91 protein-coding genes and 1 pseudogene are annotated in these 115,343 nt (G+C 31.8%); 53 read left to right on the top strand and 39 right to left on the bottom strand.

The genetic code is table 11. The features are described from left to right. Positions 1-84: 84 nt before the first annotated feature. From Q4Q40_RS14440 to Q4Q40_RS14385, 12 genes are all read right to left on the bottom strand, one after another. Positions 85-780 (bottom strand): LysE family translocator, encoded by a 696-nt coding sequence (locus Q4Q40_RS14440; protein ID WP_303302592.1) that lies wholly within the window; start codon positions 778-780, stop codon positions 85-87. Positions 781-911: 131 nt separating this feature from the next. After that, on the bottom strand, positions 912-2,366 hold the full coding sequence (locus Q4Q40_RS14435; RefSeq protein WP_303302591.1) for a T9SS type A sorting domain-containing protein: 1,455 nt from the start codon (positions 2,364-2,366) through the stop codon (positions 912-914). 695 nt (positions 2,367-3,061) lie between these two features. Continuing rightward, positions 3,062-6,355 (bottom strand): VCBS repeat-containing protein, encoded by a 3,294-nt coding sequence (locus Q4Q40_RS14430; RefSeq protein ID WP_303302590.1) that lies wholly within the window; start codon positions 6,353-6,355, stop codon positions 3,062-3,064. Positions 6,356-6,588: 233 nt separating this feature from the next. Next, entirely contained in the window at positions 6,589-7,473 is an 885-nt protein-coding gene (locus Q4Q40_RS14425) for a glycoside hydrolase family 17 protein (RefSeq protein ID WP_303302589.1), read from the bottom strand. Between the two features lie 19 nt (positions 7,474-7,492). Then, the gene (locus tag Q4Q40_RS14420) at positions 7,493-9,133 is read right to left on the bottom strand and encodes an MFS transporter (protein WP_303302588.1); all 1,641 of its coding nucleotides are present in this window, start codon (positions 9,131-9,133) and stop codon (positions 7,493-7,495) included. 29 nt (positions 9,134-9,162) lie between these two features. Beyond that, on the bottom strand, positions 9,163-10,653 hold the full coding sequence (locus Q4Q40_RS14415; protein WP_303302587.1) for a glycoside hydrolase family 30 protein: 1,491 nt from the start codon (positions 10,651-10,653) through the stop codon (positions 9,163-9,165). Between the two features lie 18 nt (positions 10,654-10,671). Further along, positions 10,672-11,961 carry a glycoside hydrolase family 17 protein gene (locus Q4Q40_RS14410; RefSeq protein ID WP_303302586.1) on the bottom strand — a complete coding sequence of 430 codons (1,290 nt, stop codon included), beginning with the start codon at positions 11,959-11,961 and terminating at the stop codon, positions 10,672-10,674. Positions 11,962-11,971: 10 nt separating this feature from the next. Continuing rightward, the gene (locus tag Q4Q40_RS14405) at positions 11,972-15,430 is read right to left on the bottom strand and encodes a 1,3-beta-D-glucan phosphorylase, GH149 family (RefSeq protein ID WP_303302585.1); all 3,459 of its coding nucleotides are present in this window, start codon (positions 15,428-15,430) and stop codon (positions 11,972-11,974) included. Positions 15,431-15,515: 85 nt separating this feature from the next. Then, positions 15,516-17,831 (bottom strand): PKD domain-containing protein, encoded by a 2,316-nt coding sequence (locus Q4Q40_RS14400; RefSeq protein WP_303302583.1) that lies wholly within the window; start codon positions 17,829-17,831, stop codon positions 15,516-15,518. Positions 17,832-17,842: 11 nt separating this feature from the next. Further along, positions 17,843-18,664: a glycoside hydrolase family 16 protein gene (locus Q4Q40_RS14395; protein ID WP_303302582.1), complete on the bottom strand. Its 822-nt coding sequence runs from the start codon at positions 18,662-18,664 to the stop codon at positions 17,843-17,845. 66 nt (positions 18,665-18,730) lie between these two features. After that, complete coding sequence (locus tag Q4Q40_RS14390) at positions 18,731-20,140, bottom strand: glycosyl hydrolase family 16 (protein WP_303302581.1); 1,410 nt, start codon at positions 20,138-20,140, stop codon at positions 18,731-18,733. Between the two features lie 7 nt (positions 20,141-20,147). After that, complete coding sequence (locus tag Q4Q40_RS14385) at positions 20,148-23,294, bottom strand: glycoside hydrolase family 2 TIM barrel-domain containing protein (RefSeq protein WP_303302580.1); 3,147 nt, start codon at positions 23,292-23,294, stop codon at positions 20,148-20,150. A gap of 1,039 nt (positions 23,295-24,333) precedes the next feature. Here Q4Q40_RS14385 and Q4Q40_RS14380 point away from each other — a divergent pair. Next, positions 24,334-24,624, top strand: coding sequence for a hypothetical protein (locus Q4Q40_RS14380; protein WP_303302579.1), 291 nt, complete (start codon positions 24,334-24,336; stop codon positions 24,622-24,624). Between the two features lie 161 nt (positions 24,625-24,785). After that, positions 24,786-25,004: a hypothetical protein gene (locus Q4Q40_RS14375; RefSeq protein WP_303302578.1), complete on the top strand. Its 219-nt coding sequence runs from the start codon at positions 24,786-24,788 to the stop codon at positions 25,002-25,004. A gap of 226 nt (positions 25,005-25,230) precedes the next feature. Here the strand turns inward: Q4Q40_RS14375 and Q4Q40_RS14370 are convergent, their stop codons facing one another. The 19 genes from Q4Q40_RS14370 to Q4Q40_RS14280 form a co-directional block, all read right to left on the bottom strand. Further along, positions 25,231-25,722 (bottom strand): hypothetical protein, encoded by a 492-nt coding sequence (locus tag Q4Q40_RS14370; protein ID WP_303302577.1) that lies wholly within the window; start codon positions 25,720-25,722, stop codon positions 25,231-25,233. 143 nt (positions 25,723-25,865) lie between these two features. Continuing rightward, the gene (locus Q4Q40_RS14365) at positions 25,866-26,375 is read right to left on the bottom strand and encodes a DUF4411 family protein (protein WP_303302576.1); all 510 of its coding nucleotides are present in this window, start codon (positions 26,373-26,375) and stop codon (positions 25,866-25,868) included. Next, entirely contained in the window at positions 26,375-27,547 is a 1,173-nt protein-coding gene (locus Q4Q40_RS14360) for an XRE family transcriptional regulator (protein WP_303302575.1), read from the bottom strand. The genes Q4Q40_RS14365 and Q4Q40_RS14360 overlap by 1 nt, the downstream gene beginning before the upstream one ends. A gap of 626 nt (positions 27,548-28,173) precedes the next feature. Further along, positions 28,174-29,682, bottom strand: coding sequence for a serine hydrolase (locus tag Q4Q40_RS14355; protein ID WP_303302574.1), 1,509 nt, complete (start codon positions 29,680-29,682; stop codon positions 28,174-28,176). 324 nt (positions 29,683-30,006) lie between these two features. After that, the gene (locus Q4Q40_RS14350) at positions 30,007-30,264 is read right to left on the bottom strand and encodes a helix-turn-helix domain-containing protein (protein WP_303302573.1); all 258 of its coding nucleotides are present in this window, start codon (positions 30,262-30,264) and stop codon (positions 30,007-30,009) included. A gap of 423 nt (positions 30,265-30,687) precedes the next feature. After that, complete coding sequence (locus Q4Q40_RS14345) at positions 30,688-31,626, bottom strand: hypothetical protein (RefSeq protein ID WP_303302572.1); 939 nt, start codon at positions 31,624-31,626, stop codon at positions 30,688-30,690. Between the two features lie 27 nt (positions 31,627-31,653). Beyond that, positions 31,654-33,672, bottom strand: coding sequence for a hypothetical protein (locus Q4Q40_RS14340; RefSeq protein WP_303302571.1), 2,019 nt, complete (start codon positions 33,670-33,672; stop codon positions 31,654-31,656). Positions 33,673-33,686: 14 nt separating this feature from the next. Beyond that, positions 33,687-35,156, bottom strand: coding sequence for a RagB/SusD family nutrient uptake outer membrane protein (locus Q4Q40_RS14335; protein ID WP_303302570.1), 1,470 nt, complete (start codon positions 35,154-35,156; stop codon positions 33,687-33,689). Between the two features lie 9 nt (positions 35,157-35,165). After that, positions 35,166-38,210 (bottom strand): SusC/RagA family TonB-linked outer membrane protein, encoded by a 3,045-nt coding sequence (locus Q4Q40_RS14330; protein ID WP_303302568.1) that lies wholly within the window; start codon positions 38,208-38,210, stop codon positions 35,166-35,168. A gap of 229 nt (positions 38,211-38,439) precedes the next feature. Beyond that, positions 38,440-41,205: a triple tyrosine motif-containing protein gene (locus Q4Q40_RS14325; protein ID WP_303302567.1), complete on the bottom strand. Its 2,766-nt coding sequence runs from the start codon at positions 41,203-41,205 to the stop codon at positions 38,440-38,442. A 192-nt stretch (positions 41,206-41,397) separates the two neighbouring features. After that, positions 41,398-42,075 carry a head GIN domain-containing protein gene (locus tag Q4Q40_RS14320; RefSeq protein ID WP_303302566.1) on the bottom strand — a complete coding sequence of 226 codons (678 nt, stop codon included), beginning with the start codon at positions 42,073-42,075 and terminating at the stop codon, positions 41,398-41,400. 65 nt (positions 42,076-42,140) lie between these two features. Beyond that, a complete protein-coding gene (locus tag Q4Q40_RS14315) occupies positions 42,141-42,365 on the bottom strand; it encodes a heavy metal-binding domain-containing protein (protein ID WP_303302565.1) in 225 nt (74 codons plus the stop codon). A gap of 120 nt (positions 42,366-42,485) precedes the next feature. Beyond that, on the bottom strand, positions 42,486-44,729 hold the full coding sequence (locus Q4Q40_RS14310; RefSeq protein WP_303302564.1) for a ribonuclease R family protein: 2,244 nt from the start codon (positions 44,727-44,729) through the stop codon (positions 42,486-42,488). Between the two features lie 222 nt (positions 44,730-44,951). Further along, complete coding sequence (locus Q4Q40_RS14305) at positions 44,952-45,977, bottom strand: T9SS type A sorting domain-containing protein (RefSeq protein WP_303302562.1); 1,026 nt, start codon at positions 45,975-45,977, stop codon at positions 44,952-44,954. 207 nt (positions 45,978-46,184) lie between these two features. Continuing rightward, the gene (locus Q4Q40_RS14300; protein WP_303302561.1) at positions 46,185-47,243 is read right to left on the bottom strand and encodes a T9SS type A sorting domain-containing protein; all 1,059 of its coding nucleotides are present in this window, start codon (positions 47,241-47,243) and stop codon (positions 46,185-46,187) included. Positions 47,244-47,396: 153 nt separating this feature from the next. Next, positions 47,397-47,963: a Crp/Fnr family transcriptional regulator gene (locus Q4Q40_RS14295; protein ID WP_303302560.1), complete on the bottom strand. Its 567-nt coding sequence runs from the start codon at positions 47,961-47,963 to the stop codon at positions 47,397-47,399. A gap of 267 nt (positions 47,964-48,230) precedes the next feature. Then, positions 48,231-49,676, bottom strand: coding sequence for a T9SS type A sorting domain-containing protein (locus tag Q4Q40_RS14290; protein ID WP_303302559.1), 1,446 nt, complete (start codon positions 49,674-49,676; stop codon positions 48,231-48,233). A 213-nt stretch (positions 49,677-49,889) separates the two neighbouring features. Then, positions 49,890-50,066, bottom strand: coding sequence for a hypothetical protein (locus Q4Q40_RS14285; protein ID WP_303302558.1), 177 nt, complete (start codon positions 50,064-50,066; stop codon positions 49,890-49,892). 253 nt (positions 50,067-50,319) lie between these two features. Further along, positions 50,320-51,474: a DNA polymerase III subunit gene (locus Q4Q40_RS14280; RefSeq protein ID WP_303302557.1), complete on the bottom strand. Its 1,155-nt coding sequence runs from the start codon at positions 51,472-51,474 to the stop codon at positions 50,320-50,322. Between the two features lie 191 nt (positions 51,475-51,665). Between Q4Q40_RS14280 and Q4Q40_RS14275 the strand changes: the two genes are divergently transcribed. From Q4Q40_RS14275 to Q4Q40_RS14260, 4 genes are all read left to right on the top strand, one after another. Then, positions 51,666-52,721 carry a DUF2652 domain-containing protein gene (locus Q4Q40_RS14275; RefSeq protein WP_303302556.1) on the top strand — a complete coding sequence of 352 codons (1,056 nt, stop codon included), beginning with the start codon at positions 51,666-51,668 and terminating at the stop codon, positions 52,719-52,721. Positions 52,722-52,941: 220 nt separating this feature from the next. After that, on the top strand, positions 52,942-54,129 hold the full coding sequence (locus Q4Q40_RS14270) for a phosphoglycerate kinase (protein WP_303302555.1): 1,188 nt from the start codon (positions 52,942-52,944) through the stop codon (positions 54,127-54,129). A 93-nt stretch (positions 54,130-54,222) separates the two neighbouring features. Next, complete coding sequence (locus tag Q4Q40_RS14265) at positions 54,223-55,770, top strand: LysM peptidoglycan-binding domain-containing protein (RefSeq protein WP_303302554.1); 1,548 nt, start codon at positions 54,223-54,225, stop codon at positions 55,768-55,770. A 22-nt stretch (positions 55,771-55,792) separates the two neighbouring features. Next, a complete protein-coding gene (locus tag Q4Q40_RS14260; RefSeq protein WP_303302553.1) occupies positions 55,793-56,770 on the top strand; it encodes a DUF4837 family protein in 978 nt (325 codons plus the stop codon). Positions 56,771-56,860: 90 nt separating this feature from the next. On the opposite strand, the gene tatA is transcribed toward Q4Q40_RS14260, so the two are convergent. Continuing rightward, positions 56,861-57,046, bottom strand: coding sequence for a twin-arginine translocase TatA/TatE family subunit (gene tatA / locus Q4Q40_RS14255; RefSeq protein ID WP_303302552.1), 186 nt, complete (start codon positions 57,044-57,046; stop codon positions 56,861-56,863). Between the two features lie 116 nt (positions 57,047-57,162). Between tatA and Q4Q40_RS14250 the strand changes: the two genes are divergently transcribed. The 28 genes and pseudogenes from Q4Q40_RS14250 to Q4Q40_RS14115 all read left to right on the top strand — a co-directional run bounded on the left by Q4Q40_RS14250 (position 57,163) and on the right by Q4Q40_RS14115 (position 88,706). Then, complete coding sequence (locus tag Q4Q40_RS14250) at positions 57,163-58,029, top strand: M23 family metallopeptidase (RefSeq protein WP_303302551.1); 867 nt, start codon at positions 57,163-57,165, stop codon at positions 58,027-58,029. Next, positions 58,030-59,523: a GH3 auxin-responsive promoter family protein gene (locus Q4Q40_RS14245; protein ID WP_303302550.1), complete on the top strand. Its 1,494-nt coding sequence runs from the start codon at positions 58,030-58,032 to the stop codon at positions 59,521-59,523. It begins immediately after the preceding gene. A gap of 38 nt (positions 59,524-59,561) precedes the next feature. Beyond that, a complete protein-coding gene (locus Q4Q40_RS14240; RefSeq protein WP_303302549.1) occupies positions 59,562-61,250 on the top strand; it encodes a DUF6909 family protein in 1,689 nt (562 codons plus the stop codon). Positions 61,251-61,261: 11 nt separating this feature from the next. After that, positions 61,262-62,338 (top strand): hypothetical protein, encoded by a 1,077-nt coding sequence (locus tag Q4Q40_RS14235; protein WP_303302548.1) that lies wholly within the window; start codon positions 61,262-61,264, stop codon positions 62,336-62,338. A 3-nt stretch (positions 62,339-62,341) separates the two neighbouring features. Beyond that, entirely contained in the window at positions 62,342-63,382 is a 1,041-nt protein-coding gene (gene rfbB / locus Q4Q40_RS14230; protein ID WP_303302547.1) for a dTDP-glucose 4,6-dehydratase, read from the top strand. A 1-nt stretch (position 63,383) separates the two neighbouring features. Then, positions 63,384-64,241, top strand: coding sequence for a glucose-1-phosphate thymidylyltransferase RfbA (rfbA, locus tag Q4Q40_RS14225; RefSeq protein WP_303302546.1), 858 nt, complete (start codon positions 63,384-63,386; stop codon positions 64,239-64,241). Positions 64,242-64,243: 2 nt separating this feature from the next. Then, a complete protein-coding gene (gene rfbC / locus Q4Q40_RS14220) occupies positions 64,244-64,789 on the top strand; it encodes a dTDP-4-dehydrorhamnose 3,5-epimerase (RefSeq protein ID WP_303302545.1) in 546 nt (181 codons plus the stop codon). Beyond that, positions 64,786-65,583 (top strand): dTDP-4-dehydrorhamnose reductase, encoded by a 798-nt coding sequence (gene rfbD, locus Q4Q40_RS14215; protein ID WP_303302544.1) that lies wholly within the window; start codon positions 64,786-64,788, stop codon positions 65,581-65,583. The genes rfbC and rfbD overlap by 4 nt, the downstream gene beginning before the upstream one ends. Positions 65,584-65,585: 2 nt before the next feature. Next, entirely contained in the window at positions 65,586-66,704 is a 1,119-nt protein-coding gene (gene gmd / locus Q4Q40_RS14210) for a GDP-mannose 4,6-dehydratase (RefSeq protein WP_303302543.1), read from the top strand. A gap of 9 nt (positions 66,705-66,713) precedes the next feature. Continuing rightward, on the top strand, positions 66,714-67,769 hold the full coding sequence (locus Q4Q40_RS14205; protein ID WP_303302542.1) for a GDP-L-fucose synthase family protein: 1,056 nt from the start codon (positions 66,714-66,716) through the stop codon (positions 67,767-67,769). Between the two features lie 19 nt (positions 67,770-67,788). After that, positions 67,789-68,415, top strand: a complete 627-nt coding sequence (locus Q4Q40_RS14200; RefSeq protein WP_303302541.1) for a phage head spike fiber domain-containing protein — start codon at positions 67,789-67,791, stop codon at positions 68,413-68,415. A 28-nt stretch (positions 68,416-68,443) separates the two neighbouring features. Beyond that, complete coding sequence (locus tag Q4Q40_RS14195) at positions 68,444-69,820, top strand: SGNH/GDSL hydrolase family protein (protein ID WP_303302540.1); 1,377 nt, start codon at positions 68,444-68,446, stop codon at positions 69,818-69,820. Between the two features lie 99 nt (positions 69,821-69,919). Beyond that, positions 69,920-71,299: an MBOAT family O-acyltransferase gene (locus Q4Q40_RS14190; protein WP_303302539.1), complete on the top strand. Its 1,380-nt coding sequence runs from the start codon at positions 69,920-69,922 to the stop codon at positions 71,297-71,299. Positions 71,300-71,313: 14 nt separating this feature from the next. Further along, the gene (locus Q4Q40_RS14185; protein WP_303302538.1) at positions 71,314-72,891 is read left to right on the top strand and encodes a phage head spike fiber domain-containing protein; all 1,578 of its coding nucleotides are present in this window, start codon (positions 71,314-71,316) and stop codon (positions 72,889-72,891) included. 355 nt (positions 72,892-73,246) lie between these two features. Continuing rightward, positions 73,247-73,465, top strand: a complete 219-nt coding sequence (locus Q4Q40_RS14180) for a hypothetical protein (protein WP_303302537.1) — start codon at positions 73,247-73,249, stop codon at positions 73,463-73,465. 687 nt (positions 73,466-74,152) lie between these two features. After that, positions 74,153-75,601: a lipopolysaccharide biosynthesis protein gene (locus Q4Q40_RS14175; protein WP_303302536.1), complete on the top strand. Its 1,449-nt coding sequence runs from the start codon at positions 74,153-74,155 to the stop codon at positions 75,599-75,601. A 161-nt stretch (positions 75,602-75,762) separates the two neighbouring features. Next, on the top strand, positions 75,763-76,845 hold the full coding sequence (locus Q4Q40_RS14170; protein WP_303302535.1) for a polysaccharide pyruvyl transferase family protein: 1,083 nt from the start codon (positions 75,763-75,765) through the stop codon (positions 76,843-76,845). Position 76,846: 1 nt separating this feature from the next. Beyond that, entirely contained in the window at positions 76,847-77,836 is a 990-nt protein-coding gene (locus Q4Q40_RS14165) for a glycosyltransferase family 2 protein (RefSeq protein ID WP_303302534.1), read from the top strand. Between the two features lie 165 nt (positions 77,837-78,001). Beyond that, complete coding sequence (locus Q4Q40_RS14160; protein WP_303302532.1) at positions 78,002-78,940, top strand: SGNH/GDSL hydrolase family protein; 939 nt, start codon at positions 78,002-78,004, stop codon at positions 78,938-78,940. Positions 78,941-79,069: 129 nt separating this feature from the next. Further along, positions 79,070-79,263, top strand: a pseudogene (locus tag Q4Q40_RS14155) (IS256 family transposase); the annotation flags it as partial. 918 nt (positions 79,264-80,181) lie between these two features. Beyond that, entirely contained in the window at positions 80,182-80,808 is a 627-nt protein-coding gene (gene wzy / locus Q4Q40_RS14150) for an O-antigen polysaccharide polymerase Wzy (RefSeq protein ID WP_303302531.1), read from the top strand. Between the two features lie 143 nt (positions 80,809-80,951). Next, a complete protein-coding gene (locus Q4Q40_RS14145; RefSeq protein ID WP_303302530.1) occupies positions 80,952-81,995 on the top strand; it encodes an O-antigen ligase family protein in 1,044 nt (347 codons plus the stop codon). Beyond that, positions 81,982-83,064, top strand: a complete 1,083-nt coding sequence (locus tag Q4Q40_RS14140; RefSeq protein ID WP_303302529.1) for a glycosyltransferase family 4 protein — start codon at positions 81,982-81,984, stop codon at positions 83,062-83,064. The genes Q4Q40_RS14145 and Q4Q40_RS14140 overlap by 14 nt, the downstream gene beginning before the upstream one ends. 141 nt (positions 83,065-83,205) lie before the next feature. After that, positions 83,206-83,751 carry a putative colanic acid biosynthesis acetyltransferase gene (locus tag Q4Q40_RS14135; protein ID WP_303302528.1) on the top strand — a complete coding sequence of 182 codons (546 nt, stop codon included), beginning with the start codon at positions 83,206-83,208 and terminating at the stop codon, positions 83,749-83,751. Next, positions 83,744-84,952, top strand: coding sequence for a WcaI family glycosyltransferase (locus Q4Q40_RS14130; protein WP_303302527.1), 1,209 nt, complete (start codon positions 83,744-83,746; stop codon positions 84,950-84,952). The genes Q4Q40_RS14135 and Q4Q40_RS14130 overlap by 8 nt, the downstream gene beginning before the upstream one ends. Positions 84,953-84,961: 9 nt before the next feature. Beyond that, the gene (locus Q4Q40_RS14125; protein WP_303302526.1) at positions 84,962-86,359 is read left to right on the top strand and encodes a UDP-glucose 6-dehydrogenase; all 1,398 of its coding nucleotides are present in this window, start codon (positions 84,962-84,964) and stop codon (positions 86,357-86,359) included. 6 nt (positions 86,360-86,365) lie between these two features. After that, positions 86,366-87,352, top strand: a complete 987-nt coding sequence (locus tag Q4Q40_RS14120) for a UDP-glucuronic acid decarboxylase family protein (RefSeq protein ID WP_303302525.1) — start codon at positions 86,366-86,368, stop codon at positions 87,350-87,352. Position 87,353: 1 nt separating this feature from the next. Further along, positions 87,354-88,706, top strand: coding sequence for an undecaprenyl-phosphate glucose phosphotransferase (locus tag Q4Q40_RS14115; RefSeq protein WP_303302524.1), 1,353 nt, complete (start codon positions 87,354-87,356; stop codon positions 88,704-88,706). Here Q4Q40_RS14115 and Q4Q40_RS14110 read toward each other — a convergent pair. The 3 genes from Q4Q40_RS14110 to Q4Q40_RS14100 are packed head-to-tail and all read right to left on the bottom strand — an operon-like array spanning position 88,703 to position 92,276. Next, the gene (locus Q4Q40_RS14110) at positions 88,703-89,866 is read right to left on the bottom strand and encodes a glycosyltransferase family 4 protein (RefSeq protein ID WP_303302523.1); all 1,164 of its coding nucleotides are present in this window, start codon (positions 89,864-89,866) and stop codon (positions 88,703-88,705) included. The two genes, Q4Q40_RS14115 and Q4Q40_RS14110, sit on opposite strands and share 4 nt — an antisense overlap. Further along, complete coding sequence (wecB, locus tag Q4Q40_RS14105) at positions 89,866-90,960, bottom strand: non-hydrolyzing UDP-N-acetylglucosamine 2-epimerase (RefSeq protein ID WP_303302521.1); 1,095 nt, start codon at positions 90,958-90,960, stop codon at positions 89,866-89,868. The genes Q4Q40_RS14110 and wecB overlap by 1 nt, the downstream gene beginning before the upstream one ends. Beyond that, positions 90,957-92,276: a phenylacetate--CoA ligase family protein gene (locus Q4Q40_RS14100; RefSeq protein WP_303302520.1), complete on the bottom strand. Its 1,320-nt coding sequence runs from the start codon at positions 92,274-92,276 to the stop codon at positions 90,957-90,959. Before Q4Q40_RS14100 ends, wecB begins: the two co-directional genes overlap by 4 nt. Positions 92,277-92,438: 162 nt before the next feature. On the opposite strand from Q4Q40_RS14100, the gene purD reads away from it, so the two are divergent. Further along, positions 92,439-93,713 (top strand): phosphoribosylamine--glycine ligase, encoded by a 1,275-nt coding sequence (gene purD, locus Q4Q40_RS14095; protein ID WP_303302953.1) that lies wholly within the window; start codon positions 92,439-92,441, stop codon positions 93,711-93,713. A gap of 19 nt (positions 93,714-93,732) precedes the next feature. Here the strand turns inward: purD and Q4Q40_RS14090 are convergent, their stop codons facing one another. Then, positions 93,733-93,960 (bottom strand): DUF6341 family protein, encoded by a 228-nt coding sequence (locus Q4Q40_RS14090; protein ID WP_303302519.1) that lies wholly within the window; start codon positions 93,958-93,960, stop codon positions 93,733-93,735. 69 nt (positions 93,961-94,029) lie between these two features. Here Q4Q40_RS14090 and Q4Q40_RS14085 point away from each other — a divergent pair, with 69 nt between their 5' ends. Next, positions 94,030-94,956, top strand: a complete 927-nt coding sequence (locus tag Q4Q40_RS14085; RefSeq protein ID WP_303302517.1) for a DUF6427 family protein — start codon at positions 94,030-94,032, stop codon at positions 94,954-94,956. On the opposite strand, the gene upp is transcribed toward Q4Q40_RS14085, so the two are convergent. Then, on the bottom strand, positions 94,945-95,604 hold the full coding sequence (upp, locus tag Q4Q40_RS14080; protein WP_303302516.1) for a uracil phosphoribosyltransferase: 660 nt from the start codon (positions 95,602-95,604) through the stop codon (positions 94,945-94,947). The genes Q4Q40_RS14085 and upp overlap by 12 nt on opposite strands. Positions 95,605-95,679: 75 nt before the next feature. Here upp and Q4Q40_RS14075 point away from each other — a divergent pair, with 75 nt between their 5' ends. Together Q4Q40_RS14075 and Q4Q40_RS14070 are read left to right on the top strand one after the other, a co-directional pair. Further along, positions 95,680-96,285, top strand: a complete 606-nt coding sequence (locus Q4Q40_RS14075; protein ID WP_303302515.1) for a DUF4254 domain-containing protein — start codon at positions 95,680-95,682, stop codon at positions 96,283-96,285. Positions 96,286-96,370: 85 nt separating this feature from the next. After that, a complete protein-coding gene (locus Q4Q40_RS14070) occupies positions 96,371-97,387 on the top strand; it encodes a glycosyltransferase family 9 protein (RefSeq protein ID WP_303302514.1) in 1,017 nt (338 codons plus the stop codon). A gap of 128 nt (positions 97,388-97,515) precedes the next feature. Here the strand turns inward: Q4Q40_RS14070 and Q4Q40_RS14065 are convergent, their stop codons facing one another. Continuing rightward, the gene (locus tag Q4Q40_RS14065; protein WP_303302513.1) at positions 97,516-98,574 is read right to left on the bottom strand and encodes a ferredoxin--NADP reductase; all 1,059 of its coding nucleotides are present in this window, start codon (positions 98,572-98,574) and stop codon (positions 97,516-97,518) included. A gap of 113 nt (positions 98,575-98,687) precedes the next feature. On the opposite strand from Q4Q40_RS14065, the gene Q4Q40_RS14060 reads away from it, so the two are divergent. The 14 genes from Q4Q40_RS14060 (at position 98,688) to atpG (ending at position 112,079) form a co-directional block, all read left to right on the top strand. Next, positions 98,688-99,026: a PadR family transcriptional regulator gene (locus Q4Q40_RS14060; RefSeq protein ID WP_303302512.1), complete on the top strand. Its 339-nt coding sequence runs from the start codon at positions 98,688-98,690 to the stop codon at positions 99,024-99,026. Between the two features lie 461 nt (positions 99,027-99,487). Then, entirely contained in the window at positions 99,488-99,895 is a 408-nt protein-coding gene (locus Q4Q40_RS14055) for a DUF2059 domain-containing protein (protein ID WP_303302511.1), read from the top strand. A gap of 6 nt (positions 99,896-99,901) precedes the next feature. Then, on the top strand, positions 99,902-101,380 hold the full coding sequence (locus Q4Q40_RS14050) for a DUF5687 family protein (RefSeq protein WP_303302510.1): 1,479 nt from the start codon (positions 99,902-99,904) through the stop codon (positions 101,378-101,380). An 11-nt stretch (positions 101,381-101,391) separates the two neighbouring features. After that, positions 101,392-102,099: an ABC transporter ATP-binding protein gene (locus Q4Q40_RS14045; protein WP_303302509.1), complete on the top strand. Its 708-nt coding sequence runs from the start codon at positions 101,392-101,394 to the stop codon at positions 102,097-102,099. Positions 102,100-103,319: 1,220 nt separating this feature from the next. Further along, the gene (gene porW, locus Q4Q40_RS14040) at positions 103,320-105,884 is read left to right on the top strand and encodes a type IX secretion system periplasmic lipoprotein PorW/SprE (protein ID WP_303302508.1); all 2,565 of its coding nucleotides are present in this window, start codon (positions 103,320-103,322) and stop codon (positions 105,882-105,884) included. A 14-nt stretch (positions 105,885-105,898) separates the two neighbouring features. Then, complete coding sequence (locus Q4Q40_RS14035; protein ID WP_303302507.1) at positions 105,899-106,327, top strand: bactofilin family protein; 429 nt, start codon at positions 105,899-105,901, stop codon at positions 106,325-106,327. Positions 106,328-106,343: 16 nt separating this feature from the next. Next, positions 106,344-106,517 (top strand): AtpZ/AtpI family protein, encoded by a 174-nt coding sequence (locus Q4Q40_RS14030; protein ID WP_303302506.1) that lies wholly within the window; start codon positions 106,344-106,346, stop codon positions 106,515-106,517. Beyond that, entirely contained in the window at positions 106,517-106,903 is a 387-nt protein-coding gene (locus tag Q4Q40_RS14025; RefSeq protein ID WP_303302505.1) for a hypothetical protein, read from the top strand. The genes Q4Q40_RS14030 and Q4Q40_RS14025 overlap by 1 nt, the downstream gene beginning before the upstream one ends. A 116-nt stretch (positions 106,904-107,019) precedes the next feature. After that, the gene (gene atpB, locus Q4Q40_RS14020; protein ID WP_303302504.1) at positions 107,020-108,111 is read left to right on the top strand and encodes a F0F1 ATP synthase subunit A; all 1,092 of its coding nucleotides are present in this window, start codon (positions 107,020-107,022) and stop codon (positions 108,109-108,111) included. Between the two features lie 35 nt (positions 108,112-108,146). Next, positions 108,147-108,338, top strand: coding sequence for an ATP synthase F0 subunit C (gene atpE / locus Q4Q40_RS14015; protein WP_303302503.1), 192 nt, complete (start codon positions 108,147-108,149; stop codon positions 108,336-108,338). 87 nt (positions 108,339-108,425) lie between these two features. Further along, positions 108,426-108,932, top strand: coding sequence for a F0F1 ATP synthase subunit B (locus Q4Q40_RS14010; RefSeq protein ID WP_303302502.1), 507 nt, complete (start codon positions 108,426-108,428; stop codon positions 108,930-108,932). Beyond that, positions 108,932-109,468 (top strand): ATP synthase F1 subunit delta, encoded by a 537-nt coding sequence (atpH, locus tag Q4Q40_RS14005; RefSeq protein WP_303302501.1) that lies wholly within the window; start codon positions 108,932-108,934, stop codon positions 109,466-109,468. The genes Q4Q40_RS14010 and atpH overlap by 1 nt, the downstream gene beginning before the upstream one ends. A gap of 64 nt (positions 109,469-109,532) precedes the next feature. Beyond that, the gene (gene atpA, locus Q4Q40_RS14000) at positions 109,533-111,113 is read left to right on the top strand and encodes a F0F1 ATP synthase subunit alpha (protein WP_303302500.1); all 1,581 of its coding nucleotides are present in this window, start codon (positions 109,533-109,535) and stop codon (positions 111,111-111,113) included. Between the two features lie 105 nt (positions 111,114-111,218). Continuing rightward, entirely contained in the window at positions 111,219-112,079 is an 861-nt protein-coding gene (atpG, locus tag Q4Q40_RS13995) for an ATP synthase F1 subunit gamma (RefSeq protein WP_303302499.1), read from the top strand. 438 nt (positions 112,080-112,517) lie between these two features. Here the strand turns inward: atpG and Q4Q40_RS13990 are convergent, their stop codons facing one another. Next, positions 112,518-114,113, bottom strand: a complete 1,596-nt coding sequence (locus Q4Q40_RS13990; protein WP_303302498.1) for a response regulator — start codon at positions 114,111-114,113, stop codon at positions 112,518-112,520. 693 nt (positions 114,114-114,806) lie between these two features. Between Q4Q40_RS13990 and Q4Q40_RS24090 the strand changes: the two genes are divergently transcribed. Further along, positions 114,807-115,007, top strand: coding sequence for a BspA family leucine-rich repeat surface protein (locus Q4Q40_RS24090; RefSeq protein WP_367892786.1), 201 nt, complete (start codon positions 114,807-114,809; stop codon positions 115,005-115,007). Positions 115,008-115,343: the final 336 nt, after the last annotated feature.

Here is a 115,343-nt window from a genome sequence, read left to right as displayed (position 1 = left end):
TTTCCAAGATTAGATTTACACTTGATTCGTGTTATATCCAAGTTTGCTTTTCGAATCTATTCGACGCTTCAAAAAACTTCCAGATTATTCCGAAAGCTTGTCTTTTATAGGTCTTATTTTTTCTAATTTTTCTTTGTTCTTTTTGTAGGCCTCTGGGGATACCCCTTGAAGAAATAATAAGATTCCAAAACCTAAAATAACAATGGCAATCACTTTTTTAGTTTTAAAAATAAGGCGAGGTGTTAATTTCGCTTTTAATCTTTTAGCGATCAAAATTTTAATGAGATCTGTAATAAAATAAGAAGCTACCATGGTAGCTATAAAAACAATTTCACCATTTTCTGATGTCGTTAACGAATCTCCTAACACCATAAAACCTAACCAACCAATTAGAACACCAATATTTATAAAATTAAGTAAAAAGCCTTTTATAAAAAGTTTCCCGTAATCTTTTTGAATTTCAACTTTGTGATATTCTTTAACAATAGCTCTAAAAGACTTTGACGTTTTTATAAAAGAGATAATACCATAAACAAATAACAATACCCCACCAAATATAAAAAAACTAGGGTCGTTACTAATTTTCCCTCTTAGGTTATTGGTACTATAAAAGGCTACCACGATAAAAATAATATCTGCAAATACAACCCCTAGATCGAATATTAAAGCACTCCTAAAACCTTTTGTGGCACTTGTTTCTAAAAGCACAAAAAATACTGGACCAATTGTGAAGGCTAGTATTATTCCGAATGGAATGGCGGTTAAGATATCATCAAACATAACTAAGTGAAGGTTTTCACAAAGTAAAGAAATATTTTAAAACAAATATAAGCTTGGTAGCTACAAATGTAAAAAGCGTGTGATAATAAAATCACACGCTTTAAAACAAACTAAGTTAATAAACACTCTAACTATTTCTTAACTAGTTTTAAACTGCTAATCCCATTTGCAGTTTTTATTTGAGCAAAATATAGTCCAGATTTTAAACTAGATCCATCTACGGTTGCTTTGCTTTTATTAGGAGTTACTGATAACACATTTTTTCCTAAAATATCGAATACTCTAATTGATGAGATGCTTTCATTTTTAGTTTCAACCGTCCAACTATCTTGTGTTGGGTTGGGGTATGTTTTAAAACGAGCTATGTCATTTTCTTCTGCACTTAAAGAGGTGTTTTTATGGAGATAGATATTATCTAAATAACCAACATCTAATGTTCCCGAAACCGTTAATAAAAATTCTAATAACTCGGCTCTGGCTGTTACACCAGAACCTTTCACATTGGCAAAATTTGTTAATGGAACATCTATTGAAACCCATGTTTGTACATCAGTCGGTCCGATTGCTACTGTTAATTCAAAAGCATCCGTTTCAACACCGCCACCTGCATGATTTGACCACTTAGGGTTAAATACTTGTCCTGCTACAAAAGCATCGGAGATCCAAAAATCCATATGGAAATGTGTCATTGCAGAAGCGTCAACAGAAGCACCTAAAGACATCCCTAAAAAATTACCAAAGTCTATTTTTAGAACGTCATTTGAAGCAATATTTTCTACAGTAAAATCCGAATCATCCCATGGCACATTAGCGACACCTATAGGAGTACCATAAGCATCTCCATAGATAGAAATAACATCTGCTGCTAATCTTGCTGGGGGTGCATTTGGTGCGGTTGTTGGTGGTACTGCTGGTTCTGTACATGCAGAACAGACTCCGCCACAATCTATATCATCTTCATCCTGATTCTTAATCCCATCATCACAAGATTCAATAGGTAATGAAGTACCTTCAACAAAAGTTACATTATCGATAAAGGTTGTTGTAACGGGAGAATTATTTTCCATACCAATAAAACCTCCAGGTAAACCTCCAGAAATATCATAAAGCGGGAAAAATGCAAATGTTTTATATTCTCCATTAGGAACACCTCCAACAGTGGCATTATTAAAATTAAATTCTAATGTTTCCCAACCAGTTCCATTATGAGCGGCTGGAACTTCTGAAGCGCCAGCGCCACTTATTCCGTCTATTACTTTAAGCAAAAAATCATTACCCGTAGTAGAATAAACATCAACAGAAACAGTTTTAGCACCACCTGTAGCAGTTGTTAAATCAATAGCAGATGTCGTCATCGTAAGATGGGCTTCCTGCCAAGGTTGGCCACCTGCTTTAGTAAGTAGTCTTCCAACTTTTCCATTAGCTGGTGCTGTTGGGGTTGCATCATCTTCTATGGCGACATCGACACCAGCATCTATCCAGTTAACACCAGTAGTAACATCGCTCTCAAAATTTATTGGAGACGACTGTGCGTATCCTAGAGATGCTGTTAATAAGATTAGTAATAATGTAATTTTTTTCATCATAATTTGTTTTTAGAATGAGTTAGTATTAATTGTTTTTTTAAACTAAAATTCACGCCTTGCAAACTATAATGCACAATCTAACAAAGGTGGTTTTAGATATTATTAAATGTACGTGCTGTTTTTTAATAAATTGGTAAAGTATACCGCTACAAAAAGCATACAAATCAATAAAAATGACATATTTTTAAATTATTCGTAATACAGATGGTGAGCTAAGTCTCTGTTAATGCGGTAAATGGCGTGTTTTTAGCTACTTCTCTTTAGAATCTATTTATAATTAATTACTTGTATATAAAGTAATTAGCAGCCTGTGTTGTGGTCATGTTGTGGTCATTTTATTAACTGCTGCCTTAATTTTTACCCTTGTATGCATTTATTGTTACTAAAAGCATCAAGGTTATAGAAATACTGATGAATGTTGGACCATATTATCAGTGCTTTATAGCATAATTTTGGACATTGGTCTGAAACTTTTTATCACTAGATTTTTCTTGATCGAAAAGAATTTCCCCAGGCTTTACCTCGGGTTTCCGTTGAAATTGTTATTCGTGAAAACAGAAATCTAAATACAGAATTTTGGTTTTTTGACCTTTTCAAGTCAAAATAAAGTCAGGGTAATATCTCTATGGCTAGGGCTCGAGGATAGTTGGATTTAAGAAATTCTTTATTACCGTATGTTTTTTTAAAACAGCACTTTACTTTTTATAACTAAAAAAGGATGGGAAAGAATTATTATTTGTAATGACTATGGTGTTTTGGTTATTCTCCTGTTTCAGGTGTTTTATAGACCTACTATCATGGGGTGCATAGAGCCCACTTTGAGAAGGCGGCATAAATTGAAAATTGTTATTACCGTCTCCTAAAAGCACCGCGCCAATACCCGCATCATAACGTGTAGTTTCAACTTCTACACCGTAATGATTACCAACTGTAATAATATCTTGATGTCCATCTTTATTTATATCGAGTACTATAGAAGATTTAATAGGGGAAACTTGTGTTTCGTACGGCATCGGTTTTCTTATAAGCTTACCACCTTCATTTATTAAAATAATGCTTTCAAAATTATGGATTTCATATATAACGGCACCGTCTACTTTATCTTCTGGTAGAATGTCTAATAATTTGGAAGATGCGAAACTATTAAAATCTTTGAATTTATCTGCGACATAAGGCATTTGTTGGCTTGTACATTCTCTCCCTCTTACAGGTACATAATCGTTTTTGTAAAATTTTGCTAACACAATGTCGTTTGTTCCATTGTTATCAAAATCGTTGGCGTATACCTTAAAAGGGTGTTCTTTGGTTGCTTTAAATTTATTATTCTTTCCAAGGTTTCCTATAATATAATCGTCATCACCATCATTATCCAGATCACTAGCCGTTATAGACCACCATAGACCTCTGGCGTTTTTAAGTCCATATTTTTCCGAGCTATTTATAAATGTGCCTTCTTTATTTTCTAAAACTATAATCTCCATCCATTCTCCAACTAACATCAAATCGGCGTCATTATCGTTATCAATATCTGTAAAAACAGCATCGGTAACTAATCCAATATTTTCAAGGTCTGGAGCGGTTTTATGCGGTGCTTTTTTAAAGACACCATTATCGTTAATAAGCAAATAGCTGCTTGCTGGAAAAGGGTATTGTCTGGCAATAAGTCGGGTGCCAATAAATAGATCTAAATCGCCATCTGCATCAATATCAGATGCTTTCACGCATTGAGAACTTTCAAAAATAGAAGGCAACCCATGATTGCTTTTTACAAATGTTCCTTGCCCATTATTTATATATAATCTATCTTTTAATAAGGCATCTCCCTGCTTAAATTCATTACCGCCACTAGCAACAAATAAATCTTGATCATTATCCCCGTCCACATCTAAAAATAGTGCTCCTAAATCTTCTGAACCTTTATCATTTTCCCAAGGTTGCGAGGTGCTTTTATTGAATTTTCCATTGGTATTTTGAAGATAGAGTATGCCGCCTTGTCCTGCTGCTCCACCAATAAATAAATCTTCTAATCCATCGCCGTTAACATCTCCAATAGCAGAGAAGGGACCGTTTTGAGATAGTTTATGGGGTAGTAAAATCTCAACTTCAAAATCATCAAATTCATTTTCTTTATGACTGTAAGAAATGCCAATATCGGCAGGTTCTATTTGAGCTAATAATGGTTGTTTTTCTTCAACTTGTTTTGTCGCGATTTTTGCTTTTGAATATTTAACAGTAAGTGTTGTATTTGCCTTTATATTTTCAAATACATTTATTTTCCCATCTGGCCAGAGCACTTCTACTTTATCAACTTCAACATCTTTACCCAATCCAAAAAATAAACCTGGTTCTACTGAAGATAAATAACCTCGCGTTACTGAATTTTCTAAAACCTGCATGTTACCGTTATGATGAATAGTTGCCTTAACCCCATAACCAAATGTGTTTTTATCAGAACCTTTTAGATCAATTTTTAAGAAATTGCCAGTTGCTTTGTTTTCATAAACGAATGCTAAAGCGTCCATATTATTTGTAACAACGTCTAAATCGCCATCATTATCCAAATCGCCATAAGCGATTCCACTTGAAAAACTTGGTGTTTCAAAACCCCAATTTTTTGTGACCTTCTCAAACTGAAGATTACCCTTATTATTATAAGCATAATTAGAAAGCGGTTGGGAAGGTGTGTTTTTACTTATATTGAAAAATTCTTGTGTCGATATATCTGGATCAAGATTGTTTACAATAGTTAAATAATCATTATTTCTAACATCTTTTTTAACGCCATTAGATATTATAATATCTTTTAAACCATCATTATCTAAATCTACAAACAACCCGCCCCAGCTCCAATCGGTTTTAGCAATCCCAGCCATATTGGCAACATCAGAAAAACTGCCGACACCTGTATTGACTTGTAGTGTGTTTGACATGTATTGATGATGCTTTCCTAAGTGAACTAGTTGATTGAAATTTTCGGTCGACATGGAACCCATGTTGGTTTTTGATCGAAAATGATCCTCGGCAGCCATTTCTAGTGTGATAATATCTATCAAGCCATCATTATTTATATCGCCAGCGTCGGAACCCATACTGAATCTGGAAATATGTTTTAAATTATCGTTAATCACATTTCGAAACGTGCCGTCTCCATTATTGTAATACATAAAGTCTGGTTCATCATAATCATTAGCAACATATAAATCGATCCATCCATCATTGTTAAAATCGGCAGCATTTACACTTAATCCATATGCTAAAACACCTGAAATACCTGCTTGTTGAGAGATGTTATGATATCTTCCGTTATCATTTCTATATAATTTATGTGTAAAGAATTTATAACTGTCTTTAGTAATTGTATAACGTATAAACAACTTTTGGTCTGCTGGTTGGTTGACTTGATACATATCCAAATCACCATCATTATCCATATCAAAAAAAACAGCTTGGGTAGAATATCCAGCATCTGCAAGCCCATAAGCCATAGCCGATTCTGTAAACGTAAGGTCTTGATTATTTATGTAAAGTAGGTTTTTACGCTGCTCAGGATTCATAAATTCTCCATTTCTACTAACATAAATATCAAGATAGCCATCTGAATTTACATCTGCCATGGTGACGCCCCATGACCATCCTGAAACTTTGGCGGCTCTTGATTTCTTAGTAATATTTTCAAATTGAAAATGGCCTTTGTTTAGATAAAGTCTATCGCTCACTTGGTTGCCACAAAAGAATATATCTGATAAACCATCATTATTTATATCGCCTATAGCGACTCCCGCACCATTATATATTTGAGCATAATAGAAGTGATTAAAACTTTCGGTTTCTTTAATGGCATTATTAAAATCAATGCCTGTTTTATCTGAAGAAAGTAATTCAAATCCTCCAACTAATGTTTCTGTACATAGCGGACGTTTTGATTTTTGGCAAGACATGATTACAATTAATATCAATATTGCAGCATAGTTGGGTTTAATTTTGTTCATGACCTTTCTTAATTAGAAGTTTAGTTTAATGTAAGAAAATTATGATTATAAAAAAGACTTTTACTTAGAAACTGTTTAAATTTTATCCTATAGTTTATTGTCTTAAGTCCTCATTCTGTAGCAAAATTTCTTTAAGTAGCGATGCTATTCGCATTTATTTTACCTTGATTGAGAACCTAATCTTCCCAAACTAATTCCAAAAACTAAACTTAAACAGTTTCTCAATGATTTGCTTAAAACTTCAATTTTTCGTTGTTATCCCACAATCCCCAATAGGCTCCTACATCTCCTTCGTCTCCTACTTTCCATGATTCATCAAAAGATGAAAAATAAAACATTTCAATAGCATCATCATTAGACCATATTTGTGAGTTTATAAAATATTTTACGGCATTTTCTTCTGATGGAATCGCACCTTGCAGTCCTTCTCCAAAAGAAGGCCATCCTGTTTCGGTTATAATCACTTTTTTTCCGTTTCCGGCACTTTTAGCCTGGTTATACATATCTCTCATATAAACCAGAGCATATTCTTGACTACAGCCCTCCCAATATGGATAGCAATTAGCCAAAATAACATCACAAGCTTCTGTAATTCTTGGTCTGTGTCTAAACTCATAATAAGCGTCTACATATCCCATTGGCACATTTGGAATCGCAGCTTTAACTTCATGCATAAAAACTAAAAGCTCATCTTCGGTTAAATCACCTCTATACATCACTTCGTTACCAACTGCAGCAATATCTACATAGCCTTCTTTTGCCAGTTCTATAAGCCCAGCGATCTCTTTTTTATTGATTTCAGCATCATCGCCCAACCAAGCGCCAACAAGTGTTTTAATCCCGTATTCTTTTGCAATACGCGATATCGCCTCATTGCCATCTGTACAAGAAAAAGAACGAATCCATTTTGTATACGGTTTTATGATTTTCATACGACGTCTAATTTGCTTTTCAGTCATTTGATCACCTGGCTTTTGACCTTCTTCATAAGGACTAAAACAAAGCCCATGCATCCCATTTTTTAATACTCTTTTAAATAGATTATGTAACCCTTTCTGAGTTTTGTCATCAAGATTTAACCCTGCTAACGACCTTATTTTATCTGCTCTGTACGACATATTATATTCTATTAATTTTCTAAAGTTCTCCTCTACGTTTTACTAATTCTACTTTTATCTCTCTTGCTCTTGTTTCATTCAAATTATATTTATACATAATCCCAATGGCTATTCCAGCAGTAACAGCTGGTATAACAATATCTGCTATTCGTAATTTTGTCATTGTTTCAGTTGTTTGCGCCACAGCACCTTCATCGAAACCAACTAAGGTTAAAATGGCTCCACCTAGTACTAAAGCAATTGCCTGTCCCAGTTTTACCATCCACCAGTAAATCGCTCCAAAAGTTCCTTCTTTTCTTGGCATGCCATTTTCTAGTTCATCTAGATCACAAACATCTGCAGTCATACTCATCATTAAAGTAAATAAACCTCCTAAACCAAAAGCCATAAATGGAATAGGTAAGAACATTAGCCAAGGCCCACCCAGGCTTGTGTCCATACTAAACCAGGACATGCCAATGCTGTCCAGAAAAGGATTGATTGCATCAAATATAGAACCCACAAAACTGTTTAATCCTTCACCAAAATTCGTTTTATTGAATTTATCGTTTAATGAATTATCAAAGCCCCACCACTTAAGTATGTAACCAATAATAGAAATGACCGTAGAAATAATAAAAGCCTTCCGCTTTCCCCATTTGTTAGCTATTTTTGAAATGATAGGAATAACCATAAAAGCGGTTATTACTGCTGTAAGCGAAGCAAACCAAGCTGGCCAGGTACCAGCATCACCATAGTTGCCATTATAAATATAAAAGACAATTATAAAAAAACTGAATGAAGCCACCATTTGGAATCCATTAAATACAAGGAATGTAGCTCCGCATAACTTCATGAAGGGTTTGTTCTTGGATACTTCCTTAATCCCTTGAAATAATTCTTTAAAACTAGATGATAGAGTATTAAGGCTTATTTTTTTTCTGTTTTCCATTTTTACAGAATCAATCCCTTTACAGAATAAAGCTGGTAAAACTCCGAGTACAGCACATACTAAACCAACCATTAATGATAATTTACGAACTCCTGTTGCTTGTAGTTTTTCGTCTGTTATTTTTTGTAATTCATCTCCTGTAAGCCCCATTTCTCCAATAATTCTTATGGTTTCTTCACTTAAAGGAAAGACGGTAGGATCGGCAATAATTACCCAAAACCAAGGCACTAGCATCCAAGCAATTTGACCAATAATATTAGCAAATGCCATTAAGCGTGTTCGCTCATTATAATCAGAAGTCATTTCGTATCCTAAACCTACCAATGGTGTAGCATACATGGTGTTTCCAATGAGAAACAATAAAGACATAAGAAGAAAATACCAAAAGTTGAACATAACCGAATTATCTTCGCTCATTTGGAATAAAAGCGCAAACAGGATCCCACTTAAAATAGCTCCAATAAAAATATAAGGTCTTCTACGTCCCCATTTTGACTTGGTATTATCAGAAATAAAACCCATTATGGGATCTGTGATAGCGTCAAATATTCTAGGTAAACCACCTAATAAACCTGCTAACCATGGATCCATTCCAAAAGCAGTTACCAAAAAGAACATAAAAACGGCTAAAGCTCCTGGTAATAAATTAAGTACCAAATGCCCTGAACCGAAAGCTGATTTTTGTAAAAAGGGAACTTTGTCTTTTGCTGCTGTTTTTATATTAGACATATATTATTGGTTTAATAGTTAGACTTATTTTATATTTTAGGAATCATAATAGTTTGAATAGCCTTTACATCTATTGAAAATTCTACAGTTTTTTCATGCATTGAGAGGTTAACACTTTTTGGGTGTTCTGTTTCATTAAAAATGACAACTGCAATACTTCCATCGGGGTTTGTAGCGGCAGTTACCATGAGTTTTTCATTAGAGTTATCTACTCCAATTATTTTTGCATCTGGTCTTATGTATTTACTGAAGTGTGCCATGACATAATAAATGGGAGTGAAATAAACTTCATCAGCATCAGGATCAACAATTACAGGCGCTACACACCAATTCTCAAACCAATTGGGACCGCCTTGTCTATCTAAAACCATATTCCAGTCTACCCAACCATCAACCCAGTTGTTTAAACAACCAATAATATCTCTGGCATATCGGTTTACTGGTGCATATTTTGGATGTAAATATTTTTCTTCTTCAGATGCCCAATCCCAACCCCAATCGGTGGCTTCTTTGCTCCAGTACCAAGTATCATCTTGCCATTTTGGTACTTCAGAATCTACACAACCTTCGGTTTCTATTAGATATTTATCAGGTGCTTTATTGTGTGCATATTGCAAGGCTTCAGGGAAATAATCATAGGTGCTTTCATACCAATGTATCGCCGTACCATGAAAATATTTTGAAGAAGCTTCGTCTTTGTACATGGCATTTACCCACTCTTTTAAGCCTGCTCTATTTTGGTCGTATCCTAAAATTATTTTATCACCTTTTCCATCAGCTTCTAATTTCGGACCTAAATGATGTTGTACGAAATTGGTCATTTCTTGCGGTGTAAAATGCATGCTTTCCCAGTTGTTGCCATTTCCATGAGGTTCGTTCTCCACGGTAAAACCCCAAATATCTATACCTTCTGCTTTGTAGGCATCTAAGTATTTAGAGAAGAACAATGCCCAGGTATCGTAATATTCTGGAAGTAGTTTGCCTCCAACCCATTTGTTATTATCTTTCATCCACGGGGCTGCTGTCCAGGGTGATGCAAATATTTTAAACCCATCTTCAGAGATCGCTAAGGCCTCTTTTATCATGGGAATGAGGTCATCCATATCTTCTTCAATAGTAAAATGTTCTAAATTTTTATCGCCTTCTACGGGGGAATATGAATAGTTGGTTAGTGAGAAGTCACATGAATTCATGTGTGTTCTGGTTAAAGAATATCTAGCGCCGTCTTTGGCGAAGTATGCACGTAAGATGGTATCTCTGTTTTTCTTACTTAGTTTGTTTAGTAAGTAAGCTGAAGACTCTGTAAAAGCACCTCCAAAACCAGAAATGGTTTGAAAGGTTTGTTCTGGAATTAACTTTATAGTCACCTTTGTGTCTGTAGCAGGAAACTCTGTGATTTTGGTCAGTTGATTTCCTTTTGCTGAGGTTTCAAAAATTTGGACTTGTAATTTGTTATCTGTTTTTTCGCAACTCATCATTGTAAATACTAGACAGTAGAAATAATATTTTAAAAGTTTCATAGTCATTTATTATAAATTTTAATGGGATACATTAAATTCCACAGGATTTGGAGGCACTAAAACGTCTTGCATTAAAGCTGCTTTGTCTCCATTATATGTTTTCTTTATTGGGTTTCCATCTCTTGTTAATCCGTCGAATACACCCTGATCTACCAAATCCCAAAGTGCGTATTTTGCTTGCCCTTTTAAGGTGATTAAACCAAAGTGGTTTTCCGACCCTAATTTGTTAGCTGCATCTTTCCATTGCTCGTCAAAAGCTTCAAAATAAAAGCAAGAAATATTCGCTTTATTAGTCCAGTCTCTCATCAATTCATGGTAACGACCAGATTTATATTCGTCTGTCGCTCTCGATCCTTTTATACCATAATGACCATTAGACACTGTTGACCAACCTGTTTCGCCTATGTGTATGGGTTTCTTGATACCTAAACTCTTTATATAGTTTGACACACTATCGTATTGTGTTTTTGAAAAGTTTAAGGCACGTTGCATCGCTGATTCAATCTTTTCTTGTTCAGTCAGGTTGTTTTCATTTTCTGGAACAAACCAAAAGGCAGGATTATAGTGAGAGTTATGCATAGGATAGGTGTGCATAGAAACATAATCTACAGCATGGATTAGTTTTTCTAAATCTTCTGTATGGTAACTAGGGTCTCCGCCGCCCCAAGAAGAAAAATCATCTGAACTGGTTATCCATAATGTTTTTGGAAGTTCGCCAGATGTTTTTAATTCCTGCAAGTGAGTCACCCATTTTAATATCACATTCGGACGCACAAAATAACTTGTTGCCCAATTTACCATGGCTTCATTGCCAACCGCTATAATTTTAACGATGTCTGGGTATGCTTTTGCTAAAGCGACGGCTCTATCAATTTCGGCTGCATTGGCCTCACTTTCTATGTCATGATTTGGTGCTTTATCTGTCCAAGCATTTTGGCAATCTATCCAAGCGCCTAACATTATATACATCTCAAAAGTGGGATCTTCGCTTTTTAATGCTCTTATAGCTTTTAATATATTGGGAGCTTGTTGCAGTTGTACATTATAGGTTCGTAATATTTTAATGCCCATTGCTGCTAAAATTTTCATGTCTTCTTTTAGCTCTATAATGGTTGGCTGTATCTCTCTGGACACTTGCCTATAACCTCCATAGGAAATAGCTAAGTATTTGGGATTACCTAAGATTTCTGCCGCAGTTATATGTTTTTCTTTAATCACTTTTTCTGTTACTTTTTTAGACTTATTTGCACATCCTATTGTTGCAATTAAAATGGTTAGTAATAGGGTTATTTTAAAGTTAGTTTTCATCTGTTTGCTTTTACTTTTTTAGCAATACATTTATTTGAATGACTTCGCCTTTTCTTTGAAAAATTGATTTTGATATTTCTGAGATAAGACTTAAATCATCAAAGTTCAATCGTCTATTATTACTATAAATGACTTGTAAGCTATTTTTATCTGAAAGCTGATATATAATTGGCACTTGACAGTACGTAAAGCAAAGAGAGTCTACTTCTAATAGCATCTCCCATTCCATGTTTTTAACATCTATATAGGTGAAAATTTCTCGATTTTTTAGAAATTCTTCCTTACGTAATAAACGGGGATTAAATGTGATACGGCCATTGTTTACAAAAACACCTAGTTCTCCAAACCTGCTTAAAACATCTTCTTTAACCTGACCCGTCATGCCTGGTTGCTGAGCGCCTTTGGTAGCTGGTGTATGTGAATAAGGGTCTGTTGGAAAAGCACCGTATAGTTCGGGCGATTTATGGGTACCGATACCTGCATTTATTTCGTAATAATGGTCTAATAGATTTCCTATAAGTTTTTGGCTTTGATTGGTGTTTATAGCTAGCAAACAATTTTCTTGAACGGCTAGTAATAATTTGGAAACCATATGCCAATAAATAGACCCCAGGCCTTCGTAACCAAAAAATGTTCCTGAACGCCCTGTAAAAGATTTATGATCGAAGATATCTTCAAAAATATCTAGTAATAATTCGGTGTCTTTTTTTATTAAAAACTGGTAAGTGTCTTTAGGTAAGGCTGCCAGAGCATCTTTTAAACTTTTTGAATTGTTGAAATTACTGTTAAAATGATAGCCTCCTAAAACATCTTTTTCTATAATAGAGGTGTTTCCATTTTTTACTAATTGCTTTAGTAAATTGGACTGTTCCACTTTTTCAGCCGCAATATTGTTTTTCTTATCAAATCGAGGTAATTCTTTATCTGGATATAAAATATAGCTGTACTGATCGCTTCTAAAGAGTGTGCTCTTTTTTAAACCATCTAATAATGTTAAAGCTTCTTTTGGTGATAGATATCCTGAGCTTAAAGCGGCTACTTGTCCTTCCAGCATTTCTGGTAAATAGGATATGGATACTTCCTTCTCATTTTTAACAGTCATCAAATTATATGCGTGGAACATATGGTCCGAACGCTTATTAGCATCAATGGTATGTTGTAGATAGGCTTTTGTTGTTTTTATAAAATCTAGAAGTTCTGTTTTTGTTATAGCAGACTTGTTACCTGTAAAGCCATTATTATAAACGGTTGCTCTATACTTGCTTCCTGCTAATCCCAGACCGTCTAAAACTGTTTTTCTGTTTTTATCAGATACTTTTCCAGAAAGGATGTATTTATTTTTTTCAAGTGTTGAAACAACTTCGTTAAAGCATGCTTTTAGTTCTTTTGAGATATTAACTTGACTTGTTTTTGATTTGTCAACAATCTTTTCGAAGAAATTTAAAAAACGGTTTAAATAGTATAGTGTTACCATAGATACACCATTACCAACTAGGGCATTGTTGGCATCATTCCATTCTGGTCTTTGCGTGTTTAACCAAATACCACCTTCTGGAATAAAGTTTGATACTTTGGCTAATACGGTTGCGATTAATTTTTCAATTAAATTGACTTTATAAATAGCATCGTTTTTATCTCTTAATAAAGCGCCATCTGCTCCTATTTTTTGTTTTGTTTCATTAATTTTCGCATCTAGTTTATGGTCAAAATCAATAGTGTCCTTAGGGTTAATAAGTGTTTCTTGATAGCTTTTTATTTTATAAGGAACATTGGCATAAACAAAAATGTTTTGATCAAAACGTTCTTCAAGTTTGTTTGGGTAGTAATCTTCTATAAATTCCAGAAATTTTAATAGGTAAATAATCTGATGATCTCCCCAATATCCAATATAGGACCACGGGTCGTTTTCTTCAATAATTTCCCAATCGAAACCGTCTTTTGTAACACGATATGGATTGTAGCCTTCAAATGTTGTAGCATTTAAAAACTTATGAATCATATTCTCTATAAATTCTGGATATGAGTGCGCTAAGGCTTCCCAATTTTGAAAAATATCTCGCCAATTTCCTTCATAATCTAAGATTTTAGAGCCATCAATTTCACTATGGGTATTTATTGAAAACTTATTCCAAGGTCGACTGGGATCTCCGTGTCTTCTACTAAATTTTAAGGGTAAGTATTCAAAACTAAGTCGTTTAAAAGTGTTATCGACATCTTGTTCTGCTAGGTTTTTTAAATAGTTAAGTGTAAATAATTCAGGCAAATTATTTAACTGTTTTTCTTTTTTATTGAAAAATGGTTTATTCGCATTTGCCAGATATTTTACAAAATCTGCCTTTTCAATATTGTAATTATCATCAAAAATACCACCACGCATAATATTGAATAGCGTGTTTGAAAAATGCCTTGTGTTTATTAAAGGATCTGCTGTTAACTGCAAGCCATCTGCCGCTGCTGTTAATTGAATTAAATTTTCGGTTCCAGCATCAATATCTTTTTGAATAAGACCAGAGATATCTTTTTCATTTTTAATGATTTCTGAAATTTGATTAACATCTGAAATAGATTGGTTTACGTTAGTAACAAATAGCCAATTTTTCTCCGATTTTGATGCTAAGTCTATATTGGAAGAAATAAAATAAGCGCCTTTTTCTGCTTTTACATCAACTTCTTGTATTAAAGCGTTCTTTTTTCTAAAGCTATTAAGTTGCAATGACGACATTAAATGAATGGGGTTTTCAAAACCAACAGACCAAACGGTATTAGATTTTAATGCTTCACTAGGTTCTGCTTTGTCAACTATTACAGCACTCAATGTAAAAACACCTATACCAACATCGGGTAATAATTCATTTTTTTTGTAAGCGTCAACTAAATTACTTCTACTGTTTTGTAGATCGGAAGTAACACCTGCGGGCAAGATATTTTGTAATCCGTCTAATAAAGTAATGTGAGTTTTAGAATCGGAATTGTTTATCAATGTTGACTTTTTTACAAAACCAAATTGATTACTAGAGTTCCATTGGTATCTGAAAGTTAATCCCAAATCAAGGTTTATTTCTTCAAAAATTATTTTATTTCCAAAACTGTTTTTATATAAATTTCTTGATGTTTCATAAACGCCCATTTGACGGATTGAAAATGGTTCCCATATATGAGTTTCTCCACCCATATGAATCTGAAATATGGTTTTACTTCCTGTAATATCTGCCGATTCTGTTATTTTATCGTCTGTATAATATGGAAATAATGAAGATTCAGAATTTTTTCTTCCAGCAGAAATACCACCATTACTTGATATAAACATCCAGTGATTGGAATCACTAACAATGCTCATAAAAAATGGGCGCATTTTGTCACTGTTGGAAATCTTGTAGTAAGCTTCATTATTAAAAGTGATTAATTCTCCTTTTATTTTATTCATCGTATTTGAAACTTTAGGCTCGTCTATAAAAACTGTACTATTCATTTAGCTTTTTAAGAGTTTAATTGCATTTATATTTAATAAAAAAGGCTAGCTAGTAGATCAAATTTGAGCTAGCCTTTTTTTAATTTTATTCTAGTCTTATATCATCAAAATAATAGATCCCTTCAGAACTTGTTGTCTCACCGTCTGTCCCATCTGGGTTATCTGGCTTAATAACTATCTGATTAACTCCTGTATTACTTGGAGGAATTCCTGTGAATATAATTTCAACTTCTGTCCAAGTATTGGCATTTGTAATTGTCGCAAACTGAGGACCAGGATTCCCTGAACCAGAATCTTGAGGGTCGCTATTTATTTCAAACCTCATAACCACATTTGCCTTAGTAGAGTAAATTTTAACCTTAAGTGTTTTTGTCGCATCAAAATTATTTGGGAATGGGTTTTGAAAACCTGCCCATCTATTTGTTCCTGATGCTTTAACTACTTTTAATACAAAATCTGAAGTATTTATTCCTGTTTTTGCAGGGTTGTCTGTTAACTCTGTTTTAATGCTACCAGAATCTGTAAATGTGCCTAAGAAAGATTCGCAACTTTCAAAATCCACAGGAAATGCTGTTGCTGCTATAGCTGTAGCGCTACAGCCACCACCAGTACCTCCGCCACCGCCACCAGAGCCAGCGTAAAGTCTAAAATCATCAATATAAAACACACCAGTAGTGAATGTGCTTAAATTCATAAATAATACAATCTTATTATATTTATCACTTTCGCCAGCTGCAAAATCAAAAGTCAATTCTTCCCACTCACCAGCAGTGGTTGTAGGAACCGTCGATTCTACAGGTCCCACACCCGCTCCTTCAAGTTTTACTGTAACATTAGTACCAGCATCTGGAGACCATACTTTTATTTTGAACCCAGCATTAGCATTAAAATCGAAGTTTGAAGCAAATGAAAATTGATTGTTTGCAAATTCAAGACTTGCATTTCTAGTAATTTGCCCTACTTGACATGAGGTGTTTACAGGGTTGTCAAAATCGGGGTTTAGTACTCTTACCATAGTGGCGCCATCATCTACAATGGTAGACGTGGTATCATCTGCTTGAAAAGTTATGTTAAAATCTGCTACGTCAAGAGATTGAGCGGTTTCTGGAACACAGTCTCCACCGCCACCAGAGCCAGTACCATAAAGCATAAAATCATCAACATAAAACACACCTGTAGTAAATGTGCCTAAATTCATGAATAGTACGATCTTATTATATTTATCACTTTCGCCGGATGCAAAATCAAAAGTTAATTCTTCCCATGCACCAGCAGTAGTTGTAGGAACCGTTGATTCTACAGGTCCCACACCCGCTCCTTCAAGTTTTATTGTAACATTAGTACCAGCATCTGGAGACCACACTTTTATTTTGAATCCAGCATTAGCATTAAAATCGAAGTTTGAAGCAAATGAAAATTGATTGTTTGCAAATTCAAGATTTGCATCTCTAGTAATTTGCCCTACTTGACATGATGTGTTTATTGCATTATCGGTATCAGGGTTTAGTACTCTTACCATAGTGGCACCATCATCTACAATACTTGAGGTGGTGTCTTCTGCTTGAAAAGTTACATTAAAGTCTGCTACATCAAGAGATTGCTCTGTTTCTGGTGTACATGGTGGTGCTGGCGTTTCAATTTGCATAACATCATCCATATAAAAAGTACCTGTAGTTGTTCCTGGTCCATCAACAAAGAGCACTAATTTTGAGTATTTAGCTGTAGCACTAAAATTAAATGAAAGTGCTTCCCATCCACTACCGCCATGGCTAACAATAATATCTGGTGTAGATGAAGAACCTTCTTCAAGTTTCAATAAAACATCTACTGCCTCATCTGCCCAGAAATTCATTTTAATAGTTTTATCTGTAGCTAAATCTATAGCAGTTCCTAATTCAAAAAAGATACCTTCAAATGACGCTCCACTATTTGTTATGGCGCCTACTTTAGATGCGACATTATTTGTTCCTCCAGGAGCAGGATTATCAACTACTTCAAAAGAGGCACCGCCAAAAGCTGTAGGCTCATACTTCGTGTTTTCGCCATCAAACGTAATGGGTAATGTGGCTATTTCAGGAATTAAAATGGTGATCTCATCCTCAAACACATCGGAAGCTCCTGCAACGTTTGATGCTGTTAAAACGATGGTGTACGTTCCGTTTACATACGTCTTAACAGGGTCAATAAGAGTCGCGCTAGTTTCGTCTCCAAAATCCCAGCTATAATCGGTTGCTTGTGTTGAAATATTAATAAAAGTTACTGTGCCTGTATCTGCATTAATAGTATACGTAAATCCTGCAACAACTTTTGGTAAAACCGTGTCATCATCTTCGCAACCTATAAAGGTTATCGCCAAGATTAAAATCGAGATCTGTTTAAATGTTCTGATTAATTTTTTCATTGTCTTTTTTGTTAGTTGTTACTGTTTTTATAAACTCTTACATAATCTACCAGCAAGGTTTGAGGAAATACGGTCTCTTCATTTGGAGAACCTGGTAATGCACCACCAACTGCTAGATTTAATATGATATAGAAAGGCCCACGATTAAACACCCATTCTCCTGGAACATCATCTGGTGTTATTTGATTATATAATACATCGTCAACGTAGTAATTGATGTAATTTGGACCCCATTCGACACCAAAAACGTGAAATCCAGTATCAAACCTATCGTTCTCTAATTGATAAGGCTTACCAATAGATTCACCACCTGAATACCCAGGACCATGAACGGTACCAAACATTATAGTTGGTTCATCTCCAACATATTCCATGATGTCAATTTCTCCAATTTGTGGCCAAACTTCTGTACCATTAGAATCATCACCTAACAGCCAAAATGCTGGCCAAAGCCCTTTTCCATAAGGCAGCCTCATACGGGCTTCAAAGCGACCATAGGTTTGTTCAAACTTTCCTTTAGTTAATAATCTTGCTGAGGTATACGAAGCCCCATTAAATGCTTCTTCTTTTGCTGTTATTATCAATACCCCATTTTGTACAGTTACATTTTCTGAACGGTCTGTGTAATATTGCAATTCATTATTACCCCAACCATTATCACCTGTACCTATATCGTAACCCCAAATGGCTGAATTAGGAGCGCCTTCTGTGTCAAACTCGTCTGCCATTACTAATTCTGTGAACCTAGCAACGATTTGTGTATCGTCTGTAGCACAGCTAGAAAGGAAACCAAATAGTATGATTACAATGCCTTTTAGAATGATTGATTTCATTGTTTTAGTATATATGTGTTTTATGTCCATAATTTTATTATTTGATATTTAGGATATGAGACTATTTTACGGTGTGTAGAAATATATATTATCCAATATAAAGTTAGGACCGCCCGTTATTATAAGAGCTCCTAAATTATTTTTTTGACTAGCGATATCGCCTGCTAGAGGAATTTCAAATGAGGTCCATTGACCAGCAGTTAAATCTGTTAAATCAAATCTAAAATCTTTATCATCTGCTATTGGAAATCCTGTATTTGTATCTGTTTCTATTACTTGGTTGGCACCAATATCTCTAATCTGAAGTCCTACATTTATGCCAGCTTCTTGTACATATACATCAACATGTAAGAATGTTAATCCAGAGGCATCTATAGTATTCTCAAAAAGAATTCCAGTAAAATTGTTATTAGTATAAGATAAGAATGAATCACCGTTAGATGTAGGCGTTGATGTTTCTGTTGTAGACCCGCCAAAACCTGGTGTGAAGTTGCTTTCTGTATCATTTACATAAGCATCGCTAAATATAGATTTTACATTAGCTTGCGAAAAAGTTGGAGTTGGAGCAGATTCCAAACCGCCACTGGATGTTATTGACAAAGATCCTTCTGCTAATACGCCACCTAAGGTTGCTGTTATTTCTGCAGTACCGTCTCCTATAATAGAAATTTCGCCGCGTTCGCTTACTCTAGCAACCTCAATATCTGAAGATGAAAAATCGAAATAAGATGGTGCTATAGCTACCGTTTGGTTGTCACCTGAACCTAAATTAAAAGTTTGTGTTAGCCCCGTTATTGTAATACTTGAACCTGTAAAACTTTGTTCCGAAAGACTTTCTCCATTAAAAATCTTTGGTCTTGGTTGTGATACCGTACCTAGTTTTTCAAATTTAATTTCGTCAAACCATAATACATACCCACCTTCGTCTTCTGCAAAAGACGCGCCTTCAGCTAACCAAAATAAGCCAGTTTCATTAAATAATTTGGATGCATCAGGGATGGGTATTGTATATTTGTCCCAGTTGGTGTCTATTTCTAAGCCATTAAGTTCAACAATGTATTTATTTTCTGTATCACCAGAAATACCAAAGCCTATTGAGTTTATACTTGCCGATTGGGATGCTTTTGCATAAAAGGTAAGTGCATCAAAACCCGAAAGGTCTCTATTAGATGTTGTATTAAATGTAGCTCCTACAAAACCATTACCAAATGAAGGCACATCGAATCGCATGGCTCCAGATCCTGAAAATACATCATCTGATACAACAGTAAAGGCAAAGGGATCGGCGCCCGCATCTACAAAAGGAAAGTAATTTAATCCAGAAGAAAAGGCATCAAGAAAAACACTTCCATCTGCAGGGAATGTCGCAAACTCAGCTTCGTTTGATAAATCTCTTTCACAACTTATAGTGGTAATAATTATAGCTAATGTGAAAATAGTTGTAAGCTTTGAATATATAAATGTTCTATTTTTCATAATATCTTTATTTTCCAATATTAATGTGTACGTATGTTCTAATTTCCCACTCATTTCCGTTACCGAAACCAACAGGACTTATTGTAGGTGCTGTTGCAAATTCGGATGTTGTTTGATTTGGTAAGTAGCGTGGAGAAAACTCATTGAGTGAACGCCATGTACCACGAATTCCAATTTTAGTATTGGGTAAAACAAACCAATCTGGCTTCCCTATAGATGTTGATACATCTAACATGAGCTGTACGGGATAGGTTAAGTTAAAATCACGATGATAATCGAAAGGCCCCCAGTCATTAATTTTAAAGGAGTGTATTAGTTTAAGTTTATTGTATATTAATCTAATATCACCACCAACACGTTTAATCAGTCTTTCGTCACTACCATTGGATTGTGCGTTTCCAGCATAAAAATTTGCGATAAGTCCTAAATCTGGACTTACTTTAGATACCATACGTGTATGTGCTTCCCATAAATCTTGTGCGGGAGCGGCATTAGGAAAGGCAAAAGAGGTACGGTCTGCTAAAAACCCGATGGCAGCATCTTGAGCTGTTGGATGATGACGAAAAACAAAACCGAAATTAAAAGCAAATTTTGCGTCTTCAGCTCTATCGTTATCCCATTCGTACATCCAAGTTCCTGGAGTTGGATCGTAGGTAAATAAAATCTCTCCAGCTGTTGTTTCTCTATTTGCTCTTACAGCAAAGGGATCGTCTTGAATGTTTCTAAGTCTTCCTGGTGCTCCAACATCATTTGGCATGGCATCAACAATTGGTTTTTGCCATAAGAAGTTTGGTGCAATTTGAAAGTTTCCTATGGTATATGTAAACCCTGTAAGAACGTTATTTTGATTTCCGCTTCCTGTGTCTTTAAGTTTCCAGCCTGTAAATGTTTGTGTTTGATCGGCTCCTCCGTTAGCAACTAACCCCATGGTAGCTCCTTGAGCATACCAATTAAATAGTCCTTTTTGAAAGGTTATTTTAGCTTTTGCGCCCCAATTATCTTTTTCATTGATTTCATCATTATAAATAATATAATTTCCTGGTTCGCCTTCGGAAACTTGAAACTTTCGTCCATTTAAAGGGTGTCCACCCCAAATACCACCAGCTTCTATCTCAAATGCTCCAAATTTTTTTTTGGCATGAAGGGTTACTCTACGTGTTTTTGGAAGCGGCACTGCAATTGAAGTTACGGCTTCGCCAACATCGTCTATATCTTCATGATATACACCTGTAACATCAAAATGAGCTAGTTTTGTACTGTATTTTAATAATATTGCAGGGTTAGCGCCCCACCAAAGTTGAGGTCCAAAAGCGGCTTTTAAACCTTTTAAGCCTTTTTTACCATCAACTTCAAAACCAAGAATCTCTCCATTATAAATATCTAGATTTGGACCATAATTAGCTTGCGGGTATAGACCGAAGAAATCACCTTCGTAAGCCCAATGGTAATGTCCTGTTCTATAAAAACCTCTTAAATCAAACTCTTTAGCTTTCCATTCAAATTCGGCGTTGTAAACTTTTACGCGATTAGGGTCTGTAATATCTACATTACCTTCATCTGTATTTACTGAAAGTGGACGCCCTGTGTTTTCATAAAAAATTTCATCAATAGGATTTTCGGCGACATTGCCAAGAATATTGAAATTTACGTTGGCACGCATATTAGAGGTTGGATTTCCTTCAACTCCAATAAAATAGGATTGCATGTGGTCGAAACCTAATTCATTTGGATATACTGTTTCATTTGGATTGGCTTCACTTGGAGTTGTAATTAAATTACCACCTGTATTGTATGTTGTAAATTCTGCTCTTAAATTGCTTAGTCTAATTTTATCTGAACTACTTCCTTTTAAAGCCGCTTTGTCTCCTCTGGCTTTTAAAACAGCATCCATTAATTGAATATTATTAAAATGGTCTTTTACAAATTTTGCTGTGACACCTTCTTGGTATGGATTCAGTTGGTGTGCTTCTTTTAGGGCGTAATAGGCAGCCCGTGGGTATAAATCGTACAATCCTCTTGCGCTGGTTGGTCCTTTGGCACAGATACCAAACCATTCTTCGTTCATATTATTTTCACCAGGCGCTAAATCTCTAGCATATCCGCCGTTAGCCCATGAGGCATTATTATCATGTACATCTGCATTTTCTCTTTTGTCGAAACCGAATTTCCACCAACCATCACTAAATTGAAATGTAAACCCTCCTATAGAGTTATCTTCTTTTTCTAAACCAGCGGCATTTTCATAAATCTCTTTCCAGTTTTCAACCATATAATAGGCTTGAGATTTCTGATCTTCTTTATTTTCAATGGCATTGAATGCATCTGCGCCAAACTCGGTAAACATAATAGGTTTATTCAGTTTTTCTTTAACCACCTTAAACATGTCGGTAAAAGAAGGGCCTCGATATGAGTTGACTCCGTATATGTCAATGTCTTTACATTCTTCTGCAATAATATCGATGAACAATACATCGCCATTGCATATAGCTACTGGGTGGGATGCATCCATAGCCTTCATTTTTTTAGCAACATCGTTCATGAGTTTATACATGGGTCTGCCACGTTTTTCACCTACTTCTCTTTTTTTCTCTTCTTCATCAGGAAAATCTTCTGTTTCTGCGCCTGCCCAAAATAAACCGTAGTTATTTTCATTACCAAGTAAGTATAGTAATAGGCCTGGCGTGTCTTTATAGTCTTTTACTAATTGCTCCATTTCGGCTATTAAAAACGCTTGAGTCCGAGGTTCAGAATAGATAGTTACGGGTGTCCACACACCATCAAGCGTTAAACCGTAACGCCCGAAAGAATGATTAAGCATGGTGTAAATACCATAGTTCTCATATATATATTGAATCCATTTTGCTGGAACGCCTGTATATTGGCGTATAACATTAACATTCATGTTCTTTAAAAGTGACATTTCTGTGTCAAGTCCTGCTTTGATGATATCATCGGACTTTTTCCAGAAATTAGCATTCACAGTATTGGTGCCAATAGGAATGTAATCCCAGTTCATACCATTAATCATGAAGTCTTCTCCATTGACAACTAATTTCATGCCCTCTTCATTACTTACAACGGATACTTTATTGGCTTGAGACCATATCGTTATTGTAAATAAAAAAAGTGCTAATCTTAGAAAAGTGTTTTTCATAGTATTATTCGTTTTTACGTTAGTTTTCTATAAAAAAGGTTAAGGATTAAAGCTTCGGGATTATTTTAACCAAGACATTTTAGAGAATTATAAATTTAGTCTGTTTGGTTGTTGAATTGGTAAAAAACACCGCTACAAAAATCATACATCCTTAAAATTCATAGCATTCTATTGCGAGAACGACAATATTTATAGGGTTTGTTTGGTAAATTGACAGCGGTATTGGGAGCTTTAAAATTTCGTTTTTAAACGTAATGTTGTGGTATTGTATAGGTTAAAAAAGGAGATGTTGTAGATTTAATTTTTGCGTATAGAAGTATAAAGCGCCATAAACATTGAAAAGTCTTGATTTTTAGTAACCTTTAATGTTAGATCTACTTCATTTGTTGAGGGTAGTTAGTAGTGGTTTTATTGGTTTTAAATAGGGTTGAAAATTTTGACATGAACTAACCTGACGGTTGATAGGTTTCACGAATTCACACTAATTAGGTTTGCTCTGTTTACTATTTTAAATGGTACATTTGTAATGCAAACACATTTTAAATTCAGAGGTCTAATCTACAAATTAGTCTTAAACAGAAAATATTGGAAAGGCATACGGGTGCAAGTCCCGAGACCAGTCTGGGCATCGCTTGGAATGTGTTTGCGGTGACCTTTCCTCTTTTTATTAATCTTATTTAGCTCTAAAGTAACTATCGTTATTAGTCACAGACGAGCAATCCATGTGACAAAATGGAATAAATCTCTTTGACTTAATAACATTGAGCTGAAGGTATAGACGATTAAAGCCTTTTGATTTATGCAGAAAAAAAGAAGGTCTAAAAAGTGATGAATTATACATTTTGTTGAGTGTTGTTTCTTTTCTTACATTTGTAGTGCTAAACTTATCAAATTGTCATGATGCAATTACTATTTCATCGATTTAAAATTAAAATTTTGGACAGGCATACGGGTGTAAGTCTCGGGATCTTTCGAAGCATCGCTTTGATGAGTTTAGCAGTGACCTGTCCTCTTTTTATTAATCATTTAATCCATTATTATGCTAAACTCAAATGGTCAAAATGTATGTTCGAAATGTAAGTCGGTCAATACATCGGATGATGCACGAAACGTATCGAAAAAAGTCAAAAAGCTTTTATATACCGCTCAGGTAGAACTGTTGGAGTTTATTAGTTTTTACGACACTTTAGAACTCATCAAGTCTTTAGAATGGGTTCATAACACAGCACTTTACCATTCTCATTTGTTTATTGAGGATGAAGAAAAATCCATTTTATTTAATGTCAAACTACTAATGGATAAGTTGGGTGATATTGTCCGACAAGATTAGTTTTTGAAAAAAAGATTGTCAATTAATCTTTTTGGCAATCTTTTTTGAGTTTCTTACGGGCACGGAAAACATTTCCGCGCTAGCGGGGTTAGGTTGGAATCCTAAAGACAATAATTAAATGATAAAACTTTAAATTATTATATTTATAAAAAATTTACTTCATGCAAAGCAATATATCATCAATAATTTCAGCTTTAAAAATCATTAAAAAAGAAAACCCTGATAGCGGAGCTATTGAGTTGTTAGAGGACGCTCTTAAAAAATCTATGAAATACCATGTATTAGATATGGCTTCTATGGGATCTGTAATTGATATAAAGGAAGTAGAAGAAGAGCTAAGAAATGGATTAAGCCTTTTAGGAATTGTAAATTCTAAATAATTATATACCCATTTTTAGATGTTTAGTTAGGATTAAGCCAATACAGTAAATATTAACGAGGTGTATATTAGTTCTTTCTAATAGAAGATTTATTTTGTTGGATGACCAACCATAAGAGCGTATATTGTTAAGAGATATGAAATAAATACTTCATTGGAAAATACCCTAATTTTTTTTTTTGGGTTTTCTGTCTTTCTCTTTTTGGTGTAAACTTGTATGGAGTTCTCTATTTTTCATTGTTTTCAGATAACCATTCAAATCGTTTTAGCATATAATCATAACCTCTAATTTCAGATTCATTTTCAGAATTTGCCATTTTAGATTTTATATGACTTAATATTTCAGAAACCCTTTCATTACTCAAGTCTAAACGTCCACTTGAAAGTCCAGTATCCATACTTTTTGAAGCTCCTTCAATATATTCATCAAAGTATTTAATTCCAGTTCTTTCTAATAATTCATTGGCGAATAAATGAAAGCTGTTATATACTCCGAATGTTTCTTTTGCACATTTTGATAATTCGAGATACAAGTCAAGTATTAACTTTTCGGAAGAGTAAGAGAAGTCATTTTTTATCGTTTCACAAAGTTTCATTCGGAAATCATAATTTTTATCTTCAAAGTCGCCTTCGTGTTTTCCATTCCAGTCAAATTTTATTCTGTCAAAATCTTTGTCAGAATAGTTTTTTGCAAATGTCTGGATTTGGTTTTTCGTCATTTTCTGAAATTGTTGCCAATGTGTTTATAATTGGTTACGTGGTTAAACTACTAGTTTAGCAAATAAAACCAAATAAAATCCGCGAGGATTTTCATAAGTAGGCTAGAACTGCAATAAATTATATACGTTTTAGCTTACTGGCTTTATTCCGATTTACAAGTGAATTTTATATTCAAATTCCTTATAAATTCGAAATCGTCAATCCAACTAACATTCATATTATCACAAACGTGAGGGATTTTAATTTTGGTTTGTTTTTTGAAATAGTCTTTTGTTTCCTTTGTTACCACAATTGCATTTTCTTTCATTGCGTGTGCAATTACCCAAGGATCAGCTTTTGAGTGAATTCCGTTGCTTGAAACTAAATATTTATGGTTTGGATTTGATGTATATATTTCTTTAAGACAGTTTGCTACTTCACCATCAATTTTTTTAATCGGAATATCGCTGTTTTTCAGCCATTCAAATAGGTTGTCTTCTCCTTTCTCAATTTCTTCATAAACCAATTCGGGAATAAAAATTACGCCTCTTTTCCCTAAATTATTTAAAACGTCCCAATATGATGGACAAATTTCTGGTGAGTAATATTTTTGCCAAGCTTGAATAAGAATGTTAGCATCAATACAATAAATTACTTTTTCATCTTCGAACATTAGGCAAGCAGTTTTTCAAATTTTTGGAATTTATTTATCTGCGTGTTAAGAAGGTTACTTGCAATTGATGGTGAAAGTGAACCATTATTAAAAGAATCCATTACAATTCTTGTAAATAGCTTACTGTTTTTATTTAATCGAAGAAGGTAAGCGTCTGGACCACCTTTTCTTTCTTTTTGTTTTTCCTTTTTAATCTTTTCTCTTTCCAAAAATTTCTCAAATTCATCTTGAGATTCTTGTTTAAGTGCCTTGTATTTAGGTTGATTAATTAAATTTAAGTTTAAAGCTCTTACTAATAAGGCAAAAGAACTTACTCCAAGTTCATTTGCTTGTTTGATAATCAAATTGTTTGAGTCAAATGTATCTGTTCCAAATTGAGTAATTATTTCCGTTGGCATTAATGCATTAGCTGCAACTTGGTTACAGAATAATTCTACTGGATGAAATTTTGATTTAGGCTTGTCGCTAAAGTCAATATCTATTTCATTTGATATTCCTGATTTAGCTATCCAAATATGTGCTAATTCGTGAACTAGTGTAAAAAGTTGTGGTGCATTCCAATTTTTTGAATTCACAAAAACAAAAGGAGCAAACTTGTCGGCAATGGCAAATCCTTGTATTAAATCTCTATCTAAAACTAATCTTGAATGTAAGTAGCTTGTTCTAGATATAAATATTCCTGCTGTTTCGGATTTGTCAATCCATTCGTTAATAGGTGTTTTTTGATAACTACTTGGATTAATCTTTAAAGTGGTTAATATATCTTTTGCAACAACTTCTGGATTATCATTTATAGAATATTTACCAACAAAGGGAAGTTTGTCCTCTCCAATTTCTTCGAATAATTCACTTATCCAATTCTGTTTTTCTTGAACATCTCGAATAATAAATAATGAAGCTGTATCTAATTTTTGTGAATCACTTCTTCTATAATCCTGAAGTGGTTGAAAGTCTTTTGGAATTTCTGGTAAAAAGAAAAGTGAAAATGGTCTTCTAAAACTTTTTGCCAACATTTGTGCTTGTCGAATGGTCGGGAAATCATTTCCATCCTCCCAAATCAAATACCTTTCAGGCGATACCGAAACTTTTTTGGCAGCATCTTCCACAGAGATTCTAGCAGACTCTCTAGCCCACTTTAAAATCTCGGATGTTATAAATGCTTTATCAACCATTACTTTTTTCTAATTTTTATACAAAGGTAAAATTTTAATTCATTACGTGATTTTTTTCAACTTATGACAACTATATAGTATTAGTCTAAACGCAATTGTGTTTATATCTCTTTCAAATATAATAGTTTTAATGCGAATTTTCTGTATAAATTTTCAAACTTAATGATCGTGTTTTATACCTCATGCAGAATGAAACTAGAGATCTTTCAATTGTAATATTTAGCTCTAAAGTAACTACCGTTATTCGTCATAGACGAGCAATTCATGTGAAAAAATAGACAGAAAATCGGAATTATTCCGATTTTCTGTTCAAATTATTACAATAATTTTCTAGGTGTTTATCTACAAATCTAGTAGGTTTTTAATTAACTTAAAATGATTTAAAGCAATTTTGGTGTATATTTCTGTAGTCTTTTTGATTACAAAATCATATGTTAACTCCAATGCAATGCACAAACAAAAAGTACTCAAAAGAAAACAATACAATGAAAAAAGCTCAACAAGGATATTCCTTGTTAAGCTTTAATTAAAACATTTCCGCACTAACGGACAGTAAATGTAAAAAGTGTTTTTAATGATTTTTCACATAGTGTTGTGTGTTCGTTTTTGTAAACCTTGATCTAAATTTATTTGTTCTTCAATTTCTTTAACATCTCTATTCCGTTCACATTATCAGAGTCTAATTCAATAGATTTTTCGTAATTTTTAATTGCCAATTCGGAATTTCCATCTACCATATATGCTTCTCCCAAGCTGTCATAAACATTTCCAGATTCTGGGTATTCTTCAACATTTAACTTAAATATTTCAATTGCTTCCTTTACTTTATCCGATCGAAGTAATTCATAGCCAAATCTATTAAGTGAACCTTCAAAGAAAAGATAGTCATTAGTTTCAGTTGTTTTCACCTTTTTATATTTGGCAATTGTAGAAGCAATTCCCTCATTAATGAGAGTCCTGATTAATAGTGGGGTAATAATCTTTTTACATCTATCTCCTAGTGATACATCCAATTTCCAGTTAATCCAATCGCAATATGCTTGGCGATATACATTATGTCCCGAACCTCCGTTGGTAATCATGGCAAACCCGTCGCCTGTTTTTTGATTTACCTGTAGAAAGGCATGCCAACCAGTATTGGCTCCTCCATGTCCTACTAATACTGCGGAAGTATTGGGAATAGAATCAACATGATATCCTAAACCATATTTACCATCAGATGCTGGTACAGGGGATGTCATTAGTTCAATCGTACTTTGCTTGAGAATTGATTGCTGAGTTCCTGAGGTATTAGAAACATTAAGGCTTGCTTGAGCAAAAATCGCAAAATCTTCAATTGTCGTATGTAGACCAGCAGCGGCCTTTGCCGTGAATAATTCAAAAGGAATTACTGCTCCATAGTTATTATGTTCTAATGATGATTTATCTAATATCTTTTCATTGATTATGTAGCTACTATTTACCATACCTAGTGGATTTAGAATCTCAGCCTGCATGAAATCAGCAAATTTTAATCCAGTTACTTCTTCAATAACTAATTGCAGAATAGTAAATCCACCACCTGAATATTTCCACTTTGTTCCAGGTTCCATAATTAACCTGACATCACCTGGGCCATTATTTTTTCCTGATAAGGATTCTTCAATTGTTGGCAAAGTGTCGCTGGGAGACCAACCAGGATACCCAGGCAGTGATAGTCCAGATGTATGACTAAGTAGTCTTCTGATTGTTACTTTATTGATGCTATATTCCGATTTCGGAAAATGCCATCTAGTTAGATATTTTTCTACGGGGCTATCCAATTCAACTTTGCCTTCTTCAACTAATTTCATAATGCCCCATGCAGCTACAGTCTTTGAGATGGAGCCAATATTGAAACCTGTTTGATCATTAACTTTAATATTGTTTTTTACATCAGCATATCCATAACCCTTTTGAAGGATTACCTCGCCATTATCAATTATCGCAATTGCAGCTCCAGGAACGACGAACTCATCTAACCATGCAGGAATCTTGTTATTCAAGTTATTTAAATATTCATCTTTAGTAATAGATTTCGATTGAGCATAAACGGCATGATTTAAAATCATAATCACCCAAATCAAAAAATATAGTTTACTTACATAATTTCTCATATTATTTTCATTTTAATTTATTTACTAAAACTGCTCTAACGAGCAAAGTGCCTGTAATTAGCCTTGTTACCTATCTCTTTATTAAGAATTTCACAATGACCAGAATACGTTTCTCCTTCTTTATAAATTAGTAAGTTCTTGTATTGACTTTTGAATTAAATAATTTGAATCTTTTAACCTCTTTTCTTTTACTGATTTTTCACAACTAAAAAAAGAATGAAAGGGGTAAGAATAAAAACATATTTTTTCATTGATTTTGATTAATGATTTGTGTCAAAAATAAAATAATGATTAGTATAAAAATAGAATGAAATTAGCCTGTTTTTATAATTTCCTAAAATGCTTTGGTAGAAATCCAGTCATTTCATTGAAGATTCTGGTAAAATGGCTTTGATCTGTAAACCCGCAATAATGTGGAATTTCAGTAAGCGACATTTTTGAGTTTTTTATTAATTCGAGACTATAATCAATCTTTAGTTTACGTTGATATTCTCCTAATGTACAAGAAAAGTATTTTCTGAAAAACTTTGAAATTGTAACAGTATGCAGACCTACTACTTTAGATCTTTTATTTAAAGACATTGATTTATACCAAGTATCAATTAAGTGGTTCTTTTAAAATTAGTATCGAGTTTGGGGTGTCTTTAATATATGATTGGTTTAGATTTTAGGAGGTTTGGTAGTTTGTGTATGAGACGATTAAAGCCTTTTAAAATGTCTTTTAATTTATACACAAAAAAAGAAGGTCTAAAAAGTGATGAACTTTGTTATCAGAGTAAAGCGAAGAACCTCAGCTCACTTGTAATGGCTAAAAATCAACGATTTAAAAAGATCCTATACTTATAGAACTACTAATAAGACGAAAAACATTTTGTTAAAATGTTGATGTCATTCTGAATGCAGCGAAGAATCTTATTCATCTAAAAATTAAAACTTTTAGAGACTCTTCATTGCATTCAGAATGACATTTTTAATACCTTCTTAATTATGCATACTACAAACCTTCTACTGTACGGGTTTTTCCGTTTGATATTTACAATACCATGCATTCCCTGGATTAGCGCTATCTGTCATTCTAACAAATAATGTAGAGGCTGTTACTTTTATAATTTCAAGTTTGCTAACACCCACATACCAACTCATAAAACCATTGTTAGAAATACTTATGGTAGTACCTCTATAATCTCCAGCAACTGTTGCCGTAGAAGAAGCTGGTATCATCGTTACGTTTTTAACACCAAATAAAGATGGTGCTACATCTTCGCCGTGGCAAGAATCTCCAGCCACTCCAATTGAGGCAGCAAAATCTCCTGGTGTATAGGCAGATCCTACGGTTTGCTCATATAACAAATTTCCTTCTGTAGGTTGTGTAAATACAAATTCAGCATCATACATACATAATTTGTCTGCATGCCATGCTGTAGATGTAAACCATTGCGAATAGGTGTGTTCGCCACCTGGCTGAGTTTCATTTGGCCCTAAACCAATATTACCAATCTTATCGGCTGCCCAATACCATGTTTTGCTTAATCCTACGCCTCCACTTAATAGGTCTTTTGCTTCTTGGTCTTCAAAGTTACTTACTACGTCTATGTTAATGGACTTGGTTGAGGAAACACCACCAATACCAAAGGCTATTGCTGTTACTGTATAGGTATTAACCCCGAGCTCTGCAAAGACAAAGCTTTGTTTGCCTTCGGGAGCAGCAATTCTTTCTCCATTAATAAGATATTGGTATGAAATGGCGTTATCTGCGGTGGTTATGAATTCTACCATGCCACTTCCATCACCGTTAGGATTGCTTGCATCGGCTCCTACAATCACAGATGTGATTTCAATATTAGTAGGTGCTATGATGTCTCCCACTTCATAATCGTCTTCTTGACATCCAAAAAGAACTCCAACTAAACTGAAAATTGTTATTAATAATTTTATATTTTTCATAATTCTAGTTTTAAAATTTAGGTGACTTTAATTTATGTCAATATCGTCTACGTAAATCGTATAATTATCCGATCCATCTCCTTCTGTTCCATTATCCATAATTAGGACAATATTTGTGAACTCAATATTTAGGTCAATTCCAGAAAAATCAAAAGTCAGTTCTTCCCATTGATTTGCAATGCTACTAGTTGCTGTTATTTCAGCTGAAGGTGTTGCGTTATCGTCTTCAAATTTTAACAATAAATTTAATCCAACTCTGGGTGACCATACTTTTGTTGTTACTGTAGTTGAATTTACGAATGACAATGGTTGGGTTGGCGTAATTACAGAACCGCCCCAAGTTTGTCCTGCATCTTTTACTAATTTTGCTACCATACTTGAGGTATTGCCATTATTAGGATCTTGATCGGGATTCGTTATTATGGAAATATCGCCACCATCAAAACTTCTTAAAGCTTGTTGGGGCTCAAAATTTAAAAAGGACCTCGATGAAATATCATCAACATAAATTGTGAAATTATCAGAACCATCTCCCTCCGTTCCGTTGTCCATGATTAGTACAATATTTGTAAAATCTAGGTTGGTATCAATACCTGGAAAGTCAAAAGTTAATTCTTCCCATTGATTTGCAACGGTACTAGTTGCTGTTATTTCAGCTGAAGGTGTTGCGTTATCGTCTTCAAATTTCATCAATAAATTTAGCCCTACTCTAGGTGACCATACTTTAGCCGTTACGGTAGTTGAGTTTACAAAAGAGAATGGTTGTTCAACAGAAATTACAGAACCGCCCCAAGTTTGTCCAGCGTCTTTCACTAATTTAGCCGCCGTACTAGAGATATTGCCGTTATTAGGATCTTGGTCGGGATTGGTGATTATAGAAATATCACCCCCATCAAATGATCTTAATGTATAAGGCGTTTCAAAAGTAATAGGTGTGGCACTTTCTCCTGTAACGGGAGCTGCTTGTTTGATATTATCGATATAGAATGTCCAATCTGAACCTCCTGCGCCTTCTGTTCCGAGGTCAAAGATTAAAACGATATTTTGATACGCTTCTGCGGTGTCAATAGCACTTAAATCGAAAGTCACTTTTTCCCAATCACTATTTCCAACCAATGTCACTTCAGTCTCGAAGAAGATATTTTGAGGATCTACAGGATCTTCAACTTTAAACAATAGTTTTCCGCCAGATCTAGGTGACCAAACATCCATAGTGACTAGTTTTTTTGCAGTAAAATCGATAGGTGCGGACATTTTAATTTGATTTCCGCCCCAAACTTGTCCAGCATTTTTTACAATTTTAGCAACTGTAGCAGAATTGTTATTTTCATCTATTTGAGGGTTCTCTTCAACTGTTATCACGCCACCATCGAAACCTAATAAAGCGCCTGTATCTATAAATTCAAAATCGATAGGAAAGTCTGTAGGTGAGGACACTGTTATAACCTGATTGATTTCAGCAGTTTCTGCCCCGCCACTTAAAGCTACAACTCTAATGGTATAATCTCCAACGGCTGGATACTCAAAACTTACCGTTCCGTCTAACATTAAAGGTGTTGGTTCTTCGTCTATTATAGATGTATCAAAAAAGACATTAAATGCTGCTGCAAAATCTGCAGTTGCAGAAACATTTAATTTAAAAGGATTAGAAGCGTCTATTTCTGCGGTAACAACCAAGTTTTCTGGAGCTCTAAATGAGACTATCAATTGTTGTGTTGTTTCTGTTTTTAAACCTGTAAGACCAATAGCTTCAACGGTAATGGTATATGTGCCTTCTGCATATATATGTTCTGCACTTTCTCCTTGATCTACTTCGGCTAATTCTTCTGTTCCATCTCCGTAATTAACATGATAGGATGACGCATTTGTTGCGTTTGGTGTAATGGTTACCAAACCTGAATTATCTTGTGATAAATTCAATGTTACTGTAACATCTGCCGGGGCTGTGATTTCGTTTAAATAATCTAAACTACGGTCATCATCGGTACAACCAGCAAAGACCAGTAAAAGTAAACCGAGACTAAATATATATTTTAATGTTTTCATAATTTATGATTTTTTTAGTAGTTGGAGTTTTGTTCCCATCTGTTACCTGCTAATTGAATTTCAATTGAGGGGATTGGAAAGACTTCATGTTTTCCTGTAACAAACCCATCTATTTCGGTTGCTGCTCTACCTGTTCTTACTAAATCGAAAAAACGGTGACCTTCACCAACTAACTCTACCCGACGTTCGTTATATATATCGTTTGTTAGGTTTGTACCAGATGTGGTAACATCTGCTAACATAGCTCTTGTTCTTACTCTGTTTAGATAAATTTTTGCTCGATCGTCACTTATGTCGCCCCTGTTTAAGGCTTCTGCAGCCAATAATAGTACATCAGCAAAACGAATGGCTCTATAATTATTTGGGTTAGTTAAATTGGCATCTCCCGTATTTAAATCTCCTTGACGTGCTATATATTTTCTGTTATAATATCCTGTATGTTCAAAGCCTTCTTTAAAAGTAGCTCCTGTTTCTGTAGCCCAGGCATTAATGTCTAATATGGAGTATTCTAAACGAATATCACCATCTTCAAAAGCATCTACTGCTTCTTGCGTTGGTACATTGAAACTAAATCCAGATTCAAATAAGGTACCATCATAGTTTCTTATGCCATTAAAACCGACAGCCACATTACCTCCACTGCATTGTAAACAGTCAAAACTTGCTCCTTCTTCATCGGTATATTGTATTTCGAAAACGGACTCTATGTTATTTTCATTATCGTTTTCAAACATGGTATTAGCTGTTTCTGTAGGAAGTAAATCTAAAGGGATAGATGGTGCACTATTAATAAGGTTTTCTAAAACAGTAGCCGAATCTGAAAATTTATCTTGATACAAATAAACCTTACCTAATAAAGCTTGTGCTGCAGCTTTAGTTGCTCTGCCTTTTTGTGCTTGAGTATTGGGTAAATTTGATACTGCAAATGTTAAATCGTCTTCTATTAAAGCATAAACATCAGCTTTGGGTGATTTGTCAATTTCTAATTCTTCACCAAATTGAACTCTTTTATCTATAATTAATGGGATGTCACCAAACCACTTTACTAGTTCAAAATAATAATAAGCTCTTAAAAACTTTGTTTGAGCTAGTACGTTATTTTTATTAGGAAAATCTGTTTTATCTTGAAATTCCAGAATGTAGTTAGCTCTGCTAACGCCTCCATACATCCAGGTCCAAATGTCTCTTAATTGAGCATTTACAGGTGTATGTATCATATCATCTATTTCCTGAATTCCAGGAACGTCTGTTGCGCTTTCTCCTCCTGCCAGCGTATTATCTGATGCTATTTCACCAAGCATGACATTTAAATAGGTTGATTGCAATAGATCGTAAGCTCCAATTAATGCGTCTTGGTAATCTTGTTCTGAGTTAAAGAATTCATCAGATATTTCGTCTGGAGATGGCACATCTACAAAATCGTCGCTACATGACGTTGCCAAAACGAGAACGATTAAGATATTTTTTATTATAAATTTTTTCATAATACCAGTTTAAAATTTTAAATTAAGTCCTAATAAGAATGTGCTTGCGCTAGGATAAAAACCCTGATCTATACCGCCACCAATTGGATCTCCTGAAGACGCTGCTGGATCGTAACCTCTATATTCGGTTAGAGTCACCAAATTACTTGCGGAGATATATAGTCGTAACTTACTTATTTTAGAATCCTCAAGAGCTTTGTTTGAGAAGCTATAACCGAGTTGTACATTCTGTAATCGAACAAAAGACCCGTCTTCTACAAAATAATCTGAAAATAAGGTGTTTGATGTAGCAGCCGTAGTTACTCTAGGTGTTGTGTTTGTTGTGCCTTCACCATTCCAACGATCTAAGAAATATGTTGGTTTGTTAACTAAATTTTGATTTCTTTCATAATTACGAACAATGTCGTTGCCAATAGAGGCAAACGCATAAGTTGCAAAATCGAAGTTTTTATAATCTAAAGAGATGTTTATACCCATGGTGGCGTCTGGTATGGGATCTCCGAGGTTTATTCTATCATCGCTATCTATTATATTATCTCCATTTTGATCAACAAATCGTAAGTCACCTATTTGTGGTGGATTTGTTGCGGTTGGTGTGGCATTATTAAATTCGTCTTGATTTTGGATGATGCCATCTGTTTGTAAACCGTAGAAAAAACCTATTGGGAATCCTGCTTCCATTCTTGATGGCGGAAATTCTTGTCCAACACCAAAATCACCCCCTTCAACAAAGCCACCATCGTTACTTACTGAAATAACCTCGTTATCTAAAGTAGTAACGTTATACCTGATACTAAATTTAAAATTATCATTAAAATTATCTGAATAACCAATGGCAAACTCCAGTCCTGTGTTCTCAACAATTCCTGCGTTAACAAATGGTGATGCCGATCCTGGTGCGGATGCTCCTAATATACCTGATACTTGAGGTTGTACTAATAAGTCTTCTGTTCTTTTATTAAAATAATCTACTGTAATATCTACCTTGTTATTTAAAATCCGAGCATCTAATCCAATATCCAGAGTTTTTTGCTTTTCCCATTTAATTTCTGGATTAGCAAGACCACCTATAGATAAACCAATGGCCTCCGAATCATTATTATTAAATGTATAGGCGGCCTGACCATCGTTTAGTGAAATATATTTGTAATCTGGAATTCTATCGTTCCCTAAAACCCCATAAGAGGCTCTAAACTTAAGCAAATCGAAAACGTTACTGTCTGATAAAAAATCTTCATCTGAAGCTACCCAACCAATAGATCCAGAAGGGAAAAAGCCAAATCTATTTTTTGGTGCAAATTTGGTTGAACCATCACGTCTAACGACTGCTGATACTAAATATTTTCCTTTATAGTCGTATTGAACTCTAGCGAAGTAGGACAATAGTCTAGAATCGAACGTGTCATTTCTTCCCATATTCCCTGCATTAATGTTTCTAACATCAGATGCTTGTTCAATGGATGCGTTTATAATATTATTATCTGTAATGTCAAACCCATCAAATCCAGTATATTCTCCTGTAGTTTTAAATACGGATGTTCCTAATAAAACATTGACATTATGAATGTCGTTAAACTTATTTTCATACTTAATAAAAGCATCAAAGGTGTAATCTCTAAAATAATCTAATCTTTCAGAAATTTCGCTTCTATCTTTATTAAATACTTTTCCGCTTCCATAATTAACCGTAGGTCTAAATATTTTTGATGTAACTTCTGAATAATTAAATTGAATATTAGATTGTACCGTAAAGTGTTCTAAGAAGTTATAAGATAATCCCGCATTACCACTTAGCTTCATAACTTTACCTCTATCATAGGTATTTGCCATTTGTGCTATGGGGTTTATGACTTCATTACCTAAGCCTTCTGCAATTGTAAAGGCGCCCGTTTCATCTCGAACTCTTTTGGTAGGATCCATATTTAAGGCATTAAATAAAACAGACCCTAAGTCATTTTCAAGAAGGTTTCTTTTATTCGTTCTCATTAAAGTTAAACCCGAAGTGAGTTTAAAGTTCTCAAGAAAATCTAAATTATAAGTAGCAGCGTTTGTAAAACGTGTAAAGTTTGATTTATTACCACCAACAATTCCATCTTGTGTTAAGAATGAACCGCTATAAGAATAGGATGATTTTTCACCTCCGCCTTTTAGCAAAATACTATGGTTTTGTATGGCTGCGTTTTCAAAAACCTCATCTTGCCAATCTGTTCCTTGCCCTAAAATGGCTAAGTCTCCAAAAGGAGGTTGACCACCACCAGATGCAAATGCTTCATTTATTACTACAGCGTATTCTGTAGCATTAAGTACTGGTATTTTACGTGTTGTTTGTTGAAAACCTCCATAGGCGTTATATTCTACTGTTAAAGGCATATTTTGGCGTCCTTTTTTGGTGGTTATTAGAATAACCCCATTGGCTGCTCTTACACCATAAATACCTGCGGTTGCATCCTTAAGGATGTTCATGCTTTCAATATCACTGGGGTTTATAACACTTAAGTCTTCAATAACATTGCCATCAACTAAAATTAATGGTCTGCTATCGCCATTTGTAGAAACGCCCCTAATACTAATGGTTGCACCACCACCAGGCGAACCAGACTGGGAGGTTATATTAACCCCAGCCACTTGCCCTTGTAGTGCTTGTTCAATTCGTGTTGGTTTAAGCGCTTCAATGGTTTCTGCACCTAAAACAGAAACGGCGCCTGTAATTTCTTTTTTGGTTTGTGTACCATAACCAATTACGACGACTTCGTCTAGTTGGGCAAGGTCTTCTTCCAATTGGATCGTTAATTTAGAATTATCGGTAATAACAAATTCTTTTGTTATATAACCGATGTAACTAAATGATAGCGTAGTACCTATTTCGATATTGGTAATTGTAAAATTACCATCAAAATCTGTTACTGCGCCTTTTGCTGTGTTTTTAACAAGTACATTAACTCCTGGTATAGGGAATCCAGTATTGTCTTGAACATTTCCACTTATGTCTATATTTTGCGCACCAGAGTACGTAAAAAAGAATAAGGTTAAAATTTTGAAGAGAGTTCGTCTCATTTTTAGTTTAGTTTTTTGAGTTTTAGTAAAGCTAGTTATAGTATTTATTGTATTCTTATTTTATACCTCAACAAAAAACATACATGATAAAAAAAATGACACTTTATTGATAAACTCTTAATTGACGTGGGTTTTTATTCGTGAATTCTTTGTTTTGTGATATTTTAAAAGTACGAAAAAACATCAATGTTGTGGTAATGTATGGGTAATAAAAGCAAGTGTTTTGATACTATATTTCCAAAATATAGTCTGTTAGGCTGGATTCATGAGGCAAATCCATTTTTTTGCGAAGTCTATAACGTTTAACCTCCACACTTCTGGAAGATATGTTAAGTAGTGGTGCAATTTCTTTTGATGATAGATTGAGCCTTAGATAAGCACATAATCTCAAATCATTTGAAGTAAGAGCTGGGTGTTCTATTTTTATTTTTTTAAGAAAATCTTTATCAGCATTATTAAAAGCTTCCTCAAAAACATGCCAATCATCTGTATTATTTAGATTCCTATCAACTATCTTAATAACATGTTTTATATTATTAATGTCATCAATATTTTGTAATTCTTTTTTTATGCTATTCAAAAATTCGTTCTTTTTAATTAAACTCATTGTTGAAATACCTAGTTCGCGGTTTTTGTTATCAATATCTTGTCTTAATTTTTCGTTATTAAAACGCATTAACTGTTGTTTGTTCTCTAATTCTTTTAATTCTAGTTCTCGCGTCGTTTTTTGTAATAGTGCTTCTCTTTGTTTTCTGTAATAACGTTTATAGATATTATGCATGATTAATGAAAACAATAAAACTAAAAACACATAAGCAAATAGCATTGTTTTAGAAAGATACCAAGGGCTTTCAATATTAAAGCTATAGGACGCCACATTTTTAGTGATGGTGTTGCCTACTCTAGCTCTAACATTAAAGACATAATCGCCATAAGGCAAATTTTCGAATAGTGTTTTAGATCTGGCAGACCAATTACTCCAATTTGGATATATGCCTTCCAGTTGATATTGATATTCTGTATCGAGATATTTTTCAAATTCTGAAACACTGTATGTAAATTCTATATTGTTATCTTTATTTTTAAAGCCTCCATTAGTATTTTTGTTTACAATTTCTGGACTTGAAATGATACTCTGTTTTGTTATCAAATTAATTGAAATATCATAAGCTCTATTAGATCCTTTATCTAGATCTATAACCACAAAACCTGTTGAGGTTCCTATTAAATACTTTTTATTATTGAGATACGATATGTTTTCGTAACCTGTTAAGCCTCTTGGTAATGACTTGGAATAAGGTATTTTACTAACTTTTGGAATATTACTTAATTTTCCAGGAGAGATGTAATTTAAATCTTTTAAAGAAAAACACCACAGGGTATTGGTCTCTTTATTAAACTCAAGTCTCCCCGAGGTATAATCTTCTTCTGTGAATAAGGTGCTTAAAACAGTGTCTTTTAAAAACTTATTCACTTTTGTATTATATTTTAAGACGCCTTTTTTATGAATGTATAATAGATCATTATTATATTTAATAATACTGGAGTTTAATTCTTTACCAAGATCTGGATCCTTTTTAATTTCTAAAACTTTTGTAAAATCATTATCCACATCAATTTTAAAAACACCTTTGTACTCATGACTAACAAAAATTTGACCATCATAGATCTCAAAAAATTTACTTGAGAGGTTAAACCCTTTTATTTTATTTCTAAATACCCATGTATTATTAATTTTCTGAATAATGTATAAGCCATCGTAATTACCTTGTAATAATAGGTCTGTTTTATCTATGGGTTTTATATTCCAGGTACCTTGTTGTGTGCCTTTGATTTTTTCTGCTGTATGATTATTTATAATAGATGTTCCTGTATCATGACCACAAAATAATGTATTATCTATTATAGTTAAACACCAAACAGCTTCTTGTATACCTTCTACAAGTTTAAATTTTTCTTTTTTACCCTGAGGCTTATAAAACAAACCTTGATTTGTACCTATATACAAATTATCATTAAAAACGGAAGAGGTGTATATGGTTCCTATTTTACCTTCTTCATCTGTATAAATACTAAAAGAAGATTTCATATTCACGCAATTAATGCCGTTTTCTAAAGCCAACCAGATATTATTTTCAGCATCTTCAAAAACACCATGCACCGTATTATTACTTAATCCATGCACGGAGTCTATGTTATAATTTATGGTGCCATCTGCGGTTAAGTGCAAAATCCCATTAGACCTCGTACCTAAAATAAAACTATGGTCTTTTAACCGAATGCTACGAAATACACTTACTTCTGATAATTTTTTGTTTGCGGGGATATCCCATTTAGAAAGGATTCCATTGTCTAAAACATAAAACCCGTTATTTTCGGTTTCTATTAAAAGATGACTGTTTATGCTAAAAATATTAACCAGTCTATTTTCTTTAAGAATTACATTATTGGAAACTAGTTTTGATGCCCCATTCTCGATTTTGTATATACCGTCTTTGGTTTTCTGATAATAAATAGTTTCATCAACTTTGAATATTTTATAGATAATAGTATCAGAATCGATGATGCTGTAGGAAGCATCTGTTTTATTGTAAATATAAATTCTCTTTAAGGATTGAAATAAAATATAATCATCTATACTTATAATGTTCCAGAATTCTTCATCTTCTAAAAAATCGACCTTTAGTTTTTTAGATAGTGATGTATAATGCAGTTGCCCCAATTTATTTCTTTGCCAATACCCGAACTCTCTGTTACTACCAGTATATATTAAATTATCTATAACATTAACCGACCTTATAATGGTTTCGTTAGGCGACATATATAATTGCCAATTTGCACCATTAAACTCAAGTAACCCTTTATTATTAGCTACATAAATATAATTTTCTTTGGATTGAGAAATGGACCAGTTTTGAGTTTCGGCTCCATAATCTTTTGGTGAAAAAATTTCAATAGGAGGACGTTCTTGAGCATGTATAAAACTACATGCCAAAACACAGATATTAAAGAGTAAAAAATAAAACTGTTTCAAAAATCATTAGTTGTTGTAGCACTAAGATACTAAAAATAAGATATGTAAGAGATGTTGTATGGTTTTTGTATGGGTAAAACACGAGTTGTTAATTAACAAAAAACCCACTACAAGAGCGGGTTTAGTTTTAAAAAATAAATAAATCTAGTCTGTTTATTTGTCCATCTGTTTTATTCTACCCCCTAATACTTTACTCTCATCGACACGTTCGGGTTTGCCGTAAATAAAGATATCTCCTCCAGCTCTTATTTTAGCATTAACAAGAGTTTTAGCGTGAACATGTGCTTCTCCAGCGATTCGTATTGAAACATCTGTAATATCTGTTTTAAGTGCTTTTCCTTCGTAAAGGCCTCCTGTATAAATTGATATATCCTGATGTTTGGCTGTTCCCGAGGTTGTAATATTAGAACCTGTTACCGATCTAATATTTGCATATTTTACATCTAGTTTTAAGTCTATTTTTCCACCTTCTTGGGCATTTAAATCTATTTCAAATTGTTTGATAATATCTTTTGAATGTACTTTTGCACCTTCGTTAACATCAATAACATCTATAGACTCATAGTATAGTTGTGCTTTTGTTTTATTGCCATCGAAAGCTTTTTCAAGTTTCAGTTTAATTTTTAGTGTTCCGTTTTTATTGTTTATAAGAACATCTTTGTTATTTTTTCCTGAAATAATAATTTTATTTTCATCAGATTTAATAAGTTCAACTTCTATTAAATCATACACTTTTAAGTGTGTAAATTCTCCAATTGATTTTTCAATTGGTTTTTGTGCTACAGCTATTGTGGAAACTAGGATTGCTAATACTACTATTAAACGTTTCATGGCTAAATTTTTTATGTTTTTTGATTTAAACGTAAAGTTATCAATAATTATTCCTTTTTTTAAAATTAAAGAATTTTTACTGCTGTTCCTGTAATAGATACTATAATTAAAACTGAAGTTGGATTTGTTTCTACATCAATACAAATCCCAACGACAGCGTTGACTTTTAAATTAATAGCATTTTCTTTAAGTTTTTGAAAGGCTTCTTCTTTAAATAGTCTTGTATTGTGTGACCTTCTACCGAACTCGTTGTTGTTAAAACCATAATTTATTTTATTAGTGAAACTCAATTTTGAGAAGTCTGCAAAGCGTATTCAAAATTGTAAGTTGAACTAATCCCAATTTTTAGCGGGATCTAGGTTTAATACCTTTTATTGGTTTTAGCAATTGTTACAAAAAAATTAATGTTACTATTCAATTTCTTTTTTGCCTACTAAATTAAAATCAAGATGTTTTTTAACTAAATCTGTATTTTTAACTTTTACAACAACTTCGTCACCAAGTTGATACATTGTTTTTGTGTTTCTGCCTACCATGGCGTATTGGTCTTGGTCGAATGCGTAATGATCGTCTTTCATATCGCGAACACTTACCATTCCTTCACATTTATTAGAAATGATTTCAACATAAATTCCCCAATCGGTTACACCAGAAATAACCCCTACAAACTCATCATCTTTATGGTCTTGCATAAATTTAATCTGCATGTATTTTATAGAATCTCGTTCTGCTTTTGTGGCGAGGTTTTCCATAGCACTAGAATGATTGCATTTATCTTCATAAGCCTCTTCACTTGCAGATTTACCTCCATCTAAATACTGCTGTAATAAACGGTGTGCCATCACATCTGGATATCGACGAATAGGTGATGTAAAATGGCTATAATAATCGAATGCTAAGCCGTAATGGCCAATATTATGTGTGGTATATTCGGCTTTACTCATACTTCTAATGGCTAAGGTATCAACAAGGTTTTGCTCCTTTTTACCATTAACTTCTTTGAGTAAATTATTAAGTGATGCCGATGTGGCTTTTCTATCTTTAAAATTAAGTTTGTAGCCAAATTTAGATACAACACCTTGTAGGTTCGCTAATTTGCTATCATCTGGCTCGTCGTGTACCCGATAGACAAAGGTTTTTTTAGGATCTTTTTTACCAATAAATTCGGATACTTTACGGTTTGCTAAAAGCATAAATTCTTCAATAAGTTTATTAGCATCTTTACTGGTTTTAAAAAATACGCCTACTGGATTGCTTTCTTCATCTAAATTGAATTTTACTTCTACTTTATCAAAAGAAATGGCACCAGAACTCATACGTTTTCTGCGCATAATTTTAGCTAACTCATTCATTTTTAGAATGGCATAAGCTATTTCTTTTGGTGTTTGATATTCTTTTTCTGTGAGTGATACTTCTTTTGGTATGGTATTATTAATTTCACTAATGTTGTGGATTTCTGCTTTTGCAGGAATGGCAAGACCCATGTTATTTTCGATAATAGCCTGGGCTTCTTCATAAGCATATCGGGCATCACTATAGGTCACTGTACGACCAAACCATTCGTTTTTAATTTCGCATTTATCATTCATTTGAAAGACAGCAGAAAAGGTATATTTTTCTTCATGCGGACGTAACGAACAGGCTTTATTTGATAATACTTCAGGAAGCATGGGCACTACTCTGTCTACTAGATAAACAGATGTGGCACGTTCGTAAGCTTCATCATCTAAAACGGTACCTTCTTGTAAATAATGGGATACATCTGCAATATGGATGCCTATTTCGCATAAGCCATTATTTAGGACTTTAAAAGACAAGGCGTCATCAAAATCTTTAGCATCTTTAGGATCAATTGTAAAGGTTAAGTCTTTACGCATGTCTCTACGTTTAGCGATTTCATCGGCTGTAATAGAGGTATCTAATTTATTTGCAAAATCTTCTACTTCGTGTGGAAATTCATGAGGCAAACCATACTCGGCTAAAATAGAATGGATCTCTGTATTATGGTCTCCTGGTTTACCAAGTACTTGGATTACTTTGCCATAAGGTGAATCGGCTTTTTCTGGCCAATCTTCAAGTTTTACTAATACTTTATCGCCGTCTTCTGCTTTAAAGGTCTTGTTAATGGGAATAAAAATATCTTTATGCATTTTTGGACTATCTGCAATTACAAAAGCATAATTACTGTGTAATTGTATAACACCAACATATTCGCTTTTATCGCGTTTTATAATATTGGTTATTTCTCCTTCTAATTTTCCTCGTTTTCTACGTTTATATACATAGAATTCGACTTCATCACCATTTAATGCTTTATTAATGTTATTAGATGCTATAAAAACATCATCGTCGAATGCATCACAAATAATATAACCAGACCCTTTGGCAGATAAATCTAAAATACCTGTATGATATTCTGTATTAATAACGGCTTTAAATTTTCCGCGTTCTACTTGTATAATCTCTTGTTGAGCAGCAAGTTTTGCTAAGGTTTTTATAATTTTATTTCTGCTACTGGCATCATTAACACCTAGTTTAGCAGCAATTTGTTTATAGTTGAATGATTGGTTTCTATCTTTTTTTAAAATACTTAGAATGGTATTTGTTAAGTTGGAAATTCCTTTTTTTGATTTCCCTTTTTTCTTTCTTGTCATTTATAATTTAATTCATAGTCGTTTCCTAAAGATATATAGGAATTAATTATTTTAAACTTAATAAGAGGCGAAGTTATTTGTATTAAGTTTTGTGCAAAGTTACATTTAAAATATTTAATCGTATTTTTTTAATGTTATGCTATAAAAAAGAAAAGGTTTCTATCTACATAGAAACCTTTTCTTAATGTTATTTTTATTACTTGTTAGTAAGCGCTATACCCCTTATTTTTTAATAAACTTAAAGGTGTTTCCGTTTTCAAATTTTAGAAAATACAATCCATTGAGTGATTTTTTAATATCAATTTTTTCATTATTAGAGATAATTCCACTACTTATTTTAGTTCCTAAAATATTATAAATTGTATAATTTTCTGTTCTGGGTAATCCGGAAATTTGAATAAAATCTGGGGAAGGGTTTGGATATAGTCTAATATTAGAGGATATTATATTCTCTCCTGTTGAAAGCGTGCCTAAAGTGAATTTAGAAATTTTAGATTCACCATTTTCAGCGATATACAAATCGTTTCCATTAATTGCCATTCCAATGGGGTTATCTAATCCAGTAACCACATCTGTAGTTGTTGGCATAGCTGTGGTGATGTCTATTTTAGAAATTTTGGTGCCTTCGGCAATATATAAATCATTTCCATTAAGTAAAATTCCATAAGGCCTATCCAATCCCGTTATCACATCTGTAGTTGTTGGTGTTGTTTCGGTAATGTCTATTTTAAAAATTTTGTTTTCACCGTATTCAGCGATATACAAATCGTTTCCATTAATTGCCATTCCAGTAGGGCGATCTAATCCCGTAACTACATCTGTAGTTGTTGGTATAGCTGTAGTGATATCTGTTTTAGAAATCTTATCACTTTCACAAAAATACAGATCATTTCCATTAAGTAAAATTCCATTAGGCCTATCCAATCCAGTTATTACATCTGTAATTGTAGGATTCGTTTCGGTTACGTCTATTTTAGAAATCCTGCCTCTTTCTAATGAAAAATACAAGTCATTTCCCCTTAATGCCATTTCAAAAATACCTGTCAATCCTACAATTATATCTGTAATTGTTGGCGAAGTTTCTAAAATGTCTATTTTAGACATTGTCTGAAATTCAGCAATATATAATTGGTTTCCATCAAGTAGGATTCCGGCAGGACCATTTAATCCAGTTACTACATCGGTTTGTGCAGTAAGTTTGATACAGCTTAAAAATAGAATTGTTAGAGTAAAATAAATTCGTTTCATAATTATTTAGATATTAAAGGGGTTATTTTGTTTTATATTAGTCTTCGAAATTTACAGCCTTGGTTGTAAATTTCGAAGCGTTTAGTTTTTTAATTGATAGGAATTATATTTGGTTGAAATGTTCGTTATCATCATTTAGTTTGGTAGTAAAATAAGCCTGATTTTAGATTCATTTTTACTTAAAACTATAGATTGAAAATTTATAGTTTATTTTTTAATAAACTTAAAGGTGTTTCCGTTTTCAAATTTTAGAAAATACAATCCATTGGGTGATTTTTTAATATCAATTTTTTCATTATTAGAGATAATTCCACTACTTATTTTAGTTCCTAAAATATTATAAATTGTATAATTTTCTGTTCTGGGTAATCCAGAAATTTGAATAAAATCTAGGGAAGGGTTTGGATATAACTTTATATTGGATACTTCTATATTTTCATTTATTGAAAGTGTACTTAAATTGAGCTTAGAAATTCTGTTGCCAGAAATTTCAGAAATATACAAGTCATCTCCATTTAATACCATTCCAACTGGACCATCTAATCCTGTTACTACATCTTCTACTGTTGGTATAGCTACATTAATGTCTATTTTAGAGATTTTGTTACCATCTAATTCAGCAATATATAAATCATCTCCATTAAGTACCATTCCAACAGGCTCGTTGAATCCGCCAGCTGCAAGGACTGGTGTTATTGGAATTGCTGCAGTAATATCTATTTTTGAAATACTATTGCCATAATATTCACTAATATACAAATCATGTCCATAGAGTACTATGTCGAAAGGCCTATTCAATTCATCTGATGCTACTACCTCTTTTGTTGTTGGTATAGTTGCGTTAATGTCTATTTTAGAAATTTTGTGTCCAGTATTTTCAGCAACATATAAATCGTCTCCATTAAGTACCATTCCAGCTGGAGCATCCAATCCTGTTACTACGTCTTCTGCAATTGGCGTAGTTGCATTAATGTCTATTTTAGAAATTTTATTTCCAGTAATTTCAGAAATATACAGGTCGGTTCCATTAAGTACCATGTCAAAAGGGCGACTTAATCCAATTATTACATCTGTTGGTGTTGGCGTGGTTGCATTAATGTCTATTTTAGAAATTTTACCTTCATCAATATCAGCAATGTACAAGTCATTTCCATAAAGTATCATTCCAGTTGGGCTATTAAATGCTACTACTACTTCTGTAGTTTGTGCGATAAGTTTAAAACAGCTTAGAAATATAACTATGGTAAAAAAATAAATTTGTTTCATAATGTTTAAGGGGTTAAAATGGATAATTAAACTAATTTTTTGACTAAAATTTTAATGGTCTTAGGGCTAAACAGAATTCTTTTTTAAAAGATTAAATCATTTTATTTTTCATACAAAACTCCGATATTTAAATTTGTTTTTCGTTGATATAAATCAAGAACGTTTAGTAAGTTTTTTTCTAATTCTACTTACAGTTTCTGGGCTAATACTTAAACATGAAGCAATGTCATATTGAGGAATTTTATATAAAAGCCTTCTATTTGAGTTAAATAATTTTAAATACCTTTCTTTAGCATTTAAAAGTCTCAAGTCATCAAATTTTTTCTCTGCTAAGACATATAGATGTTCAGTGACTTTTTTCTCTATTTTACTAATGAATAAGTATTTATTAGATAGTTCTTCAAGTTTTTCACGATGGATTGTATGGATTGTACAATTCTCAATACAAATGATGTCTTTAGTGGATTTCTTTTTTGTTAAATAACTGCGGTAGTCTGCTACAAACTGATTTTCAAATATAAAATCATCAATGAGTTCTTTTTCTTTACCAATTGTGATACTTTTTAGGAGTCCTTTTTTTACAAACCCAATGGTATTACAAATGTCTCCATGTTTTAAAAAAATATCGCCTTTTGAGTATTCTTCTATATAAAATGAAGATGAAAGAATTTGAGCTTCGTTTGTTGTAATTTTAAAAGTGTCTATAAAAAAATTATTCATTTACCTATAATCATTTAATGAAGTATTATGTTTATCTCTAATAGATAGATACTATGTGCTATCTGAAAAGAGTGAAACACGATTACTCTAACTTGTTACCGCTAGTTTTATTAATTCTTTTATGACTATGGGAGATTTGACTTATAAAACAGATAAGCAAAAATTAAAAGAAGGTTTTGTTTTATGTTATTATTTTATGAGGTTTAACAAATATAAAAACGATTGTAAATCGTAAAACCCTCTTTATTTTTCTACTTTTTTTATAATTTATTCAATTATTAATTTTTTAGTGGCTTTCCCTTTATTAGTTATAACTTCTACATAATAAAGGCCTGTGGATAAGTTTGATGTATTAATGGTTTCTTTTTTAGTGGATTTTATAAACTTACCTAAATTATTGTAGATAGAGATTTTCTCTAAGGCTAGCCCCTTGTTTAATTTAATGGTTGTTTCATTTTTAGCTGGATTTGGAGCCATGTTAAATTGAGATAGGACGAAAGAATCTGAGGCTAGTAAAGTGCTTAAATTGTAAACGCGTACATGGCCAGAAAGATTTTCATTGTCACTATTATACGGTGCTCCAATAGCAAGGATAGAACCATCTGAAGAAAGAGATATGCTATATCCTGATTGATCTTCTGGGGCTTTTCCATCAATATCACTACCTATCTTTTTCCAAGACCCCGAGTTGTTCTTATAAATACGTACATGACCTGAATCGCTACCATTACCATCATTTTTTATTGCCCCAATAGCAACTATAGATCCGTCAGAAGAAAGTGATACACTATAGCCTGATTCATCATCATCAGCTTCTTCATTAATATCATCACCTATTTTTTCCCAATCGCCTGTGGTACTATTATACTCATAAATCTTTACGAGTCCTCCAGTAGCTCCAATGGCTAAAATATTACCATCAAAGGAAAGTGAGACACTCCAACCTAATCTTTCAGCCAGATCTTCACCTGTAAAGTCACTGCCTAACTTTGTCCAAATACCCGATTTGTTTCTATAAACACTCACTTGACCAAAAAGCAAGGTAGTAGCAAAATTTTTAGCTCCAATAGCAACGGTAGTACCATTGGCAGAAAGAGACACGCTATGACCAAATCGATCGTTAGTTGCTTCCCCATCAATATCATCTCCTATCTTTTGCCAATCGCCCAACTTATATTCATAAACCTTAACATGCCCTGAAAAAGAACCATTCTCTCCATTATGATGGGCTCCAATAGCGACAACAGAGCCATCTTGAGAGAGTGATACGCTATTACCGGATTGATCAGGGCTTGCTTCCCCATCAATATCATTACCTATCTTTTCCCAAGAGCCTGAATTATTTCTATAAACCCTTACATGCCCAGAAAAAATACCATTTTCTTTATTAGCAATAGCTCCAATAGCAACGGTAGAACCATCTTTTGAAAGAGATATGCTGTAACCTGATTGATCACCTTCTGCTTCTCCATCAATATCACCTATTATTTTCCAATCACCAGATTCATATTTATAAATTCGCACGTGACCTGAATTATTACCATTGCTATCGTTAAAAGGAGCTCCAATAGCGAGTATAGAACCATCTTCAGAAAGCGATACACTATGACCTGAAAAATCATCAGCGACTTCACCATTGATGTCAGAGCCTATTTGTGTCTGACCTAAACTAAAAAAAGGAATAAGTAAAATTAAGAATAGGTTTTTTTTCATAATATTTAAGGGGGTAAAAAGAATTATTTAAATTGTTTTTATTTCTTTTAAATTAGCTTGAAACAAAATTAAGTAGGGTGAATGACAGCCCTATGTCAACTAGATTAAATTAATTTTATAAAATATCTTGAAAGATTATAAACATATTTTATAATCAGAATTTATGAAGTGTTCTTGCTTTTTATGTGTTTTGACCATGATAACTTATCGACATTAATTAAGATTTCCTGTATTATTTAAGGTTATTTCTTTGCCAGTCAGTCGCAAATGTACCTTGTGGCTAAAGAGTTTTGGTTTTAAAGTGCAATCTGAAAATTGCTTATTCAATTCTTCATTAGAAAGTTGATAGTATTTTTCCATTTTATTTTTAGTTATATGAATTGTTTTCATCTATTGATATTTTAATTTCAATAGTATGACAAAACAAGTATATAAAACGTGACAGGTTTAAAGAAAAAGTGATGTTAACGTATTCTAAGATAACCCCAAATATTTAAGCCGCTCATAGCGTTAATTGAACGGACAAAGATCGATGATAAAAATTATCCCAAATGGATTAAAACTTGTCTGTAAAGGATATATTGAAAAGTAATTGGCAGTAAATACTTTAACAAGCTTATTTCAAAATCTGTTTAGTTTATTATCATGAAGGTTTCTTATGGAGTAACCGAGTAAGCTTAATAGATAAATCGGTTAAAATAATTTTAGAATTACCATTACGTTCAATATGATAAATAGCGTCTTGAAGTTCGTCGCTAATTTCTAAAATATTGTTGCCATGTATAAAAGGCGCAAAATTTTCTAGTTTAAATTTTGGTGCTTTAGGTTCTAAATAAACTAAATCTGTAGCATTATAATTTAGTAGTAATGCCTGTCTAAAAAAATCTAAGCAAAAATGTAAGAATTGTTTTTGTGTTTCTCGTCCTGTTTTGGCTATGTCTTCGCTCCAGGAAATAAGATCGTGTATGGCTGCTTTATTTCCTTTTGCTTTAAAAGCGCTTCGAATCCAGAAAATAAACCATTCTTCAAATTGTAAATCTTCAGAATCTTGATATACCAAATCGCAGGCTTTATTATAATTTCCATTAGATTGATGCGCAATTTTGGTAGCAACAGGTAGATCTAAGCTATAATTTTTAACTAAAGCTTCTTTTATAACATCTTCTGCTAAAGGCGGAAAATGTAATATTTGGCAACGTGACCGTATCGTATTAATTATTTGTTCTTCATCTTCGGCAATAAGAATAAAAATGGTTTTATTCGGCGGTTCTTCAATAAGCTTTAAAAGTTTATTAGCACAAGCAATATTCATCTTTTCTGCCATCCATATAAGCATGACTTTATAGCCGCCTTCGTAAGATTTTAAGGTTAAAGATTTTACAATATCGTGCGCTTCATCTACGCCAATTTGTCCTTGCTTATTATCAACACCAAGTAATTTATACCAATCAAAAAGGTTTCCATAAGGTTGTTCTTTTATCAACTGGCGCCATTCTTCAAGATAATTACTAGAAACAGGGTGGCTTTTTGCTTTATCGCTTGTTGTTACTGGAAACGCAAAATGCAGATCGGGGTGCGATACATTTTTAAACTTTAAGTTGCAAGCGTCATTTCCTGTTGTGTTTTTTCCACCAGTATTCGAGCATAAAATGTATTGAGCATATGCTAATGCCATTGGTAAAGAGCCACAACCCTCATTTCCAACAAATAATTGTGCATGTGGAATCCTACCATTATCAACACTCTGTGTTAAATGATTTTTAATGTGATCCTGACCTAAAACATCTTCAAAAAGCATGAAACAAACCTACACATTTTTTATTAGATGTTAAAGCGTAAAAACGATAAGTAAAGCGGATAATCTTGTTATTTCTAAAAATGATTTCTTATTCTTGTCAAGATGCTTTTCGGTTTTTAACATTAAGTTGTAATAAACACAAAATAAATCGACTTATTTTTATATATTAAAACAAACGCAGATCAATTAAAATGACTCAAAATGCTATTCTTTTTATTCCTGATATTTCGGGGTTTACAGAATTTGTACATCATACAGATATTAGTCACAGTAGACATATCGTTTCGGAACTATTAGAATTATTGATTGATGCTAATACCATGGATTTAGAGTTAGCTGAAGTTGAAGGTGATGCGTTGTTTATGTATAAGATTGAGGATCAGGTTGATGTTTTAGCTATCGAGAAGCAAATTGAAGCTATGTATATAGCGTTTCATGCACATATTAAACGCTATGAATATCAGCGTATTTGTCATTGCGGTGCCTGTTCTTCTGCGTATAATTTAAAAATCAAATTTGTTGTGCATTATGGTGAAATAGAATTTATAAAAGTTAAAGATTCTAAAAAACCTTATGGAAGTCCTGTGATACAAATTCACCGTTTACTTAAAAATAATGTGCCTTTAGAAGAATATGCTATTTTCACTGAAAATGTTCAGCCTAAAAATGACGAGAATAAGCTAATTGCAGAATACGATTTTGGAAATATTACATTTTCATACAATCCGTTATCGCATTTAAAAGAGAGGCTCTCAGAAATTGAACCCATCCCAAATGATGTTCCTAAACATAAATTATATGATGAAACAGAATTAGTCAAACTTCCAGCTTTAGAGCTTTATGAGGTTATTAGTAATTTTGATTATAGGTTACTCTGGGTTAAAGGCGTTAATAAATTAGAGTACGATAAAAATAAAGTGAACCGTGCTGGGCAAAAACATAGATGTTTAGTCAATAAAAATGAGGAAGTAGAACAAACCACTGTTAGAAAAACGGTAAACAAAAACCAATTAGTTTATGGTGAGTCTACAACCAATGTTCCATTTACAAAACGCATGAATAATTATTTCGTTTTAGAAGAAGCAGAAAACGGATATACCAGGTTACGTATTGAGGTTTTTGCAGATTTTAAACCTTTTGGTATCCTTATGAAACCCCTGATGAAAAATAACATAAAAAAAATTATTTCAGGAAACATTAAAGCCCTTATTCAACTGATTAACTCTGGATTTTCAATAAAAAAGTAGTGTAATAATCGATTTATTAATAATCTTCGTGAGCTATATCGTTTTCGTTAAAAAACAGGTTTTATAGCTGTTTTTAATTAGTTACATTTGTGTTCCAATTAGTTAAAAAGAGACAAAAGAATATAAATAAAACATTTATATATAGTTCGTATTTCTATAGTTTAGAGAACTATTAAATAGATGTTACATTTAACAATTAAAAAATAATAAAACCGAACAAATGAAAACGCTTAACGATTTTAATTTTGAAAATAAAAAAGCATTAATTCGTGTAGATTTTAATGTGCCTTTAAATGAAAATTTTGAAGTAACAGACGCTACAAGAATTGTATCTGCAAAACCAACTATTATTAAAATTTTAGAAGACGGTGGGAGCTGTATTTTAATGTCGCATTTAGGACGACCAAAAGGTTTTCAAGATGCCTTTTCATTAGGTCATATTGCAAAAAAAGTTGAAGATATTTTAGGTGTTGAAGTAAAGTTTGTAAAAGATTGCGTAGGCGCAGAAGTTGAAGCAGCAGCGGCAAGTCTAGAACCAGGACAAGTTTTACTATTAGAAAACTTACGTTATTATAAAGAAGAAACAGCTGGCGATAAAGATTTTGCAGAAAAATTGTCTAAACTAGGTGATATTTATGTAAATGATGCTTTTGGTACAGCACACAGAGCGCATGCATCTACAACTATTGTTGCAGAATTTTTTCCAGAAGATAAATGTTTTGGAAGCTTATTAGAACAAGAAATAAAAAGTATTGATAAAGTTATGAAAACTGGAGAAAAACCAGTTTTAGCAATACTTGGAGGGGCTAAAGTATCGTCTAAAATCACAATTATAGAAAATATTTTAGATAAAGTAGATCATTTAATTATTGGTGGTGGTATGGCATTTACCTTTATTAAAGCGCAAGGCGGAAAAATTGGTAATTCTATTTGCGAAGATGATAAAATGCCATTGGCTTTAGAGATCTTAAAACAAGCAGAAGAGAAAAATGTACAAGTACATATTCCTGTAGATGTAATTGCTGCCGATGATTTTAGCAATGATGCTAACACACAAACTTTAGATATAAACGAAATTCCAGATGGATGGGAAGGTGTTGATGCCGGACCAAAATCGAGAGAGCAATTTCATGAGGTCGTTATGCAATCTAAAACGATTCTTTGGAACGGCCCGTTAGGCGTTTTTGAAATGGAAAGTTTTGCTGGAGGAACGATAGAATTAGGAAACTCAATTGCAGAAGCAACTAAAAATGGTGCGTTTTCATTAGTTGGAGGTGGTGATTCTGTTGCGGCTGTAAAACAATTTGGCTTTGAAGATAAGGTAAGCTATGTAAGTACTGGTGGTGGTGCGATGCTAGAAAGTTTAGAAGGTAAAACGTTACCAGGAATAGCTGCTATTTTAGAATAGTTTCGAAGTTAAATAGGTATACATTTTCAAATTAGCTTAAAAAATACGATTTTAGCCATAGTATCGTTCAATTAAATTAACTGAATAGATTTTATGGCTTTTCGTTTTCTTACAATTATATTTTTATTAAATATTACAACTTGTTTTTCTCAGGTTCAAAATTCTGTTTCTTCTTCGCAAAAAAAAGAAATTAAAGATTCTCTGATTGACAGAAACCCTGGTATAGTAAAACTGATAGAAGCAGAAGAGGATAGTACGTCCCTTAAAGACAATGAACTTGCTGCAAAATTAGACGAAAAATGGTTTGAAGAATTGTATAACAATACGTTGTTCGACACGATCTATAAATCTGTTACAGAATTAACTTTTGAGCCTGTTGATTACCCAGAGCTTTCTACCGATACGCTTAAAGCTCGTTTAAAAGAATTAGATGCCAGAACCCCTTTTAATGTAGCATATAATCCTGCATTAGAAAGCGTGATTAAATCCTATTTAAAACATAGAAGAAAATCTATCCAAAAACTAATTACATTAAGTGGTTTTTATTTTCCTATGTTCGAACAAGAGCTTGATAATTATAATATTCCGTTAGAAATAAAATATTTGGCCATTGTCGAATCTGCATTAAAACCCAGAGCGAAATCTAGAGTAGGTGCTACAGGCTTGTGGCAATTTATGTTTAGTACAGGGAAAATGTATGGATTAGATGTAAGTAGTTATGTTGATGAGCGTAGCGACCCTATTAAATCTACAGAAGCAGCTTCAAAATACTTATCGAAACTTTATGAAATTTTTGGTGATTGGGATTTAGCTTTAGCTGCATATAATTCGGGGCCAGGAAACGTAACAAAAGCAATTAGGCGCTCTGGCGGTTACAAGAATTACTGGAATATAAGACATAATTTACCACGAGAAACAGCAGGCTATTTGCCAGCGTTTTTAGCTAACATGTATATTTTTGAATACGCAAAGGAACATGGTTTTAAACAGTTTAAGCCAGAAACAGCTTATTTTGAGACGGATACTATTAGAGTGAAACAAATGATTACTCTAGACCAGGTTTCAGAAGTTACTGGGACACCTATTGAAAAGCTTCAATTTTTAAACCCATCGTATAAACTAGATATCATACCAATTATTAAAGATGAAAATTACGTTTTAAGATTGCCTATTGATGTTATAGGAGATTTTGTGAATAATGAAGAAAAAATTTATGCCTTTGCTAAGGCCGAATTTGACAAACGCGAAAAACCGCTACCTCAATTTTTTAATGCGACCGATAGAGTACGGTATAAAGTAAGATCTGGGGATTTTTTAGGTAAAATTTCTAGAAGATATGGCGTTAGGGTTAGTGATATAAAAAAATGGAATGGTTTAAGAAGTAATAATTTAAGAATAGGACAGCGTTTAACCATTTATCCAAGGAAGCCCTATGTTGCTCCTCCAACTTCTGTAAAAAAGGCATCACCCGTTAAACCTATTTCTGGCAATGTAGTTACCTATGTTGTTAAAAATGGAGACTCTTTATGGAGTATTTCACAAAAATTTTCTGGAGTTTCTGTTCAAAATATTAAAGATTGGAACGGTATTAGTGGTAATAAATTAAAACCAGGAATGAAACTTAAAATATCTAAGAGTTAAATTTTAAAACCGAAAAACTATTATGAGATATATTATTTTTTTAGCATCATTACTATTTATTATTTCTTGTGGAGATAAAAAGACTTCAAATGAAAAGTTTTATTTAGATTCTTCGGGTACTATAAACAATGTTTCTGTTGTTGTTGATAATCAACTATGGGCTGGTAGTGTTGGGGAAGCTATAAGAACGGTACTTGCTAAACCAATTTATGGTTTACCACAAGAAGAACCTACATTTACTATTAATCAAATACCACCAGCTGTTTTTTCTGGTTTTGTAACTAAAAACAGAACTGTTTTAAAAATAGAAATGAATAATAATAAAGCTGGTATTGGAGTTTCAAAAGACGTATATGCCAAACCACAAAAAGTTATAGTAGTTTCTGGTAAAACAAAACAAGATATTATTGATTTGATTGCCAAAAATGAAACAAAAATAATTGAAACATTTAAGAACGAAGAGATTGCCGAAAGACAACGCCAGATGGCAAAATCACCTCATAAATTTAAATCTATTCAAGAAAAATTAGGTGTAAACATTAAATTTCAGTCTGTATACAGAATTGCAAAAGAGACAGATAACTTTTTTTGGATTCGAAAAGATATTACAACAGGAACTACTAATTTAATGATTTATGAATTGCCTTTTGATGCTATTAAAAGAAATGATAGTGTTGTAAACCAAATTATTAAAATTAGAGACTCTATTGGGAAAGTTTATATTGAAGGCCCCGTAGAAAACTCTTATATGACTACTCAAAACGCCTATACGCCGTTTCACAGTGAAATCGTTTTGAATAACAAACCAACTTTGGAGACAAAAGGAGTTTGGAATGTAAAAAACGCATTTATGGGAGGCCCTTTTATTAATTATGCTATTGAAGATAAAATGAATAAAAGATGGGTTATTGTTGAAGGATTTGCTTTTGCACCGTCTGTAGGGAAACGTAACTATATGCTAGAGCTGGAAGCGATTATTAAATCTATTAAATTAAATTAAAACAGGTGTTTTTTCAAAAAAAAGACTCGTCATATTGCGAGTCTTTATAAGATCAAAAAGAGTAATTATTTGCCTTTCAAACAAAAATGATTACTCTTTTTGATCCTCTTTTGATCCTTCTTCTTCTTTGCTAGCGTCTTTAAACTCTTTGATCCCACTACCTAAACCTTTCATCAATTCGGGGATCTTTTTTCCTCCAAATAATAGTAAAACAACAACAGCGATTAAAACTATTTGAGGCCAACCAATAACTAATGGTAACATATATAAACTCATAATAATTATTTTATAATGCAAAGTTAATAATTAATGTTTAATAATGTCGTTTTAAGTTTAATTTTAGCACAAAGACGAACAGGTCTTGTAATAATTTTATTTAATTTTGTTTTTAAATGGAAGAAAATAAGAAACCTAAAAAGATAAAACGAAAATTATTAGATAAGTACCGATTGGTAATACTTAATGAGAATACGTTTGAAGAACGTTTATCGTTTAAGTTAACAAGGCTTAATGTTTTTGTTTTAAGCTCTTTGATCGCGGTTTTTTTAATAGCTTTAACGTATATAATAATAGCCTTTACCCCGCTTAGAGAGTATATTCCAGGATATTCGTCAACGGCTTTAAAAAAGCAAGCTACAGAATTAAATTACAAAACAGATTCTTTGCAGCGAGTTATTGCTATGAATGAATTGTATTATGCATCAATAAAGAAGGTGTTAAAAGGAGATGTAAGTGCGAGTGATTTTAATAAAGACTCCATTATAGAAGCTGTAAGGACAGAAGCAAGTGAGGTTGATTTCGCTCCCATATTAGAAGATTCCATTTTAAGAAATAAAGTGGACAAAGAAGATAAATACAATTTGTTCGAGTCTGCTACATCTTCAACTAATTTTGTGTTATTTCCTCCCGCAAATGGTACTATAAGTGAACCCTATAATTTAAAAGAAAAACATTACGCAGTCGATATCGTATTAGCGAAAGATACGCCTATAAAAGCGACAGCAGATGGTATTGTGATTTTTGCAGAATGGACTGTTGGTACTGGGTACGTTATCATTATAGAGCATAGTTACGGGTTAATTTCTATTTATAAGCATAATGCATCACTAACAAAAAGACAAGGTGATTTGGTTAAAGCAGGAGAAGTAATTGCTACCGCTGGTGATACAGGAGAGCTCTCAACAGGACCACATTTGCATTTTGAACTTTGGAATGACGGTTACCCTATTAATCCAACAAACTTTATAGATTTTAAATAGATGATATCATTAAAATCAGTTCTTGTAAAACCATTTGCGAAGCATGTTTATAAAAGCATTCAAAAGTGGGCTAATAACCCCGTTGAAACTCAAGAAAAAGTATTTCAAAAATTAATATCAAAAGCCGCTCATACAGAGTTTGGTAAAAATCACGATTTTACAAGTATAAGTTCTTACGATGATTTTGCCGAAAGAGTTCCTATTCGAGATTATGAGGCACTTAAGCCATATGTAGAAAAAGTAGTAGCAGGAAAAGAAAATGTCCTTTGGCAAGGAAAGCCTGTTTATTTTGCTAAAACATCAGGAACAACATCGGGATCAAAATATATTCCTATTACAAAAGAAAGTATGCCCAGTCATGTTGAGGCTGCTCGAAATGCTATTTTAATGTATGTTCATGAAACTGGAAATAGCAAATTCGTAGATGGGAAAATGATTTTTCTACAAGGGAGTCCAATTCTAAATGAACAAAATGGGATACAATTAGGACGGCTTTCTGGGATTGTGGCACACTATGTTCCTAAATATCTTCAAAAAAACAGACTCCCTTCTTGGGAAACTAATTGTATTGAAGATTGGGAAACAAAAGTAGATGCCATTGTTAAAGAAACATTACCTGAAAACATGACCATTATCTCTGGTATTCCTTCTTGGGTTCAAATGTATTTTGAAAAACTTCAACAAAAAACGGATAAAAAAGTAGGTGATATTTTCAAGAACTTCAATTTATTCATCTTTGGAGGTGTTAACTATGAACCCTATAGAGCAAAATTTGAAAACCTAATAGGAAGACGGGTAGACAGTATAGAATTATATCCAGCCAGTGAAGGTTTTTTTGCATTTCAAGATACTCAAAATGAAAAAGGCATGTTGCTTCAGTTGAATTCTGGAATCTTTTATGAATTTGTGAAAGCAGACACGTTTTTTGATGAAAACCCCAAAAGAATTACGATTAAAGATGTTGAAATTGGTGTAAACTATGTGATGATTATTTCTACTAACGCAGGCCTTTGGGCTTATAATATTGGAGATACCGTAGAGTTTACTTCAACGAAACCTTATCGAGTTATTGTTTCTGGGCGTATCAAACATTTTATTTCTGCTTTTGGTGAACACGTAATAGGTAAAGAAGTGGAGCAGGCTATGCAAGAGGCTCTTTTAAATTCAAGCATTAGTGTAACAGAGTTTACAGTGGCACCTCAAATAAATCCAAAAGAAGGGTTGCCATATCATGAGTGGTTTATAGAATTTGAAAACGAACCTGAAGATATTTTAGAGTTGGCTAAAAAAATTGATGAGTCACTTCAAACGCAAAACACGTATTACTTCGATTTAATAAAAGGTAAGGTATTGCAATCTCTTAAAATAATTAAAGTTAAAAAGGGAGGTTTTAAAGAGTATATGAAGTCTATTGGTAAATTAGGCGGACAAAATAAATTACCAAGGTTATCTAACGACAGAAAAATAGTTGAACAGTTCCCTCATATAGGTTAAGTCAAATAATACTATCTTTGGGGAGATTAAAAAGATAAATGACTAACAAAAAGCATCATTCTAGAACGAGAGCCCAAGAAAGCTCGAATGCCATCGAAAAGATGTATGTTACTATGCGTCATTTATTTAATAGAGGGTTTTACAAACCTATGGGTATTTCGGGTGAGACTTTGCGGCAGTCATTATTGCTTTTACGCCCAGAAATTTATGGGTCTGTAGGTGAAGAAAAAGCCGAATTAGAAGGGTTGCTTTATGTTATAGATAGACTCCCCATTGGTATTGAAGAATGTACATTTATCAATTTAACCAGCGATGAAGGTTATGGAAATTCGCATTTTAAGCCTATAATCCCAGAAAAAAGACGTCGTAACTGCTATCGAATAGATGCAGAACAAATGAATATTGAGATTACGCGAGGGCGATCAGAAATTTACGATATTTTAACACACCTTACATTTCTTTTTGTTGAATCTCATAAAATAAGTAATCGCGTTTTAATAGATGAAAAAGGATCGACAACAAGAGATTGGATAAAACTTGAAAAAGCAGTTCTATCAAAAAAGAAACTCACGCAGGATGAACGAGAAGTCGCGATTTCTCATGGCGCTAACATTTTAGGAAGAACATTTGAAGAATTAAGAGCTGTTTATAATGAATTTGCTACGTCTTCACAACCAGAAAGATTGCTTCATATTGTATATTGGCTAGGCAAATTAGCTATAGAAGAACAAATACATAATAATAAAAGAACGGTAACGTTTAGCCCTGTTTTAAGGGAACGTATTGGGCATCATATACACGGAGAAATTTGGGCAGATACGATAAAAGAGATCATGTTTAAAAATGATTTATTAGAACGGCCCATACATATAATAAGTGCCAATATGCATAGCGTTATGAATACACTTTTTGTGTCTAGCGTATTAAAATCAACAGCTTCTAAAAAGGATATTTTTGAAGTGTATGAGTCTTTGAGTAAAAAAGAAAATGAAGGACTTCGAAATAAAGTAACTAAAGAAGCGTTACAGCGAGGGATGATTTATATTAAGGATACCTCTGGAGCTAATATTGATGTTCAAATTTTTGATACTAGTAAAATAGACGCTTCTAAAACCGATATTGAAGTTAGTGAAACGGTATTAAAACAAGACAAACCTGTTATATTAGTCATGGATTATGCGTTTGGAGAACAGGCCTATGAGACAATTGATGAACTGTTGAAGCCATATAATAATATGGATAAGAAAACGTATTTGAATGTGGAATCGGTATCGATTATGGGCAAGGCAGGAATTTTAGAAGGCGGTAAAGGGGATATTATGATTCCTTCAGCGCATATTTTTGAAGGTACAGCAGATAATTACCCTTTTGCGAATGAACTTAAGAAAGAAGACTTAGAAGGACAAGGCGTCGATATTTATGAAGGATCTATGATTACTGTTTTAGGAACATCATTACAAAATAAAGATATTTTGAAATTCTTTTACAATTCAACATGGCAAGTAATAGGGTTAGAAATGGAAGGTGCACATTATCAAAAAGCCATTCAAGCAGCTTCAAAAGTTAGAGGGAGTATTAGTCCAGATGTAAAAGTAAGGTATGCTTATTATGCTAGCGATAATCCTTTAGAAACAGGAGCCACACTTGCTTCAGGAGGCTTAGGTACTTCGGGAGTAAGACCTACATATTTAATAACAAGAACGATATTAAAACAAATACTTAATTAATATATATAATTATGAGTAAAGATTTGCCACAACCACAGCAATCTGAAGAAGTAGACTTAGGACAGCTTTTTAAGTTAATAGGGAATGCGTTTAGTAATCTATTTCATTCTATAGGTAGGCTTTTTAATAAACTCTTTTTAGCATTTGTCTGGTTGGTCTTTTTTGTAAAGACGCATGTTTTAAAATTAATAATAGCTGGTATTGTTGGTGTTGTTTTAGGAATAGTCTTAGAAAAAACATCTGAAGCTGTTTATAAGTCTTCTATTACGTTAAAACAGAACTATGATACAGGTGAGAATTTATATAATGAGATTAACTATTATAAAAATTTAATAAAACAAGAGGATATAAGTACTTTAGAAAACATTTTAGGTATTAAATCAGATGAAGCAGAATCTATTTTGGATTTTGAAATTGAGCCCGTAATTAGTGAAAATGAAAAACTTCAAGAGTTCGACGCTTATCTTAAAGAAATTGATACATCATTATTAGAAACAATAGAATATAAAACTTTTTTAAACAACTCAAAAGATCACGATCATCAATACCAAAAAATCACGATAAAGGCCGAAGAAAGGAAAAATTTCAAGAAAGTATTCCATAAGATTATTACGAATATTAATTCAAATGTATATTTTAAACGAGAACAGGAAAAGGATTTAATAGAATTAAGAGAACGCGCCTCAGCAATTACTAAATCATTAATTAAAGCAGATACGTTATTAGCTGTTTACCAAAAAGCAATAGTAAAATCGGCAGAAAATAACAATGATTTTCAGGGGAAAATCAATATAACTACAGATAAAGGAAGAGAAAGCTCAACCAAAGAGTTTGAGCTTTATAATAAAGGTTTAGAGCTAAGAGCAAGTTTAATTGAAATTGAAAGAGAAATAGCTGATAAGGAGTATATTATTGAAATAACGTCAAGTAAACAAGATAGTGGAACAATAGATGACAAAAAAGAGCTTTTTGATGTTATGATAAGCCCAAAGAGATACTATGCGATTATTTTAATAGGGCTTACTTTTATAACATTACTTAGTTTAAGATTTGTTAAGTTCTTAGAGCGTTATAAAGATAAAATATAATAAATGACGATTTTAATAACTGGAGGGGCAGGGTTTATAGGGTCACATGTGGTAAGGCTTTTTGTTGATAAGTATCCAAATTATAATATTTTTAATTTAGATTCTCTTACATATGCAGGGAATTTAGAGAACTTAAAAAGTGTAGAAAATAAGTCAAATTATTCATTTATAAAAGGAGATATTACCGATAACATTTTTATAAATGAATTATTTGAGAAATATAAATTTGATGCAGTTATACATTTGGCAGCAGAATCTCATGTTGACAGATCTATTGACGATCCGTTAGCCTTTGTCAAAACAAATGTTATTGGTACGATGAATCTTTTAAATGCTTTTAAAGATTGTTGGAAAAACAATTTTAAAAAGAAGCTTTTTTATCATATAAGTACAGATGAAGTTTACGGAACTTTAGGAAAAACAGGATTATTTACTGAAACCACAGCTTATGATCCTAATTCACCATACTCTGCTTCAAAAGCAAGCTCAGATCATTTTGCGAGAGCTTATGGTGAGACCTACGGAATGCCTTATGTTATTACTAACTGTTCAAATAATTATGGACAGAATCAGTTTCCAGAAAAATTAATCCCTTTGTTTATTAATAATATTATTAATAACAAACTGCTTCCTGTTTATGGTGATGGAAATTATACTAGAGATTGGTTGTATGTAAAAGATCATGCGATAGCTATCGATCTAGTCTTCCATAAAGGGAAAAATGCTGAAACTTATAATATAGGTGGATTTAATGAGTGGAAGAATATTGATTTAGTAAAATTGTTATGTCGTCAAATGGATGAAAAATTAGGAAGGTCTGGAAGTTCTGAAAAATTAATTACTTATGTTAAAGACCGCCCAGGACATGATTTAAGATATGCCATTGATGCCTCTAAAATAAGCAAAGAATTAGGGTGGAAGCCTTCTGTTACTTTTGAAGAAGGACTTTCTCTAACGATTGATTGGTATCTAAATAATGAGGATTGGTTAAAAAATGTAACTTCAGGGGAATATCAAAGGTACTATCAAAAACAGTATAACTAATATGAAAGGAATAATTTTAGCTGGAGGATCTGGAACAAGATTGCATCCTTTAACTTTATCTATAAGTAAGCAATTAATGCCTATTTATGATAAACCAATGATTTATTATCCGCTTTCCACACTAATGTATGCAGGAATTCATGAAATATTAATTATATCAACCCCGAAAGACTTACCCCTATTTAAAGATTTATTAGGAGATGGTGAAAAATATGGTTGTAGGTTTGAATATGCCGTTCAAGAACATCCAAATGGATTAGCAGAAGCCTTTATAATTGGAGAAGATTTTATTGAAAAAGATAGTGTAGCATTGATCTTAGGGGATAATATTTTTTATGGATCTGGGCTAGAACAAATTTTAAAGGCTAATACGATTCCAAATGGAGGAGTTATTTTTGCATATCATGTTTTGGATCCCCAACGATATGGAGTAGTAGAATTTAATAAAAATAATAAAGCAATTTCCATTGAAGAAAAACCAAAAGATCCTAAATCTAATTTTGTCGTTCCAGGCATTTATTTTTACGATAATGAGGTGATTGATATTGCAAAAAAGATTAAACCAAGTAAAAGAGATGAGTTAGAAATAACAGATATTAATAAAGTATATTTAGAAAAAGGATTGCTTAATGTAGAAATTTTGGATAAAGGTACTGCGTGGTTAGATACAGGAACCTTTAATTCACTCATGCAAGCATCACAGTTTGTTCAAGTAATTGAAGAGCGGCAAGGGTTAAAAATAGGCTGTATTGAAGAGGCCGCATATAAAATGGGGTATATAGACAAATCTCAACTTAATAAACTTGCTCAACCATTACTTAAAAGTGGTTATGGTGAATACTTACAACATTTAATATAGAAATGACCGTTGAAGAAACATATTTAAAAGGCTGTTTTGTTTTAACACCTAAAGTATTTGAAGATGAAAGAGGCTTTTTTTTTGAAAGCTTTAATAAAAAAATTTTTGAAGCAAAAACAGGAGTTACTGCAAATTTTGTACAAGATAACCAATCAAAATCCTCAATAGGTGTTTTAAGAGGCATGCATTTTCAAACTAAAGAACATGCCCAAGCTAAGTTAATACAAGTTATAAAAGGAAAAGCACTTGATGTTTGTATAGACGTTAGGAAAAAGTCTCCAACATTCGGCAAGAGTTTTTCTATTATTTTGGATGCTATTGAGCATATACAAGTTTATATTCCTAGGGGATTTGCACATGGCTTTTTGGTTCTAGAAGATGATACTATTTTTTCTTATAAATGTGATAATTTTTATAACAAAGCATCCGAATCTGGAATTATATTTAATGATAAAGACTTAAATATAGAATGGGGTTTTCCATTGAATCAACTCATAATATCAGAAAAAGATAAGCAATTGCCTTCATTTAAAGAATTTTGTAAATGAGTATTAAAATTTTAGTAACTGGGGCTAATGGGCAATTAGGGAAAACTATTGAAGAGCTATATTCTGACAAGCAGAATGGTCTTGATTTTGTGTTTGTTTCAAAAGCAGAATTGGATATTACAAAAGTGGAAGAGCTGAAGCGGTTTTTTAATAATAACAACTTTGATTATTGTATAAATTGTGCAGCATATACAAATGTTGAACAGTCAGAAAAAACACCTGAAATTGCTTTTGAAGTAAATGCTAAAGGGGTTAAAAATTTAGCTGAAGTATGTAAAGAAAAAAGGATTATTTTAATCCATATTTCAACTGATTATGTTTTTGATGGTAAAAAAAATGAAGTATATACAATTGAAGACACTCCAAATCCAATTAATGAATATGGCAAATCTAAGCTGTTGGGAGAAAACTTTGTCCATGAGATATTAGATGAGTATTTCATAATTAGAACATCTTGGTTATATAGTAAAGTATATGGCAAAAACTTTTATAGATCAATTTTAGAAAAAGCAAAAACAGAAAAAGTGTTTTCAGTTACTGTTGAGCAAATAGGATGTCCAACAGACACTGTTAATTTATCTAAATATATTATTATTCAATTAATTAAAACCAAAAATGGCAACTTTGGGATACATCATTTTTGTGATAGGGTTCCTATGACTTGGTACGATTTTGCTAAACAAATATTACAAGAGAATAAGATTGATAATAACATAAATCTTGTTAAAGTAAACAAATATCGTACTTTTGCCAAGAGGCCAAAAAGGTCCGTTTTATTAGAAAAATTAAATTAAAGATGCAAAAAAAAGTAGCATTAATTACAGGAGTAACCGGACAAGATGGTGCTTATTTAAGTGAATTTCTTTTAAAAAAGGGCTATGAAGTTCATGGTGTAAAAAGACGTTCTTCATTGTTTAATACGGGAAGAATTGACCATTTATATCAAGACCCACACGTAGAAGATCCAAGTTTCTTTTTACATTATGGAGATTTAACAGATAGCACAAACCTTACAAGAATACTTCAAGAAGTTCAGCCAGATGAAATTTATAACTTGGCAGCTATGAGTCATGTACACGTGTCTTTCGAAATGCCAGAATACACGGCTAATGCTGATGGAATTGGAACCTTAAGACTTCTTGAGGCTATTCGGTTTTTAGGTTTAGAAAATAAAACAAGAATATATCAGGCGTCAACATCAGAGCTTTATGGTAAAGTGCAAGAGGTTCCGCAGACAGAAACGACGCCTTTTTACCCAAGAAGCCCTTACGCAGTTGCTAAAATGTATGCCTATTGGATTACTGTAAATTATAGAGAAGCTTATGGCATGTATGCATGTAATGGAATCTTATTTAACCATGAATCTCCTGTACGTGGTGAAACATTTGTTACTCGAAAAATCACAAGAGCGACATCTAAAATAGCATTAGGCTTACAAGAAAAAATATATTTAGGAAATTTGGATGCCCAAAGAGACTGGGGGCATGCTAAAGACTATGTGAGGATGATGTGGATGATTCTTCAAGCTGATGAAGCAGAAGATTGGGTAATCGCAACAGGGAAAACAACTACAGTTCGCGATTTTGTAAAAATGTGTTTTGCTCATGTAGGTGTCGATCTTGAATTTAAAGGCACTGGTGCGGATGAGAAAGGTTATATCAAATCTTGTTGTAATCCAAAGTATCAAATTGAATTAGGTAAAGAGATTATTGCTGTAGATCCTAAATACTTTAGACCAACCGAAGTTGAATTATTAATTGGAGATGCAACCAAAGCTAAAGAAAAATTGGGATGGATTCCTAAATATGATTTAGCTGATTTAGTTGAAGATATGATGGTGAACGATATTATTCTTATGGAAAAGCAGCAGTATCTTAAAGACGGTGGATATAGAATTAAAAATTATTTTGAATAAGTCTTTTTAATGAATAAAAATTCTAAAATCTATCTAGCGGGACATAGAGGATTAGTGGGGAGCGCGATATTGGAAAACCTTAAATCTAAAGGGTATGATAATATTGTTACTCGTACACATAAAGAGTTGGATTTAGCCAATCAAATTGCTGTTTCAAAGTTTTTCGAAGAAGAAAAACCTGAGTATGTTTTTCTTGCAGCCGCTAAAGTTGGAGGGATTGTTGCGAACAATGTTTATAGAGCAGATTTTATTTATGAAAATATGATGATTCAAAATAATGTAATTCATCAAAGTTATCTTCATAAAGCACAAAAATTATTATTTTTAGGAAGCACATGCATTTACCCAAAAGACGCTCCTCAACCTATGAAAGAGGAGTTTTTGTTAACGAATACTTTAGAGTATACTAACGAGCCTTATGCCATTGCTAAAATTGCAGGCATTAAAATGTGCGAAAGTTATAATTTACAATATGGCACCAATTTTATTTCAGTAATGCCTACAAATTTATATGGTCCAAATGACAATTTCGATTTAGAAAAATCTCATGTATTACCCGCTTTAATACGTAAAATTCACTTGGCAAAATTGCTGTCAGAGTCTAAATTTGATGAGGTTGTTAAAGATTTAGGCGTAAAGAATATTGAGGAAGCTAAAGCGTATTTAAACACGTTTGGAGTATCAGATAATAGTGTTGAAATCTGGGGGTCAGGAAAACCGAAACGTGAGTTTTTATGGAGTAAAGACATGGCGGATGCTTGTGTGTTTATCATGGAGAATAGAGATTTTTCAGACACCTATAATCAAGGAGATAAAGACATCAGAAATACACACATAAATATTGGTACAGGTAAAGATGCATCCATAAAAGAATTAGCAGAAACTATTCAAAGCACCATTGGTTTTAAAGGGAATTTAGTTTTTAATGCAGATAAGCCTGATGGCACTATGCGTAAACTTACTGATGTTTCAAAACTAAATAGCTTAGGCTGGAAACATAAAATAGAGCTAGAAGAAGGTATAAAAAAGGCTTACGACTGGTATTTGAATAAACAAAATGTATAGCAATAAATATATAAATGCAATGAATAGAATAATCTTGCTTTTAATTTTAGTAGTAACGTTTTCTTGTAAAGATGAAAAAAAGAAGGAAACAGAAGTAGCGACTAAAGTTGTTGAAAAACAATATAAAACAGTAAAAATCTTTACGAGTGATGATTTGGGTTCGTGGAATAAAAATAGAGTTAACTTAGAACCATTAACAGATGTTGAATTTAGAGATGCTTATCGTCTTTTCCGTAATTCAGTTACTGAATCTGCTTATTTAACAAGTGGTCTAGTTCCAGTAATTTACGCTTCAGAATATAGAGTAAGTGTAGTTGTCAAAAAAGGAACAAATAATAACTTTTTTGGATTAAGATTATCTGGAGCTTATCCAGATAGGGTTGATGCTATTTTCGATTTAGAGAAAGGTACAGTAGTCGATTATAAAACAGCTCAAGATTTTGAAAATCCAATGGCAACCATAGAGAAGTTAACTGGTGATTGGTATAAATGCACATTAAGTGCAGAAGTTGCTGCAGATAACGTTAGAATTATAATGGGAGCTACCAGTACAGAAAGAAATGTTTTAAGCTGGGAAGGAACAACGGAATCTGAAGTAGACGTTCACATTGTTCTTTCAAGTGTAACCATCGAAGAGTTGTTATAGACCAATTTGTCTATCAAAAATAGAAAGTTTGACTAAAATTTATAAAACAATCTTTTTCGTTATTGGTTTGCTAGTAGTGCTTTCTTGTACTTCAAAAAACAATGATTTAAAGGAGGTTAAATACGAAGGTATTGCAAGGACATTACACTTGTTAAATACTAGCAACCAAATAAATCGGAATGAAGTACATATTTTGTTTTATGGTCAATCTATAATTGGAGGTTTAAAGTCGGATATTTTAATTGATTCTCTTAAAAAAAGGTTTCCTTTTGCCAATATAAAGCACAAAAACAAAGCTATTGGAGGCTTTACACTACCTAGTTTAATAAAAACAGCTGAACATGATCTTTATATAGAAAACCCTGATTTAATAATTTTTCATGGTTATGATGGTATTAAAGATAGTTTGTTTGATGCTCTAATTCATAATGTTAGGTCAAGATTGAATTCAGATATTTTATTATTTGATCATCATTATGTTTGGGATAAACCTGAGAGCAGATTGGACGGAGTTAATAAATCTCATGATTCTGATTCTGATGCCATAAAAGAGATTGCTAAAAAATACAACTGTGGTTTTGTGAATGTGAGAGAACAATGGAAAAACCATTTAGATTCAAATAAAATAGAGCCGAATGAATTAATGGGTAATACCATTGCTCCAAATGTGCACCCTAATGATAAGGGGAATGTGCTTTTAAGATCAATATTACTCTCGGTTTTTGAAAAAAATAGAATTGAAAACTATAATATCGAAAATGATGCGCTTAGAGATGAAATCTACTTAGAAAACAATTCTAAAGAATTTAAGATTATTTGTTTAGCCAATAGATTAAGTCTTGAAACAAATAGAAGGTATAATAAGGGAGCTAAAGTTGAACTTTTAATAAACAAGAAAAAACCCTCAGAAATCCAATCAAATTATACAATTACTAGACCTTCTAAAGGATATCAAACTTGGATGCCAGCAGTTAAAATGGTTTCATTTGGCTCTATATTTCCTAAAGAAGAAGAATGGAAAATAAAAATTTTTGAAATAGATAGGACAAAAATAGCATTTAAGCATACATTAACAGGAAGTTTAACAGGTTTTGATGGAGAAGGCAACTCACAATCAAATTTTACTTCTAATTCTGGTAGAGTATTAATTAACAAAGCGGATTGGAATATATTTGAGATTGAAAAAATCACTAAAGTACCAACTCCCGAAAATTTCGAAATTAACTTTAATGTAACTTTATTGGTTAAAGATATTTTAGAACTGGAAAGGAGAACCTCAAAATACCTTTTATTCAGAAACAATAATATTGAAAAAGTTGACCTAAAGCTTAAAATTATTGAGGGTAGTCCAGAATTAAAAAAAATACAAGTTTCTCGCCCATATATTGATAATTTAATTTTTTAGAAGATACACATGCTTTTTAACTCCATTGATTTTGCCGTTTTTTTTCCAATAGTTTTTATCCTTTATTGGGCTCTTGCTAAAAATTTAACTCTTAGGAATGTGTTAATATTAATCTCGAGCTATGTGTTTTATGGTTGGTGGGATTGGAGGTTTTTAATTCTCATTGTAATAAGCTCATTGGTTGATTTCTTAGTAGGTAAAGCTATAGATAAAACAGAGAATAAAGGTAAAAGAAAAAGTTTTTTAGCTATTAGTTTGTTCGTAAACTTAGGTTTTTTAGTCTATTTTAAGTACACTAATTTTTTTATTGACACTTTTGTAGATGCCTTCACTCTTTTTGGTAAAAATATTGAAATTTCAACTTTAAATATCATCCTTCCAGTAGGCATAAGCTTTTATACGTTTCAAACCTTAAGTTATACTATTGATATTTATAGAAATCAATTAAAATCTACAAACAATGCATTAGCCTTTTTCTCTTTTGTAGCATTTTTTCCTCAATTAGTTGCTGGACCCATTGAAAGAGCATCACATTTATTACCACAATTTTATAAAACCTATAAATTTAATTATGTTCAAATAAAGTCTGGGCTTCTTCTGATAGCTTTTGGTTTATTTAAAAAAATGGTTATTGCCGATAGAGCCGCAATAATTGTTAATCAAGTTTATAACAGTCCAAATGATTATAAAGGGATTGAAGCCATTATAGCTACAATTCTATTTGCTTTTCAAATATATTGTGATTTTTCAGCGTACTCAGATATTGCTATTGGAACTGCTAGAACTATGGGGTTTGATTTAATGAAAAATTTTGATAGCCCTTACTTTTCAAAATCAATTACTGAATTTTGGAGACGTTGGCACATATCTTTATCAACTTGGTTTAGAGATTATGTTTATATCCCATTGGGTGGCAGTAGAAAAGGAAAATACAAAACATATGCAAATTTGTTTATAGTGTTTTTAGTTAGTGGTTTATGGCACGGAGCTGCTATAAATTTTGTCATTTGGGGCGCTATACATGGTTTAATAATGGTTTTAGAAAAAGCAACTTACAAAAGTCGTATAAAGCTATATAAATCATTAGGTTTAGATAAAAATTCATTCTCTAACCGCTTGTTTTTTGCATCAATAACCTTCATTGTAGTATGTTTTGCTTGGGTGTTCTTTAGAGCTGATACATTTGCTAATGCTTGGACTTTAATAGGAAGTATTTTTGATAACAACTTTATTATTTTGTTCACAGACCAAATTTATGAACTAGGCTTAGAAAAGGGAAATTTAGTAATATTATTAGTTTTTATGGTATTGTTATTATTTTTTGAAGTAATACATAACCGAAAAAGCGTTGCTTCACTCCTAAATAAACAATCGATAATTTTTAGATGGAGTACTTATGTAGCAGTAATTATGGTTATAATTATATTCGGCGTTTATGGTGGTGAAGACAAATCGCAGTTTATATACTTTCAATTTTAAATTAAAAAGAAACCATGTTTAAGCTATTTACAAAATCATTATTAATATTAATAATAACTGTTTTAATAATTAAATTTATTGATAGATACTGCATTCAAGATGAGCGTTTTCATTATACATATAATAGAGTTTTCAATAAAAAGGAGAAGTTTGATATTATGCTTATGGGTAATTCACTTTCCCAAACAGACTATAATACAACATATGTAGATAGTGTTTTAAACACAACGAGTATTAACATTGGGGGATGGGCTCATCACTTTTTTTTAACAAATGCAATATTTCAAAAGTTGATTGATAATGAGTATTCTTATCCAAAGCAACTTTTGGTTATAGAAATTTCACCTTGGCAGTTTAAGGATTATGATGAAGAAAAGCTTAAGTTTTTACAAATGGCTGGCTTAGACGAAATTGAGTATTCAACGAATTATTTTCAAACCGTTAATAAATTTTTTGAAATCAAAGAATACCCTAAAGTTTTGAGTTCCACTATTAGATTTCATGATGAGCTGACGGATGAATGGGTTAAAACATATAACAGCTTAGGATATTTAGAGAAAGCAAATGCCAATGGTTTTCAACTTAATGACACACATAAATTAGATGATAACGAAAAAAAAACTAAATTAAATTACTATGATATTGCTTCTCAGTACTCAAAAAAGATTAATAATGCGAAAGAGATAAAAATAGATGATCTAAGTGAAAAAATGATTTTGGGCATTATTAAAAACTGTAAAGAAAAAGGCATAAATTTATTATTTGTTACAGCTCCCGCACTTTATATGATTTATAGTGATGAGGAGGGATTTGGAAAAATGAAATACATAGAAAACCTTTTAAAGTCTAATGATGCTAAGCATATTAACTTCAACTTGGTTTTTAATAGTATTAATTTAACTCTTGATGATTTTAGTGATTTTACTCATTTAAATAAATTTGGGAATAGAAAATTAGCACCATTATTCTTGGACTCAATTACTTCAATGTTTAGTATTAAAAAGAATACTGTTAATGCCCAAAATGAGAATGAAAAAATTAAATTACCAAAATTTAAAAATGTAATTAACGACAACATCATTGGATGGAGCAGAGTTAGGTCAACGCTAAATAAATTAAATTTAAAATTTGATCAGGATCAGGAGGTATACCGAATTTCTAGAAATACAAATACAAAAAATTCTTATATACAATTAGCAAATAACAATACACAGATAAACCAAGACTATAGAGTTAGCGTCATTGCAAAAAAAGGAGATTTAGACAACTACTTGGGGTTGAGAATTGTTAGTGTTTATCCAAATAGAGCTGATGCCCTTTTTAATTTGGATAGCGGAACTATAAGAGGGGTTTCTAAAGCAGGAAATTTTGACAATCAAAAAGCAAATATCGAACCTTTAGGTAATGGTTGGTATAAGTGTAGTTTGTCAGCAAAGGTTGGTGATAGTAAAATTAACGTAATATTGGGTCCAACAAATAATAGTAGAAAAGCTTCATCATGGGAAGGCGTAACAAATGATAATAATGATATCTTGATAGTACCAAAAAGCCTTAGATTTGAAAAAAACAATTATAAAGAGAATAAAAAATAAACTAAAAAATGTGCTATCAGATTTTCGTTACTAAATAAACAATCTATAATCTTTTAGATGGAGTACATATATTACAATTATTTTGGTTATAATTATATTTGGAGTTTATGGTGGTGAAGATAAATCTCAATTTATATATTTTCACATTTAAACAAATTTGGAAGTCGAAAAATAGCTCCTTATTTAGTCAATTATATAGTTGAAAATTATAATATAAAAAAAGACATTAGTAGTAATAATCAAGCCGTATATGAAAACATTATTGGATTCAAAAAGGAATATTATGTTGGGAGCATAAATAGTCAATTCTAATTTATCGAAAAACAGGCAAAAATTAAATAATAAAAGCACTTTAATGGGATTAAGAATACAAGGAGTCTATCCCAATAGAGTAGATGTTGTTTTTGATTTGGAGAATGGTAAAGTTAAAGGGTATAAAGGCACTCAAGATTTTCAAAATGTACACACTACAATAGAAAGTTTAGATGATGGATGGTATAAATGTAGTTTAAACTTAGATGTAGCTGCAGATAAAATAAGAATTATTTTAGACCCAACTACTTCTGAAAAATAAATTTTAACATGGGAAGGGAAAACGGAATCATTATGTGATGTAAATATTGTGCCTTCGAGTTTATTAATGATTGAAAATCTTTAATTTTAAGCTATATTTATGGTTTATTGAAATGCGAACAGTAGTAATCTCAACATATAAATCTTTTAGATTTCCAAGAATTTACTATTGTTTGCTTAATGTGATAAATATAGTTAAAAACAATAGTAGAGAGAGCCCATTATCAAGGACAGATGAGATGACATTTAAATAAACGATTTGGTTTTACCATAATGTTTAAAATGCGCCATGATGATTTTAGAGATTGTTTAACAGAAATCAATAGAGTTTTTGATTAGTGGTCAAAAAAAATATACATGATAAATAACACAAAAATATTAGATTGTACATTAATAGATGGTGGTTGTTATACCCAATGGGATTTTGACAAAGATTTGGTAGAGGGTTATTGTAGGTTAAAAAAAAGAATTTAGTTTTGCGACAAAAATAATAGCATTTATTTCTTGTTAAGAAGACCTAATTTTTATTTATAATGTTAAAGTGTGTCAAAAGGGGAGCCTGTATGTAGGTGAAAATAGTTATTTTAATAATATATAAATATAATGAAAAATTTAGGCGTAGTAATTCCAGCTAGAGAAGGAAGAACAAGAGTGAAAAATAAAGTTACTTTACCTTTTTTTGAAAAGAATGATTGATTTTAATGAGCTAAAAAAAAAGGTGCTTTCAGTTAATAAATTTACTATTGATACTTTCTTGTATACCTTTGGTGATTTTTTGAATAAAGGTCTTATATTTTTAACTATTCCAATATTTTCAAGAATACTCAATGTTGAAGATTATGGTGTATTATCTATTTATCAACTTTTTTATAGTTTCTTAATTGTGCTATTAACAATTAATTTTCCTGGAGCAGTTACTCAAAGACTTTTTGAAAAAAAGGAAAAGGAAGATCTTTTTATTCAGGTAAATCTGAAATTTATAACTGTATTTTCATTTGTTTTTAGTTTAGTGTTAATTGTTAGTGAAGTAATTTTTGATTATTCTTCTATTTTAGGATTGAATACAAAATATTACTACATATGCATTGTAGATGTTTTTTTTATGGGGTTCATAGGTTTTTATCAATCTACCTTACTAGGTAAAAGAGTAAGTGGAAGTTATGTTGTGAACTCTTTAATAACTTCAGGTGGTAGTGTGTTGATTTCAATAGTATTAATGTTGACCATTTTTAAAGGAAATGAACTGTTGGGGCAGTTTCTAAGTAGGTTGTTTATATCTGTTATTTTTTGTTTTATTGTTTTGTTTAGGTTTAAAGATTTATTTAAAGTTTCAATTACAAAAAATAAAGAATTGATACTATATTCTTTTTCTTTTGGAGTGCCATTAATACCTCACCTAATATCTAATCTTGTTTTAAGGCAGTTTGATAGAATAATAATAGGTGCCTATATTAGTATTTCTGCTACTGGAATATACTCTTTAGCGTCTAATTTAAGTTTTGTTTTACCAGTTTTAATAGGTGCTGTAAATAAATCATGGGTCCCAATATTTCAGGACTATTTGAGAACTAAATCTTATTTATTGATAGAGAAAAGAGTTAAGTTATTATCATTTGTATTCCTAATAGTTTGTATTTTGTTAATACTTCACGCTGATTTAATTTTTAGAATAGTAGCTCCAGTAGAATATTTTGAAGGCTATAAAATTTTTCAATTATTAATTATGGGGTCATATTTTTTATTTGCTTATAACTCTTACGTTAATTACGCTTATTATACTAGAAAAACATATTCTATAGCTTTAATTACAATTGTTGTTGGATTAGTTAGCTTTACTTTAAATTTATTTTTAATACCTAAGTATCTAATGAGTGGAGCCGCATATTCTTTTATTATTGGTTCTTTTATTTTGTTCTTAATAAATTATTTAAATGTTAGGTTCTTTTTGAAAATAAAGTGTGTTTCTTTGTGGGTTTTTATAAAAGATGCAATTATTTTATTAGCCGTTTTACTTAATTGCTTAATTTTCGGTGATTTTTTATTTGGCAGTAATTTGGGGTTGTTAATTAGGGTTATACTTACTATTGTTGGTGTAATATTACTATATCGAAATAGATTCTTTTTTATAAATAATTGATGGAAACTGTTTATTATTACTTAAGTACTGATTTTAGGTATGTTTTTGTATATATTAAGAGGAGATTTAATCTTATACTATTGGAATAATTTACGGCCTTTTTTGCATTTAACCTAATAAGAAAAATATCGAAATATAAAGTGTTAATTAAATATAGAATAGTGAAAAAACAAAAATCGTTTACAATTACTTGTCATCGTCCACTAAATTATGGAGCAGTTCTTCAAACGTACGCACTAAATACAAAGTTAAGAGAGTTGGGTTTAGATGCAAGAGTAATTGATTACAATCCTCCATATTATACAAAATCCAATAGATCCTTGTTTATAAGGATTATTCGAGAAGTATTTAGATTGCCAGATTGGATTTATGGAAAATGGAGGTTTGGGAAGTTCATTTCAAAACATATACCACTCTCAGAAGATCAATACAAGAATTTAAATGATTTAAAGAGAAAAGTCCCAAAGGCTGATTACTATTTTGCAGGAAGTGATCAAATTTGGAACTGTGAAGAGCTTTTAAATGGTAAGGATGATTCATTTTTTTTAACTTTCGCTCCAAAAGAGTCAAAAAAAATATCCTATGCAGCCAGCTTAGCCATGCCTAAAGTTCCTTATAATCAAGTTGATAGATATAGAGAGTTAATTAATGATTTTGACGCAGTATCAATTAGAGAGAAAGATGGACTGAAAGTTTTAAAAGACCTTGGTATTAAAAATGTCATTAATGTTTTAGATCCAGTATTCTTACTTGATAATGATGGTTGGAATTATATAGTATCTCAAAGTAATTTCACACCAAAAGAAAAGTACATATTGGTCTATGGTTTTAAAAGGCAAAAGAATTTATACGAATATGCTAGGAAATTAGGACAAAAATTAAATGTGAAAGTTTATGCAATAAATACCAATATAGAAGATTATTTCCTAGATATAGATAAATATTTTTGGAATGCAAGTCCAGAAGCTTTTGTTAAACTGATTAAAAATTCAGAAGCTGTTGTAACCAATTCTTTTCATGGACTTTCATTTTCTATTATTTTTAATAAACCCTTTCACCTTTTCTCTAGAAAAGGTAAAGCTAATTCTAGGATGTTAAATTTATTGAGTGATCTAAACTTATCCGATCGAGTAATTAATTCTGAAGAATTGGTATCTAATGAAGTTAATTTTAGTGAAGCAAATGAGTTTATATCGTCAAGAAGAAACTTTTCTATTGAGTTTATAAAAAATAACATTAACTAATATGGAAAGTAGTTGCCTCATTTCTATAGTAATTCCTGTGTATAATGTGGATAAATACTTAAGGGAATGTTTAGATTCAGTCTTAAATCAAAGATATAAAAGACTTGAAATTTTAATTGTTAATGATGGAAGTACCGATAAGTCAGGACAAATTTCTGATGAATACGCTTTAAGAAACTCTAGAATAAAAGTATTCCATAATGAGAATTCTGGAGTTTCATGTGCTCGTAATTTTGGTTTGAATAAAGTTACAGGAGATTATGTTGTTTTTGTTGACAGTGATGATATTATATTGCCCAATTTTGTAGATTATATGCTTTACATTGTCAAGAATACTGGGGCAGAATTTTGCATGTCGAAATATGTTTCAAATACAAAGGATGTTGACGTATCGAATGATAAGTCATTTACAGTTTTGTCTTCAGAAGAAGCAACATGTACTTTATTATATCCAGAAATACCAATAGGTTGTTGGAATAAAATATATAAGGTAAGTTTATTAAGAGATAATAATATCACATTTCCTACTGATTTTTTTATGGGAGAAGGTTTGAATTTCATAACAACAGTATCTCAAATAGCCAATAAAGTAGGTTTGGGTTATGGAAAAGTCTATTACTACAGGAAAGATAACTTTGATTCAGCTACGACAAGTTTTAATATTCGTAAAATAGATAACGCTTTTAAGGCAATTTATAATATTAAAAAGAAGTTGATTTTAAGAACACCAAAAGTTAATAAGGCTCTAGATTTTCATTTGTGGTGGACTAATTTCTATGCTTTACAAAGTATGTATAAAGCGAATCAAATGAAAAAACACAAAGAAGAAGTGAACTTTTATTCATCTAATCTTACTTCTGGTGCTTTAAACATGTTGACTGCTAAAGTTTCTTTTCTAATGAAGCTTAAAATAATACTAATATGGGTATCTCCTTTAGGTATTTTAAACTTACAATATTATTTAAGAAATTTAAAAAATCATATTAATTAAATGGTAATATAGAATTAATGATATTACAACCATTATCAGATTTGATGGACGATTTTTCAATTTCTAATGAAATAAAAAATAGAGTTTAGTTAATCTAAAGGATTCCTCGATGCTCGCTCTGTGTCGGGATGGTTTATTATTGCTAATTCGAAAATAAATTAAAGAATGATTTTAAAAAAACTACCAAAACATTTACTTTTTCTAATAATCCTTTTGTCAATCAATTCTTTCGATAAGAACAATAAATACAAGGGGGATAAAATTTTAATAGATATTGGAGATTCCTTAATAGCTGGCGCTGGAGGTGAAGGAACAACTATGTCAAATGTTACTTTAAAACTTTTAAAGGGAAATTGGATTGTAAAAAACAGAGGTGTTGGTGGAGAAAACACTTTAACAATTGGAGCAAGACAAGGGGGGATTCCAATGTATATAAAAGATGCTATAACAATACCTGCTAATGGATTAAGTGTTGAAATTCCAAACGGAATTTATAGCTCTTACAATAATAAAAATATTCATCCTCTTATTCAAGGTGAAGGTGGTTTAAACCCATGCTACATTAATGGTATTGAATGCACGCTAAAAAGAAACTCAAAGACAGAAAAATATTCAATTAAAAGAAATAGAAGAAGTTCTGAATCATACACTACAAAACCTAACACTAATATCGTAACACAACTTTCATTAGAAACAAAAGGAATTGCGACAATGTTTATTGGACAGAATGGCGGTTATGAAAACCCTGAGGATTTACTCAATCAAATAAATCAATTTGTAAACCATAAAGGTGATGAAAACATCATAATTATCACTTCTCATGGAAATGGTAATTCTGAAACAGTTAAACCTATAAAAGAGAAATATGGTAGAAAACTTATTGATTTAAAAAAATATATGTCTGAGAAAGCAATATATGATGCAATTGAATTTGAGTTATTGCCAAATGACAGAGAATATCCGACTAGTGAAGATTTAGAAAGAATGGATAAAAATCAAACTCCTAAAACATTATTAAAAGACGGAATACACTTTAATTCAGTTGGATACGAATTATTAGGACGGCTTAGGTATAAAAAAGGAAAAGAACTAGGGTATTGGTAAAACTAGCTAAAACAGGTGTATAAAAATAATAGCGGCTTAATCGATAAAACAAAACAAAGTGAAAATAAAAAAGGTCTATAACAAACAGAAAAGTTAGCGTTTAAAATTCTGCTACTATTCTTAAACGCGACCGATTTCATTAAAAATTTCTATGGAAAAATCAGAAAGTACACTAAAAACAAACTTTCATTCCCAACCGACGACGCTGTGATGAAATCCGTATATTTGTCTACAAGAGATGCAACCAAAAATGGTCAATGCCTATTAGAAATTGGGGAGTGATTTTAAATCAATTTCTAACTTTATACGAACAAAGGGGCTAACTTTAGAAAAAGTTAAACCCTTGGTTTTTTAAACTTACACACTTTGCGGGATAGTGTCTAAATAGAATTCTCTAATTGAAAGCCGTGTAAGAAAAAAATTGTTGAACATTAAGTAATATTAAAGTGAAAATTAAATTAAATACATTTTTAATATTTATATATATTTTAATTGGGGCACTAGCATTTTTAAGTTTTAGAGCTTCCTTACCAGTTTGGATTTCTTTTTTTATTAATTTCTCTGTAATTTCACTTGTTTTCTACTACCATTTGAAAATAGAAAAAAAGTATTCTCCATTTTTAACTTGTTTTATTGTTTTTTTTTATTTGTTTTTAATAATTGCCCCAATAGTTCAAATTTCATCTTTTAAATTAAATTTGAGCCTATTTGTAACGAGGTATCCCTATATAGAGTCTGAAGTTATATATGCAAATTTTATAATCTTAATTTTCCTTTTGGCTTTTATAATTTTTTATTTTATTCTTACCAAAAACATAATTCCAAAAAGGTCAAAACGTTTATTTTTCATTACTAAACCATTATTTATTCTTAATATTTTTATAATTACAATTTTAATAATCGGGATATATTATAATAGCGTAATTCTTGATATTACCAGTTCTATATATGAGAAATCGGCTAGAAATATTAGTGTTGCTGCTGGCCTTATTAAGACAAAAGTAATTTTTATGATACCATTTGGAGGTATAATTCATGCATATAGATATTTAAAGGAAAACCATAAGAATAATTATAACAAGTATATTGTAATATTAATTTTACTACTATTACTGGCAGCATTAGTTTTTTTAAAAAATCCTCTAAATGAAAAAAGAAATTTGTTAGGCCCTGTGTACATAACGCTCATTTTTTTATTCTATCCTAAATTATTAAACCGGAACTCTACCTTCTTTCTTTTCATGTTTATTTCGTTAGTGGTTCTTTTTCCAGCCCTTTCAACACTCACTCATATTGATGCAAGTTTGAGCCAAATTATTTCCAATCCAGAAGAATTAATTAAATCATACAATCGTTTTGGAGGTATTAGTTCAGCCTTTCAAACATTACACTATGATGCCTATGCGAATATTATGGCCACAGTAGATTATACGACAAAAAACGGGTTTTCTTTAGGGTATCAATTGCTATCAGCTTTATTGTTTTTTGTTCCTCGAAGCTTGTGGAGCAGCAAGCCAACATCTACTGGAGAGCTAATAGGAGACTATTTGATGAATGATTATGGCTTAAACTTTAATAATTTATCAAACTGTATAATATCAGAAGCATATATTGATTTTGGTCTTTTTGGAATTATTTTATTTGCTTTCATATTAGCTTATTCCTTCAAATTTTTTTTAAGTTGGTTAAAGTCCAATGATTTTGCAAAACAGATTACGGCCTTTTATTTTGCGGTTCATTTGATTTTTTTACTTAGAGGAGATTTAACCAATGGGTTCGCTTATTTTATTGGGGTTTTTTTAGGAATTTATTTTATTCCTAAACTTTTAGAGCGAATCATTTATTTTATTCTTAAAAAAGCAAAATGAACCAAAAGTACATAACTATAGCTTTAATTTTAAACGCTAGTATTTTATTGTTTCCTAGTAATTTTAAATTTATTCCTATTGTAATTTTAGGCTGTATTGTTTTGAGGAACTTTAAGGAAATGAATTTCAAATATCTAGTTTTAATGTCTATTCCATATCTGATAATTGTATTTGGAATTTTTAATTCCACTAATTTAGATAGGGCTTTTTCACAAATCCAAACAGGACTTTCTTTGTTTCTTTACCCTTTATGTTTTTCTATGTTACCCGAAAAGTCATTAAGTAAAATAAATAAAAGAAAAGTTGATGATGCATTTATAGTTTCTTTAGTTATATTTTCGGCTACGGTCTTTTTGTATTATTTTTTAATAAAGGGTAAGTCTTGGTTGTTTTTAGTCCATCACTACATAACTTTAATTGATAAAATAATATGGGAAAAGTATCAAATTCATTCCTTATATCTAGCCTTATTGCTAATAATAAGTATTATTTTAAGTTTAAGAGGAGCAATAAAAACCAAGAATAAATTCTTTATCTTACACATAGTAAATATAGTTTATTCTTTGTCACTATTGGCAATAATGAACAAAAGGGCATCTATAATTTTAATAATAGTAACAAGTCTATTGTTTTTGTTTACATTAAAAAAAAATGTAAGAAAAATTGCTGTTATTTCCGCTTTTGGAGCAATAACGTTATTATTAGGGTTAGTGATTTACCTACCAAGATTTAATGGGAATAGTTTTTCAGAGTTTAAAAAAATCGAACAATCCATTAATGATCCAAAAACTTCAATAGGGGCGAGAATCGTTCTTAATAAAGCTACATTTGAAATTTTTAAGAATAACCCTTTATTTGGTGTAGGAACGGGAGATGACATGCAAATATTATCAGAGGCTACGACTAAACTATCTGATGGAATTGTTGAAAAATATAACTCTCATAATCAATTCAATAGTTATTTAATTAGAACAGGTTTGTTCGGTCTTTCTATATTTTTGTTTTATTGTTTCTTTCTATTGAAAATGGCTTTGAAATCAAAGGATATAGTTTTTATTTGTTTACTGATCATTTTTTTTGGGAATATGCTTATTGAAAATATATTAGAGAGGGAGGCTGGTGTGTTGGTGTTTTCGTTTTTTATTAGTTATTACAGTAGAATATATTTTAAGTATGAAAAGAAATAAATTGTTATTAATAGGGCCATTGCCAGAGCCTATAACAGGTGTTTCACTTGCAAATAAAGTTGTTATTGATGGTTTAAGAGCAAATGGTTTTAAGGTGGAAACTATAAATACTTCTTATAATAAATTTGAGGAAAGTTTAGGGGGTTTTTCATTAAGAAAGGCTCTGTTTTTTCTAAAACTTAATTTTCAATCTTATAAAATATTTAAAGTTAATACCGTATATATTACTCCGGGTCAAACTTTTTTTGGCATAATTAAGTACGCCTTATTTATACTTTTAACAAAAATGTGTGACAAGGAACTAATTATACATGTTCATGGAAATTATCTTGGTAAAGAGTATTCTCAGTTAGAAGGGGTTAAAAAGGCCATTTTTAAATGGCTTTTAAGTAAAACCACAAAAGGCATTGTATTATCAGAATCTTTGAAAGATAATATGTTACCTTTTATTGATGATAAGCAGATTTTTGTATTATATAATTTTGTTGAGGATTATTTATTTTCTAATAAAGAAAGTGTAGATAATAGTAAACCAAAAATTGTATTTTTAAGTAATTTAATGCAAGAAAAGGGGATTTTAGATTTGTTAGAAGCCCTTTTAATTTTAGAAACGGAGGATTTTGTGTATGAAGCTAAAATTGCAGGAAATATTGATGTTAAGAATAGAGATGTGATACAACGGTATTTTAATAAATTAAAAAATGTAGAATATTGTGGTGTAGTTTCTGGTATTGATAAAAAGAAATTACTTGATTGGGGAAATGTTTTTGTTCTCCCTACCTATTATGAAATGGAAGGACAACCCATTTCAATTTTAGAGGCTATGGCAACCAAAAATTTAATTTTGGTTACGAATCATGCTGGTATTCCTGATATCTTTGAAGATGGGATAAATGGGTTTTATGTTGAAAAAAGAAACCCTCAAGATATAGCCATGAAGATAAAGAAAGTGTTTTCCACTTGTGACCAAAGTACTTATGTAAGGAATCATAATTATTTGACAGCGATTGAAAAATACAAAGTAGACAATTTTTTAAATTCATTATCAAAAATATTATTAGAATTATAAATTAACCTAAAATTATACGATGGGAAATCAAATTAGAATTGATAGTTTAATTTTTTTTAAAGGACAAATTTCAAAACTAAAAGCATAAGTGATTTTACTGTTAAGGATGTATAGTTTAAATAGACTAGTTTTAAATTAGAAATGCAGCGATTAGATTTATATAAAAACCCTAAAAATTTTAGAGGGAAATCAAGTTGGTTTGTGCAAATTTGGTGGCTAGTGCAATCGACACTATTTGCTTGGTCTCCTCAATTTTTATATGGGTGGAGACGTTTTCTTTTACGCTGTTTTGGAGCTAAAATAGGTAAAGGAGTTATAATAAGGCCTTCAGTTAAAATGACCTATCCTTGGAAAGTGTCTATTGGAGATTACAGTTGGATAGGAGATGAGGTTGTTTTATATTCTCTTGGAGAGATTGAAATAGGAACTAATACCGTAATATCACAAAGAAGCTATATTTGTACAGGATCTCACAATTATTCAAAGAAAGAGTTTCCAATTTATGCAAAGAAGATTACAATAGAAGATGAGTGTTGGTTAGCAACCGATGTTTTTGTTGCGCCAGGATTATTGATTAAAAAAGGAACTGTTGTAGGTGCGAGAAGTTCGGTGTTTAAGGATTTAAATGCTTTTTCCGTATATGCAGGATCTCCCGCTAAATTTTTAAAGAAGAGAGAAATTGAATAAAAAAGTTACCATTGTAGGTATAAACTATTATCCAGAAGATAGTGCTATTGGTTTATATACTACTCAAAAAGCAGAGTATTTAGTAAGTCAGGGGTTTGATGTAACCGTAATAACCGGTTTTCCGTATTACCCACAGTGGAAGATTAGAGAAGACTATAAAAACAAACCTTACCTACTTAAAGAAACGATTAATGGTGTAAAGGTACTAAGGAGTAAGCAGTACGTTCCTGAAAATCCTACGTTTTCAAAACGTATAATTCACCTTATAAGCTTTACTTTCGGAAATTTTATTAATCTTTTTAAGAGGTCTAGACCTGATATTGTTATTGCTATAGTTCCATTCACAACATCTGTTTTACTGGGTTGGTTTTTAAAGCTACGATATAAATCTAAGCTATGGGTTCACATTCAGGATTTTGAATTTGATGCAGCCATAGATTCTGGTTTATTAAGCGGAAATGCAAAACGTATTTTTAAATCCTTGTTATGGGTAGAAATGAAATTACTTAATAAAGCCGATGTAGTGTCAACAATTAGTCATGGAATGATTAATAAGCTTAGTGAAAAAACTAACACTAAAGCATATTATCTTACCAATTGGATAGACATTTCATTATTTAATTTAAATGAAAGTAATAAACACCCTTATTTAAATTCCAACAAATATAAAATATTGTATTCTGGAAATATTGGGGCAAAGCAGGATTGGGAATTTTTTGTTGATTTTGTAAATCGGTTAAAAAGCATTGAAAATATTGAAGTTATAGTTGTTGGGGAAGGTGCCGAAAAGGAAAATGTAATAGTAGATTTAAAGAGTTTTCCATTTGTTAAACACTACAATTTAGTTCCATTTGAAGATTTGCCTGTTTTGTTATCTAGTGCCGACGTTCATATTTTATTTCAAAAGAAAGATGTTATAGATACCGTAATGCCATCAAAATTATTAGGAATGATGGCTAGTGGTAAACCCTCCATAGTTACAGGAAATATGAAAAGTGAGGTAGCAACTGTACTTACAGAATCTATTGGAGGGTATTATTTTGATGGTAGTTCAGTAAAGGAAATAGTTGATTGTGTTAACATCTTGAGAGAAGATGAAAAGTTAAGTAAGGCTTTAGGGGTAAACGCTAAAAAGTATGTTCAAGAAAAGTTTTCTCAACAAGAAGTTTTAGATAAGTTTGTAAAAGAATTAGTTAGATAGGAGAAATAGATGAAAATAAAAAACATTTGTTGTATTGGAGCTGGCTACGTAGGCGGCCCTACCATGGCCGTTATAGCTAAACAGTGTCCAAACATAAAAGTAACTGTTGTAGATATAAACCAAGCCAGAATTGATGCCTGGAATTCTGATGATTTTAACAAATTACCCATTTTTGAACCAGGCTTAGCAGAAATCGTAAAAGAAGCAAGAGGAAAAAATCTGTTTTTTTCAACAAATATTGATAAAACCATTGATGAAGCAGATATGATTTTTATTTCTGTCAATACACCTACTAAGACTTATGGGAAAGGGAAAGGAATGGCGGCCGATTTAAAATACATTGAACTTTGTGCAAGGCAAATAGCTAAAGCTTCCAAACAAAATAAAATTGTTGTTGAAAAATCTACACTTCCAGTGAGGACAGCTTCAGCTATAAAAAGTATTTTAGACAATACAGGTAATGGAGTTCAATTTCAAATTTTATCAAACCCAGAATTTCTAGCTGAAGGAACAGCTGTACAAGATTTATTAGATCCAGATCGTATTTTAATTGGAGGAGGTAGTTCAGAAAAAGATCAAAAAGCAGTCGATGCTTTGGCTGATATTTATGCAAACTGGGTGCCTAAAGATAAAATATTAACAACAAATGTGTGGTCGTCTGAACTGTCCAAGCTTACGGCTAATGCTTTTTTAGCTCAAAGAGTGTCCTCTATAAACGCAATGTCTGAAATATGCGAAAAAACAGGAGCAGATGTAAGAGAAGTTTCAAAAGCTATAGGAATGGATTCTAGAATAGGTTCTAAGTTTTTAAACGCTTCTGTAGGTTTTGGAGGTTCTTGTTTCCAAAAAGATATACTAAATTTAGTGTACATAGCAAAAAGTTATGGTTTAAATGAAGTTGCTGATTATTGGGAGCAAGTAATCCTTATGAATGAACATCAAAAAAACCGTTTTTCAGATAATATGGTGAGCACTTTATATAACACAGTTTCTGGAAAAAAAATAACATTTTTAGGCTGGGCTTTTAAAAAAGACACGAACGATACTCGTGAGTCTGCAGCTATTAAGGTTGCTGATAATTTATTAAATGAACAAGCCAAAATATCTGTTTATGACCCTAAAGTTTCAGAAGAAAGAATATATACTGATTTGGATTACTTAAATACGCGTTCATCAGACGAGAACAAAAGCTTATTGACTATAAATAAAGATCCTTATGACGCTTGCAAAGATTCTCATGCTATAACGATTTTAACCGAATGGGATGAGTTTAAAAGTTACGATTGGAAAAGTATTTATAAAAACATGCAAAAGCCTGCTTTTGTTTTTGACGGTAGAGGGCTTTTAAACAAAAAGGAATTAGAAGAAATAGGTTTTGTTTATTATAATATAGGAACGGGTAATTAAAATCTTATGAAGAAAGTCTTAATTACAGGAGCAGCAGGATTTTTAGGCTCACATTTATGTGATCGATTTATTAAAGAAGGCTACCATGTTATTGGAATGGATAATTTCATCACTGGAGATAAAAACAATATTAACCATTTAGTAGATAACACTAATTTCAAATTCATTGAACATAATGTCACTGATTTTGTTAAAATTGACGGGTCGTTAGATTACATTTTACACTTTGCATCCCCTGCTAGCCCAATAGATTATTTAAAGATACCTATACAAACTTTAAAAGTAGGTTCGTTAGGAACTCACAACTTACTTGGACTAGCAAAAGCTAAGAAAGCTAGAATACTTATAGCATCAACATCTGAAGTATACGGAGATCCATTAATACACCCTCAAACCGAAGATTATTATGGAAATGTGAATACCATCGGTCCTCGAGGTGTTTATGATGAAGCCAAACGTTTTCAAGAGTCTATAACTATGGCGTATCATAGATTTCATGGTCTAGAAACTCGTATAGTTCGTATATTCAATACCTATGGACCAAGAATGCGTCTTAATGACGGTAGAGTTATTCCAGCATTTATGGGGCAAGCTTTAAGAGGAGAAGATTTAACTATATTTGGAGACGGTTCCCAAACTAGATCGTTTTGTTATGTCGATGATCAGGTTGAAGGGATATATAAGTTATTATTAAGTGACTATAGTTTTCCTGTAAATATTGGTAACCCTCATGAGATCACTATTAAAGAATTTGCAGAGGAGGTTATTAAGCTTACAGCAACTTCTCAAAAAGTAATATATAAAGAATTACCTCAAGATGATCCATTACAAAGACAACCTGATATATCATTAGCTAAAAAACTATTAAATTGGGAACCAAAAATAGGTCGAGAAGAAGGCATGAGAATAACTTACGAATACTTTAAAACACTCTCAAAAGAAGAGTTATTTAAAAGTGACCATAAAGACTTTAAAAATCATATAAAAAAATAAAGTGAGCTATAAACAGGGAAGATATTCAAATTTGATGAAACCATTTTTTGGGATCGTTGATTTATGTATAATAAATGTTACTGTGTTTTTATTTGATATAAATTTATCAAACACATACATATTTTGTATATACCTTTCCCTTTTGTGGGTTATTATTTCTCTTATAAATAATTTTTATGAAGTTCAGCGTCACACCAGAATACTTCAAATTATACCGCTTTTGTTTAAGCAAATTGTTTTTTATTCAATTGCCCTCTATGCTTTTATTGGGTTTTTTAAGCAACCAACTATAAGTAGGCTTGCATTAGGGAATTATTTATTAGTAACTTTAATATTCATATCAGCTTTTAAGATATTAGCTTTTTTCTTGCTTAAAAAATATAGATCTGTTTTAAGTGGTAATACAAGAAATGTAATTGTTATTGGGAAAAATCAAAAAACAAGGCAATTAATTAATACATTTAATTCTAGACTTGATTTCGGATATAAATTTAAAACACAATTTAGTGTTAATGAGAATGATTTTTCTTTAGAAAAGTGTTTTAAATACATTATAGACAACGATATTGACGAAATATATTTTTCTATAGCAGAGTTGTCAAATAAGCAAATTAATAGGCTTATAGATTTTGCAGATAATAATTTAAGAGAATTAAAATTTATCCCTGATAATAAGGATATCTTTTCGAGGAAAATGAAGTATGAATATTATGATTATATTCCTATTCTATCGCTAAGAGATATTCCTCTTCAAGAGTCTTTAAACAAGTATCTAAAGCGTTTATTTGATATTTTATTTTCATCGTTTATTATTGTTTTTGTTTTATCTTGGTTAACACCAATATTAGCAATATTCATAAAGTTAGAATCTAAAGGTCCTGTTTTTTTTAAACAATCTAGGAATGGATTCAATTATGAAGAATTTGATTGTTTCAAGTTTAGGTCTATGAAGCCAAATGAAAAGGCTCATTTGCATCAGGCAACAAAAGGAGATCAGCGAATTACTAGAGTAGGAGCATTTATTCGTAAAACAAGTATAGATGAGTTACCCCAATTTTTTAATGTATTATTTGGGAACATGTCTGTTGTAGGACCTCGTCCTCACATGGTTAGTCATACTAATATGTATGCTCAAAGGGTTGATAAGTTTATGGTACGCCATTTTGTAAAACCTGGTATAACTGGATTAGCTCAAATTAGTGGGTTTAGAGGCGAAATAGAAATGGAAAAAGATATTATTAACCGAGTAAAGTATGATATTTTTTATATTGAAAACTGGTCGTTATTATTAGATTTAAAAATTATTATACAAACATTTTTGAATGCTTTAAGGGGAGAAGAAAAGGCCTATTAAATTTTATTAATTAGCATGTCCAATTGAGTGCTAAAATCAAAATTTTTAATAGCAGACTCTTTTATCGTTTCTTTGAGTTTTAGATTTAATTCAGATGTATTAATTTTTGAGATCACGTTGTTTAATTCCGAATAATTACCCGATTCTGCTACCCAACCTAATTGATTGTCTTTTATTATGGATTCTCCTTCACCCCCACCAAAATAAATCATAGGTAGGCCTAATCTGGCGTATTCAAATATTTTTGAGGGTACAGATCCATAAATTCTATTTAACAACGGGATAATGGTTATATCGTAGCTTATAAGAGCTTCATGCAACTTGTCTCTTGAAATTTCGCCATGATATACAATATCTAATTCTGAATTATTAGGAATAAGAGCTTGAATTTTATCTCGTTCTGCACCACCTCCATAAATATGAAGTTGAACATGGGTATAATCTAATTCTTGACACAATTTATAAATACCTTGTGCCATTCCTAATAAGCCCGCATAAACAATTTTTAATTTTCCTTTTGAAAGTGTACTTTCAGAAACTTTGGGTGCGACAAAATCTGGGAAATTACGATATAAAAAAGTATCTTTTTTAGGAAACAGAGATGTCACGTGACTTATAATTTCATTACTCTGTCCTAAAATTAAGTCAGAATGATTATAGTTAAAGGATTCAATTTTTTCGAGTAATTTATAGCTGAAATTTTTTTTTAAAGCTCCCAATTCTAAGCCAGCAATAGGCCACAAATCACTTACATTTAAAATAAGCTTTCGTTTTTTAGAACGCAGAAACAAAACGGAAGTAAATGCAACCAGTAATGGAGGAGATTGTATGATAACAGTTTTCGGAAGTTTATTCCATATAAAATACCAACATAAACTAAAACTATAAGAAAGCATAGCTATTAAACGTAATATCTTGTTTTTAGAGTTACTAGCATAAATCCATAAACGATGAATAGTAATGTTGTTCTTTGTAGAAGTGTATTTGAACTTTCCTTTATAAGCATCAAAAATTTTACCTGTTGGATAATTAGGTAAAGGCGTTAAAACAGATACTTTAAAATCATGTTTTTGTAGTCCATTAGCTAAATGAAAAATCCGGTTTGAAGCGGCACCAGTTTCTGGAGGGAAATAATTTGTTATGATGAGGATATCGGTCATTATAACTTATAAATAGCTGTTAAATGATTAATAATTCTTTTTGCAGCATGTCCATCCCATAACTCAGGAATACTTCCTTGCTTCCAAGAACTAGAAAGTAGTAGCTTAAAAGCATCTTCAATTTTTTTAGAATCATTTCCAACTAAAACATTGGTTCCAATGTCACAAGTTTCTGGTCGTTCTGTCGAATCCCTAAGTGTAATACAAGGCACATTCATAACAGAGGTTTCTTCGGTTATACCACCAGAGTCTGTTAATACACCTAAAGCATGTTTTACTAAATAATTAAATTCTAAATACCCTAACGGATTTACATAATGGAGATTTTTAAAGTTTAAACTTAAACCGCTTAAGAGCTTTTTAGTTCTTGGGTGAACAGGGAAAATTATTGGATAATTTTCAGCTAATGCTACAATTTGAGAAACTAACTTTTTTAGAAGATATTCTTCATCAACATTACTGGGTCTATGAAGCGTCATAACCAAATACTTTTCATTAGATAAATTCAAGTCTTTCCAAAGAGCAGGTTTTTTTAAGCGAGTTTCATTTCTTCGGAGTGTATCAATCATAACGTTTCCAACAAAGAAGATATTCGATTTTGGAATGCCTAGTGACGTCAAATTTTCATTCGCATACATAGATGTTGTGAAAAAATAATCTGTTAAACTATCTGTTACAATTCTGTTAATCTCCTCAGGCATTTTCATATCACCAGAACGGATTCCTGCTTCAACGTGAGCCACTTTTATATGTGCCTTCTTAGCAACAATAGTACATGCCATGGTTGAGGTAACATCCCCAACAACCATAACTAAATCGCACGGATTTTGTTCTAATTCCTTCTCAAAACCAATCATAATTGCAGCAGTTTGTTCTGCTTGAGTACCACTTTTAACTTCAAGATTGTTATCTGGAAAAGGGATATTTAATTCATCAAAAAAAGTATCACTTAAGTTTTTATCGTAATGTTGTCCAGTATGTACAAGTCTGTAATTAATATTAACTCCATCCTTTTTTTTATTCTGAATCGCTTCAATGATAGGAGCAATTTTCATAAAGTTAGGTCTGGCACCAGCAACTATGGTTATATTCATTCGTTTATGTGTATTAATGATGAAAACTGTTTCAGTTTGCCACTTTTCGAGCGTTTTAGTTCCGTTTGTCTTTCAAATAGAATAGTAAGCCCATCTTCAAGATAATTTTCCATTTCATTCTTTATCATGTTCATTTTGTTTACAGGAATATCGCTGTTGCTAACATAATAAATTTTAAAAGTATCAAGTTTTAACTGTTCAATAACAAACGCTTTAACGTTACCTCCATCTTCTATAACACTTTTAGTTATGTAATAAAATGTTAATCCAGCCGCTTTTTTTCCACTAGGTAAAATAGCGATGTCATTTGTTCTGCCTGTCAATTTTTCTAAGATAGGCTTTTTGAGGGTGCTCCTTTTAGAAAGGACACCTGTATCACCAATGTCGTATCGTATAAAAGGTTGCGCTTTATTATATAAAGAAGTAATTACTAAACGACCTTCTTTCCCATGAGGCAAAACATGATTGTTATCGTCTAAAACTTCTACAAAAAGCGTTTCGCTATTAGTAATCCATTCATTTTTAGTGTTTTCAAAAGCAATTAAATCTAGCTCTGAAGCACCATATTCATTAATAATAGGAACCCCAAATTGTTTTTCCATAAGTTTTTTGTCATCTTCAAAAAGCATTTCAGATGTTACAACACAAGCTTTTAGAGTAGGACAAACAGTTTTAAGTATGATATTTTTATATCGAAGGTATTTTGCGAATTGAACGATAGGACTTGTATAGCCATTTATATAGTAGAAAGGCTTCTTTTTAAAATCGGTTAGCCAATTTTCAAGAGCATCATCACTTAAGTCAAAGACATTAAATCGATATCTATTGCTAATAAAGTCTTTTAGTTTTTCAGTATAATATCCTTTTTTATCCAGAGGAATCCCATAAAACCGGGCTTGTTTTGTGGTATTAAAATTAAGACTAAACCAAGAAAATCGATCCATTATAATACTCCAGGTTAATGCATGAGTAAATTTATCCTTAGAAAAAATAAAGGGATGCCCAGATGCACCAGAAGTTTTATCAATATAGACGTTTTTTTTTGAAAACCCATCAGACAAAAGTGTTTCTAATGGTTGTTGCAAATCTTTTTTCGACATAACAGGAACAGTATTCCAGTCTAATGGATTGGTGTTTTTTGCAAACGATTTATAAAATGAATTATGTTTTAAATGGTAAGCAACAATTTCCTGTTTTTTAGTTTCAATATAGGTATTAAATGCTGTATCATTTTTCTTTTGAATGTCTTTTAAAGCAAGTTTAGCCTTTCGTATAGGAAAGCCTTTAAGTTTTAAAGAAAGGTTAAATAAATTCAAGATAAATGAAGATAAAATAGTTTTGTAAAGTAAATAAAAAATATTCGTGTATTCATAGCATTAGTTTTATTTTTGCATTCGAGAAAACACTTTTAATGTAAAAGCATTAAAAAAACAAAAATTGTTATTCCCATGAAAAGGGAATCTAATAAATACAATACAATGAATATCTTAATTCTTGGTTCTGGAGGAAGAGAACACACATTTGCTTGGAAAATAGCGAAAAGCACAAAATGTAACCAATTATTTGTTGCTCCAGGAAATTCTGGAACAGCTCAAATTGCAACTAATGTAAACATTGGAGTGAATGATTTTGATGCGATCAAGGAACTTGTTTTAAACGAAGGTATTGATATGGTTGTTGTTGGTCCAGAAGACCCATTAGTTAATGGGATTCACGACTATTTTTTAAATGATGAGACTATTAAACACATATCTGTTATTGGTCCTCAAAAAGTGGCAGCCGAATTAGAAGGAAGTAAAGAATTTGCTAAAGAGTTTTTATACCGTCATAATATCCCAACAGCGGCATACGAGAGTTTTACAAAGGAAACTGTAGAAAAAGGCTATGCGTTTTTAGAAACTTTAAAAGCACCTTATGTTTTAAAAGCTGATGGGCTAGCAGCAGGAAAAGGTGTTGTTATTTTGAATGACTTAGAGGATGCTAAAGCAGAATTAAAAAGCATGTTAGTTGATGCTAAATTTGGTGAAGCGAGTACTAAAGTGGTTATTGAAGAGTTTTTAGATGGTATAGAACTAAGTTGTTTTGTATTAACAGATGGAACAAACTATAAAATTTTACCAACAGCAAAAGATTATAAACGAATAGGTGAAGGAGATACGGGATTAAATACGGGCGGTATGGGAGCAATTTCACCTGTGCCTTTTGCAACAGACGAATTCCTTAATAAAATTGAAGAGCGTATTGTAAAGCCCACCATCAATGGTTTTAAAAAGGATAATTTGCCTTATGTGGGATTTGTATTTATTGGGCTTATTAAAGTTGGAGACGATCCAAAAGTGATAGAATACAATGTTCGTATGGGGGATCCTGAGACAGAAGTCGTACTCCCTAGACTAAAAAATGATTTTGTTGAGATACTTGAAGCCATGTCTAAAGGCTCATTAGATAAAATTGACATAGAGATAGACGAACGAGCAGCAACTACTATTATGTTAGTATCTGGAGGTTACCCCGAAGCTTACGAAAAAGGAAAAGAAATAACTGGAATAGAAAGCATCCAAGACTCTATACCTTTTCATGCAGGAGCACTATTAAAAGATGGCAAAGTAATGACCTCTGGTGGTCGTGTTATGGCCATTACATCCTATGGTAATACATACCAAGAGGCCATAAAAAAATCTTACCAAAATATAGAAAAACTACATTTTGATAAGATGAATTATCGTAAGGATATAGGTTTCGATTTAAACTAAATCTATTATAAATTTAGTTTTATAAAAACGAATGAGAAGAAACACTTTTGTCTTCTTCATTGTTATCGTTAAATATTTTAAGTTGTTTCATCCAATAAACCATAGCAACAAAACCTATGGCAAGGAAGATCCAGGAAATTGTATTTGCAGCAAACCAGCTTTCTAGCTCAAGTGCTCGTAAAGCATCATAAGGAGCAAAAAGTACATTAACAAATAAATCCTGTATAGCGTAAAAGAAATCTTTCATGTTGTTTATTTATTGCTTTCTAACCTTTATAGTTAGTATATTTACGTAGCAAAAATACAAAAAGAGTTAATGATAACAAGCATTTTTAATAAATCTAAGTCAATAAATTTCATCATTGTTTTTATTATTACACTTTTAGCTTTTATTATGGCTAGAGTAAAGTTAATAGATGAACCAATAACTGTGGTGTTTGTATTAAAGCAAATTGTTCTACTTTTTATTTGTTACATATCTGTTTTTCTTTTAAACTTTATTGTTAGTAAGAATAATTTAACAATGGAGAATAATAGCTATGAAATTTTATTATTTAGTCTGTTTTTGTTATTAATCGTTCATACTACTAGTAATACAAACATAATTTGTGCTAATTTTTTCGTTTTATTAGGTTTAAGGCGCATCATGAGTTTGCGGTCTCAAAAGAATGTAGAAAAGAAATTATTTGATGCGGCCTTTTGGATAGCTATAGCAGCGTTATTTTATTTTTGGTCTATCCTGTTTTTTGCCTTAATACTCATTACCTTAGTTCTATATCCAGAGAATAAATTGAGACACTGGATTATACCCTTTTTAGGAATCGTTACAGTTTTTGTGATTTCTGTAAGTGTCTCTATTATTGTTTACGATAGTTTTTTCGAAATATTCAACATTTCTTCAACAATTAACTATGATTTTAGTAGCTATAATTCTATAAAATATTTGGTTGCTATTACATTGCTATTGTCTTTTGGGATTTGGTCATCCATATTTTATTTACAGAATATTAAAAAGAAGAAAAAAGCTTTTAGAGCATCTTTTAAAATCATTATTGCTGCAGTAATTATTGCTTTTTTGATAGTGCTTCAAGCGCCCGAAAAAAGTGGAAGCGAATTTTTATTTATGTTTGCGCCATTAGCAATAATCATAGCAAATTATATCGAGGTTATTCAAGAAAAGTGGTTTAAAGAAGTATTTCTAGCACTACTTATTCTTGTTCCATTTATAACCCTACTGTTGTAGTTTTTCACCAAAAGCTAGGTCGCCAGCGTCCCCTAGTCCTGGAATAATATAACCTTTATCATTTAGTTTGTCATCAATGGCAGCAATCCATAAGTGTGTTTTATTATCAAAATTACTTTCAACAAAGTCGACACCTTCTTGCGCTCCTATAACACTTATTAAGTGTACTTCTTTTGGTGTTCCAAATGGTTTTAAAGCTTCAAAAGTAGCTACCATTGATTGTCCAGTGGCTAACATGGGGTCTGCAAGAATAAGTGTTTTGTTTTCTAAGCTGGGGCAGGCTAAATATTCTACAATAATTTCGAAACTTTCTGGGTTGTGTTTATGATGTCTGTATGCTGAAATAAAAGCATTTTCAGCAGTGTCAAAATAGTTAAGTAACCCATTATGTAATGGCACACCAGCTCTTAAAATAGAGCATAAAACAATGTCATTATTTAATAAATTAATAGAGCTTTTTCCTAAAGGAGTTTCAACGGTTGAAGCGTTATAATTTAAAGATTTACTCATTTCATAACCTAAAACTTCTCCAATACGTTCAATATTCCTTCGAAAACGCATGCTGTCTTTTTGAATGTTAATATTTCTAATTTCAGAAATAAAAGTATTTAATATGGAATTTTCTTTAGATATATTGTGAATTTGCATAGTAGTTTTATGTCATTTTTGAGTAGTAAAGTTAACTAAATATGAAGTATATTTACGCTTTAAAATTAAGACAGTATGTTTACAGAAAAAGCCAACAAAATATTTCAAGATGTTATTGAAAAATATCATGTAATAAATACAGTAGACCAGCCTTTTGAAAATGCCTATGATAAAAGTGATTTATTAGAGCATTTATTATATAGAAAATGTTGGATTGATACGGTACAATGGCATTACGAAGATATTATTAGAGATCCACAAATAGACCCAGTTGCTGCTTTAACATTGAAACGTCAAATTGATGCTTCAAACCAAGACAGAACGGATATGGTTGAATATATTGATAGTTATTTTCTTGAGAAATATAAAGATGTTTCATCTAAAGCTGATGCATCTATTAATACTGAAAGCCCAGCTTGGGGGGTAGATCGATTATCTATTCTGGCGTTGAAAGTTTATCATATGAATGAAGAAGCGACAAGAACAGATGCTTCCGATAGTCATAGAGATGCCTGCAAGAAAAAATTAGATGTCTTATTAGAGCAACGTGTAGATTTATCTACAGCGATAGACACACTTCTTAGCGATATTGAAAAAGGTGATAAGTACATGAAAGTTTATAAACAAATGAAAATGTACAATGATGATGAGCTAAATCCAGTGCTAAGAGGACAAAAATAAATTAGTGTTATTCTGAAACAGATGGAAAATATCTATACTATTAAGATCTTTCGACTGCGCTCAATATGACATAAGACTTTAATTTATGTCACAACCAAAACATATTCTAGTCATTCGACTTTCCGCAATGGGAGATGTTGCAATGACTATTCCTGTATTACAGGCATTGAATAAGCAATACCCTGATGTTAATATCACTGTACTTACTCGTGCTTTTTTTACACCTTTCTTTCGGGACTTAAAAAATGTTACAGTTTTCCCCGCTGAGGTTAAAGGCAAACACAAAGGTGTTTTGGGGCTTTTTAAACTTTCTAAAACATTAAAAAAGCTAGAGATTGATGCTATAGTAGATCTACACAATGTTCTGCGGAGTAATATTTTAAAGTTTCTCTTCTTTGGAAAAAAATTCAGTCAGATCGATAAAGGGAGAACAGAAAAAAAGGAATTAGTTTCTGGAAAAAGATTTAGGCAATTAAAAACAACGCACCAAAGATATGTTGATGTATTCGAAGCTTTAGGTTTTAAGCTAGACTTATCGAATCCAGCATTTGCCAATAGACCAATCTTAAATGAAAAGACCAAAACACTTATAGGTCTAGATTCAAAAAAAATGATAGGGATTGCTCCTTTTGCTGCCCACGAAGGAAAAATATACCCTCTAGATTTAATGAAAGCCGTTATTACAATGCTTTCAAAAGATTATAAGATCATTTTATTTGGAGGGGGGGCAAAAGAAATAGCTGTTTTAAATAATTTTGAAAAAAGCTTAGATCATGTAATAAGTATTGCGGGTAAATTATCTCTTAATGAAGAGTTAGACGTGATCTCAAATTTAAAAGTGATGCTTTCTATGGATTCTGGCAATGCACATATAGCTGCCATGTTAGGAGTAAAAGTTATAACTATTTGGGGAGTTACCCATCCATTTGCTGGTTTTGCACCATTTAACCAGCCGAACGATTATACTATAGTGTCAGATAGAAACCAATTTCCAGAAATCCCTACTTCTATTTATGGCAACAAATATCCAGAAAATTATAAAGAAGCTTCCAGAAGTATTTTGCCAGAAACTATTATTAACAAAATTAAGTCTATAGTCTAAATATAGTTTTGTCATTCCTGCGAATGCAAGGAAGGAATCCACTCAAAAATAATATAGATTCCATTTTAATCTAGATGTCTCATGTTACTTTCTCTTCTTCAGAGAGATGTGTCATAAGGCAAAGAGAATTAAACATCATCATAATCAATTATAAGACTTGGTGTGGTAGGTTGTGCCTGACACGTTAAAATTAAACCTTCGGCAACTTCATTTTCGGTTAAAATATTATTCTGTCTCATGGTTGCTTCGCCTTCTTTTATACGAGCTAAACAACTACTACAAATACCACCTTGACAAGAATAAGGCGCATCTATGTCTTCATCTAAAGCAGCTTCAAGAATAGTTTGTTTTTGAGACATTTCAAATGTAGATTCCTCATCATCAACAACAATTGTTATTTTCGTTTTACCGCTTGCTACAATATCTTCTTCTTGTGTTTCGGCAGGTTTAGCAGCTTTAAAAAGTTCGAAATGTATGCGATTCTCATCAATATTATGATCTGTTAAAACATCTTTTACAGTGTGAATCATAGCCTCTGGACCACAAAGATAAAAAGCATCAACCACAACATGTTTGTGTTCATTTTTAATGACATAATTAACCGTGCTTTTCTCAATACGACCAAAGATTGAATTCTCTTCATCTTTTTGGCTAAAAAGAAATTGAATAGAAAAACGATCTTTATAAGTCTGTTGTAGCTCTAAAAGTTCGTTTAAAAACATAGTGTCATTTGTAGTTTTATTTCCGTAAACCAAAATAACTTTACTTTGCTTTTCTTCTTCTAAAGCACATTTTATAATACTTAATACTGGTGTAATACCACTCCCAGCGGCAAAGGCTGCAATGTTTTTAGTTTTAGAATCGTTAGGTGTAAACGTAAAACGTCCTTTTGGTGAGGCAACCTCTAGAACATCACCAGGCTTTAACGTGTTGTTTGCATAAGCCGAAAACGTTCCATCTTTAACTTCTTTAATAGCTACTTTTAATTCGCCACTTTTTGGAGACGAACATAACGAATAATCACGTCTTATTTCTTTACCGTTTATTTCGGTTTTTAAAGTAATATATTGACCTGCTTTAAATATAAAATTATCCTTTAATTCTTGAGGTAAATCGAAACTAATACTTATCGCTTTGCTAGTTTCTCTCTTAATATCTTTTATGGTTAGTTTTTGAAATCCAGACATGTGTAAAATTTTGACAAAAATAGTGAAGCCATTACATTTTGTGCATATAAATTTTTAAAAAATACATACATAAGATTATTATGCATAAGAAAATTATGTATATTTGAAATGTTATGAAAAGCTCTAATTTATACAAAGGCAGTTTAACCACTATTATTTTGAAGCTCTTAAACGAGCATGATAAAATGTATGGTTATGAGATTGCTCAAAAAGTAAAAGAACTCACTAAGGGAGAACTTAAAATTACCGAAGGCGCACTTTATCCGTCATTACACAAATTAGAAGCCGAAGGTTTTTTAGATGTTGAGGTTTTAAAAGTTGATAATAGAATGCGTAAATATTATAAACTTACCGAAGAAGGAACAAGAGAAACGGTTAAGAAGCTTAGTGAGTTAGAACAGTATATAACGACAATGAGGGCTTTGGTGAATCCTAAATTTAGAATAGGATGATGATGAAAGTTTTTGAAAATCAAATACAACAAACTTATACATTCACACAAAAGTGTTATGTTGAGTGATGTGATGTGCAATCGAGTTTGTAGACCTATTTAACAAATGGGATCGAAAATCAATGTGTAACATACCTTTTAACGTCAATTAAATATATTAAATATTGTTAATAAGCAATTTGTGTATACAAATAATGGAATTGTGTCATTCTGAGAGCTATCGAAAACAGATTATATTTTGTTTGAAGGTATGAAGCGTAGCTTTTGAGGAGGTACCTCATCTTTATGATGATGATGCCTCGTCACTCATGCTTCGTTCTGTCTACATGGCAAAACAGTGTTTATCAATAATATGCATTATTTGCTTTTTTAATTTACGTTGAATTCACGTTTTTATATAAAATCTGTAACATTTCAAGAAGAACAGACACTAATGTCATAATTAACCATTAAAAAAGTAAAATGAAAAAAATAGTACTATTAGCTTTGTCTATAATTGCTTTAACATTTCAATCCCAAGCACAAGACAATACCGAATTTAAAAATGTAACGGTTGAATTTATAAAACTTACAGGTGCTGGAGCTGCGTTTGAAAATGCTATAGATCAACTAGGAACGGGTGTTTCAGAAGCCAATAAGGAAGCTTACACAAAAGAAGCAAAAGGGACTTTAGATGCGTTATACACTAAAATGGCCGATCTTTATATGGCTGAATTCACTCAAGATGAAATTAAAGAATTAGTCGCCTTTTATAAAACAGATTTAGGTAAAAAATTATCAGAAAAACAATTAGGATTAACTCAAAAAGCAATGACGTATGGACAGTCTTGGGGAATGGAAATACAAGGCATAGCTCAAAAGCATAACTAATTAGTTATGATCAAAAATTTTTTAAGTTTAGAATGGAAATCTTTTTTACGGTCTGCCAGTTTTGGTAAAGGACTTGCTGTAAAAATATTAATGGGCTTTTTTGCTCTGTATTTTATAGCGATGTTTTTATTTATAGGTTTCTTTATGGATAAAATTCTTTTAGAGACCTATCCTGATGTTGATCCATTTGTAGCATTTAATGGACTTCTTTTCTTTTGGGTTATCGGGGATCTCATTATTCGGTTTTTTTTTCAAAAACTTCCAGTTATGAGTGTCAAACCATTACTAACACTTCCAATAAAAAGAAAAGGAATAGTTAATTATGTTTTAGGCAAATCTGTAGTTTCACTTATTAATTTTTTACCCTTATTTGCTATTGTACCATTTGGCTTTAAACTTATAGCAAAAGGGCATAACGGAACAACTATTTTAACGTGGATACTGGTTATTGTTATCATAACACTAATTAATAATTTTCTTAATTTTATTATTGAAAGTTTATCTGCAGAAACAGAGTTATCTTTTTTACCAATTATAGTGTTCGTTGGAACTCTTTTTGGTTTAAACCATTTTAGTATTTTAAATATTTCTGAAGCATTATCCAGAGGTGTCGTTTCTATTTCAGAAAACCCAATAGAGTTATTAATTCCAATAATTATATTGGTAGTTTTATATGCTTATAATTTTAAGACCTTACGTAAGAAACTGTTTTTAGATAGTGGTTTAAAAAAGGAAATTAAAGAAGTATACACATCTAACCTTGAATGGACAAAAAACTTTGGAGATATTGCTCCTTTTATGCAGTTAGATTTAAAATTGCTTTGGCGTAATAAACGTACTAAATCTTCTGTTTGGATGCTACCATTGGGATTGTTTTATGGCTTGTTTTTTTACCCTCAACCAGCCTATCAAGATATGCCGTGGTTTTTTGCGTTAATAGGAATCTTTGTAACAGGAATCTTTTTAATCAATTTTGGGCAGTTTATTCCAGCCTGGGATAGTGGTTATTACAAATTACTTATGAGTCAGAATATTAAATACGAGCAGTATTTAAAATCGAAATTCACGCTAATGGCCTTAAGTGTTATGATACTATTTGTGCTAAGTATCCCTTATGTTTACTTTGGGTGGGAAATATTATTGGCACATTTTGTAGCAGCTATTTATAACTTGGGAGTTAACACACACGTTATTTTATATGGAGGATCTTTTAACCGTAAAAAAATTGATTTAGATCAAAAAGCCGCTTTTAATTTTCAGGGAACTGGAGCAGTACAATGGCTAATAGGTATTCCATTAATGTTATTGCCTTTAGCAATATTCGGAATCATGTATGCAATAGCTGGTTTTGAAATAGGCTGTTTAATCCTTGGTATATTAGGAATAATTGGTATTATCTTTCATCAAAGATTGATGAAAGTAATTACTAAAAAGTATTTAGAATCAAAATATAAAATGATTGATGCTTTCGAGCAAAATAATTAAGATATAGAATTATGATAATAACTTCAGACTTATCAAAAAAATATAGTGGAAACGAAGTTTTAAATATAGAATCATTAGAAATTCCAAAAGGACAAAGTTTTGGCTTAGTAGGAAATAATGGAGCAGGAAAAACTACTTATTTTAGTTTACTTTTAGACTTAATTAAACCGTCAGCAGGATTTATAAAGAACCATGGGGTTCAAGTAAATGAAAGTGAAGAATGGAAACCGTTTACATCTGCTTTTATAGACGAAAGTTTTTTGATAGGCTATTTAACAGCCGAAGAATACTTTTATTTTATTGGCGAGTTACGAGGCCAAAATAAAGCAGATGTTAATAAGCTAGTGGCACAATTTGAAGACTTTTTTCATGGGGAAATATTAGGACAGAAAAAATATTTACGCGATTTAAGTAAAGGAAACCAGAAAAAGGCAGGGATTGTAGCTGCTTTAATAGGAAACCCAGACGTTATTATTCTAGATGAACCTTTTGCAAACTTAGACCCAACCACTCAAATTCGTCTTAAAGGAATTATTAAGAATTTAGCCAAAAAACAAAGTACTACCGTTTTAATTTCTAGTCACGATTTAATGCATGTTACCGACGTTTGTGAACGTATCGTTGTCCTTGAAAAAGGTGAAATAATAAAAGATTTAGAAACAAGCGAAGCAACACTAAAAGAACTAGAAGCACATTTTGCAGGAACAGATATTCAGTAGGCAGTAGACAGTATTCAGTGGGCAGTGGGCAGTCTTAGGTTTGGTCGCCATGATTTTTATTAGTAATTCTTTAGTTATGAGGTGGCTTTGCGACTCTGTGGCTTCGCGAGAATATTCAGCATAGAGTTCCAATTTTGAGTCATAGGTTTGTGTAGTCCCAGTTTTTATTAGTATATTTTTAGCTGTGAAATAACTTAGCGCCTTCGCGCCTTCGCGAGATAATTCAAGAGACCGAATACAGTTATAGGTTTATTATCGCCATGATTTTTATTAGTAAATTTTAGTTGCGAAATAGCTTAGCGTCTCAGCAACTTCGCGAGAACATTCAGCATAGAGTTCCAATTTGAGTCATAGGTTTGAGTAGTCCCAGTTTTTATTAGTATATTTTAGTTACGAAATAACTTAGCGCCTCTGCGTCTTCGCGAGATAATTCAAGAGACCGAATACAATTATAGGTTTATTATCGCCATGATTTTTATTAATAACTCTTTAGTTATGAGTTAGCTTAGCGTCTCAGCAACTTCGCGAGAACATTCAGCATAGAGTTCCAATTTGAGTCATAGGTTTGAGCAGTCCCAGTTTTTATTAGTAAATTTTAGTTACGAAATAACTTAGCGTCTCTGCGTCTTCGCGAGATAATTCAAGAGACCGAATACAATTATAGGTTTATCATCACCATGATTTTTATTAGTAACTATTTAGTTATGAGTTGTCTTCGCGTCTCAGCAACTTCGCGAGAACATTCAGCATAGAGTTCCAATTTGAGTCATAGGTTTGAGCAGTCCCAGTTTTTATTAGTATATTTTAGTTACGAAATAACTTAGCGTCTCTGCGTCTTCGCGAGATAATTCAAGAGACCGAATAAAGTCATAGGTCTATTATCGCCATAATTTTTATTAATATATTATTAGTCGTGAAATAACTTAGTACTCCCTCCCCTTACAACTTTACAAGAAAATTTGAATCCAAAACAAGTTAAATTTAGTTACCACCCCACCCAAAGTATAAATTCAATAACAAAAAAATTGAATCTTTTAAAAATGTAAGACAATACCTGCTATTTTGCAGCCACCTACATAATTTGATAACATAACGAAGTACGATTTCGTTCAAAAGTCGTTTAATTTTTATAGGTTAATCGAAAAAGATGTTTATTTTTACCTGCTTACATAATATATGTGAGAGTTTATAGTTATTTAGTTAGACTAAAAATACCAGCATTGAAAAGATCTTGTAAAGCGATATTAATTATTCTATGTGCTACTTTATTGGTTGTAGGATGTTCTAGAAAAAAGGACAAATTCATCAGCCGAAATTTCCATGCAGTTTCGACAGAATTTAATACACTTTATAATGGCTATAATGCTTTAAACCAAGGAAGGGAAAACCTTAATAGTGGTTATACCGATAATTATTGGGATGTGCTTCCAATAGAGCGGATGCAAATCTTTGAAGAAGTTGTGCTTCCTGGACAATCTAAAAATGAAGATTTTACTAGGGCAGAAGAGAAAGCCGTTAAAGCTATTCAGAAACATAGTATGAATATAGATGGGAAAGAGAAAAACCCACAAATGGATGAAGCCTATCTTCTACTAGGAAAATCCAGATATTTCGATCAACGTTTTATACCAGCCTTAGAGGCATTTAATTATATCCTTTACAAATATCCAGCGAGCGATAAAATAAATCAAGCAAAAGTTTGGCGTGAAAAAACTAATATTCGTTTAGATAATAATGATTTAGCTATTGAAAATTTAAAACGTCTATTATATCAAGAGGAGTTAGAAGGTCAGGATTTAGCAGATGCGACCTCTATGTTAGCACAAGCATTTTTAAATACAAAATATGTTGATAGTGCCATTACACAATTAGAAATAGCATCAAACGCAACTAAGAATAATGATGAGCGCGGACGTTACCGTTTTATACAAGGACAATTGTATAATAAATTAGGTAAAAAAGACAGTGCAAATATGGCATTTGATGAAGTTATTAAACTTAATCGTAGAACACCTCGAATTTACATGATAAGTGCACATATTGAAAAAGTTAAAAATTTCGATTATGAGAATGGTAATAAGTTAGAGATAACAGAATTACTTACAAAACTTGAAGAAAATAGAGAAAACAGACCTTTTTTAGATAAAATTTACCATCAAATAGGAGCGTATCATTTAAATAATCAATCAGATACACTGGCAGTCGTTTATTTCAACAAATCGTTACGTACTAATTCTAGAGATAAACTATTAAAAGCTAGGAATTATGAAATTCTTGGAGACATGAATTTTGATAAGTCTATTTATAAAGACGCTGGTAAATATTATGATAGTACGTTAGGGAGTTTAGTTTTAAACTCTAAGCCATATCGTGTTATTAAACGAAAGCGGGACAACCTTGAAGATGTTATTTATTATGAAGCTATTGCACAAGTTAACGATAGTATTTTAAGACTTGTAAATTTATCTGATGCAGATAGATTAGCTTATTTTGAATCATTAATTGAGAAGTTAAAGATTGAAGTAGCAGAGGAAGAAGAGAGAAAGAAAAGAGAAGAAGCTGCACAACGCAACACAGGTTTAGCAACAGTTAATAACACAATAGGAGGTCAGTCCTCCCAAGTAGGTGCATCAAATCAAGCAGCAGTATTTTATTTTTACAACCCTACAACAGTATCATATGGTAAAAATGAATTTATAAAAATTTGGGGAGATAGAAATTTAGAAGATAATTGGAGATGGTCTAGCAAAACAAAATCAATAGGAATTAGTAATGATATAAACAATAATGTTTTGGCTACTGCTACAGAAGAAGAATTGTTTGACCCCCAGTTTTATATATCTAAAATTCCTGCCGAAGAAAAAGAAATTGATAGCATTTCTAAAGAGCGTAATTATGCGTATTACCAGTTAGGATTGATCTACAAAGAAAAGTTCAAAGAGTACGAATTAGCAAAAGGCAAGTTTCAAAATTTACTCGAAAGCAAGCCGGAAGAGCGACTAATATTACCATCTAAATACAATCTATATAAGATTTATGAGGCTTTAGGTGAAAATGATGAAGCTACAATTGCTAAGAATGAAATTATTGAAAAATATCCAAACTCTAGATACGCTACCATTCTAAGCAGTCCAGAATCAGCAACAGAACGGGATGAAAACAGCCCAGAAAGTTTATATGAAGCACTCTATAAACAATATGAAAATCAGGAATATGCAGATGTAATTTCTAAAAGTGAAAACTATATAAATGTATTTGATGGTGAGGCAATTGTACCAAAATTTGAACTGTTAAAAGCAACAGCTACAGGGCGGCTATATGGATACGAAGCTTATAATAAAGCAGTGAATTATATAGCAATTACTTATGCAAATACAGAAGAAGGGATACAAGCTCAAAATATTGAAGCTAAAGTGCTACCTAAACTTGCAAATAAAGATTTTATTTCGGACGATAAAATAACCAGTAATTATAAAATATTTTTTAAGTTTGAAAATCCAGAAATGGAAAAAGTAAAAGGCTTTCAAAAAACTTTAGATACCGTTTTAAAAAATATAAGATATTATGATCTAAGATCTTCGGTAGATGTTTATAATTCAAATACAGTTCTTGTAATTGTTCATGGATTAAAAAATGCAGAAGTAGCAAAAGCTTTTGATCAGTTATTAAATAAAGAAGATAAACGAAAAATAAAAGAACCATATTTCGCAATAGCATCTGAAAATTATCAAATTGTTCAAATTCATAAAAATTTGGATGCTTATTTAAATATAGAAAACAATTAAATTAATAGCATATTATGTTCTCCGATAATAAAAAAGAAAAACAAATGGTAGAAGGAAAACCAAGTCAAAATATTGTAGCTCAAGGTACCAAAATGGTTGGTGATTTTAATAGCGAAGGTGATTTTAGAGTTGATGGAATTATAGAAGGAAATATAAAAACTTCAGGGAAAGTAGTTGTTGGTAAATCAGGTCTTATTAAAGGGACTTTACATGGAACAGATGCTTATTTTGAAGGTAAATTTTCTGGAAAATTAGCATTGTCAGGAACATTAACGTTAAAAACATCTGCTTATATTGAAGGCGAAGTAGTTGTTGGGAAATTAGCTGTTGAACCTGGAGCAACGTTTAATGTGACCTGTATTATGAAAGGCTCTGTAAAAGAAATGAATAAAGGAGGTGGACAACAACAACAAAAAAGACCAGAAACCGAAAAAACAGCTTAAAAATGCTGCTATTCTTATGGGGATAGGCCTGCAAATGGGAATTACTATATACCTGTTTGTTCTTCTAGGAAAATGGCTTGATTCTAATTATAACGATGGTGAAAAACTATATATTATAATTATGACCCTTTTAGGGGTTGCTATATCGCTATACGCCGTTCTTAAGCAAGTCAACCGAATTAAATATTGATGAATAACCCTTTTTTAAATTTTACAATAAAGGCTATTATTATTTTAGTAGTAGTCTTTTGTGTTCACCTAGGAGTTTTACGTATTTTAGGCCTTCCTCTTTTTGAAAATAGGATCGTATTATCATACCTAATAAACCTTGTTTTAATCGTTGTTATTTTCGGTGTGCTTTATCTACTTAAAAGAAAATATAAAAACCAATTAGGTTTTTTATTTTTAGCAGGTAGTTTTTTAAAGTTTGTTGTCTTTTTTATTGTGTTTTACCCTTTCTATAAACTTGATAATACCATCACTAAACTAGAGTTTGCGGCTTTTTTTGTGCCTTATGCTTTTGGTTTAGTTTTAGAATCTATAAGTTTAAGTAAATGGCTAAATAAACTTGAATAGCCATTATAATTTTTTCATTATAACAATCCTTTAAAATAAAAAGCAAAATTGTTTTTCTTTTTGAGATAAAAACATACCTTTGCAGCGATTTTTAAGCTACTATTATTTAGAGTGATATGCGAAGAAAAATATCTTTGAAACCGATTACATTATTACTGCTTTTAACTGCATTTGTTTCTTTTGGGCAAGATGCGCATCATAATGATGAGCCAAAACCAGATGGTAAAGCAGAAAGAAAAGCTTATATCCAACATCATTTAAAAGATTCTCACGATTTTGGTATAGCATCATATACCAATGCTTCAGGAGAAAAGAAACATATAGGTTTTCCACTGCCAGTAATTTTATGGGATGGTGGATTAAAAATATTTTCTTCTTCTAAATTTCACCATGAGAAAACAGTTGCTGCAGTTGATGGAAATTTCTATAAAATATATCACGGTATGATATATAAAACAGATGCAGTAGGAACTATTAACTACGATGATGCTCATCATCCAACTAACGTAAAGCCTTTAGATCTTTCTATAACTAAAAGTGTGGTTATGATCATTGTTACAGCTTTATTGATGTTTTTGTTGTTTGGTAGTTTAGGGAAGTCTTACGGGAAAAATGGAGGAATTGCTAAAGGAGCAGGACGCTTTTTTGAACCAATAATACTTTATATAAGAGATGATATCGCTATTCCAAATATTGGAAAAAAACATTATAAAAAATATATGAGTTTTTTATTGACTGTGTTTTTCTTTGTTTGGTTTTTAAATATTTTTGGATTAACGCCTCTTGGTGTTAATGTAACAGGGAATATCGCTATTACATTTTCTTTAGCTATTTTAACGTATTTAATTACCACGTTTACAGCAAAAAAAGATTACTGGAAACATATTTTTTGGATGCCAGGGGTGCCTGCACCAATGAAAATTATATTAGCTCCTATAGAGTTATTAGGTACGATCATTAAGCCTTTTTCCTTATTAATACGTCTTTATGCAAATATGCAAGCAGGACATATTGTATTAATGAGTTTAATTGCTTTAATGTATTTGTTTAATAGTATTGTAGGGAGTAGTTTGTCGTTCTTCTTGTCGTTTGCAATTTCATTGATTGAAGTTTTAGTAGCATTATTGCAAGCGTATATTTTTACCATGCTGTCAGCGCTTTATTTTGGTATGGCGGTTGAGGAGCATGATCATGAAGAAGCGCATTAATAAATTGAGTGTTTAATTTTTAAATTATATATATTATGGAAATTCCAGTAATGGTAGGTGCAGGTTTAGTTGTAATCGGAGTAGGTATTGGTATTGGTAAAATTGGTGGTTCTGCTATGGAAGCAATCGCTCGTCAACCAGAAGCTACAGGAAAGATTCAAACAGCTATGCTTATTGCAGCTGCATTAATTGAAGGTATTGGATTTGCTGCATTATTTGCAGTATAATTTAAACTTAAAAAGTAAAGCTGTAACGGTTGGTTACAGTTTTACTTTAATTTTAAAAATTAAATAATTTAACATTATAAATATAGTATGGAAAAATTATTAGGAGAGTTTTCATTAGGATTATTTATTATACAAACAGTATTATTCGTATTGCTTGTATTGTTATTAAAAAAGTTTGCTTGGAAACCTATTTTAACTGCTATTAACGATAGAGAAGAAGGGATTATAAATGCATTAGATTCTGCTGAAAAAGCAAAATTAGAAATGGAAAACCTTCAAGCTGATAATCAAAAGTTATTAAAAGAAGCTAGAACAGAACGAGAAAGCATGTTGAAGGAAGCGCGTGATATCAAAAATAAAATGATTGAAGACGCTAAAAGTGAAGCACAAGAGCAAGCTAATAAATTGATTCAGCAAGCTCAAGCAGCTATTGAAAGTGAAAAGAAAGCAGCTATGGCTGAACTTAAAAATCATGTAGCAGGTTTATCTTTAGATATTGCAGAAAAAGTAGTGCGTGGAGAACTATCTAACAAAGACAAACAATTAGAATTGATTGAAACGATGTTAGGTGAAAAATCATTAACTGAGGTATAATGGCAGGAGCAAGAGCAGCAATACGTTACGCAAAAGCGGTATTAAGTTTAGCATCAGATCAAAAATCGGCAGACGCTGTAAATAAAAACATGAAACTAATTGCTAATACTATTGCAGAAAGCAAAGACTTAAGCGATACGCTTCAAAGTCCTGTAATTAATTCTTCAGTAAAAAAAGCTGTTTTATTAGAGGTTTTTAAAAAGTCAGATAAAACAACTTTAAGTTTAATAGATACGCTAATTAATAATAATAGAATTGATATTTTAGAGAATGTCGCTTTAAAATATAGTGAACTATTTGATCAATCAAAAGGTGTTGAACTTGCAACAGTTACAACAGCGATTGCTTTAACAGCAGATTTAGAGAAAAAAGTTTTAGCAAAAGCAAAAGAACTTACTGATAAAAATGTTGAAGTAGAAAATATTATAGATGAAAGCATTTTAGGTGGTTTCATTTTACGCATAGGAGATATACAATACAACGCAAGTATTGCAAATCAACTAAACAAATTAAAAAGAGAATTCACATTAAATTAAAAAGAGTTATTCGAAGGGTGTTTTAACATCTAGTGTCTAATATCTAATATCTAATATAAAAAAGATGGCAGAAGTAAAACCAGCTGAAATATCAGCAATCTTAAAACAACAACTTTCAGGTTTTGAAGCGGGTGCTTCATTAGATGAAGTAGGAACAGTATTAACCGTAGGTGATGGTATTGTACGTGCTTACGGATTGGCTAACGCTCAATATGGTGAGTTAGTAGAATTCGACGGAGGATTGGAAGGTATTGTACTTAATCTTGAAGAAGATAATGTAGGTATTGTATTGTTAGGTACATCTATAGGTGTTAGAGAAGGATCTACTGTAAAACGTACTGGACGTATTGCTTCTATTAATGTTGGAGAAGGTATTGTTGGACGTGTTGTAGATACTTTAGGAAACCCTATCGATGGAAAAGGGCCTATCTCTGGTAAAACTTACGAAATGCCTTTAGAGCGTAAAGCTCCTGGTGTTGTTTTCCGTGAGCCAGTAACAGAGCCATTACAAACAGGTATTAAATCTATCGATGCCATGATTCCTGTTGGTCGTGGTCAACGTGAGTTGGTTATTGGTGACCGTCAAACTGGTAAAACCACTGTTTGTATTGATACCATTTTAAATCAAAAAGAATTTTACGATGCAGGTGAGCCTGTATATTGTATATATGTTGCTGTAGGTCAAAAAGCATCTACTGTAGCAGGTATTGCTAAAACATTAGAAGATAGAGGTGCTCTTGCTTATACAACAATTGTAGCAGCAAACGCATCAGATCCTGCACCAATGCAAGTATATGCTCCTATGGCAGGTGCTGCAATTGGTGAGTATTTTAGAGATACTGGTCGTCCTGCATTAATTATCTATGACGATTTATCTAAACAAGCGGTAGCATACCGTGAGGTATCTTTATTATTACGTCGTCCACCGGGACGTGAAGCGTATCCAGGTGACGTTTTCTATCTACACTCAAGATTATTAGAGCGTTCTGCAAAAGTTATCAATGATGATAGTATTGCTAAAGATATGAATGACCTTCCAGATTCATTAAAACCATTAGTGAAAGGTGGAGGTTCTTTAACAGCATTACCAATTATTGAAACACAAGCAGGCGATGTTTCGGCATATATTCCAACAAATGTAATTTCTATTACAGATGGACAGATTTTCTTAGATGGAGATTTATTTAACTCTGGTGTACGTCCAGCAATTAACGTAGGTATTTCTGTATCTCGTGTTGGTGGTAATGCACAGATTAAATCAATGAAAAAAGTATCTGGTACTTTAAAATTAGATCAAGCACAATTCCGTGAATTGGAAGCATTTGCTAAGTTTGGGTCAGATTTAGATGCTGTTACTTTAAATGTAATTGAAAAAGGAAAACGTAACGTTGAGATCTTAAAACAAGCTCAAAACGATCCATTTACTGTTGAAGATCAAGTTGCTATTATTTATGCAGGATCTAAAAACTTATTAAGAGATGTTCCTGTTGAAAAAGTAAAAGAATTTGAAAGAGATTTTATTGAATTCTTAAGAGCAAAACATGCAGATGTGCTTAGTACATTAAAAGCAGGTAAATTAACTGATGAAGTTACAGATACATTAACAGCTGTAGCAAAAGATTTATCAGGGAAATATATAGCATAATTTTAACAAGTGTTACTCTGAGCATTGCCAAAAACAAAATACATTTTGTTTGAAGGTAGCTAGTCGAAGAGTCTCTTTTGAATAACATTCGAATACAATAAAAGAATGGCAAACTTAAAAGAAATACGTAACAGAATATCATCGGTATCTTCAACGATGCAGATTACTAGTGCCATGAAAATGGTATCTGCTGCAAAGTTAAAGAAAGCACAAGATGCTATTACTGCAATGCGTCCTTATGCAGATAAGTTAACAGAGCTTTTACAAAGCTTAAGTGCGACTTTAGATGCAGATTCTGGAAGTAAATTTTCAACACAACGTGAGGTAAATAATGTTTTAATAGTTCCTATCACTTCCAATAGAGGTTTATGTGGTGCTTTTAATTCAAATATTATTAAGCAAACACAACATTTAATTGATAGTGTTTATGCAGATAAAAATGTGTCTGTAGTAGCAATAGGAAAGAAATCTAATGATGCTTTCACTAAGCAAAATAAAGTTATTGCTAATAAAAGTGATGTTTTTGAAGATTTAACTTTCGATAATGTTGCAGCCATTGCAGAGTTATTAATGGATAAATTTATTTCAGGCGAGTTTGATAAAATTGAAATCGTTTACAATAAGTTTAAAAATGCAGCAACTCAGATTGTAATGACCGAACAGTTTTTACCAATTGTTCCTGTGGAAGGAGATACTAACAGTAATGCAGATTACATTTTTGAGCCATCTAAAGAACAGATCGTAGAAGAGTTAATTCCTAAGTCGTTAAAAACGCAGCTTTATAAAGGCGTTAGAGATTCTTTTGCAAGCGAACATGGCGCTCGTATGACAGCTATGCACAAAGCAACAGATAATGCGACAGAGCTAAGAGACCAGCTTAAATTAACATACAACAAAGCACGTCAAGCAGCCATTACTAATGAAATATTAGAGATTGTTGGTGGGGCGGAAGCGTTGAACGCTTAAACGAAGATTCACATTAACTAAAATATAAAACAGGCTCGAATTGAAAGATTCGAGCCTGTTTTTTTTAATAAAGAATTACCTCAGAGCCTGAGTTCGACGTAAGTTAATCGTAGATAAAAGTCTCTAATTTGTATATGAAGCATTTTAAAGTTTTTGGCTTTATTAGGTAAGGTTTGTTTTAAATTTGGGTAATCTTGTTTCAAAGGGTTATAAGGACTCTATCCATCTGCTAATACTAAGGGCATCATTTTTAATATAAGTCTCAAATATAAGCTCTAATGATGCCGTACTGTAATCTTGAATGACCTTAGTGCAAAAACGCTACCTGATTTATTTTCTCTATGCTCAAAAGCAATGTTTATCAAGCTCTTTTAGTACTTCCATCGTATTGGGATTTGCATAATAATAATAATACTCTCATATAGAACTATTTGGTAACTAAATGGGTAATCCTATTTTCTTATTACCGATTTTCGTAGGTTTCGTACCAAAACGCTGGTAGTAAATTTTAGAAAAATGAGTGTCATGACTATACCCCAATTCTAAAGCAAGTTGTTTTAGTAAAATATCAGGGTTTTTTTTCAAAATATCCTGTGCTTTTTGAAGCCTTACTTCTTTGATAAAATCCTTGGGATTTAAGCCTGTCTGACTTTTAATTTTTCTATAAAAAGAGCTTTTAGAGAGATTAAACTGTTCAGTTAAAAAATCTTGGGTTAAATTAACTTTACTGGAATTTTCATAGATATATTGTTTAAGCCTATTAATATTAATAAAAGAACTATTATTATTATATTCAGTAATATCAATTTGATGTTTCTCATTATATAAATTTCTAGATATAGAATTTTTAATACAATTTTCAATACGAGCCAAAAGTTCTTCCTTATCAAAAGGTTTTGTAATATAATCATCGATACCAAGTTTTAAAATATCTAGTTTTGCAGTAGGATCTGTTTTTGCTGTAAGCATAATAATGGGGGTATTGTTTTTAAGTTCTTTAAGCTTTAAGACAAACTCATACCCGTTTAATTTAGGCATCATATAATCGGTAACAATAAAATCGACGCGTTTCTCCTTTATAATACGAAGAGCTTCCAAACCGTTAGCAGCCTCTAGACAATTATAATGATTTAGTATGGAGATTAAATATTGGCGCATATCACAATGATCATCAACAACTAAAAAAACGTATTCCTGTTTGTGATGGAGTTGCTGCCTGGCTTTCTTAGTTTTTTCCGTAGAAACAGTTGTATTTATAGGCACATGGGGAGTATGAACAATGCTTTTTTCCAACGGTAGTATAATTGTAAATGTACTTCCGATATTAAGCTCACTTGATAATAAAATTTCAGAATTATGCAACTCAATAATTTCTTTGCTAAAGGCCAGACCTACACCACTGCCACCAGATTTATTAATATCATTATTTACTTGATAAAACCGATTAAAAACATACGCCATATCGTTTTTAGAAATGCCAATGCCAGTATCAGAAATTTTTATGTGTACATATTGGTCTTTTTTAGAGATAATTATTTTAACCACACCACTATCGGTATATTTTAAGGCATTTATAAGAATATTGTTAATAGCTCTTTCAAAGAAAACAGTATCAATATTAACAATATAATCTTCAGAATTTTTAAAAATTTGAAAAGCAATATCTTTTTGTTTAAATAAAGGCTCAAAGCTCAAATATTGTTTTCGAATCAGTTCAGAAACATTAGCAGGTTTTAATTGTAGGCTAAAGTTAGAAGATTGCATTTTGGCTAAATCCAATACATTATCCACCATATAAGCAATGGTATCTATTTGCTTTTTAATACCTGATTGAGTTGTGGTTAGAGCATTGTTTTCAAAAGTGTACGTATCCAAATCAGATACATGCCCATTAATAAGAGTTAAAGGCGTGCGTATTTCATGAGATATATTGGTGAAAAACTGCGATTTAAATTTATCCAAATCTTCCAATTCTTTGGTTTTAGCCTTTAGCTTTTTTTCATTTTTTATATTAAGATTTTTAAAATAACTCATAACAATAAAGAGAGAAAAGAATAAGAATGGGGGATTAAGATTATTTAAAACGGAAATAGGATAATGTTTAAAATAAAAATTAGGGATATAGAGCCCTAGGAGGCATATAATCAGTATAAAAATATTTATTTTTTTATTATCGATATAGATTAATGAAATACACGGAGGCAATAAAAAAAAATATTCTAAAAGATCTCCCTTATATATGTAATTAGAAAAAAATAATATGGTTAATATAAGATTAAAATTGTAAATAATACTAGCGAAAAAAATCTTTTTATAATATAATAACACCTGTACACTTATAACAAAAAAAAACATAATAGGGTAACTAATAATCATAAGTTGATTTTTAAAAAAATCTTCAGTAAAAGAAAGAATTGTAAATAAATGCCAGGTATTACAAAAGATGCGCAACAGAACAATTTTCTTCAAATCATCTTCACTAGTATTTTTGTCTGCACCTAATGTAAAATATTTGTAAAATAGGTTAGTTATCTTTTTGATCATAGGACTTGGAATTTAAGTGTTCGACAAAAATAAGTATAGAGGTTGAAATGCAGAACAATTTAAAACAATTGAATGATTAGTGATGTCGATTGACCAAAAATTGATGTTAAGGTTTAGTTTTTTTGTGCAGAATTTTAAACCAAACAACATGAAAACGAATCTATTAAAATTTAAAAACCTACTATTGCTAATAGTAGCTATAGTTGGGATGTTAGCTCAGTGATGTATATGTCTTCTATGTTTAGTGATGCATCAGCATTTAGCCAGGACCTTTCTGGTTGGGTTACCGATAATGTAACAGCCTGCACAAACTTTAGTAGTGGTTCTGGTTTAACACCCGCACAGTTACCTAAAATTCACTTTATTGATATAAATATCTCGTAAGTAGTATTCTACAAAAAAAACAATCTCATTTTTCTTACGTCGAATCCAGATTTACACTACTGTAATTTAAAATAATTGAACGATTTGTGATGTCGATTGATCAATTAGTGATTTTAAATATTTGTTGTTTTGTACCATGTAATTTAAACATTTCAAAAAAAGAAATAATGAAAACAAATCTATTAAAATTTAAAAACCTACTATTGTTAATAATAGTTATAACACTTGCAAGCTGTTCCAAAGACGACCCAGCAAAGAGTGATGGCAAACAAATTCTGAGTTTTATATTTGCCTCCGAGAACAATAGTATACTTAGTGAATCCGTAACCGCTACCA

Origin of the sequence: Flavivirga jejuensis (assembly GCF_030540765.1) — a bacterium.
Classification (GTDB): Bacteria; Bacteroidota; Bacteroidia; order Flavobacteriales; family Flavobacteriaceae; genus Flavivirga; species Flavivirga jejuensis.
Note: the sequence above shows the minus strand (reverse complement) of the source record. Positions and strands in the feature narration are given on the sequence as shown.

Coding starts and splice junctions, on each gene's coding strand:
- Q4Q40_RS14395 (WP_303302582.1), bottom strand. CDS start 18,664: ATGAAATCAATCATTCTAAAAGGCATTGTAATCATACTATTTGGTTTC.
- Q4Q40_RS14200 (WP_303302541.1), top strand. CDS start 67,789: ATGAATAGAATAATCTTGCTTTTAATTTTAGTAGTAACGTTTTCTTGT.
- Q4Q40_RS14075 (WP_303302515.1), top strand. CDS start 95,680: ATGTTTACAGAAAAAGCCAACAAAATATTTCAAGATGTTATTGAAAAA.
- Q4Q40_RS14140 (WP_303302529.1), top strand. CDS start 81,982: ATGAAAAGAAATAAATTGTTATTAATAGGGCCATTGCCAGAGCCTATA.
- Q4Q40_RS14025 (WP_303302505.1), top strand. CDS start 106,517: ATGAATAACCCTTTTTTAAATTTTACAATAAAGGCTATTATTATTTTA.
- atpE (WP_303302503.1), top strand. CDS start 108,147: ATGGAAATTCCAGTAATGGTAGGTGCAGGTTTAGTTGTAATCGGAGTA.
- Q4Q40_RS14250 (WP_303302551.1), top strand. CDS start 57,163: ATGGAAGAAAATAAGAAACCTAAAAAGATAAAACGAAAATTATTAGAT.
- atpB (WP_303302504.1), top strand. CDS start 107,020: ATGCGAAGAAAAATATCTTTGAAACCGATTACATTATTACTGCTTTTA.
- Q4Q40_RS14345 (WP_303302572.1), bottom strand. CDS start 31,626: ATGAAAAATATAAAATTATTAATAACAATTTTCAGTTTAGTTGGAGTT.
- rfbB (WP_303302547.1), top strand. CDS start 62,342: ATGACGATTTTAATAACTGGAGGGGCAGGGTTTATAGGGTCACATGTG.
- Q4Q40_RS14385 (WP_303302580.1), bottom strand. CDS start 23,294: ATGAAAAACACTTTTCTAAGATTAGCACTTTTTTTATTTACAATAACG.
- Q4Q40_RS14405 (WP_303302585.1), bottom strand. CDS start 15,430: ATGAATAGTACAGTTTTTATAGACGAGCCTAAAGTTTCAAATACGATG.
- Q4Q40_RS14065 (WP_303302513.1), bottom strand. CDS start 98,574: ATGTCTGGATTTCAAAAACTAACCATAAAAGATATTAAGAGAGAAACT.
- Q4Q40_RS14400 (WP_303302583.1), bottom strand. CDS start 17,831: ATGAAAAAATTAATCAGAACATTTAAACAGATCTCGATTTTAATCTTG.
- atpH (WP_303302501.1), top strand. CDS start 108,932: ATGGCAGGAGCAAGAGCAGCAATACGTTACGCAAAAGCGGTATTAAGT.
- Q4Q40_RS14260 (WP_303302553.1), top strand. CDS start 55,793: ATGAGATATATTATTTTTTTAGCATCATTACTATTTATTATTTCTTGT.
- Q4Q40_RS14120 (WP_303302525.1), top strand. CDS start 86,366: ATGAAGAAAGTCTTAATTACAGGAGCAGCAGGATTTTTAGGCTCACAT.
- Q4Q40_RS14180 (WP_303302537.1), top strand. CDS start 73,247: ATGGGATTAAGAATACAAGGAGTCTATCCCAATAGAGTAGATGTTGTT.
- Q4Q40_RS14055 (WP_303302511.1), top strand. CDS start 99,488: ATGAAAAAAATAGTACTATTAGCTTTGTCTATAATTGCTTTAACATTT.
- Q4Q40_RS14380 (WP_303302579.1), top strand. CDS start 24,334: ATGCTAAACTCAAATGGTCAAAATGTATGTTCGAAATGTAAGTCGGTC.
- Q4Q40_RS14010 (WP_303302502.1), top strand. CDS start 108,426: ATGGAAAAATTATTAGGAGAGTTTTCATTAGGATTATTTATTATACAA.
- wecB (WP_303302521.1), bottom strand. CDS start 90,960: ATGAATATAACCATAGTTGCTGGTGCCAGACCTAACTTTATGAAAATT.
- Q4Q40_RS14320 (WP_303302566.1), bottom strand. CDS start 42,075: ATGAAACGTTTAATAGTAGTATTAGCAATCCTAGTTTCCACAATAGCT.
- rfbD (WP_303302544.1), top strand. CDS start 64,786: ATGAGTATTAAAATTTTAGTAACTGGGGCTAATGGGCAATTAGGGAAA.
- Q4Q40_RS14275 (WP_303302556.1), top strand. CDS start 51,666: ATGACTCAAAATGCTATTCTTTTTATTCCTGATATTTCGGGGTTTACA.
- Q4Q40_RS14205 (WP_303302542.1), top strand. CDS start 66,714: ATGAATAAAAATTCTAAAATCTATCTAGCGGGACATAGAGGATTAGTG.
- atpG (WP_303302499.1), top strand. CDS start 111,219: ATGGCAAACTTAAAAGAAATACGTAACAGAATATCATCGGTATCTTCA.
- Q4Q40_RS14145 (WP_303302530.1), top strand. CDS start 80,952: ATGTCTATTCCATATCTGATAATTGTATTTGGAATTTTTAATTCCACT.
- Q4Q40_RS14070 (WP_303302514.1), top strand. CDS start 96,371: ATGTCACAACCAAAACATATTCTAGTCATTCGACTTTCCGCAATGGGA.
- Q4Q40_RS14360 (WP_303302575.1), bottom strand. CDS start 27,547: ATGGTTGATAAAGCATTTATAACATCCGAGATTTTAAAGTGGGCTAGA.
- Q4Q40_RS14300 (WP_303302561.1), bottom strand. CDS start 47,243: ATGAAACAAATTTATTTTTTTACCATAGTTATATTTCTAAGCTGTTTT.
- Q4Q40_RS14280 (WP_303302557.1), bottom strand. CDS start 51,474: ATGCTTTTTGAAGATGTTTTAGGTCAGGATCACATTAAAAATCATTTA.
- Q4Q40_RS14240 (WP_303302549.1), top strand. CDS start 59,562: ATGACTAACAAAAAGCATCATTCTAGAACGAGAGCCCAAGAAAGCTCG.
- rfbA (WP_303302546.1), top strand. CDS start 63,384: ATGAAAGGAATAATTTTAGCTGGAGGATCTGGAACAAGATTGCATCCT.
- Q4Q40_RS14270 (WP_303302555.1), top strand. CDS start 52,942: ATGAAAACGCTTAACGATTTTAATTTTGAAAATAAAAAAGCATTAATT.
- Q4Q40_RS14415 (WP_303302587.1), bottom strand. CDS start 10,653: ATGAAACTTTTAAAATATTATTTCTACTGTCTAGTATTTACAATGATG.
- Q4Q40_RS14390 (WP_303302581.1), bottom strand. CDS start 20,140: ATGAAAAATAGAACATTTATATATTCAAAGCTTACAACTATTTTCACA.
- Q4Q40_RS14135 (WP_303302528.1), top strand. CDS start 83,206: ATGCAGCGATTAGATTTATATAAAAACCCTAAAAATTTTAGAGGGAAA.
- Q4Q40_RS14125 (WP_303302526.1), top strand. CDS start 84,962: ATGAAAATAAAAAACATTTGTTGTATTGGAGCTGGCTACGTAGGCGGC.
- Q4Q40_RS14085 (WP_303302517.1), top strand. CDS start 94,030: ATGATAACAAGCATTTTTAATAAATCTAAGTCAATAAATTTCATCATT.
- Q4Q40_RS14290 (WP_303302559.1), bottom strand. CDS start 49,676: ATGAAAAAAAACCTATTCTTAATTTTACTTATTCCTTTTTTTAGTTTA.
- Q4Q40_RS13990 (WP_303302498.1), bottom strand. CDS start 114,113: ATGAGTTATTTTAAAAATCTTAATATAAAAAATGAAAAAAAGCTAAAG.
- Q4Q40_RS14420 (WP_303302588.1), bottom strand. CDS start 9,133: ATGTCTAATATAAAAACAGCAGCAAAAGACAAAGTTCCCTTTTTACAA.
- Q4Q40_RS14035 (WP_303302507.1), top strand. CDS start 105,899: ATGTTCTCCGATAATAAAAAAGAAAAACAAATGGTAGAAGGAAAACCA.
- Q4Q40_RS14060 (WP_303302512.1), top strand. CDS start 98,688: ATGAAAAGCTCTAATTTATACAAAGGCAGTTTAACCACTATTATTTTG.
- Q4Q40_RS14165 (WP_303302534.1), top strand. CDS start 76,847: ATGGAAAGTAGTTGCCTCATTTCTATAGTAATTCCTGTGTATAATGTG.
- Q4Q40_RS14425 (WP_303302589.1), bottom strand. CDS start 7,473: ATGTCGTACAGAGCAGATAAAATAAGGTCGTTAGCAGGGTTAAATCTT.
- purD (WP_303302953.1), top strand. CDS start 92,439: ATGAATATCTTAATTCTTGGTTCTGGAGGAAGAGAACACACATTTGCT.
- wzy (WP_303302531.1), top strand. CDS start 80,182: ATGTTTATTTCGTTAGTGGTTCTTTTTCCAGCCCTTTCAACACTCACT.
- Q4Q40_RS14350 (WP_303302573.1), bottom strand. CDS start 30,264: ATGTCTTTAAATAAAAGATCTAAAGTAGTAGGTCTGCATACTGTTACA.
- Q4Q40_RS14090 (WP_303302519.1), bottom strand. CDS start 93,960: ATGAAAGATTTCTTTTACGCTATACAGGATTTATTTGTTAATGTACTT.
- Q4Q40_RS14160 (WP_303302532.1), top strand. CDS start 78,002: ATGATTTTAAAAAAACTACCAAAACATTTACTTTTTCTAATAATCCTT.
- Q4Q40_RS14435 (WP_303302591.1), bottom strand. CDS start 2,366: ATGATGAAAAAAATTACATTATTACTAATCTTATTAACAGCATCTCTA.
- Q4Q40_RS14370 (WP_303302577.1), bottom strand. CDS start 25,722: ATGACGAAAAACCAAATCCAGACATTTGCAAAAAACTATTCTGACAAA.
- Q4Q40_RS14440 (WP_303302592.1), bottom strand. CDS start 780: ATGTTTGATGATATCTTAACCGCCATTCCATTCGGAATAATACTAGCC.
- Q4Q40_RS14410 (WP_303302586.1), bottom strand. CDS start 11,961: ATGAAAACTAACTTTAAAATAACCCTATTACTAACCATTTTAATTGCA.
- Q4Q40_RS14110 (WP_303302523.1), bottom strand. CDS start 89,866: ATGACCGATATCCTCATCATAACAAATTATTTCCCTCCAGAAACTGGT.
- Q4Q40_RS14245 (WP_303302550.1), top strand. CDS start 58,030: ATGATATCATTAAAATCAGTTCTTGTAAAACCATTTGCGAAGCATGTT.
- rfbC (WP_303302545.1), top strand. CDS start 64,244: ATGACCGTTGAAGAAACATATTTAAAAGGCTGTTTTGTTTTAACACCT.
- Q4Q40_RS14175 (WP_303302536.1), top strand. CDS start 74,153: ATGATTGATTTTAATGAGCTAAAAAAAAAGGTGCTTTCAGTTAATAAA.
- Q4Q40_RS14265 (WP_303302554.1), top strand. CDS start 54,223: ATGGCTTTTCGTTTTCTTACAATTATATTTTTATTAAATATTACAACT.
- Q4Q40_RS14335 (WP_303302570.1), bottom strand. CDS start 35,156: ATGAAAAAATTTATAATAAAAAATATCTTAATCGTTCTCGTTTTGGCA.
- Q4Q40_RS14330 (WP_303302568.1), bottom strand. CDS start 38,210: ATGAGACGAACTCTCTTCAAAATTTTAACCTTATTCTTTTTTACGTAC.
- Q4Q40_RS14375 (WP_303302578.1), top strand. CDS start 24,786: ATGCAAAGCAATATATCATCAATAATTTCAGCTTTAAAAATCATTAAA.
- gmd (WP_303302543.1), top strand. CDS start 65,586: ATGCAAAAAAAAGTAGCATTAATTACAGGAGTAACCGGACAAGATGGT.
- Q4Q40_RS14235 (WP_303302548.1), top strand. CDS start 61,262: ATGAGTAAAGATTTGCCACAACCACAGCAATCTGAAGAAGTAGACTTA.
- upp (WP_303302516.1), bottom strand. CDS start 95,604: ATGCAAATTCACAATATATCTAAAGAAAATTCCATATTAAATACTTTT.
- Q4Q40_RS14365 (WP_303302576.1), bottom strand. CDS start 26,375: ATGTTCGAAGATGAAAAAGTAATTTATTGTATTGATGCTAACATTCTT.
- atpA (WP_303302500.1), top strand. CDS start 109,533: ATGGCAGAAGTAAAACCAGCTGAAATATCAGCAATCTTAAAACAACAA.
- Q4Q40_RS14050 (WP_303302510.1), top strand. CDS start 99,902: ATGATCAAAAATTTTTTAAGTTTAGAATGGAAATCTTTTTTACGGTCT.
- Q4Q40_RS14030 (WP_303302506.1), top strand. CDS start 106,344: ATGGGGATAGGCCTGCAAATGGGAATTACTATATACCTGTTTGTTCTT.
- Q4Q40_RS14340 (WP_303302571.1), bottom strand. CDS start 33,672: ATGAAAACATTAAAATATATATTTAGTCTCGGTTTACTTTTACTGGTC.
- Q4Q40_RS14305 (WP_303302562.1), bottom strand. CDS start 45,977: ATGAAACGAATTTATTTTACTCTAACAATTCTATTTTTAAGCTGTATC.
- Q4Q40_RS14310 (WP_303302564.1), bottom strand. CDS start 44,729: ATGACAAGAAAGAAAAAAGGGAAATCAAAAAAAGGAATTTCCAACTTA.
- Q4Q40_RS14185 (WP_303302538.1), top strand. CDS start 71,314: ATGTTTAAGCTATTTACAAAATCATTATTAATATTAATAATAACTGTT.
- Q4Q40_RS14430 (WP_303302590.1), bottom strand. CDS start 6,355: ATGAACAAAATTAAACCCAACTATGCTGCAATATTGATATTAATTGTA.
- Q4Q40_RS14355 (WP_303302574.1), bottom strand. CDS start 29,682: ATGAGAAATTATGTAAGTAAACTATATTTTTTGATTTGGGTGATTATG.
- Q4Q40_RS14045 (WP_303302509.1), top strand. CDS start 101,392: ATGATAATAACTTCAGACTTATCAAAAAAATATAGTGGAAACGAAGTT.
- tatA (WP_303302552.1), bottom strand. CDS start 57,046: ATGAGTTTATATATGTTACCATTAGTTATTGGTTGGCCTCAAATAGTT.
- Q4Q40_RS14285 (WP_303302558.1), bottom strand. CDS start 50,066: ATGAAAACAATTCATATAACTAAAAATAAAATGGAAAAATACTATCAA.
- Q4Q40_RS14295 (WP_303302560.1), bottom strand. CDS start 47,963: ATGAATAATTTTTTTATAGACACTTTTAAAATTACAACAAACGAAGCT.